Raw genomic sequence first — 115343 nt, forward strand, 5'->3', positions numbered from 1 at the left:
GTGACGATGCCGGCGCAAAACAAAACCGACTGCGGGCGTGAGCCCGCAGTCATCGCCTTCAACGAGCGTCCGGTGCCGCTCAACATCTTTGCGTGGGGTGATCCCTCACAGCCGCCGTTGATCCTGATGCACGGATGGCGCGACCACGGTCGCAGTTGGGACCGGCACGCCATGAAGCTCGCCCGGTCCAGGTACGTCCTGGTCCCGGAACTGCGCGGACACGGCGACAGCGGCTGGTCGGCCGATCGCGCCTATGGAAGCGCCGACCTCGTGCTGGACCTCCATGCGATCTGCTCGACCATGGCGGCGGGGCCCGTCGACATCGTGGCGCATTCCGCCGGCGCGGAGACGGCGCTGCGCTATGCGGCCGTGTTCCCGGAAAGGATCAGGCGCCTGGTTGCAATCGAAGGGTTTGGCATGACGCCCGCCATGCGCGCCGCTCGGCTGTCGAAACCCATTCAGTCAAGGCTGCGAAGCTGGATCGAAGGTCACGCCGCGCTGTCTCTCGGCGAACGCACCCGGCGTTTCGCCAGTCTCGCCGAGGCCTGCCAGCGATTCTGCGAGGTGCATCCGTCGTTCCCTGCCGAGCTTGTACGCCATCTCGTGCGCTACGGGCTCAAGGAGACGGGGGACGGCGGCTATGCCTGGAAGAATGACCCGGCCCTCAAGGTCTTTTCGCTGCTCGACCTGCCGTTGTCCGATCTGCACGCCCTCTGGGGCAGCATCGAAAGCCCCGTCCTGCACATCCGGGGCAGCGACACCTGGGCTTCCGATCCCTTCGTCGACGGTCAGTCGCAGCATTTCAGGAACGCCGTCTACCGGGAGTTCGAGGGAGCCGGACATTGGGTCCATCATGATCGCCCGGAAGAGACACAGGATGCCATTGTCGCCTTTCTCGGCTGAGGATGCGGTCCTCCGCGATATTGCCGGCCGATGGGCGCATGACGTATTGGAGATTTGAACCATGTTCAATCTGCAGGCAAAGCCAAGCCATGAAGCCAGCAACGAAATCCGGTCCGAAAACTCCGGTCCGCCGAGCCGAAGCGCGACAGGCGAAGCTGCGCGAGAACATTCTCGCCGCGGCGAGGGACCTGTTTGTCGCCAAGGGCTACAGCGGAACCAGCATCGCGGACATCACCGAACAGATCGGCGTCAGCGTCGGATCCCTGTACTATCACTATCCCAGCAAGGCCGACGTGTTCACTGCGTTGTGGGAGCAATATGGGGAGAGGCAGGTCGAGGCGACGCGTTCGACCATCGTCGCGTTCCGGTCGGTCGGTATCGACGACGGCGTCAAACTGTTCCTTGCCGGGACGCGCGCCTATCTCGTCTCCGCCTGGGAAAACCGGATAGCCATCCAGCTCTTCTATGGGGACGACGTGCCGGCTGGATTCTCCCGGGTCTTTCGCAAAGGTCCGAACTGGCTGCGCCAGAACCAGAGATTGCTGGAGGGGCTGGGCGCCTCGCACATCCGCGCCATCACGGCGATCCTCACCGGGTCGATGAGCGAGAACGTGCGGCAGGTGGCGGGCTACGAGACGCTTCAGGAAGCTGAAGTCTACATCAACGCCGTCATCGACATATTCGCCCATATCGCGGAGTTCAGGACAGCCAGTCACGCGGTAGGCAAAGAGCCGATCACGGCAGGAGAGAGTTTGGAGGACTTATGAAGGTAGTGGTTCCGGTCAAGCGGGTTGTCGATGCGAACGTGAAGATCCGCGTCAAGGCGGACGGCTCGGGGGTCGAGCTGGCCAACGTCAAGATGTCGATGAATCCGTTCGACGAGATCAGCGTCGAAGAGGCGATCCGGTTGAAGGAGGCCGGCAAGGTCGAGGAGATCGTGGTGGTGGCGATCGGTCCGGCGCAGGCGCAGGAGACGCTGCGCACGGCACTCGCCATGGGCGCCGACCGCGCCATCCTGGTCAAGGTCGATGGCGAGGTCGAGCCGCTCGGCGTCGCCAAGGTGCTGAAGGGCGTGGTCGAGGCGGAGACGCCCGGCCTGGTCATCCTCGGCAAGCAGGCGATCGACGACGACGCCAACCAGACCGGCCAGATGCTGGCCGCGCTGCTCGGCTGGGCGCAGGGCACGTTTGCCTCCAAGGTCGAGATCGAGGGCGACAAGGCCAGGGTCACCCGCGAGGTCGACGGCGGCCTGCAGACGGTCGAGCTGAAGCTGCCGGCGATCGTCACCACCGACCTGCGCCTGAACCAGCCGCGCTACGCCTCGCTGCCCAACATCATGAAGGCCAAGAAGAAGCCGCTCGACGAGAAGAGCCCGGCCGATTTCGGCGCCGACGTCGCACCGCGCCTCAAGGTCCTGAAGACCGAGGAGCCGGGCGGCCGCAAGGCGGGCGTCAAGGTCAAGGACGTGGCCGAGCTGGTCTCGAGCCTCAAGTCCGCAGGCGTGATCTGAGCGATCGGGAAAGGAACACGAACATGGCAATTCTCCTCATCGCCGAACACGACAATTCTTCGCTGTCGGACCAGACCGGCAAGGCGCTGTCGGCCGCGCTGCAGATCGGCGCCGACGTCGACGTGCTGGTCGCCGGCAAGAACGCCAAGGCGGCGGCCGACGCCGCATCGAAGCTGAAGGGCGTGCGCAAGGTGCTGCTGGCCGAGGCCGACGCGCTTGCCGAGCGCCTGGCCGAGCCGCTGGCGGCGACCGTCGTGGCGCTCGCCGGCAGCTACGACACCATCGTCGCGCCGGCCACGACCTCGGGCAAGAACGTCGCGCCGCGCATCGCCGCCCTGCTCGACGTCATGCAGGTCTCGGAGATCACCGAAGTGGTCTCGGTCGACACCTTCAAGCGTCCGATCTATGCCGGCAACGCCATCCAGACGGTGCAGTCGACCGACGCCAAGAAGGTCGTCACCGTGCGCACCGCCTCGTTCCAGGCCGCCGGCGACGGCGGCGCGGCGCAAGTCGAGACGGTCGCTGCGGCGGCCGATCCCGGCCTCTCCGCCTTCGTCGAGAACAAGCTGTCGGAGAGCGACCGTCCGGAGCTGACCTCGGCCAAGATCATCATCTCGGGCGGCCGTGCGCTCGGCTCCTCGGAGAAGTTCCAGGAGGTCATCCTGCCGGTCGCCGACAAGCTGGGCGCCGCCGTCGGCGCCAGCCGCGCCGCCGTCGACGCCGGCTATGCGCCGAACGACTGGCAGGTCGGCCAGACCGGCAAGGTGGTCGCCCCGCAGCTCTACATCGCCGTCGGCATCTCCGGCGCCATCCAGCATCTGGCCGGCATGAAGGACTCCAAGGTCATCGTCGCCATCAACAAGGACGAGGAGGCGCCGATCTTCCAGGTCGCCGACTACGGCCTCGTCGGCGACCTGTTCACCATCCTGCCGGAGCTGCAGGACCAGATCTAGCAGTCCAGGCTCGAAGTCGCTGCGTCGGCGGCCCTGCCGCGAACGCATCGGCAAACGCGACCACGGGCGCAACAGGCTCCTCGACCATCGAGGAGCCTGCCCCGTCAAAGGGCCGCCATTCCAATATCTGACGCCTGGGCGGATCTCATGCCGCAGTCCTGGCCGAAGGTGATTCCTTCGGCGGCCAGGGCGGTTCAGTCCGGCCTCGGCGGACGAATCAGCGAAGAAGGCGTCACCAATCCCGTGGGCCGCCGGGCCTTGTGAACCTTCTGTCGTCGCATCGTGGATCCGGAAGAGGCGTCGCCATTTGCCTCGGCGCGTTGATCTGCTATTTCCTTCCCACTGCAATGCCGGGCCGCCTGTATCCGATCAGCGTGGCGCCCCACCAGGGCGCATGCTCCCTACCGGGTTGGCCCCCGTCCATTTAGTCGATCAGCCAGCGCCTGCCATTCAGCGCAGGGGGAGCCTGACGGCTTTGTGATTTGCCCTTGTTGGGCTTCGAGGTTCAACGAGAGTGCTATGGAACAACGTCAAATATCTAAAGGGTCGCCGGGAACATTTGGCTTAGATCATAGTGTTGCTCTTGGTCTGGCATGCGCCATCCTCTTCTTCATCGTTAGTAGCCTTGTAGCCTATTTCAATATCCAGTCGTTGCGTGTCGGCAACAACAAGATTGTCCAGACGCATAATTCCATTGTTGCGCTCGACGAACTGCTTTCGCTTGTGCAGGGTGCGGAAACGGGGCAGCGCGGCTTCCTGCTCACCAACGACGAAAGCTATCTTGCGCCTCACAATGCCGCGCTTCGGGCGATCCCTGTCAAGCTCGATGAGATCGGCCAGCAAACCAGCGGAAACGCCGGACAGGGCGAAAGGCTCATCGCACTCAGGCAGCATGTCGAGGCAAAACTCTCGGAACTCGGAGCGATCATTGACGTTCGCCGCACCCAGGGGCTCGATGCGGCGATCGCGATGATGAACTCGGACCGCGGCAAGGCCGAGATGGATGCGATTCGATCGCAGATCGCGGCCATGGCGGCGGGAGAGACGGCAGTCCGCGTCCAGCGCATTCTCGAAATGTCCAGCGCGCAGCAGACGGCATTCCTCAGCACCGTCCTGTCCGGTCTTGTCGGGATCGCGTTGACCGTGGCGATCGGCCTGATGATCCGTCGCACCAGCTTGGCTCGTCGACGGGACGAATGGCTGCAGTCCGGTCAGGTCGGACTGGCCTCGGCGATGCTGGGCGAACAATCCGTCGAGCAACTCGGCAACAGCATTCTCGACTTCCTGGCGCGATATGTCGGAGCTGTCGCCGGCGCGGTCTTCACCACCAGCGGCAATCACCTTCAGCGGTCCTCGGTCTACGGGGTTCCCGACGAGACGAGCGTACCGACGCGTTTCATGCCCAGGGAAGGGTTGCTGGGACAGGCGGCGGCGGAAGGCAAGTCCATGGTGGTTGGCGAGGTGCCCGACGGATATCTCGCCTTCGGGTCGGCGCTCGGCAAGGACAAGCCGAAGCACCTGTTCATTGCGCCGGGCAGCGTTGACGGCGCCGTGAATACGGTGATCGAACTCGGCTTCCTGCGTCCGATCGACGAACGGATCATCGCCCTGCTGGAACGCGCATCGGAGGCGGTCGCCATTGCGGTCCGGTCGGCGACCTATCGCGGCGAACTCCAGAATCTCCTCGAGGAGACTCAGCGACAGTCCGAGGAACTGCAGACGCAGAGTGAGGAGCTCCGTGTTTCCAACGAAGAGCTGGAGGAGCAGAGCCGGGCGCTGAAAGAGTCGCAGGCGCGTCTCGAGCAGCAGCAGATCGAGCTGGAACAGACCAACTCGCAACTGGAAGAGCAAGCCCAGCAACTGGAGGTGCAGCGCGACGACCTCGAGCGCGCCAACGCCTCCGTCCAGCTCAAGGCGCGCGAGCTGGAGCAGGCCAGCCAGTACAAGTCGGACTTCCTGGCGAACATGTCCCACGAGCTCCGCACGCCGCTCAACTCCTCGCTGATCCTCGCCAAGCTTCTCGCCGACAACCCCGAGGACAACCTGACCGAGGAGCAGGTCAAATACGCAAGGACGATCCAGTCCTCCGGCAATGACCTTTTGAACCTCATCAACGACATCCTCGACCTCTCCAAGATCGAGGCCGGTCATGTCGAGATCCAGCCCGAGACCGTGTCCGTCGAGCGCCTGGCCAACAATCTGCGCCAGGTCTTCCAGCCGCTGGCGTCGGACAAGAAGCTCGACTTCGCGGTCGAGGTTGCGCCGGAGTGCGCCCCGACGATCGAGACCGATCCGCAGCGGCTCGAGCAAGTGCTCAAGAACCTGCTCTCGAACGCGATCAAGTTCACCGAGGCGGGACGGGTCAGGCTCTCGATCCGTCGCGCCGCCGACGGCCATGTCGCCTTCTCGGTGTCCGACACCGGGATCGGCATTACCAAGGAACAGCAGCGGACCGTCTTCGAGGCATTCCACCAGGCAGACGGCACGATCAGCCGCAGATATGGCGGCACGGGGCTTGGCCTGTCGATCTCGCGTCAGCTCGTGCGCCTTCTGGGTGGCGCAATCGAGCTGCAGAGCGAGCCGGGACAGGGCAGCACGTTCACGGTCACGATTCCCGAAAGCTATGATCCGGCGCAGGTGGCGCCCCGCGACCAGCTGGCGAGCGTCTCGGCCGTCATGGCGACGCCGGAGCCGGTTCCTTCGCCCTCGCGCATCAAGGCGCATCGCAAGCTCGACGACGACCGTGATGCGCTGACGGAGGAGAAGCGCGTCCTGCTGGTCATCGAGGACGACGACACCTTCGCCGCCATCGTGCGCGACCTGTCGCGCGAGCTCGGCTTCCAGGCCATCGTGGCCGGCACGGCAGAGGAGGCGCTGAGCCTCGCCAAGGACTACATGCCCAGTGCGATCGTGCTGGATGTCGGCCTGCCGGATCAGTCGGGCCTTGCCGTCCTCGACCGTCTCAAAAATGACGTCAGGACGCGGCACATCCCCATCCATGTCGTGTCCGCGGGCGATCACACCGAAACTGCCTATTCGCTCGGCGCCGTCGGCTACATGGTCAAGCCCGTCAATCGCGAGCAGCTGGTCGATGTCCTCCAGAAGCTGGAGGCCAAGCTCTCACAGCGTGTCCACCGCGTGCTGATCGTGGAGGATGATCCGGTGCAGCGGGAGGCGGTCGCAAGACTCCTCGGTTCGGCGGATGTCGAGACCGTCACGGCAAGTACGGCCGCCGAATGTCTCAACCTGCTCAAGGACGAGACCTTCGACTGCATGGTGCTGGATCTCTCCCTGCCGGACGCCTCGGGCTACTCGCTGCTGGAAACCCTCAGCCAGGAGAGCTCCTACGCATTTCCGCCGGTCATCGTCTACACGGGGCGGGAACTGTCGGCGGATGACGAGCAGCGGCTGCGCCGCTACTCGAAGTCCATCATCATCAAGGGGGCGAAGTCGCCCGAGCGGCTGCTCGATGAGGTGAGCCTGTTCCTGCATCAGGTCATTTCGGATCTGCCGGCCGAGCAGCAGAAGATGATCCGCAAAGCCCGCAACCGGGACGCCCTGCTCGAAGGACGGCGCGTGCTCGTGGTCGAGGATGACGTGCGCAACGTCTATGCGCTTACCAACATCCTGCAGCCGCGCGGAGCGATCGTGGACATCGCGCGCAATGGCCGCGAGGCCCTGGAGGCCCTTCAAAAGGCTTCGACGGAGCAGGACACGCGGATCGACCTGGTGCTCATGGATGTCATGATGCCGGTCATGGACGGGCTGGCGGCCACCCGGGAGATCCGCCGGAACCCGGCGTGGAAGAAGCTGCCGATCATCACCCTGACCGCCAAGGCCATGCCCGACGACCAGCAGCGTTGCATCGAGGCCGGCGCCAACGACTACATGGCCAAGCCGCTCGACGTCGACAAGCTGCTGTCGCTGGTCCGCGTCTGGATGCCCAAATGACCGAGGTCGCAGCTCCCCAGAAGATCGAGGACATCGAGATCCGGCTTCTGTTGGAGGCTCTGTTCCTCAAGTACCACTACGACTTCCGCAACTATGCGATGGCGTCGATCAAGCGACGCCTCAGGCAGGCCCGCGAGCAGCTGGGCTTTGCCACCTTCTCCGCGATGCAGGAAAGCCTGCTGCATGATGCGTCGCTGTTGCCGCGGCTCCTGCGCTTTCTGACCGTCCAGGTCAGCGAGATGTTCCGCGATCCGAGCTACTTCAGGGCGATCCGCGAGAGGGTGGTGCCGCATCTGCGGACCTATCCCTCGCTCAAGGTCTGGGTCGCCGGCTGCAGCGGCGGGGAGGAGCTGTATTCGCTGGTGATCCTTTTCCGGGAGGAGGGGCTGGAAGACCGGACGATCTTTTACGCGACCGATATCAGCCACGAGGCGCTGCAAGCCGCCAGGGCGGGCATATTCCCGCTCGACCGGGCGCCGCTCTTCACCGAAAACCATCGGGAGTCGGGCGGCAAGTCCTCCCTGTCCGACTATTACCAGGCGGCCTATGGCGGGGTCTCCTTCGACAAGACCCTGCGCCGGAACGTGGTGTTTTCCGACCATAGCCTGGTGACGGATGCCGTTTTCGGCGAGATGCATCTCATCTCCTGCCGCAATGTCATGATCTATTTCGATCGCGCCTTGCAGGACCGGGCGCTGGGACTTTTCAAGGACTCGCTTGCCCGAAAGGGCTTCCTCGGGCTCGGCGCCAAGGAGACCCTGCGGTTCTCCCAGCACGCCAGTGCGTTCGCCGACTTCGTGCGTGAGGAAAAAATCTATCAGAAGCGGGCGGCGTGATGTCCGTCGAGCCCGAAGCCGTGGTCATAGGCGCGTCGGCTGGCGCTCTCGATGCGCTTTCGATCATCCTGCCTGCGCTTCCCGCAGATTTTCGCCTGCCGATCCTGGTCGTGGTGCATGTGCCGCCCGATCGGCGCAGCATCATGGCCGACCTGTTCCGGTCGAAGTGCCAGCTGCTCGTGCGCGAGGCCGAGGACAAGGAACCGATCCGCGGGGGGACGATCTATTTCGCGCCGCCGGACTACCATCTGCTCGTCGAAGTCGACCGGTCCCTTTCGCTCTCCAGCGATGAGCCGGTTCTTTTCTCCCGCCCATCGATCGACGTCCTTTTCGAAAGCGCCGCCGATGCCTATGGCGTGGGCCTGATCGCGATCGTGCTGACCGGCGCCAACCAGGATGGCGCCAACGGCCTCCGGGCCGTGGGTGAAGCGGGTGGAACCGCTATCGTCCAGAACCCGGACGATGCCTTCGCATCCGCGATGCCCGAGGCCGCCCGAAATATGTGCCCCAGCGCCCGTGTCCTGTCGCTCGAGGCGATCGCACAATACTTGAAAGAGGTTTGAAATATATATGGAGCCGGTTCCATTTCTACTGGTCGACGACCTGGAGGAAAACCTCTTGTCGCTGGAGGCGTTGCTGCGGCGGGACGACATTCGCCTCCTGAAGGCGCGGTCGGGCGACGAGGCGCTCGAGCTTCTGCTCCAGCACGACGTGGCGCTGGCGCTCGTCGACGTGCAGATGCCGGGCCTCAACGGGTTCGAGCTGGCGGAGCTGATGCGCGGCAATGAGCGCACCCGCCGCGTGCCGATCATCTTCGTGACGGCCGGCACCGGCGACAGCCAGCGCCGGTTCCGCGGCTATGAGGCCGGCGCGGTCGACTTCATCCAGAAGCCGATCGAGCCGGACATCCTGCGCAGCAAGGTCGACGTCTTCTTCGAGCTCTATCGACAGCGGCAGCAACTGGCGGCGCAGCGGGACGAACTGGCGGCCCAGGCCGAGGCGCTCAAGGAGGCGGCGCGGCACAAGGACATCCTGCTGCAGGAGATCAACCATCGGATCAAGAACCTCTTCAGCCTGGTGGCCGGCCTGATCTCGCTCAGCGCTCGCCCCGCCACCAGCGTGGCCGAACTCGAAGCCGATCTGAGGGCGCGCATGCACGCCCTGGCGCGGGCGCATGAACTCACCTTGCCCGAGCTCGTCAGGGAGACCGAACCAAGCGTGGCCGGAACGACGGTGGTTGCCCTGCTGAAGGCAATCGTGGCGCCTCACGAACACGAACAGGGCGCACGCATCGCCATCACCGGCGCTGACGCGCCGCTTGCCGGAAATTCGCTGACATCGCTGGCGCTCCTCCTGCACGAACTCACGACGAACGCCGTGAAATATGGCGCCCTTTCCTCGCCGACGGGAGAATTGAGCGTCGGGATCTCGGCGGTCGACCAAATGCTTCACCTGTCATGGGATGAGCGCGGTGGGCCCACCACTGCCCCGACGTCCTGCCGCGAAGGTTTTGGGACCACGCTCGAAAAAGCGGCGCTGAAGGGGCTGGATGGGACGATAGCGAAGGATTGGCGGTGCGACGGGCTCTCCCTGACGCTCACGGTTCCGCTGGCAAACCTAGTGCGATGAACCCGCGTGCGCTTGGCGGGACGTACGCCCCGTGACAATTGCCATGCGGGGCAGGGCATGCCTGGTCATGGGTGTTCTGGCTTGAACATCCGCATCAGGACGTCCGATCGCCGGACGAAATGCTGGACCAGGGCGCCGGCGATGTGAACGGCGATCGCGGCCAGCAGGACCGTCTGCAGCAACTCGTGCGCGACACCTGACGCTTCCACGCCAAGAATCCAGGCGACAGCTCCGGTCACCGGCAGCGCCAGCAGAAGCAGGTAGATCAATCCATGCACAGCTTCCGAGAGGAACTGCAGCAATCGCGGCTCATCGGCTGGCGGTGAGGGCGCTCCGCGCGTCACCCGAAGATAGATGCGCGCCAGCATGAGCAGCAGTACGAGCGAGCCTGCCGCAATGTGCATGTAGGTCAACGCCAGGTGATCGGCGGGGGGCGGCTCGGCCCGCAGCCACGCGCGCCAGGACGCTTCGATGGCGTCATGCGCCAGGAACTGGAAGGCGACCAGGACGACCACGATCCAGTGCAGCGCTACCTGGGCGCGGGAGTAGCCGGCGACCCTCCTAGCCATTGCTCGCCGCTCCGGCGCGTCTCTCGGTCATGTGAGCAAACCCTCTTCTCCTCGTCACGATCGCCGCGGATGCGGGGCAATGGTCCTATCCAGCACGTCTCCGGCGGCCCGCCCGTATTGATAATTCAAACGATTGCCATTCGTTCCGGAACCTTGTCGCCGCCGCGCAGTTACCGTCACTCGAAGGCAGCGAGGGGATTTTGACGGTTTCGCGGATTTCAAGACGGCGGATGCTTTTGGCGACGGTGCTGGGCAGCGCGCCACTCTTCGTCCCGAGCGCTCTTTCAAGGACGCTTTCGGGCTCCATTCCATGGATTTCCGGCACATCGCCCGCCCCCCGGGGGTTTGATGCGGCGCGCTTCTTCACGGCGGCAGAACGACGATGCGTCGACGCCCTCGTTTCCAGGCTGATCCCGACAGATGAGCTCGGTCCCGGCGCGCGAGAGGCCGGCGTGGTGGACTTCATCGACAACCAGCTCGCCGGTTCGTTCGGACGCGGCGAGCGCTGGTACATGAAGGGTCCGTTCGCCGATGGGCTCGAGACACAGGGCTATCAAAGCGAGCATGCTCCCGCCGCGCTTTATCGCGCCGGCATCGCCGCGCTCGACAACCATTGCCGGCAGCGCTTTGCAGGCCGCGTGTTCGCGGAGCTTGGCGAGGAAGACCAGGACGCACTGCTGAAACAGATCGAGGACGAGGGACTCGAGTTTGAGGACGTGTCCGCGACGGCCTTTTTCGGAATGCTGCAGGACAACGCGATCGAGGGCTTCTTCTCCGATCCGATCTACGGCGGCAACCGCGACATGGTCGGCTGGAAGCTGGTCGGGTTTCCGGGCGCCCGCTACGACTACCGGGATTACCTCGATCACAACGGCGCTCGGATTTCGATCGAGCCGGTAGGCCTTTCCGGCCGGCCGGCATGGAGCGCCGAGTGAACGCATCCCGGCAATTGAAGGCAGGCAAGGAGAAACAGGATGGTGCGGAAGCTCCCGCCGGTTGACGTGGTGCTTGTCGGATTCGGCTGGACGGGCGCTATCCTAGCGCAGGAACTGACGGAAGACGGGCTGGACGTGCTCGCCATCGAGCGTGGGGGATGGCGCGACACGCCGAGCCATTTCCCCACCACGGTCGCACAGGACGAATTGCGTTGGTACTGGCGCAAGGAGATGTTCCAGTCCGCCGCGCGCGATACGCTGACATTCCGCAACAACGGGAGCCAGACCGCGCTGCCCATGCGGCGCTGGGGATCGTTCCTCCCGGGCGAAGGCGTCGGCGGGGGCGGCGTGCACTGGAATGGACAGACCTGGCGCTTCCTGCCCTCGGATTTTTTGGCCGCCAGCCACAACATCGGACGCTACGGGCCGATGCCTGAGGGTCTCACCGTGCAGGACTACGGCGTCACCTATGGCGAACTCGAGCCGCACTACGATCGTTTCGAGAAGCTGTGCGGCATCGGCGGCAAGGCCGGCAATCTGAACGGCGAGATTCACGAAGGCGGCAACCCCTTCGAAGGGCCGCGCAGCGCCGAATATCCGAGCCCGCCGATGCACATGACCTTCGCGCAGCATCGCTTCGAGGCTGCCGCAAAGGAACTTGGGCTGAAGCCGTTTCCCGGCCCCTCCGCCAATATGAGCCAGCCCTATGTCAATCCGCTCGGCTGCCAGCTCGCGCCCTGCACCTACTGCGGGTTCTGCGAGAAGTACGGCTGCGGCAACTATTCCAAGGCCAGCCCCCAGACGACCATCCTGCCGGTGCTGATGAGCAAACCGAACTTCAGCCTGAAGGTCCACAACGAGGTGTTGCGGATCAAGCTCGACAGCACGGGAAGCCGCGCCACCGGCGTCATCCATGTCGACCAGAACGGCGAGGAATACGAGCAGCCGGCCGACCTCGTCATCCTGTGCGCCTATCAGCTCTCCAACACGCGGCTGATGATGCTCTCCGGCATCGGCGAGATCTACAACCCCGCGACCGGCGAGGGGCTGGTCGGCAAGAACTATTGCTACCAGGTGATGTCGGGCGCCGATGTCTTCTTCGATGACAAGTACACCAACGAGTTCGTCGGCGCCGGGGCGCTCGGCATGTGCGTCGACGACTACAACGGCGACAATTTCGACCATTCCGGACTGGATTTCATCGGCGGCGGCTACATCTCGTGCTGGACCACCCACAACCGTCCCATCGAACGGCAGCGTACGCCCGAGGGCACGCCGACCTGGGGTTCGGCCTGGAAGAAGGCGGTGGCGGAGAATTATCTGAAGTCGACCAATGTTGGCGCTCACGGCGCTTCGATGGCCCATGCCGGCAATCACCTCGACCTCGACCCGACCTACACCGACGTCTATGGCCGCCCGCTGATGCGGATGACATTCGACTTCACCCCCAACGACAGGGCGATGTCGGCCTTCCTGACGGAACGCGTCCGCGAGATCGCCGAGCGCATGGGCGGCCGGGAGATCAAGCTCAGTCCGCGCGAGGGTCCATATGACTCCATGCCCTACCAGACGACGCACAACACCGGCGGCACGATCATGGGCACGAATCCGTCGAACAGCGTCGTCAACCGCTACCTGCAGAGCTGGGACGTATCGAACCTGTTCGTGATGGGCGCCGGCGTGTTTCCGCAGAACGCCGGCTACAATCCGACCGGTACCGTGGCGGCGCTCGCCTACTGGGCGGCCGACGCCATCCGCGCGCAATATTTCAAGAGCCCCGGCGCGTTGGTGCAGGCATGAGGAAAGGGCTTCTCGTCGCAACCGCGCTTGCAACGACTCTCCTGGCTGGGGTCGTCCCTGTCACCGCGCAGGATACCGACTACGCGCAGGTGGAGCGCGGGCGCTACGCGCTGATCACCGGCAACTGCCAGGGCTGCCATACGGCGCCGGGCGAAGAGCCGTTCGCAGGAGGGCGCGGCCTGGAAACGCCATTCGGCACCATCTACACGCCCAACATCACCTTCGACCCGGAGACGGGGCTGGGCCGCTGGTCGCGTGACGATTTCCGGCGCGCCATGCATGAGGGCATCGCCCCCGACGGGTCGCGACTCTACCCGGCATTCCCCTACACGCATTTCTCCAGGATGCCCCGCGAGGAGGTTGACGCGCTCTACGACTATTTGTCGACGCTGCCTCGGGTGAAGAAGGAGAAGCCGGAGAACGGGCTGCCGTGGCCGCTCTCCTGGCGCGTGTCGCTGGCCGGCTGGCGATGGCTGTTCTTCGAGCCCGAGCCGTTTCGGCCCGACCCGGAGAAATCGCAGCAGTGGAACCGCGGCGCCTATCTGGTTGAGGGGCCGGGCCATTGCGCGGGCTGCCACACCGAGAAGAACCTGGCCGGCGCCGACAAGAAGGACCGCCATCTGATGGGCGGGCAGCTCGAGAACTGGTCGGCGCCCGACATCCGCGGCGGGCCGAATGGCGGGCTGGAGGACTGGAGCGAGGACGACATCGTCGACTTCCTCAGGAACGGGCGCAATGTTCACACGGCCGCCTTTTCCATCATGTCGGAGGTGATCGAGTATTCGACGCAGCACATGGTCGAGGAAGATGTGCGGGCGATCGCCGTCTACCTCAAGGATCTGGAGGGGGAGGAACGACCCTCGCCTTCCGAACCGGACAGCGCGACGATGGAGGCGGGCGCGGCGATCTATTTCGACAATTGCAGCGCCTGCCACGTCTCTGGCGGGCAGGGGGTGCCGCGCTTCTTCGCCCCTCTGGCCGGTTCGGGCAAGGTGAACAATCAAGACGCCACGACGGTTGTCCGCGTCATCCTCGAGGGCGCGCGCGCCGTGCCGACCAAGGCGCATCCGACGCCGCTCACCATGCCCGCCTTCGACTGGAAGCTGACCGACGAGCAGGTCGCGGCGGTCGCCACCTATGTTCGGTCGAGCTGGGGCAACCGAGGCGGCGCGGTTTCGCCTGCCGACGTCGCCGCTCTCAGGGAGCGGCTTGCCGACAGCATGGGGCCGGATCGATAGCGCGCGAGGGAGGAAGGATAGCCGACTTGGCCAGACGAACGCGGCGTCCGGGCCGCTCCGGCAGGAAGGCACCTGGAAGGTTCGCAACGATGGAGAGGGCCATCAGCCGCAACGAGTTGCCCGAACGGGTTGAAGGACGACCGGCCGCTTCCTCGCGCGCCGGTCCATGTCGCGCTGGCGCGCTGCTGGCGGGGTCGCCGCTGCTCGCCTCGTGCAGCGGCGTCCAGTCCGCACTCGACCCGGCCGGCGATGAGGCAAGCCAGGTCGCGACCCTGTTCTGGACGATGACGATCGGCGGCGCCGTCATCTGGGCGTGTGTCGTCGCGCTGTCGCTCTATGCCGCGCGCTGGAACCGCAGTCCGATCTCGGAGGAGGCGGCGGGCAGGCTGATCCTGTGGGCCGGCGTGGTGTTCCCGGTCAGCGTGCTCACCGCGCTGCTGGCCTATGCGTTCTGGCTGATGCCGTCGCTGCGGCCCTTTGCAGGCCACGAGCAGACGGGGCTTCGCGTCGAAGTGGCGGGCAGCCAGTTCTGGTGGCATGTCGTCTACCATCGCCCGGACGGTTCACGCATCGTCTCGGCAAACGAGGTTCGGCTGCCCGTCGGCCAGCGCGTCGAGTTCTCGCTGGAGAGCCGCGACATGATCCATTCTTTCTGGATCCCGGCGCTCGGCGGCAAGATGGACCTCATTCCCGGCCGCACCAACCGCCTGTCGCTGCTGGGCACCAAGGCGGGCGTCTATCGCGGCCAGTGCGCCGAATTCTGCGGGACGTCGCACGCGCTGATGGCGTTTGCCGCGATCGTCATGGAGCCGCCCGAGTTCGAGGCCTGGCTCGATGCGCGCAGTACGCCCTCGCCCGGGATCGGCGGGCGCGGCCAGGACATCTTCCTGCGCGAAGGCTGCGGCGACTGCCACCGCGTCGACGGCACGCCGGCGCAGGGCGCTTCCGGACCGGACCTCTCGCATGTCGGCTCGCGCCTCACCATCGGCGCAGCGCTGATGAAAAACGACCCCGAAGCCCTGGCCCGCTTCGTCGCCCATCCGGGCTCCCTCAAGCCGTTGAGCCAGATGCCGTCCTACCTCGACCTGTCTGCCGAGGAGCTGGCCGAGATCGCCGCCTGGCTGAAAGGGTTGCAATGAGCGACGCTCCGATATCCCGTCGCAATGGCGCCGAAGAGGAGGCGCAGCTGCGCGCGGTCTGGGCGGCGCCGAAGGGCTGGCGCTACTGGACTTCGGTCAACAACACCCAGGTCGGCCTCTGGTACGGCTCGGCCGCCTTCGCCTTCATGCTGTTCGCCGGGCTCCTCGGCCTGCTCATCCGCGCGCAGCTGACCGTCCCGGAGAACGACCTGCTGTCGGCCGAGTTCTACAATCAGGTCTACACGCTGCACGGCACCGTGATGATGTTCCTGTTCGCCGTGCCGATCTTCGAGGCGGTGGCGATCTTCCTGTTGCCGCCAATGCTGGGGGCCCGCGAACTCCCGTTTCCGCGGCTCGGCGCCTTCGGCTTCTGGAGTTTCCTGATCGGCGGCGTCTTCGTCTGCGGGTCGATCTTCTTCGGCGCAGCGCCCAATTCCGGCTGGTTCATGTACCCGCCTCTCGCAACCAGCGAACAGGCCGGGATCGGCGCCGACATCTGGTTGCTCGGCCTCTCCTTCATCGAAGTGGCGTCGCTCGCGGCCGCCGTCGAGCTCATCGTCGGCATCATGAAGTGCCGGGCGCCGGGCATGCGGGTCAACCTGATGCCGCTGTTCGCCTGGTACCTCTTGATCGTCGCGGGGATGATCCTGTTCGCGTTTCCGCCCCTGATCGCGGGCGACCTGCTGTTCGAGATGCAGCGCATGTTCGACTGGCCGTTCTTCGACCCGGCCCGCGGAGGCGATCCGCTGCTCTGGCAGCACCTGTTCTGGATCTTCGGGCACCCGGAGGTCTACATCATCTTCCTGCCGGCGATCGCGCTGCTGGCGATGATCATCCCGACCTTCGCCGGGCGTCCCATCGTCGGCTATTCCTGGATCGTGCTCGCCGCCGTCGGCACCGGCTTCCTGTCCTTCGGCCTGTGGGTGCACCACATGTTCGCGACCGGCCTGCCGCAGATTTCGCTGGCCTTCTTCTCGGCGGCGTCGGAGGCCGTGGCCATCCCGACAGCGGTGCAGATCTTCGTCTTCATCGCCACGATGCTCGCCGGCCGGGTGATCTTCTCGACGCCGATGCTGTTCGCGATGGGCGGCATCGCCATCTTCGTCATGGGCGGACTGACCGGCGTGATGGTGGCGCTGGCTCCCTTCGACTGGCAGGCGCACGACACCTACTTCATCGTGGCGCATCTGCACTACGTCCTGATCGGCGGCATGCTGTTTCCGGTCTTCGCCGGGCTCTACTACTATTACCCGCTCATCGACGGGAAGCACATGTCGGACCGGGTCGGCCGGTTTGCGTTCTGGTTGATGTTCTGCGGCTTCAACATCGCCTTCTTCCCGATGCACCTGGCCGGGCTCCGCGGCATGCCGCGGCGCGTCTACACGTATCCGGCCGACATCGGCTGGGACTGGCTGAACCTGATCTCCACCCTGGGCGCCGTGATCCTCGGCATCGGCATGTTCGCGGTGGTCGTCGACGTCACGCTCAACCGCCGGCGCAAGCGGCGCGGCGAGCAGAACCCGTGGAACGCCGGTACGCTGGAATGGATCAACGAGCCGGAGGAGAACTGGGGCGTCCGTTCCATCCCGCGCATCGAGAGCCGCTATCCGCTATGGGACCAGAAGGACCTCGCCCGCCAGGTCAACGACGGCGAATGGTACCTTCCGGACGCCAGGGAAGGCCGCCGGGAAACGCTGGTGACCTCCGTCCTCGACGCCGAGCCCGAACAGGTCCTGCGCGTGGGCGGCACTTCCTACGTCACCGTCGTCAGCGCAGCGACGCTGGGAACGGTCTTCATCGCGCTGACCTTCAAATGGTGGATCGTCTCGCTCCTGTCCGGACTGGCCTTCATCGCGGCGGTGATCTGGTGGCTGTGGACCGGCACGGGTGAAATCCCCGAGAAGGAAGAGAAGGACATCGGTCGCGGCGTCAGCCTGCCGCTCTACGCCTCCGGCGTGAAGTCGACCGGCTGGTGGGCCATGTTCATCACCATGACCGGCGACGGGACGGCCTTCGCCAGCCTCGTGTTCGGCTATTTCTTCTTCTGGACCATCCATGAGGATTTCACCGGCGGCACGGCAGGCCCCGGAATGTTCTGGCCGCTCGTGGCGCTGCTGCTGTTCGCAGCCGCGTGGGCCGCCACGATCGCGGCGCGCGAGATCAACCGACGCGGCGGCATCGCGGCGACGCGCCTCCTCTTGGCGGGCGGGGCCCTGCTTTCGGCATTGGCCTGCGCGGCTGGGCTCGCGGGACCGTGGACGACCGGCATGGACCCCACCGCCCATGTCTATCCGGCCATCGTGTGGATCCTCGTGCTCTGGACCGCCATCCACGGCATCCTGGGCATCCTTATGCAGGCCTATTGCCTTGCCCGCAGCATCGCCGGCCGGCTGACGCCCCGGTACGACATGGAACTTCACAACATCACGCTCTACTGGCACTTCATGCTGATCACGGCGGTCATCACCTTCTCGGTCGTCGGCCTGTTCCCGGAGGCGATCTGATGTGGCGTCTCCTGCCGAAACAGGTCGAGTCGCTCTGGACTCTGTTCACCGCGCCGGTGGTCTGGGCGCTGCATTTCCTCGTCTGCTATGTCGGCGCGGCCATCTTCTGCGAGAAGCCTGCCCTGCTCGGCGGGGATTTCGGCAATCTGCGTATCGCAATCGCGGTAGTGACCGTGCTTTCGCTCGCGATGATCGCGCTCTCCGCCACGCTGGCCTGGCGGCAGTGGGGTTTCGGCACGGGCGACCCGCCGCATGATGACCCCACGCGCAGGGATCGCCTGCTTTTCCAGGGCTACGCGACCCTTTTGCTTTCCGGCCTGAGCTTCGTCGCGGTCATCTTCACCGCGCTGCCGGCGCTCTTCTTGACGGGGTGCCTGCGGTGAAACGTCTTGCGCTCTCGCTGGGGCTCGTGGTGCTGGCGCTGATCTGGTTCGGTCCGTTGCTGGGGAGCTGGCGAGAATCCTTCGCGGCGCACATGCTCGCCCATATGGGCGTCATCGCCATTGCCGCGCCGCTGATCGCGATCGGATTGCCCAGCAGGTGGCAGTTCGGTCCGACCATGCCTGCCGCGCTGCCGGTGCTGGCGTCCGTCATGGAGCTGTTTGCGGTCTGGACCTGGCACGCCCCCGTCATGCGCGCGGCGGCCGAGGCGTCCCTGCTCGCGACCGTGGCCGAGCAGGCGACGTTTCTCGGCGTTGGCGTCCTGCTCTGGTCGTCCAGCCTCGCGGCGTCCGGCGAACGAAGACACGCCGCTGCGGGCGCCGGGGCGCTTCTGCTCACCTCCATCCACATGACCCTGCTCGGCGCGCTCCTGGCCCTCAGTCCGCGTTCGCTCTATGGAATCGGCGAAGTGACCTGTTTCGGGACGGTGCTGGACAGCGGCCAGGACCAGCAGCTCGGCGGCACCATCATGCTGTTCGTCGGCGCGGTGGTCTACCTGGTGGGCGGCCTGTCCCTGGTTTCCCGGCTCCTGGCCGCGCCACCGACCGCGGCGACACACTCGCATGATGAGGGAAATTCGGCCGCGCTATAGGCCGACGCGCGGCCGGCGCTATCCCTACTTCATGTTCACGTGCGCGACGCTGTCCTTGTAGTCCTCTTTGGGATCTCCCATGCCGAGGAACAGTTTCACGCCGGCGACGAAGCTCGAGGCGTCCTTCCAGATCTCGGCGTCCCTCGGATCGAACCTCAGCAAACACAGTTTTGGATCGTCCTTGCCCTGCTCGAACCAGGCAGCGACGTAGCGGTTCCACAGCCGATCGATAACGGCTCGGTCGTTGTCGATCTGAAGCGTCCCGTTCACGCTGGCGAACAGGTCGTGCCCCTTGGCGGCATAGGTGACGTTCGCCTCCTTGCCGGTTGAAACGGCTTCCGCAAGGTCGGTGTCCTTTGCCGTGAAGAAGTAGATCACGGGGCGATCTCCGTCGAACTGGGCGGTCATGGGCCGCGGCGAGACCCCGGCGACGCCGACCATGGCGGTCATGTCGGACCGGATCGAGTCCCAGAACTTGGTCTTGAATTCCCTATCGTTGGACACGGCTCTTCTCCTGTTGAGCTCGGCAAACGCTGGGTCGAAATCTTGGTTCCTTGCCCGAGGCCGGCGGGGGCGGCGATGCCGCTCCACCCAGCCTGTCTGCGCCAGGCGACGCGCTGTTATCCCGGCACAATGAAGGGGTGTCGCCGCTGGGGGAAAATTCGAATCCGACACGCTTGACCCTGTCCTAATTCATATATATGACATGTATCACATAGGGGTTAGTGCTCCGATTCAGGGAGGTCGATATGACGCTGCACAGAGTCCTCGTGGCAAACCGGGGCGAGATCGCCGTTCGCATTATCCGTGCTTGTCGTGACCTCGGGATGGAGACGGTTCAGGTTCACTCGTCGGCCGACGAGAATTCGCTGCCCGTCAAGCTTGCCGACGAAAGCGTGCTGATCGGCCCGCCTCCGGCATCGCAGAGCTATCTCCTGCCCAAGGTGCTCGTGGAAGCGGCCTTGAAGACGGGCTGCGATGCAGTGCACCCGGGCTACGGCTTCCTCTCCGAGAACGCCGAATTCGCCGAACTCTGCGCGCAGGCCGGGCTTCGCTTCATCGGTCCCTCGGCCGAAGTGATCAGGCTGATGGGGGACAAATCGGCTGCGCGCCGTGCCGCCATCGAGGCTGGCGTTCCCGTCACGCCAGGGTCGACAGATCCGATCGTCGATCGCGCCGAAGGTCTGAAGCTGGCGAGGGAGATCGGGTTTCCGGTGCTGATCAAGGCGTCTGCCGGCGGTGGCGGGCGCGGCATGAGGGTGGTGGAATCGGAGGCCGGCTTCGACGCCGCGCTCGATTCAGCGACCCGCGAGGCCGAAAGCGCCTTCGGCAACGGCGAAGTCTATATCGAGAAGTATCTCCCGCGCGTGCGCCACATCGAGGTGCAGATCATGGGCGATGGCGTCGATATCGTCCATTTCGGGGAGCGCGATTGTTCGATCCAGCGCCGCCACCAGAAGCTGGTTGAAGAAAGCCCATCCCCCGCGCTCAGCGAGAAGCAGCGCGCCGACATTGCCGACGCCGCCTGCCGGCTGGCCAGGAAGGTCGCGTATTGCGGGGCAGGGACCATGGAGTTTATCCTCGATCCTGCCAGCGGCGACTTCTACTTCATCGAGATGAACACGCGCATCCAGGTCGAGCACCCGGTGACCGAAATGGTCACGAATTCCGACCTGGTGAAGATGCAGCTGGTCATCGCCGATACCGGAAAGCTGCCGGTCACCCAGGACGACGTCGTGTTTTGCGGGCACGCGATCGAGTGCCGGATCAACGCCGAGGACCCCGAGCGCGGATTCATGCCGAAGCCGGGCAAGCTGACCGACCTGATCTTGCCCTCGGGGCCGGGCGTGCGCGTCGACAGCCATGTCTACCAGGGCTACGACCTGCCTCCCTACTACGACTCGCTGATGGCCAAAGTCATCACATGGGGGCGTGACCGCGAGGAAGCGCTGGCCCGCATGAAGCGTGCGCTTGGCGAGATGGAGATCACGGGCGTGCCCTCCACCGTTGCGTTCCATCAACGGCTTCTTTCGGAACCTGCATTCCTCGAGGGCGACGTCCATACCCGCTTCGTGCGCGAGAGCATGTGGGCCGGCCATCCGATGCAGGGCATGCTTTAGGGGATCTTGGAAATGGCATTTGAAAAGGTTTTGGGCGAGCTCGATCGGCGTCGGAAGAAGGCCCTTGCGATGGGCGGCGAGGCCAAGCTGGCCAAGCGGCGCGAAGAGGGGCATCTGAACGCGCGCGAGCGGCTGGACGCCCTGCTCGATGCGGACAGCTTCATCGAGAGCGGCATGCTGGCGACGTCGCATCTCCCGAACATGCGCGAAAAGACCCCGGCCGACGGCAAGATTGCCGGCTATGGCAAGGTTGCCGGCCGCGGGGTCGCCATCGTCTCGAACGACTTTACGGTGGTGGGAGCGTCAAGCTCCGTCATCAACGGCAAGAAGATCCGGCATATGCGCGAGGTAGCAACCAAGCGCGGCCTGCCGATGGTCTTCCTGGGTGAATCGACGGGCGCGCGGATGCCGGACCGGATGGGCGCGCAGGGCCGCGCCATCCTCGGCCAGGATCCGGCGGAATATTTGCGCAACCGCAAGACGCCGTGGGTCTCGGCTCAGCTGGGGGCCTGCTACGGCTCTTCGACCTGGTACGGCCACATGTCCGACTTCGTCGTCATGCGCAAGGGCGCCACGATGGCGGTCGCCAGCGGCAAGGTCACGTCGCTGGCGATCAACCAGCCGGTCGACTCCGAGGAGCTTGGCGGGTGGCGTCTTCATGCCGACAAGACGGGCCGTGTCGACATGGTCGTCGACACCGACGAACAAGCCCTCGAAGCCGTCAAGCGCTTCCTCAGCTATGTGCCGTCCCACAATGGCGAAGCGCCGCCGGTGGCGCCCTCACAGGAAGCGGGCGGGGAGGCGGACGACATACTGAAGATCCTTCCCGAGAGTTCCACGCAGGTCTACGATGTTCGCAAGATCATCGCCGCCATCGCCGATCGCGACAGCCTGTTCGAACTCAAGGGCCGCTTCGGCAAGTCCATCACCACCATGCTCGCGCGCCTTGACGGGCACAGCGTCGGTTTCCTCGCCAACAATACCTTCTTCAAGGGTGGGGCAATCGATGTGGACGCCTGCAACAAGGCGATCAGCTTCCTCGTGCTCTGCGACAGCTACAACATTCCGGTCGTCTTCCTCGTCGATCAGCCCGGTTTCATGATCGGGCTGGAGGGCGAACTGCGCGGTGCGGCGGGCAGGATCATCAACTGGATGAACGCGCTGTCGTTGATGACCGTGCCGAAGATCTCGGTGATCATGCGCAAGAGCTATGGCCAAGCCTACCTGAACATGGGCGGCGGCAAGAATTCAGACGAAGTGCTGACCTGGCCTACCGCGGATCTCGGGTTCATGGCGCCTGAAGTCGGCGTCAACGTTCTCTACGGCGTGACCAAGCAGGGCGACCCCGAACGCTTTGCCGAGCTGGTCGAGCAGATCAGCCGCGACAGCTCGGCCTGGCAGCTTGCCGAACTCTACGAAGGGCATGAAGTGATCGACCCGCGCGAGACCCGCCACCGGCTGATCGGGCTGCTCGAAGTGCATCGCGGCGACGGCGTCGGGCAGCATGTGCTCGCAACCTGGCCAACCAGCTACTGAGCCCAGCGCAAGAATTCGTCGAGGAAAGATCATGAGCGACATTCAAGTAGAAGCTTCGTTGACGGGCACCATCTGGAAGATCCTGGTCACGGAAGGCGAGACGGTTTCCGAGAACCAGACGGTTGCCATCATCGAGGCGATGAAGATGGAGATTCCCGTCGTCGCCAGCGACAGCGGCGTGGTGCGCACGGTCCATGTGAAGGAGGGCGACGCAATCGCGGAAGGCGACAGCGTCGTCACCATCGACGGCTGAGCCACGCTCATGCCCGACTGCCGGCGCGATCGCCCTTGCGGCCCGCGCGTCGGTCCCGCCCTGCGCGCTGAACGTTGCCGCGCCGATACGGAGCAATCCGCATGAAGAAGCATTGCATCGTCGCCGGCGCCCTGGGCATCTCCGGGCGCGCCCTTCTCGAACATCTCGAGAAAGACGAGACATGGGACGTCACCGCGATATCGCGCCGGCGCCCCGATTTCGCAACACGGGCGAACTTTCTAGCGCTCGACCTGATGTCGGCTGAGGACTGCGCCCGGGCGTTGCGGGATCTGTCCAGCGTCACCCATGTCTTCTACGGCGCACATGTTCGGCACGCCGACCCTACACGGGAGGCGGCGCTGAACCTTCAGATGCTGCGCAACCTCGTCGAGGGCATCGAGGCGGCCAGTCCTCGTCTCAGCCGGGTCGTGCTCCTGCATGGCACCAAGTGGTATGGCAACCACCTGGGGCCCTTCAAGACCCCGGCCCGGGAGGACGACCCGCGCCACATGCCGCCGAATTTCTACTACGACCAGCAGGACTGGATCGCGGAACATCAGAAGGGCAAATCCTGGGCATGGAGCGCGCTGCGCCCGCACTGCATCTGCGGGCCTGCGATCGGCAGCCCGATGAGCCACCTGCTCGGGCTCTGCCTCTATGCCGCGATCTCGCGCGAGCTCGGTTTGCCGTTGTGTTTTCCGGGCGCCAAGGGCGCTTTCGAGGCGATGTACCAGTTCACGGACGCTGCCTTGCTCGCGCAGGCGATGGTCTGGGCGGGAACGGAGCCCGGCTGCGCCAACGAGGCCTTCAACATGACCAATGGAGAGGTCGAGCGCTGGTGCAACCTGTGGCCGCACCTGGCGCGGCAGTTCGGGATGGAAGCCGGGCCTGTCCGGACGATCAGCCTGGCAAAATACATGGCCGACAAGGAGCCGCTGTGGCAGCAGATCTGTGCGCGGCGCGGTCTCGAATACCATCGTATGGATGAGCTCGTGGACTGGTCGTTCCTCGATTGGGCCTATGGGGCCGACTACGACCAGGTCTCGTGCCTGGGTAAGGCGCGGCGGGCCGGATGGACGGCATCGGTCGACGCCCGGGAGATGTTCGAACGGCAGATCGGACGGCTCGTCGAGATGCGGATCATTCCCGGGCCCTGAGCCGCGCAAATTTTGGCTCCGGCAGTGTCGGCAAGAGGTGGAGGAGACGGCATGAGACAAGCTGTCGTGGTCATGTACGACGCGGAGGCTGAACTCGACGAGTGGATGCATGGACCCCACTATGACGAGGTGCTGGCCACGCCGGGCGTTGTCGCCGTCCAGCGCTTGCGTGTGACCGAGGGGCCTGAAGGAAGCCGCAGGTACATCGCCATCATAGAGACGAGCGATCTCGAGGCCACGCTTGCCTGGCGCAACAGCCCGGCCGGAAAGCGGTCGCAGGATGAGGCGAACGAGCGTGGTGTCAGCCGCCGATGTTCCATGCTTGCCGATGTGATCTTCGACGCAAGCGCTGCGCATGATCGTTGATCAAGGAGAGTTTGAGATGTCCATGGACAGGCAGAAGGTGGCCGAATATGTCGTGCAGGCAGCGCGCGCCGGCCGGCCCTTGCTCAGGGAGGCCGAAGCAAAATCGGTGCTCGAGAGCTTCGGGCTGCGCGTGCCGCGCGGTGTGACCCTGGCCTTCGACGAGGATCCGGCGGCTGCGGTAGGAACCCTCAGGCCTCCCTTCGTCGTCAAGGTGATGTCGGAGCGGATCGTTCACAAGACCGAGCACGGCGGCGTGGCGCTCAACTTGCAGGATCTGGAGGCCGTTCGGGCAGCGATCGCGGACATGAAGTCGCGGCTCGGATCACTGATGGCCCCCTCGGATGGCTGGCTGGTCGAGGAAAGCATCCCCCGCGGAACCGAAATCGTCGTCGGCGGCGCCATCGATCCGCGTTTCGGACCGACCGTCATGTTCGGCCTGGGCGGCATCCTGGTCGAACTGATGGCGGACGTGGCTTTCCGGATCTGTCCGATTACGCGCGCCGACGCCAGGGACATGATTGCCGAGCTGAAGGGGCGCAAGCTGCTCGACGGATGGCGCGGTTCGCAGGCGGTCGACCTCGAGACGATCGAGGAGACGCTGCTGGCGATCGGCGGCGAGGGTGGGCTTCTGCTCGCGTTGGAAGAGGCGGTCTCGGAACTCGACATCAATCCCATGATCGCCACCGCAGACGGGGTCGTGGCGGTCGATGCGCGGATCATTCTCAAGGGAGACGTTCACTGATGGATACGATCGCATCGCAGCGCGATCTCGGTGCCCTGTTCGCTCCGCGCGCAGTCGCTGTCGTCGGCGCCTCGGCGACGGGGGATTCGGTCGCCAACCGTTTCTTGCGCAACCTTCGCCGGCTGTCCTTCGAGGGCGAGGTCTACGTCATCCATCCCAAGGCCGCCGAGGTCGAAGGGTTTCGCACCTATCCGTCCTTGGCGGAAATGCCCGGGGAAGTGGACTACGCCTACATCGCCGTCGCGGCCGAACGCACGCCGGGATTGTTCGCCGGGGCGGCGAACAAGGTGAGGTTCGCGCAGGTGGTCTCGAGCGGCTTCGCGGAAGTCGGCCGGCACGACCTGCAAGACGAATTGTTGGAGGCTTGCGGCGCCGCGGGCGTACGTCTCCTCGGGCCGAACTGCATCGGAACCCATTCAAGTGGGGGCCGGATTTCATTTCACGCGCAGCCGACCACGCTGAAGTCCGGTCCTGTCGGGATCATTTCACAAAGCGGCGGGCTTTCGACGGATATCCTCACGCGCGGCCGGATGAGGGGAGTGGGTTTCCACTCGGTCATCTCGGTCGGCAACAGTGCGGACCTTGGACCCGTCGAACTGCTGGAACACATGCTGGCCGATCCCGCCATTCGGGTCGTTGGCCTCTATCTGGAGGATATCGTCAGGGGCCGCGCCTTCTTTGACGTGCTGCGCCGCGCCGGCGCCGCCAAGCCGGTGGTCATCCTGAAGGGCGGCCGCACGGCGGCCGGGCAGCGAGCCTCGATGTCCCATACGGGCGCGCTGATGGCCGACGACCGGATCTGGCAGGCGCTGGCCCGCCAGACCGGCGCGGTGCTGGTCGAGAGCCTCGACCGTTTCGTCAACGCGTTGCTTGTCTTCCAGACCGTCGCGCCGCGCACGGACCGTGCGACGCGAAGGGTCTCGCTGTTCGGCAATGGCGGGGGAACGAGCGTTCTGGCCGCCGATGCGTTCAGCCGTGTTGGCTTGGACGTTCCGGCGCTCTCGCAAGCGGCGAACGATGCGCTGGAGGCGCTGAAGCTGCCCCCCGGAACCAGCATCGCCAATCCCATCGACGCTCCCGGCACCACCCTCAAGCTGGACAGCGGAAGGATCGGGGTCGAGATCTTGAAGGGCATCATGCTCGACCGGGACATCGATCTGATCGTCACCCACATCAACATGTCGGTGATGCTCGGATATCAGGATCGCGAGATCGTGCCCAATTTCGTCAACGGCGCGGCAGCCCTGCGCCATCAGGAGTCGAACGCGCCCCACCTGGCGCTGGTGCTGCGTTCAGGCGGCGAGCCGGAGGTCGAAGAGGGGCGGAATGCGCTGCGCGAGCATCTTCTGGGCCTCGGCATTCCGGTGTTCGACGAGCTGGAGGACGCGGCTCTCGCTTTCTCGGCACTGGCCGTCCATGAGAGTTTTCTGCGCCGCTCGCAAGCCGGGCACGAACATCTTGATGCCGCATAAGTCCTGTAAAAACAAGCAGATGGAGCAACGCTAGAGCTCTGCAATCGGCGATGTGGATAGGGCTCTGCGTGCTCCGCGTTCGGCATCGATATATGATTGACCTAAGATAAATCATATATATGATGTCTATGTTTTCAGCCGTCGCGCTTCTCAATTCCGGCGGGGTTGAGCTGCTCGGGGAGAGGTCCGAGACAGGCTGAAGTAATCGGCAATCCTGGGAGGTAATGCCATCATGAGGTCGAAAGACAAGACGTCGGAGCTGGCTCGCGGCCGGGCGCGGGTTTCTACCGCCATGTCAGCGTTGGTCGTCGCGTTCGGAAGCGTTTTCGCAACGCTTCAGGGCGCCAGCGCCGAAACCAAGACCTGCGAAAAGCAGGACGAGATCAAGCTCCAGGAATATGCCGGGCTGATCCAGAACATCGTCGCTTGGGCGGGGATCGAATCCGGCACGTTTGAGCGGCATTGTCTCAAGGCTGTCATGGTTCCGATCCCGTCGGCGCCGGCCGCCTATGCAGCGTCGGTGCAGGGCGGCGTGCATTTCGTGTCGACGGCGCCGGAAACCGCGCTCGTGCCCTACAGCCAGGGCATGGACATCAAGATCGTGGCCGGGATGAACTCCACCATCCACTACGCGCTCGTCGTCCGCAAGGATCTTGAAATGCCCCATGAGGCCGAAGGCTACCCGGCCGTCATGAAGGATCTCGTCGGCAAGAGGATCGGGGTCAATGCCCTGGGCTCGACGACCAACGCGCTCGCTCGTGCGAACTTCATCGCGGCCGGGCTCAACCCCGACGATGCCAATTGGGTCGCATACGGTGCGCCGCCGGCCGGCATCGCCGCGCTGCAGAATGGTACGGTCGACGCCATTCAGCTGTGGAGCGATGGCATGGACATCGCTGCGACCCTCACGGGCGGAAAGGTCATCGGCGACCTCCGGGATCCGGAGACGAAGACCTTGCCGGTGATCGCCACCATGCGCGGAGCCTCTTTGGAGTGGGCGGCCCAGTCGAGCTACATCGAGGAGAACCCGGAGGTGGTCGAGCGCTTCGTCGCGGCCAACAGCGAAGCCATCGCCTGGATCAAGGATCCCGCCAATTTCGATGCAGTGGTCGGCATCGTTCGCGAGCGGGCGCCCTCGCCCGAGGGGGTGGCCGATCGCGAAGCCCTGCTTCTCCAGCGTGTCAGGCAATTCATACCCCAGGTCAGCGCCGAACTCAGTGTAAGCGCGCTCCAGGGGTGGGCCCAGTTCGCCTATGACAACGGGCGGGTCCCCGAACTGATCGATGTCAAGTCCCTGATCTGGGAAGGCTCGAAAGACATCATAGTGCCCTAAGCCTGGCCTAGGAGCGCCGCCTGGCGGCGGCGCTCCATCCGTCTCCAAATAATGGGAATTGAGATGAGTGGTAAAACCGTAACCCTCACCGACGTGGCGCATTGGTTTGCGCCCAAATCGCCGGGCGACAAGCCGGTGCAAGTGCTGCGCAAGACCGATCTTGTCATCAAGAAACAGGAGTTCGTTGCACTGGTCGGCCCGAGCGGGTGCGGCAAGACGACGGTGCTGAACATGGTGGCGGGGTTGATCGACCCATTCGCCGGCAGCGTGCGCCTCGACGGACAGAAGCCCAAGGTCGGGGACCGCGACGTCGGTTATCTTCTCGCGCGTGACGCCTTGATGCCGTGGCGAACGGCGGTCCAGAACGTCTCGCTCCCGTTGGAGCTGCGGGGGATTTCTCGCCGGAAGGCCGAAGACGCGGCCGCGGCCTCCCTGAAGGCGGTGGGACTCGGGGCGTTCATCAACTCCTATCCTGCCCAGCTCTCGCACGGCATGCGCCAGCGGGTCGCAGTGGCAAGGACGCTTGTCACCGAGCCGACCACGGTCCTGATGGACGAGCCGTTCTCGGCCCTCGACGCCCAGACCCGTCTCAGCCTCCAGCAGCAGTTCCTCAGCCTTTGGGAAAGGCTGAATTCAACCGTCCTTTTCGTCACTCACGACCTGACCGAGGCGATCCTTATGGCCGACCGGGTGCTGGTCTTCTCAGCGCGGCCGGGCGCCATCAAGGCCGATTTCAAGATCGAGCTCGAACGCCCGCGTTCCCTGAGTGAGTTGCAGGGAAGCGACAAGTTCCATGCGCTGTTCCAGGAAATCTGGAACGTGTTCCGCGATGAGGTTCAGATATGACGAGTTCGCAGGCGACTACGATGTCGCGCGCGCCCACGGCCCGCGATGATGACTCCGGCGTGGCCGCGGCAATGCCCGTGGCGCGACCGCGCAAGAACCTGGCAAACTCGCCTGTCGCCGTGGCTCTCGGATGGGCCACGATCAGCGTGCTGTTCCTCGGCCTCTGGGAGTGGGCAGGGCAGACGAAGCAGATCAACGTGCTGTTCTTCAGCTATCCCTCCGCGATCTGGGATCAGCTGCTGAAAGGTCTGGCGACCGACCTGCTCACCGTGGATACCAGAACCACGCTCCTGTCGGCCTTTTCGGGCTTTGTCGTCGCCGCCGTGGCGGGGGTTCTGCTCGCCTTCGCGCTGTCGCAACTGCCCTATGTGAACAAGGTCCTGCGCCCCTTCTTCACGGCGTTCAACAGCCTGCCGCGCATCGCCCTGGCTCCGCTCTTCATCATGTGGTTCGGCATCGGCGTCTTCTCCAATGCGGTCATGGCCGGCAGCCTCACCTTCTTCGTCGTCTTCGCCAACACGATGGCTGGTTTCGAAGGGGTGGACCAGGACCACCTGCTGCTTTCGCGCCTTCAGGGCGCGACGCGGTGGCAGGTGTTCCGGTATTTCGTCATCCCTTCGGCGCTGCCAAGCATCTTCGTGGGGCTGGAACTCGGCTTCATCTTCGGAATGCTGGGCGCAGTGGGCGGCGAAATGATCGCCGGCGAGCGCGGCCTCGGCGTCCGCCTGCAGCGGGACGCCGGCGTCTTCAATACGGCTGGCTACTTCGCCACGCTGTTCATGCTGATCATCATCAGCTCGATCCTGATGGCGCTGTTCCAGCTCATCAAGCGGCGCATGGTGCGGTGGCAGGATGCGCACCTGATCAAGAGGGCGTGACGGTGGAACACATCGTCCGCATCGGACTGTCCCGGCGATCCGAGGGGCTTACCCGGGCCGCCGCCCAGGCCTACTGGCGGACAGTCCATGCGGACGTGTTCCGCAAGCTGCCCAAGCTCGTCTCCTATGTGCAGAACCACGCCGTTCTGGTCGACGAAGACCATGCTCTCCTAGATGATTGTCCTTTCGACATCTTCGCCGAGGTGACCTTCGCGACCAGGCAGGATCTCACTGAAGCGAGCAGCAGCGAGTACTATCGCAGCGCCATCCTGCCCGACGAGGCGAACCTCCTGGTTCCCGAAGGGCGCAGCTTCCTTCTCCTCCAACGTGATGCGCTGCGGCCGCCGGCTCCTGCGCAAGTCACGCTGGCTGCCTTCCTGTCCGAAAAATGGAATCCGGCGGCCGGCGGACAGGCGCCGGCGATGATCGAGCGGGTCGAGGAGGGCTCCGGACCCATCGGATCGCGGACGCGCTTTTATGCGCAATGGCGCTGCGATACGGCGGCTGGCGCCTTGTCGCTGTACCAGACCCTTCGTGGCGAAAGCTGCTTTGCGGGCAGCCTTGTGGCGGCGACGGTGGTGCGGCCCAACGTGGTGGTCGGCTCTGCCGCGGGGGGACGCTGCTGCGCAGCGCAAGACTGAAGCATTCGCATATGGAATTCTCCCTTGACGCCCAGGCGCACGTCATTCTAGGCGTCGCGGCCCTTCTCGCGGGGCTCGCAAAGGGGCTCGCCGGCTTCGGGTCGGCGCTGGTGTTCATGCCTCTGGCCAGCGCAGCCGTCGGACCCGTCGTGGCCGGGCCGATCTTCATCGTGATCGATTGCATCACCTCGTTCCCGCTGGCCCGAATAAGCTGGGCCTTTGCCGACCGGGCCGCTGTCGCCCGTATTGGCCTGGTCGCCGGAATTGGCCTTCCTGTCGGCATCGGCATCCTGGTCTCGGTGGATCAGACAATGATCCGCTGGATGATCTCGCTGTTCTGCCTTGCCAGCGTCTTCGTCCTGATGCTCGGCCTGCGTGTCGACGGCAGGCTGCAACGCGCGTCGACCTTTGTCACGGGTCTGCTTTCCGGCATCTTCCACGGTATTGCGCAAATCGGCGGCCCGCCCGTCCTTCTGCTCTGGATCGCGCAGGGACACGCCAAGGCAACGATCCGGGCCAACGCCTTGCTCTATTTCGCGCTGCTGACCATCGCAACGTTCATCATCTTCGTGGCGATCGGCATCTTCAGCTGGACCTCCTTCACTTATGCGCTGATCCTCCTGCCGATCTATGCTGGCGGGCTGGTCGCGGGCGGCTGGCTCTTCGGCAGGACAAGCGATCGATGGTTTCGCGCCGCGTCCTACGCGCTGATCGTCGGCGCGGCCATCGCCGGGCTGCCTGTGCTGGATGGTCTCCTGGGCGACTGAGACCGGGCGCTCGTTCTGTAGATGGCCGGCCACGTTCCGGCGGTCTTCGCCGTCCACAGCCTGCATCCCCGTCCACCGATTTCGGCAGAATCTGAGGTGCCGCCTTTAGATTGCGCTGGACAAAATAGATATATATGACATGGTTGTTTTAGATGAATGCTATCATGCGAACAGCGGAGGAAGCGTATGATCACTCCACCCATCATTGACATGCGACTGAGGCCGCCGATCCCGGCCTGGACCCGCGGGACCGTCTTCAAGACCGCGATGCACTACCCGCGCCATTTCTTCACCTTCAAGGGGGCGCGTTCGGCCTGGACAGAATCCGTCGACATGCTGTTCGAGGAGATGGATTCGGCCGGCATCAAATACGGCGTCCTCGTCGGCAGGGCCTCGGCCGGAGCCGGCAATCTCGGTGGCGTCGAGAATCGCGAGATCGTCGAGGCCGTCACCACCTATTCCGACCGCTTCCTCGGCTTTCTGGGGATCGATCTCGACAATATCGAGCAAGGTCTGGCCGAGGTGCGGGAATTCGCTTCCTGTTCCAACATCAAGGGCATCTCGATCGAGCCGGGTTCGGCCCGCGAACCCCGCTGGTCCGACGATGCCAGCCTGACCCCGATCTACGAACTGGCGCTCGAGCTGGACCTGCCGGTCTCCATCTCGCTTTCCGGCCTGCTCTCGGCGCTGGCGGGACACGACATTACCTGGTCAAGTCCGGTTTCGATCCAGAGGGTGGCGCGGCGGTATCCGGATCTGAAGATCATCGTGTCCCATGCGGCATGGCCTTACGCGGACGAGATGGTCGTCGTCGCCCTGGCGTGTCCCAACATCTATGTCTCGCCCGATCTCTACGCCGCGACCGCAGGCATGATCTGCGCCGACAGCTACGTGAAGGGCGCGAACCTCTTTCTGGAAGACAGGATGCTGTTTGGAACGGCCTATCCCGTCAAGGACATCCAGGAATCGCTGCGCGACTTCCTCGGGATGGGCTGGCGGCCGGACATCATCCACAAGCTGCTCTGGGGCAATGCCGCCAAGCTTCTGAAGGTAACCGCCTGAGATAGCGGCAAGCTCGATCGCCGAGCGGCGTCGCATTCGTAGACAGCAAGAAGATTCAAAGGAAACAAGTCCATGAACATGCCGGTAACGCGCATGATCGCGGAGCGAGTCAGTGAAATATCCCTGGCCGATATTCCGCATGAGAGCGTGGATTACGCGAAAACACTCATGCTGAGCGCGATCGGCGCCATCGTGCAGGGTCCCGATTGCACGGGCGGCGACATCATCGAGCGCTATGTCGAGCGCACCGGCGGGGCCGAAGAGGCAATGCTCTTCGCCACCGGACGCCGACTGCCGATGGAGGCCGCCGCGCTGGCCAACGCGACCTTCGCGCATGCGACGGAATATGAAGACGACAGCTTTCCGGAGGCCGTGTCGAGCTACACGATCGTGCCGGCCGTTCTCGCGGTGGCGGAACAATGCGGCGCCTCAGGTGCGGACATGATCGCCGCCTTCGTGGCGGGCTATGAGACGCAGGCGCGCATAGGGCTTGCCTGCCGCGAGGCGCGTCGGCGCGGATACATGGTGCTCAGTCTTGCAGGTTCGATCGGCTGCGCTGCGGCTGCAGCAAGGCTCATGGGGCTCGATGCGGAGCGCACCGCCCATGCCCTCAGCATCGCCGCCTCGCAGGCGAACGGGCTCGGATACCAGACCGGCACCATGGCGCATATTGTCGAGATGGGGTTTTCGGCGCGCAACGGCATCTGTGCCGCGCTTCTGGCGAAGGATGGATACACCGGGCAGCTGGACATCCTCGAGGCGCCGCGCGGCCTGTTCAATCTGATCTGCGCCGACAATGTCGACGCGCCAGAAAAGATCATCGAAGACTGGGGCCGGCCCTACCGCATCCACGAGGTCGGCATCAAGGAGTTCCCCTGCTGCTATCACCTGCAGCGCATGATCGAAACCGCGCTCGAGCTGCGTGAAAGCGAGGGACTTCGCCCGGACCAGATCGAGGAGATCGAGGTCCACGTGAACGCCTTCTTCCCGACGGTCGTCCAGCATGACGATCCGTCGAACGAGATCGAGGCGCAATTCAGTCTGCCGCACGCCTTTGCGGTTGGTCTGCTCGAAGACGTCATAGATCAATCGAGCTTCGCTGTAGAGCGCATTGGCGACCCCCGCTTCAGCCATGTCAGAAGCCTCGTCAGAACCGTCGTCCGCGACGACTGGGGTTGGAGCCCGACGGGATGGACGCCCCGCATTGCCTTCACGCTCAAGGACGGTCGCCAGATCCTGCGCGAACCCGAGCATTCGCGAGGGCAGCCGCCGAACCTTTTCAGCTTCGACGAATGCGAGCCGAAATTCCGCAAATGCGTGACCGCGCGCCTTGGCGAGGATGCGATCCAGACGGTGCTCAAGGACCTCTCGGTGCTCGAGCAACTGGATGACGTTTCGAGGCTCGTCGCCGCCCTGGCAAGCGGCGCCCGACGCTAGCCGCCATTTCCGCAGGCCCCGGCATGGCGCGCAGTTTCCCTGCAACGCCAGCCGGCTCGCCTGGCAGCAGAGCCCTACATCGAGGACAAAATGACTGCATCCAGCTTGACGCACGAAGACGTCACCCAGACGCTGCGCCTGGTCGAGGAGTTGCCTGACGGCGAACTCGTTCTGACGAAAGGCGATTTTTCGCTGACCATCCGGAAGGGGATGACGGGCGCCGGCGCGCCCGCTCCCGTAGCCGCAGCGCGGTCCGAACCGCCCGCTCCGGCCCCTGTACCGCAGACGGCGCCGGTTGCCGAAACCCGGGAAGCGACTGCTCCCGCTTCATCTCCGGCAGACGTTTCGGCCGACGAAGGGCATTTCGTCATGAGGGCGCCGATGCTGGGATGCTTCTATCGCGCGGCCTCTCCCGACGAGCCGCCGCTCGTGGATGTCGGTTCCCACGTGGCAGCCGGCGATACGGTCTGCCTGATCGAGGTGATGAAGCTCTTCAACACGATCGGCGCGGAAATTTCCGGGCGCGTGGTCGCCGTCCATGCCGAGAACGGCGCGATGGTCGATGCCGGCGCGCCGCTGTTCACCATCATGCCGGATTGATCTGCCATGGCCCTTGACCCTCTCGCAACGCCGGGCAGCTCCGATCGCGGACGCAGGATCGGCATCATCGACACGACCCTGCGCGACGCCCAGCAGTGTCTTTGGACGACGCGCATGACGGCGGGCATGATGGCCCCCATCGCGCCAACCATGGATCGGGCCGGCTACGACCAGATCGATTTTATGGCCCCGGTGCAGTTCGACGTCTGCGTGCGCTATCTGCGCGAAGATCCGTGGGAAAAGGCGCGCTTTTTCCGCCAGCAGTTCCAGCGCACGCCGCTCAGGGGCTATTGCCGCAGCAAAAGCCTTCTCGGCTTTGCCATGGTGCCGGATGACATCGTCGAGCTTTGGATCGAACGTTTGTGCGCCAACGGCTTCTCCGTGGTCGGCACGCTCGACGCGCTGTTCGACGTCGACAACATGGTGGTCAGCCTGCGTCGCGCGAAGGCGCTGGGCATGCGGGCGATCGGGGCGCTCGTCTTCTGCGAAAGCGAGGTCCACACCGATGAGCTCTATGCACAGACCGCCAAGGCCCTGGTCGAACGCGCCGATATCGACGGCATCATGATCAAGGACTCCGGCGCGCTGCTCACGCAGGATCGCATCCGGACGCTGGTGCCCGCGCTCAAGGCGGTGCTGGGGCATCGCAGCCTCGAGCTCCACAGCCATTGCAACACCGGGCTGGCGCCGGTCGTCTACCTCGAGGCCGCCCGCCTGGGGATCGACCAGCTGCACACGGCCGTCGCGCCGCTCGCGGGTGGGCCGGCGCAACCTTCCGCCCAGCAAACCCGCCACAATCTGGAGCAGATCGGGTTCGCCACCGACCTCGACATGCAGGCGATCGAGGAGATCAGCGAGTATATCCGCAACGTCGCCGCACAGGAGGGCTTTCCGCTCGGCGCGGCGATGGACTACGACGTCTTCCACTACAAGCACCAGATGCCGGGCGGCATGCTCGCCAACTGGCGCTTCCAGCTTCGGCAGGCGGGGCTGGAGGATCGTTTCGACGAGATCCTGGAGGAAATCGTACGGATCCGGCGCGAGCTGGCATGGCCGATCATGGTCACTCCGTTCTCGCAGATCATTGCCGTGCAGGCGATGCTGAACGTGGTTGGAGGCGAGCGCTATGCTTCCGTTCCGGACGAGGTCAAGATGTATGCCCTCGGTCATTTCGGCAAGCTGCTGGCGCCTGTCGATCCGGATGCACTCGACCGCATCGTCGCGAACGGGGCGAGCAGCATTCCGCTGGCGCCGGTTCCCCTGGAGCCGGCTCTTCCCCAGCTTCGGCGCAAGTATCCGAACGCCAGCGACGACGAGCACCTGTTGCGCTTCATGTTCCCGGGCAACGACGTCGAGGAGATGATCGCGGCTGGGCCGCTGCGGACGGAATACTCGCTCAACCAGCCGATCGAGAGGCTTCTCAAGGGGCTGGGGTCCCAGAAACGCCTGACGCATCTGTCAGTCTCGAAGGGCAGGGATCGCATCTCCTACACGCGAGGCTGACTGTTCACAGAGGTGGTGCTGGAAAGGCTCCCACGCGAGCCTTTCCAGACGGCATATTCCTATAGATAATGTAGAAGTTTCGCTACAAGTACGGTACCTACGGCAAAACAGCGGTACTGGATGCGCCATGGATGAAACGCAGGACACCGAAACCCAATCGATGGCACAGAAAGGACGCGTCCACAGGCGCGCCCTGAGTGCCGTCTTCGGTGACGGATCGCGGCCTCTCTACAAGGAGGTGAAGCTGGCGCTGACGCGCCTGCTTTCAAGCGGCGATGTCGGTCCCGGGGAAGCAATCCCGACCGAGAAGCAGCTTTGCGAACAGTTCGGCGTGAGCATCGGGACGATCCGCAAGGCCATCGACGAGCTGGTGGCCGAACGGGTTCTGGTTCGCCAGCAGGGGCGCGGCACCTTTCTCGTGAGCCATACGCCCGAACGCATGCTGAACCGGTTCTGGCGGATTGTCGGGCGCAACGGCGCGCGCGAGATCCCGATCGTTCAGACGCTGACCTTCAAGCGGTCCGTGGCCGACGACGCCATTGCCGCGGCCCTGGGTATCGCCAAGGGGGATGCGGTCTTTTCCATCGTGAACCTGCAGCTTCTGGGCGGAGCTCCGGTCGTGCTCGATGAAATCATCCTGCCGCACGCCGCATTCCCGAACCTCACCGAACAAGGCCTGCGTACGCGCGACACCACGATGTATGGCTATTACCAGGAAGCCTTCGGCGTCAACATCATCAACGTCTTTGACAAGCTGAGTGCGATCAAGGCGGACAAGTTCGTCGCCGAGCATCTTTCGGTCAAGGTCGGAGAGCCCATTCTCAAGGTGCAACGCATTGCGTGCACGTTCGACAACCAGCCTGTCGAGCTGCGTTATTCGCAGATCCAGACGGAGAACTACGAATACCACAACACCATGGGCATGCAGTCGACCTAAAGCGGTTTGCAGCCAGGCGAAATCGTCTGGCGTCGCACAAATGCGATTCAACGATAACAGAGCGGCAGAATTGCATTCCTCAGAATGCCCGCCGCTCTAGCCGCTGACGGGCCCAGCCGACCGGGAAGTCACGACTGCGCGCCGCCTCTTGCCGGGCCTGGCATCAGGCCACGCGCCGCGAGCCGTCTGCACCGGCCTCGCTCGCCCATGTCCGGAACGCGTCGCTGACGCGGCCGGCATGGATATCCGCTTCGTCCGGCGTGTAGCCGGCGGCGATCATCTTGCGGCCGAGCATGTGGTCTGCGGGCCGGTTGATGGTGTCGATGGCGACCAGCCGGTCGCGCCGGAAATGATAGACGGCAAATGCGCCGCCCGCCGGATCGCCGGCGACAAGGTGGCGATCCGCGTTTGCCGACAGCCCGACCATCTGCAGCTTCATGTCGGCGGTGTCCGACCAGAACCAGGGGACGGCTCTGTAGGGATCGGACTTGCCCATGATGACGCCGGCGACGTGCCGCGCCTGGTCGGTCGCGTTCTGCACGGATTCCAGACGAACCGGTTGGCCGAGCTGCCAATGCGGAAAGCGGACGCAGTCGCCGATGGCGTAGACGCCGCTCGCCGAGCAACGCAGCAAGTCGTCGGCGACGATGCCTGCATCGACCGCCAACCCGGCCTCCACGGCCAGCGCAACGTCCGGATCGGCGCCGATGCCCACGATCACCATGTCGGCCGCGATGGTCTCGCCGGTGACGGTGAGCACGGCCCGGACGGCTTCATCGCCGGCAAAGGCGCGGGCCTGCGTGCCGAAGCGCACCTCCACGCCGCCTTGCGTCAGCCGCGACAGTACATGGGCGGAGACGACGGGAGACACGGCACGCGCCAGAAGCCGCTCGCCGATCTCCAGCACGGTGACGCGTTTTCCGGACGCGGCCATGGTCGCGGCGGTCTCCAGCCCGATGAAGCCGCCGCCCACGATGACGACGCTCTCGGCCTGGGCCATGTGCTGCTTGATGCCGCGCGCATCGACGGCGGTGCGCAGCGCGAACACCCCGGCCAGGCCGATGCCTTCGATATCGGGCGTCCGGGAGACGGCCCCGGTTGCAAGGATGAGTTCGTCGAAGGCGATCTCGCCATCGTCCAGCACGCAGTTGCGCATCTCGAGGTCGATGCGGCGCACCCGCGCGCCGGGGCGATAGTCGATGCTGCTGGATTCGTAGACGCCATCGCCGCGCAATGGTTGCAGCCTGCCGTCGCCGTCCTTCAGGAAGGCCTTGGAGAGGGGCGGGCGATGGTAGGGGTAGCCGTGCTCGGCCCCGATCAGGGTGATGGCGCCGGCGTAGCCTTCCTGGCGCAGTGAAACCGCCGCCTGCGAACCGCCGTGGCCGGCTCCGATGATGACGACGCCCGGCTTCATGACGCCTTCTGCACGGCTTGATGGCTGGGCAACCGCTCGATCTCGTCGGCGGGAAGGTGCTTCACCTGGTCCCACAGCCGCGATTTCGCGGAGTTCAGCAGCCCGTGCGGATCGAGCCGCTTCTTCCAGGCGAGATGCCGGAAATCCGGCTTCATGGAACCGCCCTCCACATAGGGCACATGCGGATTGGACGTGGGGCAGCCGTGATCGTCATAGATCTTCGCGAGTTCGAAGAGGCGCTGGTCGGTGGTGTAGCGCACCACCGGCAGGTCGAAGGCCACGAGCTGCTCGTTGAGCAGCGCGAACTCGTGGTGCATCAGCACCTCGTCGCCCAGCACCGCCTGCAACTCGTCGATCTTGGCGCCATCGAGGGGCGGCCGGAAGGTCACCTGCAGGTTGGTGACGGTGCGGTCGTGCTTGAGCACCTGCAGGGTCGTGTGGTTGTAAGAAAACTCGGTGAGGGTGGGCAGGCCGGAAGCCTTCATCGCCACGTTGTCGAGTTCGAGTTCCTTGACACCGCCATGCGCGGCGATGATGCGAAGCGTCTCGTCCGCATGCTCCTCGGCGACCATGACCAGCAACAGGTCGCGGCGGCGTTTGGCGATGTCTCCAAGCTGCGTGATCGACGCGGCGACCCGGGCGTCGATCGTCGTCAGCAGCTTCAGGTTGAGATGACGGGCCGTGCCCAGCTCGATGCCCGCCTCGAAGGCGCGCCTGTAGGTGTCGAAGGAGGCGACGATGTTGATCCACCGGGCGGAGGGCACGGTGCCGAGCACGAGATCGGTGATGACGCCGTTGAGGCCCCAGGCATGGTGGATGGCCGAGATGTCCTTGCCGGAGAATTCCTGGCGCCTCGGTTCGCGCTCGACCGACAGAACGGCGATCCGCTCGATGTTCTTGCCGTCGCGCAGCATGCCGTGGCGGATCGAGCCGATGCCGCCCGAGCCGCCCGCGATGAAGCCGCCGATGGTGGCAATCGCCTCGGTCGAAGGGAACAGCGGCAGCTCGCGGCCCTTTTCGGCCAGCGCTTCGTTGATCGCACCGATCCTGGCGCCCGCCTCGACGTGAACCGTGTCGTCGCCGATCTCGATGATGCGATTGAGCCCCGTCATGTCGACGATGAGGCCGCCCTGCATCGGCACGGCCTGGCCGTAGTTCCCGGTGCCGCCACCGCGCACCACGACGGGCGCGTTCCGGTCGACGGCGGTAGCGAGGCACGCAGACAGTTCTTCGACCGATTTCGGGACGGCGACCAGATCGCCGAAGCACGAAGATAGCTCCCGGCTCAGGATCGGGCTGTACCAGAAGAAGTCGCGGGAACGCTTCTTCACCATCGAGGGCGTGTCTATCGTCTCGACCTCGCCGAGCGCGTCGGCGAACGCCTTCCAGTCGATGTCGGTCTTTCCGGAAATGGACATGTTTCCTCCGTCGTTCTCTCAGCCGGCGCGGTGCTGTTGATCGTGCAGGTCGCAGAAGCGCTCGAACTCGCCAAGGAAGCAGGCGAAGTTCCGGGCGGCCGTCTCGAGCAGCTCCTCGCCGATCTGCGGCGTGGCGGCTGCCGCATTGCCACAGGCGCCCGATGCGCTGATGTCCTCGATTGTCCAGGCTGGCCGCGCGCGGCCGGGGGACAGGCCGATATGGGCGAAATCCCGCTGCCAGGCTTCGGCCTCGCTGGCGAAGTCACCGGTCCGGTTCATCGCGACGAGACCGGGATTCAACGCCAGCATGGCGCTCGTTTCGATCAGTCCGGCATGGATGCCGAAGGCGTTCTCGCGCCGATCGCCATGGCGCTCGGCCTCGTTGAAGTTGTACCAGTTGCAGGTCGCGATGCTCAGGCCGTGCGCGATCTTGAGGTCGCGGGCGGCGATCTCGAGAACGGGCGCGTTGCCACCGTGGGCGTTGAGGAGGACGAGCCTGCGGAACCCGGTTCTGACCAGGCTGGCGGCGAGATCGCCCAGGATGGCGAGCAGCGTCTGGGCCGAGAGCGACAGCGTTCCCGGTATCGCGCCGTGCTCGTTGCTCTTGCCGTAGGCAAAGCCCGGCAGGGCCAGCACCGGCAGCCCGTCCCTGACATGGTCGAGCGCCCGCTCCAGCACAGCCTCCGCGAGATCGCGGTCGACGGACACCGGCAGGTGTGGGCCGTGCTGCTCGATGGCGCCGACGGGCAGGACAACGATCGTGCGCGCCCGGTCCATGTCTGCGAAATCGGGCCGCGACAGGTCGGCCCAGCGGAAAGCGAGGCGTGTCATGCAAATGGCTCCGGGGATGGCGTCGCGCGGACGGGATCGACGGCTATGCCGCCGATGATCCGATGATGAATGGAGGCCGGTCTGGTACAGGCTTGGTCGAGCATATCGCTTCTCCGCTGGTCGCTGCGCGACCGGTCGAATTGCGGCTCGTTCCTTGGAAGCCCTGTGCCATGGGGTGCGGGGAATCTTGTCGATGACGCCCTTGCTGTCAAGGCGGGCGGCGCCGGTGACCCCTCGCGAACATATGCTGCGGCGTCCCGCCGGTCGTGACCAGCGGGCCGCCGGACGTTTCTACTGATAGGATGCACCCGGGATGAATGGGTACTTTCGGATCAGGCTTTCATCGATGTCGACGCCCAGTCCGGGACCTTCCGGTGCGCTGATCGCGCCGTCGACGATCTCCAGCGGCGTGCCAAGCTCGTCCCTGAAGGCGTTGATGGCCGACACGTCGGCCTCGTAGATGAACGCATTGGGCGCGACCGACAGCACATGCGTCGAAGCCGCCGTGCTCAGCACGGAGGCGCTGGTGTGCGGCGCGAACTGCAGGTGCCAGGCGCCGGCGAGGGCGGCGATCTTGAGGATCTCGGTGATGCCGCCGGTCTTGCAGCAATCCGCCTGCACGAACTGTATCACCTGCTCGCTGATCAGCGCCCGCAGCTCGTGGCGCGTGAAATGGTTCTCGCCTGCCGCCAGCGGCGTCGAGGTGACGTCGCGCAGGCGGCGGTAGCCTGGCAGGTTGTCGGGCGTGAACGGCTCTTCAAGCCACGCCAGCTTGCCGGCTTCGCAGATCTCCGCGATGCGGTGCACGTCGGCCGTGCGGTAGCGGGTGCCGGCGTCGGCGGCCAGCACGATGTCGTCGCCGAATGCGGCGCGCACGCCTGCCACGCGCTCCAGATCCTTCTCCAGCCTGTCGCCGACGCGCAGCTTCATGAAGCCGTAGCCCTTGGCGACATAGCGCTCGATTTCGGCGTTGAGTTCATCGACGGGCTGGAAGCCGAGGCTGATCCCGCCGGCATAGGCCGGAATCGGACGCCGCTTGCCGCCGAGCAGCTTGTAGACCGGCTGTCCGAGATCCTTGCCCTTGATGTCCCACAGAGCCAGGTCGACGCCCGACAGCCCGATCACCGCGGCAGCGCCGGGGCCGTGCGTGGCGATGTAGCGGCGATAGCTGGCGTCCCAGATTGCCTCCGTCTCGTGCGCGTCCATGCCCAGGATGGACGGGCCGAGCGCGTCGTTGATGAAGGCTGCGATGGTGCTCGGCGTCTGCGCGTGGTGCGCCTCGCCGTACCCGACGATGCCGTCCTGGGTCTCGATGCGCACCAGCACCATGTCACGCTTTGCCGAGCGGCCGACCGCGAAGGTCGCGCCGCCGGGCGTCGGACAGGACAGGGCGTAGGCGTTTACGCTTTTGATCTTGGTCATCGTCTGAAAAAGTCTCCGGTCAGCCCTTCACCGCACCGCCGCCGACGCCGGAAACCAGGTGCTTCTGAAGGAAGAAGAATACGAGCAATATCGGAGCGGCCGTGATCACGCCGCCAGCCATCAGCATGCCCCAGTCGGTCGTGTACTGGCCGATCAGGCCCGAGAGGCCGAGCGGCAGCGTCCGGTTCTTGTCCGACAGGATGAAGGTCGAGGCGTAGAGGAACTCGTTCCAGGTGTGGATCATCACCCATGTCGCGACGGCCACGATGCCCGGTCGCGCCATCGGCAGGATGACGCGCCAGAAAGCCTGCCAGCGCGTGCAGCCGTCCAGCCGCGCGGCGTCCTCCAGCGAGTGGGGAACCTGGGCGAAGAAGCCGCGCATGAGCCAGACGCACAGCGGCAGCATGTAACTCAGATAGACCGGGATCAGGCCGTACAGGCTGTCCAGCCAGCCGAGGAAGCGAAGCTGGATGTAGAACGGGATCAGGAGCAGCACCGGCGGGAACATCTGCCCGTAGAGCATGAACAGCGGCAGCATCACCGAGCCCTTGAACTTGTGGCGCGCCATGGCGTAGCCGGCGGTGACCGCAAGCAGCACGCTGATGGCGGTCACGCTGATCGTCAGGATCAGGCTGTTCATGGCGAAACGCCAGAACTCCGCTCCGATCAGCAGGTCCACATAGTTCTGGAAGGTGATGGAGTGCGGCAGGATCGAGGGCGGCCGCGCAAAGATCTCGTCCTTTGCGCGCAGCGAGGTGGCGATCATCCAGTAGAACGGGAAGACGCACCAGATGAATGCGGCCCACAGGCCGACGTAGAGCAGGCCGAGCCGGACCGCCTTCGGCGTACGTGTGCGCTTGAGCGGCGCGCTTGAGCGCGTGCTGGCCATTCCGGCCTCCATGGTGGCTGACGACATCTCAGTCGGCTTCCTTGGCCTGGATCAATTTGAGGTAGAGCGTGGTTGCGATGACCAGGCCGACGAAGAGCATGGTCGCCACGGCCGACGCCATGCCGAGATCGAAGCGCTGGAAGCCGTATTTGTAGGCCAGCGTGAACAGGATCTCGGACGAATTCAGCGGTCCGCCTTCGGTCATCAGCCAGATGGCGTTGAAGTTGTTGACCGTGAGGATGAAGGTCAGCACCGCGGCGATGGCGAACGAGACGCGGATCTGCGGCAGGATCACATGCCACAGTTTTCGCCAGCCCGACGCGCCATCCATCGAGGCGGCCTCCAGGATGGATTTCGGCACCAGCTGCAGGGCCGCGAGCAGAAGCAGCATAACGAACGGCGTGCCCTTCCAGATGCTTTCGACGGTCACCGCGTAGAGGGCCGTCGCGGTGTCGCCCAGCCAGGGATGATAGGCGTCGATGACGCCGAGCCGCACGAGGATTTCGTTCACGATGCCGACGCTGGGGTCGTACATCCACCGCCAGGTGAGCACCGCAACGACGCTCGGCACCACCCACGGCACCAGGATGCCCGAACGGAAGAAGCCGATGCCCGGCACGATGCGATGCAGCAGAAGCGCCAGCGCCAGACCGAAGCCCAGCTGCGCCACGACGTTGAGCACCACCCAGACAAGCGTGTTGAGCGAGGCGAGGACGAAGTTGGGGTCGGCGAAGACCCGCTCGAAGTTGCGCAGGCCGATGAACGGCATGTCGCCGCTGTTGAGCGTGCGCAGCGTCACGTCATGGAAGGCGGAGGTGATGCCCGACAGCACCGGGTACACCACCACGCCGATGGCGATCAGGATGGCCGGCATGACCATCAGGTAGGGATAGAGACGCGCACCCGTGCCGTTCTCGAAGATCGAGGACCAGTGCGGCTTCAGTCGCGTCGTTTCACGGGTGCGCGTTGTCATCTTACTTGGCCAGCAGGCTTTCGACTTCTGTATTGGCCTTGGCCATCGCCTCGGCCGCCGGGGTTCCGCGGATCACGGAATCCCACATGTTGCCGAAGACGTCGCCATGCATCTGGCTCCACGACGCCACGACCGGACGGGGATGGCCCGCGCCGGCCTGCGCCATGAAGGGCTGCAGGTCTTCGGGCAGCTTGGCGATCGCTTCCGGCGTGGTGGCCGCTGCCGTCGCCGACAGGCGGTTGTACTTGCCCATCAGCTCGATGCTGCGCTCGCCGGTGAGCCATTCGATCAGCTGGAAGGAGGCTTCCGGAGACGCCGTGCCCTCGCGGATGGCGAGGTTGTAGCCGCCGATGACGGTTGCCGCTTCCTTGCCCTTGGGAAGGGGGTGGATCGAGAAGTCGAGGTTCGGCGCGTTCTTCTTGATGGCGGCGATCGCCCAGTCGCCGCTGACCACCATGCCGGCGCGCTCCTGCACGAAGGGCGCGTGGACCTCGTCCCAGTTGCCGGCGGTCAGGACCGAGTCCGGCATCGCCTTGTTCTCGGTGTAGAGCTTGGCCAGGAAATCGATCGCCTCGACTGCTTCAGGCGCTCCGACGTGGGACTTGCCGTCCTGGTCGATGAGCTCGCCGCCCGCCTGCCAGATGAAGGAATAGATCTGGAAAGCGCCCATGCGGTTGGAGCCGAAGCTGATGCCGTAGGTGCCCTTGGCGGCATCGGTCATTGCGACGGCTGCCTTGCGCAGCTCTTCCCAGTTGGTCGGAGCCTTGTCGATGCCGGCGTCGGCCAGCATCTTGTCATTGACGATGAGCGCCACGTTGTTGGTGTAGAGCGGCAGTGCGTACTGCTTGCCCTGGTAGCGGCCGGACGCCAGCGGACCCGGCTGGTACTGCGCGGCCAGCGGCTCGGACTGCGCGGTCACGTCCTTCAGCAGACCTGCGTCGGCGAGGCCCGCCACCCAGGCGATGTCCAGCGCCATGACGTCCGGACCCGCTCCGCCGGACATGGCGACGAACAGGTTGCGCTCCATTTCCATGTGCGGAACGGCCTGGACCTCGACCGTATGGCCGGTTTTCTCCTCGAACGCCTTGAGTTCGGCGTAGAGCGGCGCATCGGCGCCGGAGGCGAGCGGGGCGTTTACCCACAGCACCAGATTATCGGCCCAGGCGGGCGCTGCTCCCAGTCCGGCAATGATTGCAGCGGCCATGGCGCTGCTCTTCAGCAAGTTCTTCATGCTACTTCCTCCACATTTCCGCCAGCAGGCGGTGCTCGTCACATTCCTGAGGATGCGGCAGCGTGCTGCCGCGCCGTCATCATCCGATGGCGTTCGTCCATTCGATGCCGGCGCCGAACCAGCGCGCGAAGGCAGCCAGTTCCACCGGTTGTTCCGCGCTCGCGGACGTGCCGCCCTTCACGACGCCGACCGCCTCGATCTTCCAGCCATCCTGGCCGCGCGGCACGGCATCGCCGTCGCCGAACACGATCTCGACCGCGCGGCGCGTCTTGCCATCGAGCGCCAGCACGAGGCGCGCGCCCTTGCGCACGAAAATTGGCATCTTCTCGAGCGGCACATCGTGGATGCGCCACGCCGGTCCTTGGACATAGCCGCCCGAAAGCACGTCCAGCCATTCGCCGTCAGGCAAGTAGACGGCGCGCGTGTTTCCGTAGAAGGCCACCGGGGCGACGAGCACGTCGTCGCCCAGCATGTACTGCTGGTCCCAGTCGTTGATGGCGGACCAGTCCACGCCGGGGAAGGCCAGCGGCATCATGCGCATGAGGGGCAGGCCGCCGTCTGCGGCTTCCCGGCCGTAGCGCTGGAAGACCGGCAACAGGGCGAGGTGCAGGCGCGCATAGTCCTCGTAGACGGCGATCGATGTCGCGTCCATGTCCCATGGCTCGCGGCAGCCCAGCCCGTGCAGCATCATCAGCGGCGTGAAGCAGGAGAACTGCGTCCAGCGTGCGAAGACCTGCGTGGTCGGCGTGCCGAAATAGCCGCCCAGATCGCTGCCGACGAATGACCAGCCGCTGAAGGCTGCGCTCTGGACGGCGCGCACCGCCGAGGGCAGGCCGGTCTTCGGGCAGAAGTCGGACGTCTGGTCGCCGCTCCAGATGGGAGCGCGCACGCGCGGCGAACCCGAACGGCTGATGATCGCCGGGACCTTGCCGTCGAAGGCCGCGATCGTCGCGTCGAGATAGTAGCGCACGAAGGCGTTGTGCGCGCGTCCGCCCGTCTCGCCGGAATGCAGCAGCGCATGCTCGGGAAGCTGTTCGCCGAAGTCCGCCTTGAAGCCCTTGATGCCGCGCTGCAGGAGGCTGCGCAGGTTCTGCGACCACCATGCGCTGGCGTCCGGGTTGGAGAAGTCGATCAGCGCGGCGACGATGTTGGGATTGGCGCCCGGCCGCCGCGTGATGAGCTCTCCATTCGCATCCCTGATCGTGTAGCCCTTGGCGCTCGCATAGTCGAATGACTTGGTGCCGACGACCACCCACGGGCAAAGCCACAGATAGATCTCGGTCCCGTCCGCGGCCATGCGCGCAACCATCTCCCATGCGTCGGGATACTTCTGGGTGTCGAACTCGAAGGAGTGGACCTCGTTTGCCCAGTAGGCGTCGATCAGCTTGACCGCCATGGGCAGGGCGAGGTTGCGGTGACCGTCGATGTCGGCCTGCACCGTCTTCGCGTTCTCGATGCGCCAGTCGCCGGCCTTCCACAGTCCGAAGAAGGAATCCTCCGGCATGATCGGCGGACCGATGCGCTCGATCAGCGCCGCATGGAGCTCATCGAGCGTTCCGACTTGGATCTCGACCTCGAGCCGGTTGCCCTCGACCTGGATGCGCAGCACGTTCGGGTCGAACGGCGCGGCGATGTGGAAGACGGCGGCCGCCTCGTCCGGAAGATAGACGCCATAGCCCAGCGAGGTGGCGATCCAGGGCGAGGGCAGGTAAGTGCCGTTGCCCAGGCCGAAATTCTCCAGATAGAACCGCACCGACTGGCCGCGCAGGTCGAGGGTCTCGAAGCGCTCGCCGCCGCCGAAGGCCTGGAACCGCTTCGGCACCGCGAAGGCGATCTCGATCGCATCGGCGTGCGGATGCGTTACCGTCACTCGCCAGTTCCGGCCGTTGCGGGTCGTCTCGACGGACAGCTCGCCCGGTTCGGCCGGTGCCGCGCTGGTCCAGGATCCCTCTTTCGCGCGCCAGCCGATGCTGGCGGGGCGATAAGCCGCGTCGGCCGGGATGGTCGACATGTCCAGGGCCTCAGACATGGTCGACCTGCACGCCGAGCTGGCGTCCCAGATGCAACACGGCATCGGCCCAGCGCCCGTAGACGGCGGTCACGTGATGCTCGTAGCCCTCGTCGATGAAGTGTCGCACGAGGGTTTCGGAGTCCGCCACGTCAGGACGGAAAAAGCCTGCAGCGCGATTGGCCTTCGACTTCTCGGCAAGCATATCGCCTTCGCTGACGAAGATGCGAAGCTGTCCGTCGGCGCGCAGCGAAAGGCGCAGCAGCGTCACGGGACCGGCCTTCAGCGGAAATGTCTCCTGCTTCAGCACCGGGTCGAGCGAGCGCGGACCGTCGGCCAGGCGGGGGCTTACGCCATAGTGCCAGAGCACCAGCCGGTTGTTGGCGCGGTCGATGCCGGAAATATCCGTCAGGAAGGGGAGGGAGGCCTCGTCGAAGGCGCGCGCGACCAGCGCCGTCACCGCGCCCATGACGTCGCCTTCCGGCGCCAGCGGCACGCTACGGTCCGACAGTTCGCCGAGCGCGCCCCAGGTGCCCTTGAAATCCTCCGCATAGAGGATTTCCGGCCAGTCCCGGATGGCGACCGCGTCAGCCTTCACCTCGTCGAGGCCGGCCGCGAGCCGTGCATAGGTCCGGCCCAGGGCCTTGCGGCCGGCGTCTTCCTCGCCGCCGTCGAAGCTGGCTTCCGCCCAGCGCCGCGCGGCCTCGGCCTCATCGTCGGCGGTGGCCTTGCAGCCGTCAAGGAACTTCACGAGCGTCATCTGCTCGATCGTCACGTCGAGGTGCTGGCGGATTGACCAGGGATCGACGGCGAGATTGGTGAACCAGTCGGCATGCGCGCCGATGAGCGCGATGCGCGCGCCGCGGATGCGCCGGTGGGCGCGGGATGCGGCGGCGAAAGCGGCCAGCTCCGCGGCCAGCCCCTCGTCGTCGGGATTGCCGAGCAGCAGGGTGAAGCCATGGCCGAACCGCGTCAGGGTCGAGGCCCAGAGCTGCGCGCCGCACAGCGAGTTGGTGACGATCTGGTCAGTCTCTTCCAGCGCCCACAGCGCAATCGGCAGACGCCGGTCGCCCAGATGCGACAGTACCTCGTGCAGCAACTCCGCCGTGGCAAAGGTGGAAAGCTGGATCACCAGCGCATCCAGGCTGTCGAGGTCGAGCTGTGCGAATGCCTCGGCGCAGCTCGTACGGTCGCGAGCCAGCTTCGATCCGACGACAAAGCTGCCGGCCAGGCTTCCCGTGTCGACGAGCGCGGAGGTGCGCGCGACAAGCTCGGTCGCGGCGGCTTCCGAAAAGAGCGGCGAGGCAATGAAGACGACGCCTACGCGGCCGGCGGATGCGGCCTTCGGCGAAATTCTGGACGGCATTCAGGCAATCTCCTCCATCGCAACGGGTTGGTCGGGTCTCTCGTCGAGACCGCCGCTGCGTACAAAACAATAGGCTGCGTAGTGCAACGCGGCCTTGGGATCGTTTCCGATCGACGACTCGATGAAGGACAGTCCCAGGCGCTCGCGCGAATATCCGCCGAGCAGGCTCTGGTTCAGCCCTTCCGCTATGGCCGCGCGATCGCCCTCCGGCATCAGCGATGGCCAGCCGCTGACGACCACCTTGGGCACGGGATGCAGGTTGAGCGCGTTGCCCAGCGCCAGGCCGAGCAGGAACTGGCGCTCCCGCAGCGTCGCACGCGCCACGGGATCGACGCTCACGGCTTCCATGAAATGGTCGCCTCTGGTCAGGATGTCGGCGTCGCTGATGCCGATGATCTGCGACACCGCGCGCAGCGAGGTGTAGGCCTCCACGCAGCCCTTGTGTCCGCACCGGCAGGGCAAGCCGTCGCGTTCGATCACCATGTGGCCGATCTCGAAGGCCTGGAAGGCGTCGATCGGCGCGGTGTCGTTGACGATGACGCCGGCGACGCCATGCCCGACGAACAGGAAGAGGTGGTCGCCCGAGATGCTGTAGCCGCCGGGCTGCGAGTAGCGATGGAACGCGGCCTGGGCGATCACCGAGTTGGTGAGGGTCAGCGGCACGTCGGGCAACACCCTGTCCAGGAACACATGCATGCGCTCCATGTCCCAGGGATAGATCGGATTGCCGGCCTCGCGGCCGTAACCCGGGATCGACATTGCGGCGTGGCGCAGCGCTATGCCGCGCGCTGTCGTCCATTCGCGGACGGCCGCCGCGCTGTCGGAGAAAAGCTGTTCGAATTCCTGCTGGGAAAGCTGCGGCGAGGCCGGCATGCGCTCCACGTAGTCCAGCGTTCCGTTGAGGTCGCCGACGCCGAACGAAAGGCGGCTGTTGGACAGCTCTATGCCGAGAACGGCGATATCCTTGCTCAGTGTAACGAGGGCCGTTGGTGCACCGGCGTGGCTCGTCTGTCGGCGCGTCTCAGCGACAATATTTTCTTTGCGCAATTCGTTGAGGATGCGCGAGACGCTGGCTTCCGTGAGATTGGAATCCCGCGCAATGCCCGTACGAAATGCACCTTTCGAACGCAGAAGGCTCTCGAGAACGCTGGCTCGCGTCTCTCTCCTGCTTCGTGGCACAAATCTCCCGGACATTTCTCGACCACATATTTACACTGTGTAATTATTCTGCTTATGAAATGGCTGTTGTCAACAGGGAGCGAGAAGAAAGTGGCTGAGTTGACACTGCGCGGAGTGCGCAAGCGCTTCGGCACCGTGGATGCGGTGAAGGCGGTGGACCTTGATGTGCGCGATGGCGAGTTCGTCGTGCTCGTGGGGCCATCCGGATGTGGAAAGAGCACCCTCCTGCGCATGATCGCGGGGCTGGAGGAAATCAGCGGCGGCGAGATCAAGCTCGACGGTCGCGGCCTCAATTCCGTTGCGCCCCGCGACAGGGACATGGCGATGGTCTTCCAGGACTACGCGCTCTATCCGCACATGACGGTTTCGGAGAATCTAGGCTTCGCGCTCAAGATGCGCGACCTTCCCGCTCAAGCGATCGACGCCAAGGTGCGCGAAGTCGCGCGGATGCTGGAGCTCGAGCCCTATCTCGAGCGCAAACCCCGCGCGCTTTCGGGCGGCCAGCGCCAGCGCGTGGCGCTGGGGCGCGCGCTCATCCGCGATCCCAAGGTTTTCCTCTTCGACGAGCCGCTCTCGAACCTCGACGCCAAGCTGCGCGTCGGCATGCGGATGGAAATCCGCAAGCTGCAGGCGACGCTCGGCACCACCAGCATCTACGTGACGCACGACCAGATCGAAGCCATGACCATGGCCGACCGGATCGTGGTGCTGAAGCTGGGCGAGGTGCAGCAGATCGGGACGCCGAATGAAATCTACCAGCGCCCCGTGAACAGTTTTGTCGGCACCTTCATCGGGTCTCCCCCGATGAGCCTCGTACCGGCGGCGATCGGCGCCGGCAACGGCGGCGCCGTGCTCGACTTCGGCGAAGGCCAGCAATTGCTGCTGCCGGCCGATCGGGCCGAAGCAGCGAAGAGGGCGGGCGTGACCCGCGTCGATGTCGGCCTGCGCGCCGAGCATATCGGCCTGGCCGGCGAAGACGCCGCCGGCGTCTTCGTGTCCGATATCGTCCTGCTCGAGGACCACGGCGCCGACTCGATCGCCGTGGTCAGGCTGGGCGGGCGCGAGGTCATGGCGCGCGTGCGCCCCGGCAGCGTGCAGGTTGGCGAGAAGGCGCGACGCTTTGCGGTCGACCTTGACGCGATCCACCTGTTCCACCCCGAGACGGGGATGCGTCTTGTCTAGCGAGCGCCACCGCTCCGTCTTCTGCGTGGGGCTCGCACTCCAGGACACGATCCTGACGCTCGACCGGATCCCGGATCGTCCGGTGAAGGTTTATGCCAAAGACCGCGGCGAGGTCGGCGGCGGTCCTGCTGCAACCGCCTCCGTGACGGTGGCGAGGCTCGGGGGACGCGCCTCGATTGCCGCTCGCATCGGCGACGACAATGTCGGGACGGCCATCCGCCGCGAGTTCGAGGCGGCCGGCGTCGGTACGGATTGGCTGCGCGCATTTCCGGATGTGCGCTCCTCCGGGGCCGTCGTGCTGGTGGACGAAAAAGGCGAACGGCTCATCGTGGCCTACACAGATCCCCGGCTGCCCGCGGACGCGGACTGGCTGCAGCCGCAAGACTGGGGCGACGCCGTCCTCTGCGACCTGACCTGGCCCGAGGGCGCGCTGCGCTGCCTGCGCGCCGCCCGCGCCGCCGGCATACCCTCGGTGCTCGATGCCGACATCTCGCGCCACGCGCCGGAGACGGTGGCCACGATCGTCGAAGCGGCCGGTCATGTCATCTTTTCGCGCCCGGGTCTTGCGCAGTTCACCGGTACGGAAGCGATCGAGGAAGGCCTCAAGGCCGCGAGCCGGCCGGAACACAGATTGGTCGGGGTGACGGACGGCGCGGAGGGACTCTACTGGCTGGAGGACGGCGTGCTTCGCAACGCTGCGCCGGCCCGCGTCGACGTGGTCGACACGACCGGAGCCGGCGATGCGTTCCACGGCGCATTCGCGCTGGCGCTCGCGCACAGACGTCCGATCCCGGACGCCATCGCCCTTTCCAACGCGGTCGCTGCGCTGAAGTGCACCCGCCCCGGCGGCCGCGCGGGCCTTCCCGGCCCCGCCGATCTTGCCTGCTTCGCTCCCGAACTCAATCTCGACTGGATGACGATCCATGACTGACAAGGCCAACGTTCCCGGCGCGGCGATGACGCGCGACACCCGCCTCGACGACAAGCTTGCGGCGATCCGTCGCGATCCGTCCGGCAGCAAGGAGTTCCTGATCTGCGACGCCAAGGACCCGGACATGGCGCGCGGCGTCAACGCGCTCGGCCTGGTGCGCGGCGCGGACGGCCGGGATCGGCCACAGGATCGGCGCGGCTTCCTCGAAACCGTGCGCGCCATCGTGCGCCAGGACATCGTCGACCTGATGCTGCTGTCGCCCTACAACCTGCACCAGCTGGCCATCGAGGAAGAGTTCTTCACCGGCAGCAGGATGGCGCGCGCCGCGCGCGTCAACGACACCAGCGAGATCTGGCTGCCGCGCCATGGGACCTACCGCGCCACCGCGTCAAAGCCGTTCCGCACCGCCGACCTGTCGCGGGTGATGCACGGCGGTCGCCCGCCTCTCGCAAATGGCGTGGCCGGCGCAGATCTGGGCCTCTACAGCCTGACATTCACCAATGATGTGGAAGCCGACTATCAGACGCTCGGCGCCTACAATGCGTTCCGCGCGGAGTGCAACGCCCTCGGTTTCCGCCACTTCCTCGAGGTCTTCAACCCGAATGTCGGGACGCTGGCCGGGGCCGAGGTCGGCGAATACGTCAACGACTGCATCGTGCGTTGCCTTGCCGGCGTCGACAGGCAAGCCGCGCCGGTGTTCCTGAAGGTCGCCTATAACGGGCCGAGGGCGATGGAGGAACTGGTCCGCTATGACGACCAGATGATCGTCGGCGTGCTTGGCGGCAACGCCGGCACCACCCGCGACACGCTCGAACTCCTGTATCAGTCGAAGCGCTATGGCGCGCGGCTGGCGCTGTTCGGCCGCAAGATCAACCAGGCCGAGTCGCCGCTCGACCTGATCGAGATCCTCCGGCGCGTCGCCGACGACGAGTTGAAGCCGGCGGAGGGCGTCGCCATCTATCATGATCGCCTGGCAAAAGCCGGCTTGATTGCACGCCGCGGACTTGACGAGGACGGCAGCGTGAGCCAACCCGTGCTCCAGGCTGCCTGACGCGGCGAAGGAGAATGTGCGTGACTGACCGGATCGAATACCCCTCCACCCAGCTTTTCATCAACGGACAGTGGCGGGATGCCGCCGACGGCCGGACGATCGACGTGATCGATCCTGCGACCGGCGAGGTCGTCGGCAAGGTTGCCCACGCGACCCGCGCCGATCTGGACGCAGCCCTTGCCGCGGCGGAACGGGGTTTCGCCATCTGGAGCGCCACGTCTGCCTATGACCGCGCGAAGACGATGCGGCGCGCCGCCGAACTCCTGCGCCAGCGTGCGGACCGCATCGCCGTCATCATGACGCGCGAGCAGGGAAAGCCGGTCGTCGAGGCGCGCATGGAGACGCTCGCGGCTGCCGACATCATCGAATGGTTCGCCGAGGAAGCGCGGCGCACCTACGGCCAGGTCGTGCCGGCGCGCGCGCCCGGCGTCACCCAGATGGTGCTGAAGCTGCCGGTCGGCCCGGTAGCGGCCTTCACGCCGTGGAATTTCCCCATCAACCAGGTTGTGCGCAAGCTGTCTGCGGCGGTGGCGGCCGGCTGCTCGATCATCGTCAAGGCGCCTGAGGAAACCCCCGCATCGCCGGCCGAACTGATCCGTGTCTTCGTCGACGCCGGCATTCCGGAAGGGGTCGTCAACCTGGTCTACGGCGTGCCGGCCGAGATATCGGAATACCTCATTCCGCATCCGGTCATCCGCAAGATCTCCTTCACCGGCTCGACGCCGGTCGGCAAGCAGCTCGCCGCGCTGGCCGGCGCGCACATGAAGCTCGCCACCATGGAACTGGGCGGCCATGCGCCGGCACTCGTCTTCGACGATGGCGATGTCGGCAAGGCAGTCAAGGTGCTTGCCGGGTCGAAATTCCGCAACGCCGGTCAGGTCTGCGTGTCGCCGACGCGCTTCCTGGTGCAGGACGGGGTCTATGACGGCTTCCTCGAGGCGTTCACCGATGCGGCCAGGGCCATCAAGGTCGGCAACGGCCTGGAGGAAGGCGTCCAGATGGGGCCGCTCGCCAACGAGCGCCGCATCCCCGCACTCGAAACCCTTGTCAACGATGCTGTCTCCCGGGGCGCGGATCTGAAACTCGGCGGCCGTCGCATCGGCAACGAGGGCAATTTCTTCGAGCCTACGGTTCTAGCCAACGTGCCGACCGATGCGCGCATCATGAACGAGGAGCCGTTCGGCCCCGTCGCGATCGTCAACCGCTTCTCCACAGTGGAAGAGGCGATCGCGGAGGCGAACCGGCTGCCCTACGGCCTCGCCAGCTACGCCTTCACGCGCTCGACTGAAACGGCCGACGCGCTCGGCAAGCGCATCGTCGCCGGCATGACGACCATCAACCACAACGGGCTGGCGCTGCCGGAGGTGCATTTCGGCGGCGTGCGCGATTCCGGCTATGGCAGCGAAGGCGGTACGGAGGCGATCAACGCCTACCTGACGCCCAAGCTGGTTTCGCTCTCCGCAGGCTGACGTCGGGCTGCTTGCCTCTGAGATGACCGCTCCTGCGCCGGATGGATCGACGATCCGTCCGGCGCAGTGCGTTTTTGGTCCGGCTCAGAGGGGCAGCGGCCGAAGGGCTGATTTCGGCACTGCTCCCGGATGATCCCGCCCCGGCTCGGCATCGACATTGACCTCTACATCACCCGCTGGCAGGATCCGATCAGGCCGGTCGAGGAGGCGATGACCATGCCGTTTCCTCTCAAGAAGTCCGGCAAGATCCGCGCCATCGGCATCAGTAGCGCCGCCTTCCAGGCACAGGCCGGAACGGCTCGGCGCGGCGCGGACAATCTCGTTGCGATCGCCGCCGCGATGGGACAGCATCCAGGTCAGGTTTCAGGTTGAGCGTCCGCATGCAGGATCGTTTGGATTTAGGCGCCTACGACTATGTGATCGTCGGCGCGGGGTCGTCCGGGTGCGTCCTGGCCAACCGGCTGAGCGCGGATGCGGGCAAGCGTGTGCTGCTGCTGGAAGCCGGCGGTTCCGACAACTACCACTGGATCCACATCCCCGTCGGCTATCTCTACTGCATGGGCAATCCGCGCACCGACTGGGGCTTTCGCACGGTGGCGGAGCCCGGGCTCAACGACCGCTCCCTGGCCTATCCGCGCGGCAAGGTCATGGGCGGCTGCTCGTCCATCAACGGCATGATCTACATGCGCGGACAGGCCGCCGACTACGACGGCTGGCGTCAGCTCGGCAATGCCGGCTGGGGCTGGGACGACGTGCTGCCGCTGTTCAGGAAGTCCGAGGACCATCAGCGCCTTGCCGGTCCGTTCCACGGCCAGGGCGGCGAATTGCGGGTCGAGCGCCAGCGCCTGTCGTGGCCGATCCTCGACGCCGTTCGCGAGGCGGCGGAAGAGCTCGGCGTGCCCAAGGTCGACGACTTCAACGCCGGCGACAATTTCGGCTCGTCCTATTTCGAGGTGAACCAGAAGGCGGGTTTCCGTTTCAACGCGGTGCGCGCCTTCATCCGGCCGGTGCGGCAGCGCCGGAACCTGACCATCCTCACCCAAGCCCAGGTCGAACGCATCGTCTTTTCCGGCAGGCGTGCAACGGGCCTGGAACTGCGCCTGAAGGGCAAGCCGGCGCGGGTGAGCGTCAGCGGCGAGGTGGTGCTGTCGGCGGGCGCGATCGGCACGCCGCAGCTTCTGCAGCTGTCGGGCGTCGGCGGCGGGGCATTGCTGCAAAGGCACGGCATCCCGGTGCTGCACGAGCTGCCCGGTGTGGGCGAGAACCTGCAGGATCACCTGCAGATCCGCACCGCGTTCAAGATCACCGGCGCCCAGACGCTCAACGAACGCCAGGCGACGCTGGCCGGCAAGGCCCGCATCGCACTCGAATACGCGTTCCGACGCTCAGGCCCGATGTCGATGGCGCCGAGCCAGCTCGGGATCTTCATGAAGTCGGATGAGCGGTTCGAGACCCCCAACATCGAATTCCACGTGCAGCCGCTGTCGCTGGAGGCGTTCGGACAACCCTTGCATCATTTCCCGGCAATCACGGTGTCGGTCTGCAACCTGCGCCCGGAATCGCGCGGCCATGTGCGCATCGCCTCGCCGCGGCCGGAGGATCATCCCGAGATCGCGCCGAACTACCTGTCGACCGAGGGCGACCGCGACGTCGCCGCCGCATCGATCACCGCGGCGCGCCGCCTGATGGCGACACGACGGATGGCCGCGTATCGTCCGGAGGAGTTCAAGCCCGGCCCCCACATAGCCGGGCCGGAAGCGCTTGCCCGCGCCGCCGGCGATATCGCCACCACGATCTTCCATCCGGTGGGGACGGCAAAGATGGGCTCGGACGACATGGCCGTGGTCGATGACGGACTGAGGGTGCGCGGGCTCGAGGCCCTCCGCGTGGTCGACTGCTCGATCATGCCGACCATCGTCTCCGGCAACACCCATGCGCCCGCCGTCATGATCGCCGAAAAGGCGGCCGGGATGCTGGTCGGGCGCGCCTGAGCAAGGTCACGGCAGGCTTGCTGCGCCTGCCGTTGAGCCAGCGGGTCGGCTCAGGCCGCCGCAGCGGCAAGCAGGCCGCCGGCGCGCCGCAGCGCGGCTACCATGCCCTCTTCAAGCTCGCGCACGATCTCGGCAAGCGGAGCCGTTTCGGTGATCGCGCCGAGGCTTTGGCCAGCCGATAGGACGCCGCGGCTGATGTCGCCCGTCTCATAGGCGCGCCGCGCGATCTTGCCGCTGACCAGCGGCAGCAGGTCCTGGATGCCCACGTCGGGCCTTTCGGCCTCGATCTGGCGCAGTTCCCGCATCGTATCGTTGGCGAGCGCCCGCACGGTGTTGCGGACGGTGTGCATGCCGACCGCCGTATCGCGTTCCGTGGCGTCGATCAGCGCCTGCTTGTAGGCCGAATGCGCACGGATTTCGTCGGCGACGAGGAAGCGCGTGCCGATCACCACGCCCGCCCCGCCCATCGCCAGCACGGCCGCCACCTGCGCGCCGGCGCCGATACCGCCGCCGATCAGCCAGGGAATGGTGAGGCGCGAGGCGGCGAGCCCTGCATTCACCATGCTGCCGATCATCTCGACGCCGGGATGGCCGCCGCATTCCGCGCCGACGATGGACACGGCGTCGACGCCGATGCTCTGGGCCTTCACCGCGTGGCGCAGGCTCGACACCTTGTGCAGCACCTTGATGCCCGCCGCGCGGGTGATCGCGAGATAGTCTTCGGGGCTGCGCCCCGAGGTCTCGACGAAGGAAACGCCTTCCTCGGCCGCCAGTTCGAACACCTGCCGGATGCGATCGCCCTCGACCAGCTTGGGCAGCATGGAGATGTTCACGCCGAAGGGCAGATCGCCCACCATGTCGCGGCAGCGCCGGATCTCGGCGCGCAGGGCTTCGGGCTCGGCAAAGCTCGCCGCGGTGATAAAGCCCATGATGCCGGCTTTGGCGGCCGCGGCGACGTAGTCCGCATCGGCCAGCCACATTAATCCGCCGGCCACGATCGGCAGACGGACGCCGAACATGCGCGTCGCGTCGGTCTCGACCGCGGCCCGTCTCTGCGGATCCGAAGAGGTCGGGACTGGAAAGGCCGGCACGCGCTTCTCCTTGAAGGCGCCGATCCCGGCGGCGGCCTCGGCGGAGCCGAGCGCGCGCGCCATGGCGGGTTTTTCGCGGTCGAGCTGCGCGTCGAAACCCGCCCGATCCGGCGCGTCGAGAAGCGCCAGGATTTCCGTTTGCGCCTGCCTTGCCCCGCGCGCCATCCCGGCCGCCATGTCGAGGGCCATGTCCAGCGCGCCCCCTGCCGGCGCCAGGCGATTGACCACGCCCAGGGCCGCCAGCCGGCCGGCCGGCATGCGCTCGCCCAGAAGCGCCATCTCGGCGGCGAGCTGCGGCGGCAGGGCGCGGCTGAGAAAGCCCGTCGCGCCGCCGTCCGGCACCAGGCCGGCCTTGACGTAGGAGAGTGCGAAGTAGCTGTCTTCCGCGGCCACGATCATGTCGGCGGCGAAGGCGAGCGATGCGCCGGCGCCGGCTGCGCCGCCCTCGATCGCCGCGATCACCGGTTTCGGAAACGCCCGCAGCAGGCGCACCACCCGGTGCAGTTCCTCGATGCGTTCTTCGCGCTGCGACACCGGCAGGGCCGCCCGCTCGGACAGGGCGCGCAGATCGCCCCCGGCGCAGAAGAAACCGTCTGCTCCCTGAACCACGATGACGGCGACGTCGGGATTGGTTCGCGCCTGCCCAAGCAACTCGGTCAGCCGCCGATACATCTCCGGGCTGAGCACATTGCGCTTTCCCGGCGTGTTGAGCGTCAGGACGAGGGTCTGGCCGAGGATGCCGGCCAGTACAGGGTCATGCGCAGGCTCCGCCATGGTCGCTGTGCCGCCTTTCGTCATTTGTGAATGATCTTGAACGTTGCCGTGGCGGTGGCGAGCAGGCGGCCATCCTGATGGCTGAGCTTGGCTTCCGCGAATTTCAGGCTGCGTCCGCCGCCGGTGACGCGGCCGGTCGCCGTGACGCGGCCGCCGCCAGCGCCGGCGATGAAGTTCACGGTGAGCCCGATGGTCACCACAGCCGCATCGGGGTCTCCGATCGCATTCCGCACGGCGACGCCGCAGCTGTTGTCGAGCAGCATGGAGACGAAGCCGCCATGCAGGAGGCCCAGCCTGTTCAGATGGCGCGCCTCGACGAGCAGGGTGCATTCGCCTCCCGTTTCCTCCAGCATCGACGAGCGGTAGCCGACGAGGTCGCGGGCTCCCGACTGGTCGACGGGCAGCATGTCGTGCGCCTCGGCTGCGCTGTCGCGATCCGGTGCGGGCATCACGCCGCCTCGGCTCCGCGCGGCATGGCGGCCAGGCGCAGCGCGTGGTCGTGGCGGTCGCCGAGTTGGTGGTCGATCATGACCAGCCGCTTGGCGTAGTGCGAGACCGGGTATTCCCAGGTCATGCCGATGCCGCCATGCAGCTGGATCGCCTCCTCCGCGATCCTTGGGCCCATCCGGCCGATGAGGTTCTTGGCCATGGCTGCGTGGCGCGCCTGGTCGGGCGTACCGAAGCTGGCGGCCGCGCGGATGATGATCGACCGGCACTGCTCCAGTTCCATCACCATGTCGACCACGCGGTGCCGCAATTCCTGGAACGACGACAGGGCGCGGCCGAACTGCCGGCGCTGCCGGACATAGTCGATGGTCATTTCGATCAGCCTGTCCATTGCGCCCACCGCTTCGGCGCCGAGCGCAATCCGGCCGAGGTCCAGCACGTCGTCGATCGCCGGCAGGGCGTCTGCGGCGAGGCATTCCGCCGGCAGTCCCTCCATGACGATGTCGGCCACGCCGCCGCCATCGATCATCGAGGTGGCCGCCAGTTCGGCGTCGCGCACCAGGAACAGGCCGATCCCGGCCTCGCTGCGCGCCGCGACGAGCAGCAGATCTGCGCCCGGCGCGCCGTAGACGGCGGACTTGCGGCCCGAAAGCAGCCAGCCGTCCCCTGCCTGGCGCGCTTGCGCCTCGATCGCGTCGAGATTGCAGGCGACCTGCGGCTCGACGACGGCAAGAGCTGCCCGGCTCTCGCCGGAGACGATCGCCTCGACCAGGTCATGCCTGCCGAAACCGGCGAGCAGGCGGACGCCCATCAATGTGCCCAGCAGCGGTTCGGCGCAGAGCGCGCGCCCGATCTCCTCGAAGATCACCGCAACGACTGCGGCGCCGCCGCCGAAGCCGCCATCCGCTTCGCTGACGAAACCGCCCATGACACCGAGCCCCGCCAGGTCGGACCACACGCTTGCCGCGTGATAGGGTGCGCCATTGGCATGCGCGTTGCGTCGCGCGAGGTCGTAATTGTCGGAGAAGTAGCGGCGCAGGCTCTCGGACAGAAGCCGGCGCTCTTCGGAAAGCGTGAAGTCCATGCGGTCAATCCCCGAACAGTTGCTTGGCTACGATGTTGCGCTGGATTTCGTTGGAGCCGCCGAAGATCGACAGCTTGCGGTGGTTGAAATAAGCCGCCGCAGCGCGCGCCGCGTCCGCCGGCACCGCAAGTTCCGCATCGGCGAGGCCGTTTGCGTCGGGCGCCGCCAGCGGCCCGAGCACCGAGCGGAAAAGGGATTGCAGGTCCTGGCGGATCTGCGTGCCCTTGATCTTCAAGAGCGAGCTGCCGATGCCGGCCGCCGCGCCATCCCGCGCCGTCGCGAGCAGGCGCAGATTGGTGATGCGCAGGGCCTCGAGATCGGCCTCGAGCTCCGCTGCGCGCGCGGCATAGAGCGGGTTTTCCGAAAGCCTGCGCCCGTCGCGCCGCATGGTGGCGGCGAGAGCATGATAGCGGGCCAGATCCTTGGTCGAAAAACCGATGCCGGCAATATTTGTCCGCTCATGGGTCAGCAGGTACTTGGCGATCGTCCAGCCCTGGTTCTCCTCGCCGACGAGGTTTGACGCCGGCACCCCCACATCGGTGAAGAACACCTCGTTGACCTCGCAGCCTCCGTCGATCAGCCGGATCGGCCGCACCTCGACGCCGGGCGTGTCGAGATCGATCAGGAGGAAGCTGATGCCCGCCTGCGGGTTGCCTTCGGTGGAGGTGCGGACGAGACAGAAGATGCGATTGGCGTGCTGGCCGAGCGTCGTCCATGTCTTCTGGCCGTTGACGACATAGACGTCGCCGTCTCGCACCGCGCGGGTGCGCAGGCTTGCCAGGTCCGAGCCGGCGTCCGGTTCGGAAAAGCCCTGGCACCACCAGTCGCGGCCGTCGAGGATGCGCGGCAGGATCTCCTGCTTCTGCGCCTGCGTGCCGAAGCGGATCACCACCGGTCCGAGCATGGTGAGCCCGAAGGGCACGAGCCGCGGGGCGTCGTGCAGGGCGCATTCCTCGGAAAAGATGTGACGCTGAACCGCGCTCCAGCCGGGGCCGCCATGTTCCTGCGGCCAGGTCGCCGCCAGCCACCCGCGCGCGTTGAGCATCGCATGCCAGCGCTCCATGTCCGCCTTGGCAAGCTCCTTGCCGGCAGCCACTTTCGCGGCGATGTCGTCAGGCAGCTCCTTCCTCAGGAAATTGCGGACCTCGTCGCGGAAGGCGCGTTCCTCGGCTGTGTATTCCAGGTCCATGGCGCTACCTACCGTCGGAGTTGGCCGTGTTCAGGTCGTTGAAGCTGCCGCCGCTTTCGGCCAGCTGGCGCAAGAGGCCGGGCGTCTGCCAGTAGTGGCTGTCCTCGCGCGCATAGGCCTCGATCCGTTCGACCAGCTGGCGTGCGCCGATGCGGTCGGCATGGTTGAGCGGTCCTCCGAGATGGCGCGGGAAGCCGTAGCCGAACAGGAACACCGCATCGACGTCGATCGGATGCAGCGCAATGCCGTCCTCGACCACGCGGGCGGACTCCGAGATCATCGCGGTCATGTAGCGGGCGACGATTTCCTCCGGCGTGAAGGTGCGCGCCTGGATACCGTTGGCGGCGCGTTCGGCCTCCACGATGGCCAGGACGTCGGGGTTCGGGACCCGCCCGCCGGCATCGTCGTAGAGATAGTAGCCGCGCCCGGATTTGCGTCCGAACCAGCCCGCCTCGCAGATCCGGTCGGCGATCGCCACATAGCGTTCCTCGGCCGGCCGCGTGGGCGCCTTGCGCTTGCGGGTAGCCCAGCCGATGTCGAGGCCCGCGAGGTCGGCGACGGCGAACGGTCCCATGGCAAAGCCGAAATCCTCCAGCGCGCGATCGATCTCCTCGTAGGAGGCGCCGTCGAGCAACATGTAGTCCGCGGCCTTGCGGTAGTGGGCGAGGATGCGGTTGCCGATGAAGCCGTCGCACACGCCCGAGCGGACCGCCACCTTCTTCATGCGCGCGGCGAGCTCGAAGGCCGTCGCAACGATTTCAGGCGCGGTCTTCTCGGCGACGACCACTTCCAGCAGCCGCATGACATGGGCAGGGGAGAAGAAGTGCAGTCCGATCACATTCTGCTGCCGCGACGTTGCGGCGGCGATCTGGTTCACGTCGAGATAGGACGTGTTGGTCGCGAGGATGGCGCCCGCCTTGCAGATGCGGTCGAGTTGTCCGAACAGGCCGGTCTTGACCGCCATGTCCTCGAACACCGCCTCGACCACCAAGTCGACCGCAGCAAGCTTCTCCAGCTCCGTGGTCGTGTCGAACGCCGCGACAAGCCGGTCGCGCTGTTCGGCGGCGAGCTTGCCCCGCTTCACCGCGCCGTCAAGATTGCCGATCACCTTGGCCCGGGCCCGCTCGGCGCCCTCGGCGCTCGTTTCCACGAGGGTTGTCTTGATCCCGGCCTGCAGCAGCGCCGTGGCGATCCCCACGCCCATCGTGCCGCCGCCAATGACGCCGGCGCTGGCGACGGGCCGGGGCGCTGCGCCGGCTTCGGGAATCCGCTTGACGGCCCGCTCGGCGTTGAAGGCGTGGATGAGGCCCTGGCGGTCGGGACCGTCCATCAGCTCCAGGAAAAGGGCGCGTTCCGCCTTCAGTCCCTCGCCGATCGGATGGCCTGCATATGAAATCGCCTCGACGGCTTTGATCGGCGCTGCAAGGGCCGGTCGCTTCTTCTGGAGCCTGGCGGCGGCCGATGCGATGGTCGCCGGATCGATGGCGACGGCGATGTCTCCGGTGCGCCGGGTCGGTAGCGATCCGTCGAGGACGGCGCGCGCGGCGTCGAGTGCGGCCTGGCGCGGTTCGGCCTGCGAAAGCCGGTCCAGGATGCCGAGCGACTGCGCTTCCTCCGCCGGAACCTGCCGGCCCGAGGAAATGATCTCGATGGCGGCCTCGAGCGGGATCAGGCGGGGCAGGCGCTGCGTGCCGCCTGCGCCCGGAAGCAGGCCGAGCGTGACTTCGGGCAGGCCCACCCGCGCGCCGGCCAGGCCGACGCGTGCATGGGCGGCAAGCGCCACCTCCAGCCCGCCGCCGAAAGTGGGGCCATGCACCACGGCCACGACCGGCTTGGCGCAGGCCTCGATGCGATTGCAGACATCGGGCAGCTTGGGATCGACCGGAGGCTTGCCGAACTCCCTGATGTCAGCGCCTGCCGAGAATGCGCGGCCTGTCCCGTAAAGGGCTACGACCTGCACCTGCGGGTCGCGCTCGAGTGTTTCCAGCGCCTGCGCCAATCCTTGCCGGACGGCCGCGCCCAGTGCGTTGACCGGCGGATTGTCGATGCGCACGAGGCCGATCGCGCCTTCCAGTTCGATCGAAACCACGGCTTGTGTCTGTTCAGTCATGATGTCCTCCTGTTTCGATCCGCCCGTCAGGCTACGCGCTCGATGACCATGGCGATGCCCTGGCCGACGCCGACGCACATCGACAGGCAGGCGTAGCGGCCGCCGCTCTGCTCGAGCTGGCGCATTGCGGTCAGCACCAGGCGCGCCCCGGACGCGCCGAGCGGATGGCCGATGGCGATCGCGCCGCCGTTGGGGTTCAGGCGGCTGTCGGCGGCGTCGAGGCCGAGCTGCTTGCAGCAGGCGAGCACCTGCGAGGCGAAGGCCTCGTTGATCTCGATCACGTCCATGTCCGCCAGCGTCAGGCCGGCGCGCTCCAGCGCCTTGGGCACGGCGAAGCCCGGCCCGATGCCCATGATGCGCGGCGGCACGCCGGCGACGGCGCCCGAGACGATGCGGGCGCGGGGCTTTGGTCCCAGCGTGCGCGATCCGATGAGGAGGGCCGCCGCGCCGTCATTGACGCCGGAGGCATTGGCCGCCGTCACCACGCCGCCCTCGAAGATCGGCTTCAGCGTGGACATCTTCTCCAGCGTCGTGTCGGGCCGGGGATGTTCGTCCGCCGCGACCATATCCGTCGCGCCCTTGCGGCCGGCAAGCTCGATGGGCAGGATTTCGTCCTTGAAGAAGCCGGCGGCGCGGGCGCGCTCGTATTTCTGCTGGCTGGCGTGGGCGAAGGCGTCGGATTCGGCGCGGCCGATCTCATAGTCCCGGGCCAGGTTGTCGGCGGTCTGCGGCATGGTGTAGTCGCCGAAGGCCTTGGCGAACGCCTTGTTCGGAAAACGCGTGCCGATGGTCGAATCGTAGATTTCCGGCTGGCGATGCCATGCCGCCGGCGACTTGGCCAGCACGAAGGGCGCGCGGCTCATGCTCTCCACGCCGCCGGCAAGATAGAGGTCCGCCTCGCCCACCGTTACCGAACGGGCAGCATCCAGCGCCGCCGCCATGCCGGAGCCGCACAGCCGGTTGACCGTCAGTCCGCCGGCTTCCTCGCGGACGCCGCCCAGCAGGCCGGCAAAGCGCGCGATGTTGCGGCTGTCCTCTCCCGACTGGCAGACATTGCCGAGCACCACATCCTCTATGCGCTCCACCGGCAGGGGAGAACGCGCCACCAGGGCGCGGATGACCTGCGCGGCCAGATCGTCCGGCCGAATGCCGGAGAGCGCACCGGCGTGGCGGCCGAACGGGCTGCGCAAACCGTCATAGATGTATGCCTGGAGCATGAGACCTCTTCCCTTCGTCAATGGCGCCCTTGGCGGACGAACTGCTGCTCGGCCCGACCGGCTTTCGCGCCGCGCGACGACAGGTCCGCGCAGCCTCCCGCAATGGATCGGGTCGATCCGATGTCGGGCTTCATTCCGAAATCAGGTAAAGCCGCGTCGTTTCGACAAAATGCGAAACTGGATTTTGCACAGCGAACGGTATTGTATGGAAGCCGCCCCTTGTCAAGCAACCGCCTTCCGGGCGAGATGCGACGCGGCTCGGGGAATGCCGGCGGTTGCATCGCAATGTCCGGCCCGCTGCGAGTTGCAAGAAACGATGCTCGGCGCGAGGCGAGCGCAAGCGCTGGATGCCGATGACGGACGATTTCTCCCAATTCGACGATATCGATGGCGGTGACCGCCAGTTCGTGACGGCGCTGGCCAGGGGCCTCGATATTCTCGCCTGTTTCGGCACGCAGGACCGCTTCCTCTCGAACCAGGAGATTGCCCGGCGTACCGGTCTCGCGCGCCCTACCGTCTCGCGCCTCACCTATACACTGACCAAGTCGGGGTACCTGTTGCGCGACGAGGGCAACGGCGAATACAGGCTCGCCGCGCAGGTGTTGCGGCTGGGCTTCGGCGTGCTTGCCGCCATGAGCGTCAGCGAGCGCTGCGCCGCCGAGATGGACCTGCTCAGCCGCGCCGCCAATCCCTACGTCACCGTGGCCCTTGCCGAGCGCAGCGGAGCCCGCGCGGTCTATCTGGCGGTGCGCCGGCAGCCGCAGGCGGTTTCGCTGTCGATCGAGGTGGGCGCGCGCCTGCCGCTGTTCTATTCGGCGATCGGCCGGGCCATTCTGGCCGGCATGGGCGAGCGCGAGCGCGAGGAGGCGGTGCGCGCGGGGGCGATCGAGTTTCCCGACGAGGAGGGCCGCATCAGGCAGTGCGTCGACGATGCGCTGCAGGACTTCGGACGCTTCGGCTATTGCACCAGCTTCGGCGGCTGGAAGCCGGAGATCAATTCCATCGCGGCCCCGCTGAAGTCCCTGGATGGAACGACCGTCTACGGGCTCAACGTGGGCGGCCCCGCATTCCTCGTCTCGGCGAAGGAACTGCATGAGGACTACGGCCCGCGCCTGCGCCAGACCGTCGAGCGGCTCGGCGGCAACTGAGCCGCCTCGCGACCCGCAGGCGGCCGACGCGCCGGGCGTTGCGGCGGCATGGCGCAGAACCCTGCGCGCAACCTTGCCCGTTGACCCGGCCGGCCGCCGGTCCGCGTAGTGCGGAGCGCTGCAATCACCCATCATCGAACCCCCGCGTCATTTGCTGGGAACCGGTCCGAACGGCGTGGCATGCCGTGAGGCCGCGATTGACTGCGAATTGCACGTCGCTATAGTGGTGTCAATAATCAGAACGCTATTCTAAATAATAGAACACAACATGCGAGCGTGCCACCTGATCGGCGACGACAGCGTCGCCGGACGCGACGAAGGGTCTGCGCCTCGACCTGATTGATGTGAGTGTCGCGGCATGACCCAGACCACGATCTACAGCGCCCGGCGCATCCGCACGATGAACCCGTCCAATCCGGTTGCGAGCCACGTGGCTGTGCGATCGGGCCGGATCGTCGGCGTGGGCAGCCTGGATGAACTCAAGACCATCGGGCCCTTCGTCCTCGACGATCGTTTCGCCGACAAGGTCTTGATGCCGGGTTTCGTGGAAGCCCACTGCCATGTCAGCGAGGGCGCGTTCTGGCGCTATGTCTATTGCGGCTATTTTGACCGCCAGGACCCCGACGGAAAGGTCTGGGCGGGCCTGAAATCGCTCGATGCGGTCGTGGCCAGGCTGCGCGCACGTGCGGACGAGCCTGGCGACGCGTCCGGCCCGATCTTCGGCTGGTGCTTCGATCCGCTCTATTTCGGCAGCGAGTGTTGCGTGCGCGCCGACCTGGACCGCGCTTCGGCGTCCCGCCCGGTGGGCATGCTGCACGCCAGCGGGCACATCATGAACGTGAACACCCCGGCGCTTCGGGCCGCCGGCCTCCTGCGCGAGGGAATTCGCCATGACGGCATACCGCTTGGCGCGGACGGCCTGCCGACGGGAGAGATGAAGGGGCCGGAAGCGGTCGGACTGGTCAGTCCGCATGTCGGGTTCGACCGCAACGTGCTGTCGGCCGACGAGCAGGCCGTCCGCGCCTTTTCGCGCCAGTGCGTGCGCAACGGCGTGACCACCGCAACGGATCTCGCCGCGCCGCTCCCGCCCGAGGCGGTCGAGATGCTGCTGCGGGTGACCGGGCAGGCGGATTTTCCGACGCGCATCGTCGCCTTGCGGCGCTTTGGCGCCAGTACGCCTGCCGAACTGATCGAAACCGCCGTCGCGTTGCGCGGCCGCGCCACCGACCAGCTGCGCCTCGGCGCGGTCAAGATCCACGTGGACGGCTCCATCCAGGGCTTCTCGGCGCGGCTGCGTGAGCCGGGCTACCACAACGGCGCTCCCAACGGCCTGTGGTACACGACGCCGGAGCATCTTGAAGAGGCGCTGAGCCGCGCTCTCCAGCACGGCGTCCTGGTCCACCTTCACACCAATGGCGACGAGGCGACCGAGCTGGTGCTCGACAAGCTGGAACTGGCCCTTCGCAGGCATCCGAGCCCCGACCATCGGTTCACGCTCCAGCACTGCCAACTCGCCGACGCCGCCCAGTTTCGCCGCATGAAGCGGTTGGGCCTGTGCGTGAACCTGTTCGCCAATCATCTGTATTACTGGGGAGAGCAGCATTATTCGCAGACGGTCGGTCCCGAACGCGCGAGGAGGATGAATGCCTGTGCGACAGCGTTGCGGGAAGGCGTTCCCATGTCGATCCATTCGGATGCGCCGGTGACGCCGCTCGGGCCGCTCTTCACCGCCCAATGCGCCATGCTTCGCGAAACGCCGACCGGTCGCGTGCTGGGCGAGCATGAGCGCATCGGCATGCAGGAGGCGCTGCATGCGATAACGCTGGGCGCCGCCTTCACCCTGAAGCTCGATGGGGAGATCGGCTCCATAGAGGCCGGCAAGAGAGCCGATTTCGCAGTGCTCGAACAGGACCCGATGGAACTGGCGGGCGAGCGGCCGGGCGATATAGCCGTGTGGGGAGTGGTGCAGGGAGGGCGCGTGTTCGCTGCCGATTGAGGGTCTGCGCGCCGCGCCCCCGTCAGCCGCAACATCGCTCCGGATGAAAGGCTTCGCCATGTCGACCCTGCCAGTCATTGTCATCGGCGGCTATCTTGGCGCCGGCAAGACGACGCTCGTCAACCGGCTGCTGCGCAATGCGGGCGGGCGGCGGATCGCGGTGCTGGTCAACGAATTCGGCGAACTGCCGATCGATGCCGATCTGATCGAGGGCGAGAAGGACGGCGTCATCGGCATAGCCGGCGGCTGTGTCTGCTGTTCCTACGGCTCCGACCTGGTCGAGGGGCTGCAGGCATTGAGGCGGGGGTTCGAGCCGGACATTCTCCTGATCGAGGCAAGCGGCGTCGGCCTGCCGTCATCCATAGCACAAACCGTCGAGCTGGTCCCGGGGTACGCCGTGCGCGGCGTCGTCGTGCTGCTGGATGCCGAACGCATTCTGGGCCAGGCCGCCGACCCCTACCTGGCCGATACGGTCCGACCAGGCGCGGGCGGCAGACCTTTTGCTGCTCAACAAGTCTGATCTGGCTGCCGACGATACGCTGGACTGGGTCCGCCTCTGGGCGTCGGACCATTGCCCCGGCGTTCCGGTCGTCGCGACCACGGAAACGGACGTTCCGGCGGCGCTCCTCCTGGATCGCAGCGCATCGGCGGACAAATGGCGGGAGGCAGGCGCTCATGGCAGGCATGTCCACCATTTCAGCCAGGTTTTCCGGCTGGCCTTTCCCGTCGAGCCGGAGACGCTCGCGCGCGAACTGGCAAGGCCGGAGCTGCAACTGGTGCGGGCCAAGGGCATCGTCACGGCCGCGTCGGGGCAGCGCTGCGTCATTCAGGTGACCGGGCGACGCTGGCAGATATCTTCAGCCACGAATGCGCCGCGTGTGCCCGACGGGCTGGTCTGCATTCGCCTCAACAATGCGCCGGATGCCGACGAGATCGAGCGCCGCATCCATTTCTCGCGAACCCCGGTCGGCAAAGCCGGGCCTCAGGGGCCCCGGTAGCCGATATTGCCGGATATTTCGCGGCCGGCGCGAATCACCATTTCCGCCAGCGCCTCGCAGCGGCCTTCCTGGTCGAAATGATACTCCGGGCCGGAAACGCCGATCGCCGCGATGACGTCTGAAGAAGAGCCGCGAATCGCCGTGGCGATGCCCCAGACATTGTCGCGCCACTCGCCGCGATTGAGGGTGTAGCCGCGCTCGCGCGAGATCGCCAGTTCGCGCCGCAGCTCGTCCGGGTCGACGATGGTGTTCTTCGAATATCGCTGGAGGTTGGCGAGGATCGGCTTGAGCTCGTCTTCCGGGAGATGGCAGAGCATCGCCTTGCCCGTCGCCACGCAATAGGCCGGCGCCCGGCCGCCTATGCGCGTGTAGGCGCCGATCGCGGCCGGACTGTCGATCTTGTCGACATAGATGACCTCGTCGTTCTCAAGGACGGACAGGTGAACCGACTCACGCGCCTCGTTCGCCAGCCGGCGCAGCACGTCGGACGCGTGCGACCGGATATCCATGCGCCCGACGATGGCGGAACCGAGTTCCCAGAGCTTCAGGCTCGGACCATATTCCCGCGACTTCGGATCCTGGCGCAGGTAGCCGGCATGCTCGAGGGTCTTGAGCACGCGGTGCGCGTTGCTCTTGGTGAGGTTCAGCTCCGCGGCGATGTCGGTGATGCGAACGCCGCCCTCGCATCCTGCGACGTGCTCCAGCACGTGCAGCCCCTTCAGCAAAGTCTTGTCCATCCCAAGTTCTCCCCGGTGTTGCTAGCGCGGATCGTCAGATTCGCAAAGTGAGACTTGACATCAGGCCCGCCCAATGGTCATCGTATCAATATTCAGTATCAAGTTCTGAATATTAGAACTACCCCTTATCGAGCCCGAAAGAAAGAGAAATCTTCCCCTTCGGACATTCCCCCAAAGGGCTTCGAGGAACCATGATGACCGCGCGCAGCAATTCCAATTCCGTCAATGACATCGCAAGCCTCATCCATCCGTATACGAACCTCGCGCGCCATGCCGAGGCCGGCCCGGTGATCATGACGCGCGGCGACGGGGTGTTCGTCGAGGACGATCAGGGCCGTCGGTATCTGGAGGGTATGTCGGGCCTTTGGTCGACCTCTCTCGGCTTCAGCGAGCGTCGCCTGATCGATGCCGCGATGCGCCAGTTCGAGAAGCTTCCCTTCTACCATCTGTTCAATCATCGCTCGGTGGAGCCGACGATCGAGCTGGCCGAACGGCTGCTCGCCATCGCGCCCAAGGGCCTGGGCAAGGTGCTGTTCGCCAATTCCGGCTCCGAGGCGAACGATCAGGCGGTCAAGCTGGTCTGGTACTACAACAATGCGCTCGGCCGGCCGCAGAAGAAGAAGATCATCTCGCGCTGGCGCGGCTATCATGGCGTGACCATCGCATCAGGCAGCCTCACCGGGCTGCCCGGCAACCATGCCGATTTCGATCTGCCGATCGCCAACATCCTGCACACCGATGCCCCGAGCCATTTCCATAACGCGCTGCCCGGCGAGAGCGTCACGGAATTCGCCGCTCGGCTGGTGGACAATCTCGAACAGCTCATCCTGAAGGAAGGTCCGGAGACGGTCGCCGCCTTCATCGCCGAGCCGGTCTGCGGATCGGGCGGGGTGATCGTGCCGCCGGAGGGCTATTTCGAGGGCGTCCAGAAGGTTCTCAAGAAATACGACATCCTGTTCATCGCCGACGAGGTGATCTGCGGATTCGGCCGCACCGGCAACATGTTCGGCTGCGAGACCTACGACCTCAAGCCCGACATCATGACTGTCGCCAAGGCGCTGTCGTCGTCCTACCTGCCGATCTCGGCGACGCTCGTCAGCGACGACATCCATGCCGCCATGATCGAGCAGAGCCGCAAGCTTGGCGGGTTCGTGCACGGCGTCACCTACTCGGGCCATCCGGTCTGCGCGGCCGTCGCGGTCGAGACCCTCAAGATCTATGAGGAACGCGACATCGTCGGCCACGTCCGTGAGGTGTCGAAGCACTTCCAGCAGCGCCTCAGGGCGATGGCGGAGCGGCCCCATGTCGGTGAGGCGCGGGGCGTCGGGCTGATCGGCGCGCTCGAGCTGGTCAGCGACAAGAAGACCAGGACCCCGTTCGATCCGAACCTGGCGATCGGCGCCGGCCTCCAGGCCAGGGCCATGGACAACGGCGTGATCGTGCGGGCGCTGCGCGAATGCGTGGCCATCTGCCCGCCCCTCATCATCGACGAGGCCCAGATCGACCTGCTGTTCGACGGCGTCGAAAAGGCGTTCGACGAGTTCGAGCGGACCATGCAGGCGGCGTGACGCCGTCCGCGACACCCCCACCGCGGAAAGCGCCGATAACCCCGAAGCCGAAGGAACGACCGATTGGTTGAGCATGGACAGTTTATTGACGGAAGCTGGCGGACGGGCGGGGCGCGCGCTTCGGTCGAGGTGATCGACCCCGCCACGGAAACCGTGGTGGCGACCGTGCCGGCGGCGACGGCGGCAGACCTCGACGAGGCCCTGCAGGCGGCGGATCGCAGTTTCCCGGCATGGGCGGCGCGCCCGGCGACGGAGCGGGCGAAGATCCTGCATGACGCGGCGTCCGCGCTTCGCGCCCGCCGGAACGACATCGCCGCCATTCTGAGCCGAGAGCAGGGCAAGCCGTTGGCCGAGGCGGCCGGCGAGGTGGCCAATGCCGCCGACATCATGGACTGGTTCGCCGAGGAGGCGCGCCGCGCATATGGCCGCATCATTCCGGCGCGCGCAGCCGGGGTCAGCCAGCAGGCGCTGCGCGAGCCGGTCGGGCCGGTCGCCGCCTTCAGTCCCTGGAATTTCCCCGTCTCGCAGGCGGTGCGCAAGATGGGAGCGGCGCTCGCCGCGGGCTGCACCATCATCATCAAGGGTCCGGAGGAAGCGCCCGGAGCCGTCTGCGAGGTGGTGCGCACGCTCGCCGAAGCCGGCGTTCCCGCGGGCGCGCTCAACCTGGTCTTCGGGGATCCGCCGGCCATTTCGGCCCATCTCATCCCTGCGCCCCAGATCCGGAAGGTTTCCTTCACCGGCTCCGTCGCTGTCGGCAAGCAGCTTGCCGCGCTGGCCGGCCAGCACATGAAGCGCACCACCATGGAGCTTGGCGGCCATGCGCCGGTGATCGTGTTCGACGATGTCGAGCCGGGGAAGGTCGCCACGCAGCTTGCCGCCTACAAGTATCGCAACGGCGGCCAGATCTGTATCTCGCCAACCCGCTTCTACGTGCATGAGAAGGCCTATGACGCCTTCCTCGAGGCCTTCGTCGCCAAGGCGAAATCCATCCGCGTCGGCGCGGGCTCCGAGGACATCGACATGGGTCCGCTGGCGACGCGCCGGCGCGTGGACGCCATCGACGGCCTGGTCAGCGCCGCGGTGCAGGACGGCGCAACGCTTCACGCCGGCGGCCGGCGTCTCAACAATGTCGGTTATTTCTACGCCCCGACGGTGCTCGGCGACGTTCCGGCGCAGAGCCCCATCATGAACGAGGAGCCGTTCGGCCCGGTCGCGCTGATCAACCGCTTCGAGGACGAGGAAGACGTGATCGCGCGCGCCAATTCCACGCCCTACGGGCTGGCCGGTTATGCCTTCACGGACTCCTCGCGCCGCGCCGCGCTTGTCAGTGCACGCGTCAGGGTCGGCATGATGTCGATCAATCACCTCGGCCTCGGCCCGATCGAGACGCCCTTTGGCGGCGTCGGCGACAGCGGTCATGGGCGCGAAGGCGGGTCGGAAGGGCTCGACGCCTATCTCGAGACCAAATTCGTCAGCCATCTGGCCGCCTGAGCGCTTCGGCCGGGCGGTTCCAACCAGCGACCAGAACTCGACGCGACGGGCAGGGCGGCCAGTACGGGCTGTCGGATGCGCGCCGTGAACCAAGGCCACTCTGCAGAAAATACCAGGAGAGGAAATTGACCGATAGCAAACCCAGCGCGACCGCACCGCTTGCCGGCATACGGGTCGTCGAGTTTTGCCATGTGGCCGCCGGCCCCTTTTGCTCCATGCTCCTGGCGGACATGGGCGCCGACGTCGTCAAGGTCGAGTCGCCGGGCGGCGACACGATGCGGCAATGGCCGCCGATCAGCGACGGGTTCAGCGAGAATTTCGCCTCGCTGAACCGCAACAAGCGGTCGATCGCGCTGAACCTCAAGGACCCGGCGGACAACGCGATCGCCGTGAAGCTGATCGAGGGCGCCGACGTGGTCATCGAGAACAACCGGCCGGGTGCGATGAAGCGGCTCAACCTCGGGTATGAGCGCTTCGCGGCGACGTCGCCGAAACTGATCTACTGCTCGCTTTCCGCATTCGGCCAGCAGGGGCCGCGCTCCTCGGAAGGCGGCTTCGATCTGACCGTACAGGCCATGTCGGGCATCATGAGCGTGACCGGCGAGGCGGGCGGCGAGCCGGTCAAATGCGGCATCCCGATCTCGGATTTCGCGACCGGCCTCTACGGCGCCTTCGCCATCAGCTCGGTTCTGGCGCGCGTGCGCGCCGGCGGCAAGGGCGGTCATGTCGACGTGTCGATGCTCGGCGCCAGCCTGGCGGTCGGTGCGCTGCAGACCAGCGAGTATTTCGGCAGCGGCAAGGACCCGCGCGCCCTGGGCGCGGCGCATCCGCGCAACGCGCCCTATCAGGCCTACACCGCCTCCGACGGCAACTTCGTCCTCGCCGCCGGCAATGACGGGCTGTGGAAATCCGTCTGCCAAGTCGTGGGCAGGATGGACCTGTTCGAGGATCCGCGCTTCCGCTCCACCATCGACCGCGCGCAGCACCAGACCGATCTGGCTGTCATCCTCAATGGCGAGTTCGCACGCGAAACGGTGGCCGGCATCCTCGAGAAGCTCAGGGCGGCGGGCGTTCCCTGCAGCAGCATCAACACCTATTCACAGGCGCTGGCCGATCCACAGGTCGCTTTCATGGGATTTGTCGAGGCGCTTGAGCTGCCCAACGGAATCATGACGCAAACATTTGGCAGTCCCATCCGCATCGACGGCGAGGCGCCGGCCATCTACCGGCGTCCGCCACTGCTGGGCGAACACGGGGACAGCGTGCTGGGCTCGCTCCCGGCGGCCGCCGAATAGACCTGACGACGAAAGGAATTGACGCAATGACCGCTAACCCTGCGAGGCTGAAAACCTTCCTGGCGCAGATGAGCAAGCTGGTGGAAGAAGCCGGCGACGACGAGACCGTGCTGCTCAACCGCGGCAAGGAGCATCTTGAGGCGCTGGTGGCGCATGACGACTGGCTGCCCGAGCCCTATGCCGCGGCAAACCCGGATCGCTACCAGCAGCATCTTCTCTACTGCGATCCGCAGGAGCGTTTCTGCGTGGTCAGCTTCGTGTGGGGGCCGGGCCAGGAAACGCCGATCCACAACCACACGACCTGGGGCCTGGTCGGCATGCTGCGCGGCTCCGAGATTTCGGAGGCCTATTCGATGCAGGACGGCAAGCCGGTTGCCGGCGAAACCGAGCGGCTCGATCCGGGCGAGGTGGTGATGGTTTCGCCGGATATCGGCGACATCCACAAGGTCTGGAACGCCCGCGAGAACGAGGCGTCGATCAGCATCCATGTCTATGGCGGCGACATCGGCGCGATCTCGCGCAACGTCTTTCCGGTGGAAGGCGGCATGAAGTCCTTCATCTCGGGCTACTCGAACAACGCCTTGCCCAACGTCTGGGGCATCCAGGCGTGAGCGAGCCGCTTTCCGTCAGCGAACGCGACGGTCATTGCAGTCTGGTTCTCACGCGCCCCGCGCGTGGGAACAGCCTGTCTGCCGATCTCGTGGAGGCGATGCATGAGGCGCTCGACAGCGCCGAGCGCAGTGGCGTCAGGCTGCTTTCCATCGAGGGCGACGGCCGCAATTTCTGCACCGGCTTCGACCTGGCCGGTCTGGAAGCCACGGCCGATGGCGAGCTTCTCGCCCGCTTCGTGCGCATCGAGGAGCTTCTGGCGCGCATCTGGGCCGCGCCCTTCACGACGCTGGCGGTGGCGCAGGGGCGCACCTTCGGCGCGGGGGCAGACCTGTTTGCGGCATGCTCGGTGCGCCTGGCGTTGCCCGATGCGAGCTTCAGCTTCCCCGGCGCAGCCTTCGGGCTGGTTCTGGGCACGCGGCGTCTGGCGCGGCGCATCGGCGAGGATGCGGCCTTGTCGGTCGTCACCTCCGGCGCCGTCATCGATGCCGAGCGCGCGGCACGGCTCGGCCTGGCCACCGGGATCGTCCAGCCGGACGAGCTCGACGCGGTGAAGCAGCGCGCCAGGCGCGACGCCCTGCGGCTCGACACCCATACCATCGCCGCCCTCCGGCAGGCAGCCGGCGACAATCCGATCGAACTCGATCGCGACCTCGCCGCGCTGGTGCGCTCGGCCGCCCGGCCGGGGCTGGTGCAGCGGATCATCGCCTATCGCGCAAAGGCGCAGGACAAGAATAGGACAGACCGGGCTGCGGCCCCGTCCACATTCCAGGAAGGGGCAGTTCGATGAATGCAATCTTGCCAATCGCCAATGCCGGAGAAATCCTGGCGCCGAAATCCGTGGCCGTCATCGGCGCGTCGGAAGACCTGACCAAATTCGGCGGGCGAATCTACAAGAACCTTGTCCACCATGGCTTCAAGGGGCAGATCTATCCCATCAATCCGAAGCGCGAGTCCCTGCTCGGTATCAAGTGCTATCCGGCCATAGGCGCAACGCCGACGCCGCCCGACATGGCGGTGATGGCGGTGCCGCGCGACTCGGTCAAGGAAGCGGTCGAGGCTTGCGCCGCCGCCGGCACCAAGGCTGCGATCGTCATCACCGCAAAATTCTCCGATGCCGGGCCCGAGGGCGCCGCGCTCGAGCGCGAGGTGGTTTCGGTCGCCAACTCCGCGGGAATGCGCATCATCGGCCCGAACTGCCTCGGCATCATCAGCCCGGCAAACGATCTCGTGCTGTGTGCCTCCCCGGCGCTTTTCGTCGACAGCATGCCGAAGGGCGACATCGGCTTTGTCAGCCAGAGCGGCGCGCTCATGGCGACCATCTTCGACCGCGCAATGGCGCGCGGCATCGGCTTCTCGCATTGCTTCTCGATCGGCAACCAAGCCGACATGGATATGTGCGACTTCGTCGACTACCTGATCGCCGACGAGCGCACGCGCGTCATCTGCACCTATATCGAAGGCATCAAGGACGCGCCGCGGTTCATGGAAACTGCCCGCCGGGCGCATGCCGCCGGCAAGCCCTGGCTTGCCGTGAAGGCGGGCCGCACCGAATTCGGCGCGGCGGCGGCCTTCTCCCATACCGCCAGCCTTGCCGGCAGCTACGAGGCCTTTGCGGCGGCCTGCCGCGACTGCGGCGTGCTGACCATGGATGACGCCGACGCCATGATGCTGCTTGCGGCCTCGCTCGGGCGCTTCCCGAAGGCGCGGCCGAACTCCGTCGCCATCGTCACCACGTCCGGCGGCGGCGGAGCGATCGCAGCCGACCGGCTGACCGACCGCGGCATTCCCCTCGCGACGTTTTCCGACGCGGCGAAGGCGGATCTCGCCGAGCACTATTCCGAGAATGTCGGAGGCGCCAATCCGATCGACATGGGGACCGCGAAGCAGGGCGGATCGATGGTCGTCGGCGCGGTGACGGTCAAGGCCGTCATCAAGGATGCCGCCACCGACCTCATCCTGTCGGCGATCACCACGGCGCCGGACGTTGAGCTGCTGTGCCGCAAGCTCGACGAGGGAACCAGGGAGGCCGCCGCCGAGGGCTTTGCGAAGCCGCATATCATCGTGCTCCAGCAAGGCCATTCCGCGGATGCCGCGCGCAGTTTCCTGCGCGAACAGAACATCGTCTATACCGACAGCCTCGACGATGCGATCCGCGCGATCGAGGCGTGGCGCAGGATGGCGGGCGTCGCGCCGACGACGCCTGCGTCCAGGCCAGCCGACGCGCCGCGCGTTCCACTGGCAGCCGGTCTTGGCGGCAGCGTCGGCGAAGCCGAGAGCAAGGAGATCCTCGCGGCACACGGCATCCCCACCAATCGCGGCCAGGTCGTATCCGGTCCCGAGGAGGCCGAGGCGGCGGCCGGCAGGCTGGAAAAGCCATTCGTGGTCAAGGTCGTGTCGCCCGACATCGTCCACAAGTCGGATGTCGGCGGCGTGGTTCTCGGGCTAGAGACCCCGCAGGCGGTAGCCAAGGCGGTCAGCGACATGGCGGCTTCCATCGCCAGGCTGAAGCCGGATGCCAGCATCGAGGGCTATCTCGTGCAGGAGATGCGCTCGGGCAAGGCCGAGCTGCTGATCGGCGCGCGCAACGATCCGCAGTTCGGGCCGATGGTGATCGTCGGCGCCGGCGGCGTGCTGGTGGAACTGCTGAAGGATGTCTCGGTGGCGCGCGCGCCGGTTTCGCCCGCCAAGGCGCGTGAGATGATCGAGGGCCTGCAGATCGCCAAGCTGATGCGCGGCTTCCGCGGCGGCGGCGCGCTGGATATCGAGGCTGCGGCAGACATCATCTCGCGGGTGAGCTGGATGGTTCACGATCTCGGCCCGCGCTTCAAGGAGCTCGACATCAACCCGCTGCTGGTGGCCGAAGCCGGCAAGGGATGTGTCGCGGTCGACGGCCGCATGCTGCTCGAGGATGCCTGAGACGCCGCTCGTCGCCCTAAGGGGCGAGAAAATTCAAGGGAGAAATGAATGTCCGCACTAGAGGTCAGGAACGACGGCAAGACGACGATCTTCACGATCAATCGTCCCGAGAAGATGAACGCGATCAATGCCGAGGTCGCCAACGAGCTGCAGCGCCGCTTCGAGGAGTTCGACCGTTCCGAGCAGGCCGTCGCAATCATCACCGGCAGCGGCGATCGCGCCTTCTCGTCCGGGGCGGATGTGACGGACCTGCCGGAGCTCTGGCGCTGCATCCCGACGATTGGCATCGTGACCGAAAAGCCGATCATCTGCGCCATAAACGGCTGGTGCGTCGGCGGGGCGCTTGTGATGGCCGCGATGGCGGATCTTTGCGTCGTCACCGAGGGCACGCGCTTCTCCTACCCGGAAGGCAAGGTCGGTCTCACCGGCGGCATGATCGCCACGCTTGCCGCGCGCATTCCGCACAAGCTCGCCATGGAGATCATGCTGCTCGGGCGGCCTGTGTCGGGCCGGCGCGCCTATGAAATCGGCCTCGCCAACGAAGTCGTCGAAGACGGCAAGCACCTGGAGGCGGCGCTCGCGATGGCGCGCGAACTCGAGAGCATGGCGCCCCTGGTGCTGAAGACGCTCAAGCGCTTCGTCGTCGAGCATACGCTGGTCCAGACGCCGTCCGAGAAACTCGCGCGCCATGCCCGCGACCTCGGCGTCGTGCGCGCCAGCAGCGATCTCAAGGAAGGCCTCGCCGCCTTCAAGGAGAAGCGCAAGCCGGTCTTCACCGGTCGTTGAGGTCAGCCGTCCGCGGCGTCAAAAAACGACGCGAAGCTACCCTGGCGTGCTTGACCGTTCGCCGCGGACGTGGTCTCTAGTTCCAAGATTTAATCTTTCGTTCCAAATATTGGGATCACGAGGAGGAGAAAGCAAGTGCGAGCCGTACATTCCGAAGCGCACAAGAGCCATGCGCCGTCGTCGATCATCGTTCGCGGCAAGATTTCACCGAACCTCGAGGTGCCCGGCCGCGTAACGCATCTCCTCGATGCGCTCAAGGCAGGCGGCCACGAGATCGTCGCGCCGCGCGATTTCGGTATGGAGCCGATCCTCGCCATCCACGACCCGGCCTATGTGGAGTTCCTGCGCACGGCCTATGATCGCTGGCACGAGGCGTTCCCTGACGGCAAGGCCGGCCCCTATGCCTCCGCCCACGCTTCGGCGAACCGCCATCGCGCGGCGCTGCCGTCGAGCATCCAGGGACAGGTGGGCTACTATCTGTCGGGTGGCTCCGCGCCGGTCGACGCCGGGACCTTCGAAGCCTCTCTCGCCTCCGCTAACTGCGCGCTCGAGGCTGCGGCGCTGCTGGATGAAGGCCACTACGAGGCCTATGCGCTCTGCCGTCCGCCGGGCCATCATGCCTATGCCGACATGGCGGGCGGCTTCTGCTATCTCAACAACGCCGCCATCGCCGCGCAGGCGCTGCTCGCCAAGCACGAGCGGGTCGCAATCCTCGACTTCGACGTCCATCACGGCAACGGAACGCAGGACATCTTCTACGAGCGCGACGACGTTCACTTCGTCTCGATCCATGCGGATCCGCATCAGGTCTTCCCGTTCTATGCCGGCTATGCCGACGAGAAGGGCGAGGGCGCCGGCGAGGGCTTCAACCTCAACCTGCCGGTGGCGGTCGGATCCACCGACGACGTCTATCTCGAGGCCATCGAGGCCGGCGTGAAGTCGGTCAAGGAGTCGGGCGCGACGGCCTTCGTGGTGTCGGTCGGGTTCGATGCCTTCAAGGGCGATCCCTCGGCCGAGATGAACGTATCGACGCAGGGTTTCGCCGAGATCGGACGCCGGCTCGGCCGCGCCGGCCTGCCCACCGCGCTCATCCAGGAAGGCGGCTACCTGGTCGCCGACCTCGGCCTCAATCTCGAGGCGTTTCTGGATGGTTTCGTTTCGCAACGCAGTTAAGTCCACCAACGCAAAAAGCCAGAAAGACACGAAATGAGAAAAGCTTCCCTGCTACTCGCATTGATGCTGGCCGGCGTTTCCGGCGCCGCCTTGGCGCAGGAGCCCGAACGCGGCGGCACCCTCAACATGGTGGTGCAGCCCGAACCGCCCACCGTGATGCTCGGCCTCAACAAGCTCGGTCCGGTGTCCTTCGTCGGCAGCAAGATCTACGAGGGCCTGATCAACCTCGCGCCCGACATGAAGCCGCTGCCCGGCCTTGCCGAGTCCTGGGAGATTTCCGAAGACGGCCTGACCTATACCTTCCACCTGCGCCAGGGCGTGAAATGGCATGACGGCGAGCCGTTCACGAGCCGCGACGTGGTCTATTCCTTCTCCACCTTCCTGCCGGAAGCCTTTGCGCGCACGCGCTCGGTCATGGCCCGGACGGAATCGATCACCGCGCCGGACGACCAAACGGTCGTCTTCAAGCTGAAGGCGCCCTATGCCGCCTTCATGATGATCTTCGAGGTGAGCGGCGGCACCATCGTTCCGGCCCATATCTACGAAGGCACGAACATTCGCGAAAACCCGGCCAACGAAAAGCCGATCGGCACCGGGCCGTTCCAGTTCAAGGAATGGGCCAAGGGCCGCTACATCCAGCTCGTGCGCAACGACGACTACTGGAACAAGGGCCTGCCCCATCTCGACGAGATCTATTTCCACGTCATCCCCGACGCCAACAGCCGCGCCATCGCTTTCGAGCAGGGGCAGGTCGACGTGCTGCGCGGCGGCGACGTCGAGAACTTCGAGGTTCGCCGTCTCGCCGAGGCGCCGGGCGTCGAGGTCAGCGAGGCGGGCTGGGAGTTCTTTGATCCGCTGGCGATCATCAACATCAATCTCAAGGCGCCGCCGCTCGACAATCTCAAGGTGCGCCAGGCGATCTCCTACGCCATTGACCGCCAGTTCATGATCGACGCCGTGTTCGGCGGCTTCGGCAAGCCCGCCTATGGCCCGATGACGGAGCGCACGCCGTTCTACGACGCCGCGGCGCTCACCGACTATTCCTTCGACATGGAGAAGGCCAAGACGCTCATGGCCGAATCCGGCCTGAAGCCGGACGCCAACGGCGTCTACGCGACACTGGACCTGATGCCTCTGCCCTATGGCGAGACCTGGCAGCGCCAGTCGGAATACCTCCGCCAGCAGCTCACCGAGATCGGCATCGCCACCAACGTCGTCTCCGTCGACGTGCCCGGCTGGCAGGAGCGCACCACGACCGGAAAGTTCCACATCACGACCAACTTCATCTACCTGCTGGGCGATCCCGCCATGGGCGTGTCGCAGACCTATGTCTCCGACAACCAGAACCGCGGCACCGCGACGAACGTCGACGGCTATGTGAATCCGGAGATCGACAAGCTGTTCGCGGAAGGTGCTGCGACCAACGATCCGGCCGTCCGGCAGAAGGTCTATTCGGAGATCCAGAAGGTCATCTCGGCCGATCTGCCGGTGATCTGGTCGCATCAGATGTCGATGCCGACCGTCTACCGGTCCAAGCTCAACAACCTCATCACGACGGGCCTTGGCCTGAACTCGAACTTCGCGGACGTCTGGATCGCGAAGGACTAAAGCCGGCGGGCTTGCGGCCTGGCCGCAAGCCCCGTCCGACTTAACGATCCTCCAGGGGAACCCATGGCCCAGATACGTTTCCTGCTGCTGCGCCTCATGAAGGCCGTCTTCGTGCTGCTGGCGGTGACGATATTCAGCTTCGCGCTCATCCGCGCCGCCCCCGGCGACCCGGCGATGATCATCGCCGGCGACCAGGGCGCCGTGGATGCGGCGTTCCTCGAGGAGGTGCGCGCCCGCTACGGCCTTGACCGGCCTGTCTATGAGCAGCTCGCGCTTTATGTGGGGCAGGTGGCGCGGCTCGACTTCGGCACCTCCTATCGCTTCGACCGCCCGGTCATCGACCTGATCGCCGAGCGCCTGCCGGCGACCCTGCTGCTGACCATGTCGGCCTTCGGGATCGCCGTGGCGGCGGGCGTCGGCCTCGGCGCCTTTGCCGCCCGGCATGTCGGGAAATGGCAGGATGCGGTGATCACCGTCTTTGCCCTGCTGTTCTTCGCCCTGCCGCTGTTCTGGGTCGGCCTGATGGGCATTCTGGTCTTTTCGGTGTGGCTGGGCTGGCTGCCGGCCTTCGGCATGTCCACGGTCGGCGGCGCCATGTCGCCATTGGGCCAGGCGCTGGACATCGCCCGCCATCTCGTGCTGCCGACGACGACGCTGGCGCTGGTCTATCTGGCGACCTACACGCGCATGACCAGGGCATCGGTCCTCGAGGTCATGGATCTCGACTTCGTCCGCACGGCCCGCGCCAAGGGTCTGCCGGCGGGCCGCATCTGGCGGCGGCACATCCTCAAGAACGCGATGCTGCCGATCATCACGCTGGCGAGCCTGCAGGCCGGGCACCTTGTGGGAGGCGCGGTGCTGACGGAGACGGTGTTCGCCTGGCCGGGCATCGGCCGGCTGGCCTTCGACGCGCTGCTGCAGCGCGACTACAACCTGCTCCTGGCGATCTTCATCATCGCGTCCGCACTCGTCGTGTTCTTCAATTTCATCGCCGACATCCTTTATGGCCTTGCGGATCCCCGCATCGAGGTGACGACATGACGGATTTCCTTAAATCCTTCGGCAGGAGCCGCGCAGGCATGATCGGCGCGATCATGCTGCTGGCGCTCGTCCTGATGGCGCTGTTCGCCGACGTACTCTACCCCGGCGACCCGTGGCGCATGGCCGGCGCGCCGAACCTGCCGCCGCTGGCGCCGGGCCACATATTCGGCACCGACCAGCTCGGCCGCGACCTCGCCGCGGGCATCGTGCACGGCGCGCGCATGTCGCTGATCATCGGCTTCGTCTCGACCGTCGTCTCGCTGCTGGTCGGGGTCATCGTCGGCGCGGTGGCCGGTTATTTTTCGAGCTGGGTCGACGACATGCTGATGCGTCTCACCGAGTTCTTCCAGACCATCCCCTCCTTCATGCTGGCCATCGTGCTGGTGGCGATCTTCTCGCCGTCGCTCTGGTCGATCGTGTCGGCGATCGCGATCGTCAGCTGGCCGCCGGTCGCCCGCCTGGTGCGGGCGGAGTTCCTGACGCTGCGCAGCCGGGATTTCGTTAAGGCGGCGCGCATCGGCGGCAGCTCGCACTTCAACATCATCTTCCACCAGATCCTGCCCAACGCCATCTCGCCGGTCATCGTCATGTCCTCGCTGATGGTCGCGGCGGCGATCCTGATCGAATCCGGCCTGTCCTTCCTCGGGCTCGGAGACCGCAACTTCATCACTTGGGGCTTCATGATCGGGGCCGGCCGCACGATGATCCGCCATGCCTGGTGGCTGAGCGCCATCCCCGGCTTCGCGATCTTCGCGACCGTGCTCGCCCTCAATCTTTTCGGGCAGGGTCTGAGCGACGTCCTCAACCCCAGACTATCGCGGAGAGTGCGGGCATGAGCGGGAATGCGAACGTCGTCGTCGAGATCCGCGATCTCAACATAGCGCTGCCGGCGGGCGCCGACCGGCCGCTGGCGGTCCAGAACCTCTCCGTCGAGCTGCGCGAGAACGAAATCCTCTGCGTGGTCGGGGAATCGGGTTCGGGCAAGTCGCTGCTCGCCGGCGCGATCATGGGCCTGCTGCCGCCCGGCGTGCATGTCTCGGGCGGTTCGATCCGCTATGACGGCCGCGAGCTGTCGACGCTGGACGAAGCCGGCTTCCGCCCGATCCGGGGCCGTCGCATCGCCATGATCTTCCAGGAGCCGATGACGGCGCTCAATCCGGTGCTGACCGTGCACGAGCAGATCGACGAGGTGCTGCAGGCGCATGGCATGACCGACGCCGCAAAGCGCCAGCATCGCATCCTCGAACTGCTGGAAGCCACCGGCCTGCCGGAGCCCGCAACCCTGCAGCACGCCTATCCGTTCCGGCTCTCGGGCGGCCAGCGACAGCGCGTCATGATCGCCATGGCGCTGGCCCTGGAGCCGGACGTGCTGATCGCCGACGAGCCGACCACCGCGCTCGACGTTACGACCCAGAAGCAGATCCTGTCGCTGCTGCGCGAGGTGCAGCAGCGCAGCAAGCTGGCGGTCCTCTTCATCACCCACGATTTCGGTGTCGTCGCCGATATCGCCAGCCGGGTCGCGGTGATGCAGCATGGCGTGCTGGTGGAATATGGCGGCGCGCGCGACGTGCTGGACCAGCCGCAGCATCCCTATACGCAGCGCCTGATCGACGCCGTGCGCGGCCTCTCGCGCGAGCCGTTGCTGCTGCAGGGGGAGTCGTCCTCGACCGTGCTCGAGATCGCCAACGCCACCAAGACCTATGTCACGCGTTCGGGGTTCTTCACCTCGCAATTGCGCGAGGTGCACGCCCTCAGGAACGTCAACCTCAAGGTCGAGCACGGCGAAACCGTCGGTCTGGTGGGCGAGTCCGGTTCCGGCAAGTCCACTCTGGGCCAGGTCGTGGTGCAGTTGCTCGACGCCGATGCCGGCACGATCCGGTTCAACGGCGAGGACCTTTCGGCCATGAGCCGCAAGCGCTTCTCCGAGGTGCGGCCGAAGATCCAGATGATATTCCAGGATCCCTACGCCTCGCTCAATCCGCGGCACAAGATCGGGCGGGTGCTGACGGAGAGCCAGATCCTGCACGGCGCGACGAAGGAAGAGGCGCTGGCGCGGGCCGAGGCGATGCTCGAAATGGTCAGCCTCGACCGCAGCGCGCTGAGGCGTTTCCCGCATGAATTCTCCGGCGGGCAGCGGCAGCGCATCGGCATTGCCCGCGCGCTCGTGATGGAGCCGGAGCTGATCGTCGCCGACGAGCCGGTTTCGGCGCTGGACGTGTCGATCCAGGCGCAGGTGCTGGACCTGCTTCTCGACCTGCGGCGCAAGCTGAAGCTGTCGATGCTGTTCATCACCCACGACCTGCGCGTGGCGGCGCAGCTCTGCGACCGCATCGCGGTCATGCGCAAGGGCGAGATCGTCGAGCTGGACGCCAGCGAAAAGGTGCTGCGCGACCCGCAGCACGAGTATACCAGGCTGCTATTGAACTCCATGCCGGGCCATGACTGGCTGGCTGGAACGGGCGCCAAGGCAAGCGCGGCCTAGGCCGATTGCCAGGCGCTTCGACGGGAGGGAGAAGGATCGCATGAAGGCCTATACGTCCGCCCACTGGGGCATCCGCGAAGTGTTCGACGCCGGCGGAGGCGAACTGCGGCTGGAAAATTTCGCCGGCGATCCGGACCCGACGCCGATCGGCCTCGACCAGCATGGCGACCGCGTCGAGGGCGTGCGCGTACGCCGCCCGTCGGTGCGGCGCAGCTGGCTGGAGAAGGGGCCCGGGGCGTCGCCCGAACTGCGCGGCCGCGATCCTTTCGTCGAGGTGGAATGGGACGAGGCGCTCGATCTCGTCGCCGCCGAATTGCAGCGGGTGCGCGATGTGCACGGCAATGAGGCGATATTCGGCGGATCCTACGGCTGGTCCAGCGCCGGCCGCTTCCATCATGCGCAAAGCCAGGTGCACCGCTTCCTGAACAGCATCGGCGGCTATGTGCGCCATCTCAATTCCTACAGCCTCGGCGCTGCGCGCGTGATGATGAGCAGGATCATCGCGCCGATGGAAAGCCTGATGGCCAACCACACCTCGTGGGACGTGATGGCGCAGAATACCCGACTCTTCGTCGCCTTCGGCGGCGTGCCGTGGAAGAACGCGCAGATATCGGCGGGCGGCATTGCCCGCCATCGCGTTCGGCCCGGCCTGAAAGCGCTCCGCGAGGCCGGCATACGCATCGTCAACATCGGCCCGGTCGGCGACAATCTCGAGGCCGACGGCGTCGAGTGGATCAGGCTGCGTCCCAACACCGACACCGCGCTGATGCTGGCGATTGCCTGGACGCTGGTGGACGAAGGGCTGGCCGATCGCGCCTTCCTCGAGCGCTATTGCGTCGGTTTCGACCGCTTCGAGGCCTATGTGATGGGGCGCAGCGACGGTCAGCCGCGCGATCCGCAGTGGGCCGAATCCATAACCGGCGTTCCCGCCGCGACGATCGCGGCGCTGGCCCGCGACATGGCCGCGACCCGCACCATGGTCAACATGGCGTGGTCGCTGCAGCGCGCTTCGCATGGCGAGCAGCCGTGCTGGATGCTGGTGACGCTGGCGGCCATGCTCGGCCAGATCGGCCTGCCCGGCGGCGGCTTCGGCTTCGGCTACGGCGCCACCAACTCGCTGGGCAGCGACGAGCGACTGCTGTCCGGCCCGACGCTGCCGCAGGGCGCGAACCCCGTTTCGGCCTTCATCCCGGTCGCGCGCATCGCCGACATGCTGCTGCAGCCCGGCGGCAGCTTCGCCTATGACGGCGGCGTGCACACCTATCCCGACATCCGCATGGTCTATTGGGCGGGCGGCAATCCCTATCACCACCATCAGGACCTGAACCGGCTGGTCAAGGCATGGGAGAAGCCGGAGACGATCGTCGTTCACGAGCAATACTGGACCGCGACTGCCAAGCGGGCCGACATCGTCCTGCCCGCCACGATCTCGATGGAGCGCGACGACATCGGCTATTCCACGCGCGAGGGCCATCTCGTGGCGATGAAGCGGGTCAAGGCGCCGCTGGCCGAGGCCCGCGACGACTACGACATCTTCGCCGACCTTGCCGGGCGGCTCGGCGCGCCCGGATACACCGAAGGCCTCACCTCCAGGGAGTGGCTGCAGCGACTTTACGAGGAAAGCCGCGGCAAGATGGCCGGGCACGGCGTGTCGCTGCCGGATTTCGAAACCTTCTGGAAAACCGACCTCATCGACCTGGGCGAGCACAGCCGGCCTGTCGTGATGCTCGAGGAGTTCCGCAACGACCCGGCCGCCAATCCGCTGGCGACGCCTTCCGGGCGCATCGAGATCTTCTCGGAAACCATTGAAGGTTTCGGCCTGGACGATTGCCCCGGCCATGCGGCGTGGCTGGAGCCGCATGAATGGCTGGGCCAGGTCCAGCCCGGCGACACGCGACTGCACCTGATCTCCGACCAGCCGCAGCGGCGGCTGCACAGCCAGCTCGACGCCGCCAGCCACAGCCTCGAAGGCAAGGTCGCCGGCCGCGAGCCCGTCTATCTCAATCCGCAGGACGCGGCGGCGCGCGGCATCGCCGATGGCGACATCGTCGAGCTCAGCAATGAGCGCGGGCGCTGCCTTGCCGGTGTAATCCTGAGCGAGGACATCATGCCGGGCGTCGCGCGTCTCGCGACAGGCGCGTGGTACGACCCGGATCCCGACACGGGGCTGGAGAAGCACGGCAATCCCAACGTGCTGACGCTGGACGTGGGCACGTCGAGCTTCGCGCAGGGCAGCGTAGCGCAGACCTGCCTGGTGGAGGTCAGCGGCCCGGTCCGCGATGCGCCGCAGGTCACCGCCTTCGATCCGCCGCCCTTCGTCGTCCGCGGATCCTGAGAGGCTTCGACGCGGTCCGGCCGGTTTGCCAGGCTGGCTGCTTGCACGCGGCCGAGCGCGTGCCGGCTGCCGTCAGGCAACGCCCTCGATGCGTGAGCCATCGTTCCGGCGCGCTTCGCGCCCGTCGACGTCTATCGCATCCGGCGCAGATCCACTGCGCGCCCGTCGATGATCGTCTCCATGGAGAAGAAGCCCGTCACCGTTGCGAGGTCGAAGTCGGTGGTGAGCTTCTGGTAGAAGGCGTCGTAGCCGGCGATGCCCTTGGCGACCACTTTGATCAGATAGTCCCATTCGCCGCCGATGCGATAGAAATCCGTCACGCCCGGCAATTGCTCGACATGGGCGCGAAAGCGCTCGGCCCACTCGCGCGAATGATGCCTGGTACGGATCATCACGAACACTGTCAGGTCGTAGCCCAGCGCGGCAAGGTTGATCCGCGTGTGCGTTCCCAGGACCAGGCCGCTCGCCTTCAGGTTCTGCAGCCGTCGCCAGCATGCGTTCTGGGAAAGCCCGACCTTCTCGGCAAGATCGCGCTGCGAGATGTCGCCTTCCTTTTGCAGCACCGTCAGGATGCGTCGATCAATATCGTCGATTTTTTCCATCGAAGTAATCGTTTGACCCAAGATCAGGCGCATTCTCCATAAAATCGGTAATGTTTCAACCGCGGAGCCCCACTAGAATGCGCACAGCGTTGAGTGGAGGATCCGATGGCGCTCGCAGCTTCGAACTTGCCGGCTTCGCCCGGTCTGCTGGATGAATTCAGGCAGGGGCTGCGCGTCGCCGATCCGGTGGCCGCGTTGCGCGACGGGCTGATCGGCGACGACGCGGTGATCGAGGGTCCCTTCGGCCGGCGACGGCTGGTCTACGCGGATTACGTCGCGTCCGGACGCGCGCTGCGCCAGATCGAGACCTTCATCCTTGAGCGCGTGCTGCCCTACTACGCCAACAGCCACACCGAGGCATCCTATTGCGGGGGCATGATGACCAGGCTGCGCCGCGAGGCGCGCGCCGCCATCGCCTCGTGCTGCGGCGCAGGTCCCGAGCATGCGGTCATCTTCACGGGATCCGGCGCCACCGCCGGTCTCAACCGGCTGGTCAACCTGCTCGGCGTCTCAGGCGCTGTCGCGGCCGGAAAGCGGGTGCGCGTGCTGATCGGCCCCTATGAGCATCATTCGAACATCCTGCCGTGGCGCGAGAGCGGTGCGGAGGTCGTCGAAATCGGGGAAGCGGAGGACGGCGGTCCCGATCTTCAGTTGCTCGGGGAGGCGCTGCGGCAGACGGCCGACCTCACGGTGTGTTCGTTCTCGGCGGCGTCCAACGTCACCGGCATCGTCACCGATGTGGCGGCCATCACGCGCATGGCGAAGGCCGCCGGCGCACGCATGGTCTGGGATTATGCGGGCGGCGGGCCCTATCTGCCCATCGCCATGACGCCGGCCGGGGATGCCGAGATCGACGCGCTGGTGGTTTCACCGCACAAGTTCATCGGCGGGCCGGGCTCGTCCGGCGTGCTGGTGGTGCGCCGCGATGCGGTCGCCGTGTGCAAGCCGTCCTGGCCCGGAGGCGGCACGGTGCGCTTCGTCTCGCCCGACGGGCATGACTACAGCGAGAGCCTGGAAGTGCGCGAGGAGGCCGGCACGCCGAATGTCGTGGCCGACATCCGCGCCGCGCTGGCCTTCCTCGTCAAGGAGGCGATCGGCGGGGAAGAGATGGCGGTGCGCAATGCGGCGGCCGTGGAGCGCGCCTTCGCAGCCTGGGGCGGCGTCGAGCAGATGAAGATCCTGGGCCCGAGGTCCGCGCCGCGGCTTCCCATTTTCTCCTTCCAGGTTCGCGACGGCGCGGGCGGATACGTCCACCAGCAACTCGTCACCCGCATGCTCAGCGACCGCTTCGGTATCCAGGCCCGCGGCGGGTGCGCCTGTGCGGGCCCGTATGTTCATCGCCTGCTGTCGATCGATCGCGACGAATCCCTGCGCCTGCGCGCGGCCATCCTGGCAGGCGAGGAGATGCTCAAGCCGGGCTTTACGCGCTTGAACTTCAGCGTGCTGCTGACCGACGCCAAGGCGGATTTCATTCTCGACTCTGTTGCCGAGCTGGCTGCAGACGCTTCCCGATACGCGTCGCTCTACGGCTTCGATGCGGCGCGCGCGATCTTCTTTCCGCGCGCGCAGGCCGCAGCCTGAGCGCAACCGCCGCGCCGACGGCGCGACGGGTCGGTGCGGTGGCCCCTCCCCCGCCTACGCCACGGCAAGCGCGTCTTGAACGATGCCGTTATCGCCAGGCCCTAGTCAAACTGCTCGATTTCTGTATCGCGCGATCTGCTCCAGCTCTTTGTCTACGCATGGTTTCTGCCGAAAGCCGGCGCCACTTTCTGGCGATGCATTCGGCGGACGGCGCGCTCCATGCACGACGTTTCCCCATGAAAAATTCACATACCAGCCATGCGCGCTCTTGACTCCGGACCGGCTTCCGAATTCTAGATCATTTATCTAACCGTTTGTTTAGTTAAGGGATGAGAAATGAGTCTAAAAAGCCTTGCATGTCTGGCTGCAGCAGCTGCCATGACGCTTTCCTTTTCAGCGTCCGCTCAGGAGTGGAAGCCGTCCGAGCCGGTCACCGTCATCGTGCCGTGGGCGGCAGGCGGCGCGACCGATACCGTCACCCGCGTCGTTGCAGGCGAGCTCAGCAAGGCCTTCGGCCAGAATTTCGTCATCCTCAACCAGCCGGGCGCATCCGGCTCGGTCGGCACCCGTTCCGCCTGGGAAGCGCCGCATGACGGCCTGACGCTCGCCGCTGGCGCGGCGGCCGATCTCGGGGCCTACCCCGTTCTGGGCATGCTGGACGCAAAGCTGAGTGACTGGAGGCTTTATCTCCATGTCGCCAATCCCGGCCTGATTTCGGTGCCGGTCAACAGCGAATGGAAGGATTTCGGCCAGCTGCTGGAAGCCCTGAAGACGTCCGGCGATCCGATCACCGTTTCGTCGGGCGGCCTCTCCTCCACGACAGCCATCACCATGCAGGCGCTGGAGAAAGTCGAGAAGATCAACTATCGCGCGATCGTCTACGAGGGCAACAATCCGGCGGTGATCTCGACGGTGTCGGGTGAAACCCAGTTCACCGCCACGACGGCGACCGATCAGGTCGACATGATCCGCGCCGGCCGCTTGCGTCCGCTGGCGGTCATCGCCGATCAGCCGCTGGAGCTGGAAGGCTTTGGCACCGTTCCGGCGATCACCGACTGGCTCCCGAGCATCAAGACCGCGCACAACTATTTCGGCGTCTACGTTCCCGCCGACGCGCCCAAGGAAGTTCTCGACGCCATGGACAAGGTCTGGGCGGAGAAGATCAAGGACAACGAAGTCCTGAAGAAGCATGCCGCCGAGCGCGGCGCGCTGTTCAACGCCACCTATGGGGATGAGGCCGTCGCCATCTCCGCCCCTTACCTGTCGATCAACGCCTGGCAGCAGTTCGAGAGCGGTGCGGCTCCGAACGATCCGAGCCAGTTCGGCATTCCGAAGCCGGAATGATCTGAGGGGTTTCAACAGCCTCCGGGACGCAGGTTCCGGAGGCCCTTTCTGTCGGCTGCGCGGCGCCCGGTGAGTTGCACATGGACGGTCTATTCCATTTCCTGAATGCGGTGGCGGCGATCGGCTTCTCTGCCGATCTGTTCGCCGTGATATGGGCGACGCTGCTCGGCATCGTCATCGGCATGATCCCGGGTCTGACGGCGACGCTCGGCGTCGCCCTGGTGACGACGCTCACCTTCACGATGGCGCCGGGCACGGCGATCCTGGTGCTTGTCAGCGTCTATATCGGCGCCATCTATGGCGGAGGCCGAACCGCCATCCTGCTCAACATCCCCGGCACTCCGGCCAATGCTGCGTCCGCACTCGACGGCTTCCCGCTGGCCAAGCAGGGTCGCGCCGGCGAGGCGATGGCGGTCGCCACGACGGGCTCGTTCCTGGGCTCCCTCGTCGGCATGGTCGGCCTGGCGCTGGTCGCGCCATGGCTTGCCGAATTCGCGCTCGACTTCACCTCGTTCGAGTTCTTCTGGCTTGCCGTCTTCGGCGTCGTGCTGTGCGGTCAGATGACCGCGATGGATGATCCGCTGAAAGGCTGGATCGCCGGCTTCTTCGGGCTTCTGGTCGCCATGGTCGGGCAGGAAAGCCTGCACGCCTATGCGCGCTTCTCCTACGGCATCCCCGATCTCGAGGGCGGCTTCGGGCTGCTGCCGGTTCTCGTCGGAGCGTTCGGTTGCGCCGAGGTTTTCGTCGTCATGCGCCAGGAGGCCACCAAGCTGGTGGTGTCCGAGGTCGGCAGCGTGCTCGGATCGGCGCTGTCGTCGGTTCGCTATTTCAAGACCTGGCTGCGTTCGGGCGTCATCGGCACCTTCATGGGCGTCGTTCCCGGCGTTGGGGAGGACATGGGCGCATGGATGTCGTACGCCGCCGCCAAGCGCGCCTCCAAGACGCCGGAGGAGTTCGGCAAGGGCTCGGCCGACGGCCTGCTGGCCGCCGAGACCGGCAACAACGCGGCCGTCCCCGGCGCGCTCATTCCCGTCCTCACGCTGGCCATTCCCGGCTCTGCGCCGGCCGCCGTCCTGCTCGCCGCGATGATCATCCACGGCCTGCGGCCGGGTCCGCTCATCATGGTCACGCAGGCCGACTTCTTCTATTCGGTTGTCGCCATGGTCTTCTGGGCAAGCTGCGCCATGCTCGTGCTCGGGCTGATCCTGACGCGTCCGCTGCTGTTCGTGCTCAAGATCCGGCGCGAATGGCTGATGGCCACGATCTTCGTGCTGTGCGTCGTCGGCTCCTTCGCCATTGCCGGCCGTGTCTTCGACGTCTGGGTGATGATCGGCTTCGGCCTCATCGGCTTCCTGATGCGCGAAACCGGCTTCCCGGTCGCGCCGATGATCCTCGGCGTCGTGCTTGGCCCGATCCTCGACAACAACCTGCGGCGCAGCCTGTCGATCAGCCAGGGCGATCCGCTTGCCTTCGTCTCGCGGCCCATCAGCGCCGTCATCGCCGGCCTGGTTCTGGCGATCGTCCTGCTTTCATTGCCGCCGGTGCAGCGTGCGCTGCGGTCCGGCATGTCACGGCTCACCACCCGGTAACGAACGATGACCAGCACTGACACTGTTCTCATCTGCGGCTTTGGCATTTTCGGCGAGCTGCATGCCCGTGCGTGGCGCAGGCTCGATCCGGCCATTCGCCTCATGGTCGCCGATCCATCGCAGGCGGCACTGAACCGCGCAGCCCAGCTCGGCATTCCGGCCGAAGGCCTGTCCACCGACGCCACCAGCCTGGTCGGCCGCGCCGACATGGTGGCGGTGGTGGCGCCCCCTGCCCTGCATCTGCCGCTGGCCCTGATGGCGCTCGAAGCCGGCAAGCCCGTGCTGATCGAGAAACCCGCGGTGACCACCGTCGCCGAAGCGCAGACCCTGATGGGAGCCATCAAGGACGTGCCGACCCAGATCGGCATGGTGCTGCGCGCCCATCCTCTCGTCACGCAGGCGAAAGCCCTGCTGGCAAGCGGCGAGATCGGCGAGCTCGTCGCCATCGAGGGCAATTTTTCGGGCTGGAAGCGGATGCGCGCCGACTCCTCCCTGGTCGAGAACGACGGCGTCCACTTCCTCGACCTCATGCGCCATTTCGCGGGGCACGCGATCGAGGCCGTCTCGGCCAGCTCCTGGTCGCGGCTCGCGGATGACGTCGTCGACGACATCGTCATCGAGCTCGACTTCGCCAACCGCCTGAAGGGCCGCCTGCGGCTCGGCGTGCTGGTTGCCGGCGAAGTCGAGGACCCGTTCATGCCCGGCGCGGTGACCAACAAGCGCATGTCGCTCGTTGGCCGCGCGGGCAATGTGACCATCGACTTCAACCAGAACCGGTTGATCCTGTCCAAGGTGGCCTACACGCGGTCGGCCGGCGGCTTCGACGTCAAGCCGGAATCGCTGGAAAGCCATATGGCGGTGGGCGCGAGCCCGGAGGCGATCCTGGCCGCCAGCTTCGGCGTCTTCAGGGACGCGGTTCGCAACGGCGGCCCTGTGCTTTGCGAAGCTGCGGAAGGCGCACTGGAAATGACGGCGACGGTTGCAGCAATCGCGACAGCCCTGCAGAGGCAGGCCCGCGAGACCGTCAAGATCGAGGGGCTACGCTCATGAGCCGCGCACGTCCTGTCTTCACTGATGTCATCGGCGGTCTCGTCGTCACCATCGGCGGCATTGCCGGACTGGTGGAATCGTGGCGGATGCCGCGGTTCGAGGTCCGCAAGGCCGATCCCTTCACGGTGCCGGGGCTGACCCCGGGACTTCTTTGCCTGGTGCTGACGGTGCTCGGCATCGCCCTGCTCATCCGCGCCATGGCCGGTCGCGGCGGAGCCGTCGCCCTCCCGATCCTGACCTGGCAGCCGGGCAGCGCGGCGCGCATGATCTTCACGCTCGTCACGGTCGTCATCTACGGGTTCGTCCTGTTCGGAAACGTGCCGTTCGTCATCGCTACGACAATCTTCGTCTTTGCCTTCACGGTGGGGGCCGAACTGCTCAATCCGGAGCGCAAGCTGTCCCTCCCGGCGCTGTCCGCGGGAGCGCTCGTCCTGGCGATCTGCTCGTCCCTGGTCGTGCGGGCGGTCTTCGTCGAGATCTTCCTGGTCAAGCTGCCGGGATGAGTTCGGCGCTTGTCGCGCTCCGCGGCGAACCGGCAGGCGGGGCGAAAGCTGCGCTTGCAAGCCATCCCGGAGTTCACCGACCGCATCGCACCGGCAGACTGGTCGTTGAGGATGGTCGAACCAAAAAATCCGTCTGACGCCTAGCCAAGGAAACCGCCAGAATGAATGCACTCCCGTCCGAGATCCGCAACGAGCAGGAACTTGAGGACCTGCTGTCGCGCCCCAGCCAGCAACTGATCGAGACGTTTGCCGGGCTCGAAGGCGACATCACCATCCTCGGCGTCGGCGGCAAGATGGGGCCGACGCTGGCGCGCATGGCCAAGCGCGCCGCGCCCCACAAGCGGGTCATCGGCGTCGCCCGCTTCTCCGAGGCCGGCCTGAAGGAAAAGCTCCAGGGCTGGGACATCGAGACGGTCGAGTGCGACCTGCTTGACCGCGCCGCCGTGGAAGCGCTGGAAAAGACCGCCAACGTGGTCTTCATGGCCGGCCGGAAGTTCGGCTCCAGCGGCAACCAGTCGCTGACCTGGGCGATGAACGTGCATGTGCCGGCTATCGTCGCCGAGGCCTTCAGCCAGTCGCGCATCGCCGTCTTCTCGACGGCCTGCGTCTATCCCTTCGTCGACATCGCCGGCCAGGGCGCGCGCGAGGATCTCGATCTCAACCCGCCCGGCGAATACGCCAATTCCTGCGTGGGGCGCGAACGCATGTTCGAGCACTACTCGCGCACTCAAGGTACCAAGGTGTCGATCATCCGCCTCTCCTACGCGATCGACATGCGCTACGGCGTGTTGCACGATGTGGCCAGCGCCGTTCAGGCGGGGGAGCCGGTGCAGATCGACAGCGGTCATTGCAACGTGATCTGGCAGGGCGACGCCAATGACGTGGCGTTGCAGTCGCTCGCCCATGCGGGCACGCCTCCCTTCGTCCTCAACCTTTCGGGGCCGGAACTGGTGAGCGTGCGCCGGCTTGCCGAAAAGTTCGGCGAGCATTTCGGCAAGACGCCGGTGTTTTCTGGCCAGGAGCAGGGTCGCGCCTGGATCATCGACACCAGTCTCCAGCAGAAGCTTTTCGGCTACCCCACCGTGCCGCTGCCGCGCCTGATAGAGTGGACGGCGCAGTGGCTCGGCGACGGCGGCCGCTCACTTGGCAAGCCGACGCATTTCGAGGTCAGAGATGGCGCCTACTGAGGACACGGGCGCGAGGGCCGGCGACGCGGACGCGGCTGGGCAGGAAAAGCCCCGCCAGACACGCGACGCCGCGGCCACGCGCGCCCGCATCCTGAAATCGGCAGAGAAGGAATTCGCCAGGAAAGGGCTGAAGGGCACGCGCATCGATGCGATCGCCAAGCTTGCCCGCTGCAACAAGGCGCTCATCTACCACTATTTCGGGAGCAAGGAGGACCTGTTCAGCGCCGTGCTGGATCTGACCTACGAGAAGATCCGCGCCGCTGAGCGCAAGCTCGATCTCGCCTGCCGCTCGCCGGTGGAGGCGATGGAGGAGCTTATTGGCTTCTCCTTCGACTATGTGAGCGAGCATCCTGAATTCATCTCGCTGATCAATGACGAGAACATGCATGGCGGCGTGCATGTCTCGCATTCGGCCCGCGCGCGCGACCTCAACAGTCCGCTGGTGGCGCTGATCGACGAGATCCTGCAGCGCGGACAGGCATCCGGCGTCTTCCGCACCGGCGTCGATCCCGTCCAGCTCTACATATCGATCGCCAGCATCTGCTACTTCTTCATCGCCAACAGGCACACCCTGTCGGCGATCTTCGCCCTGCCGAAGACGCGCGACGTACTCGACCTGCGACGCCGGCACGTCATCGACGTCATCCTCGGCTACCTGCGTCCCGACGCACCACCCACCACAGGCCTCCCGGAAATCACTTTATGAAGATCAACGACATTCCCGCCGTTCCCCTCGCCGCGTTGCGTCGGGGCGGCGTCATTCCCGCGCATCCGCTGGCGCTGGACGCCGGCCGCAAGCTCGACGAGCGCCGCCAGCGCGCGCTGTCGCGCTACTATCTGGACGCCGGTGCGCACGGCATGGCGGTGGCGGTGCACACCACCCAGTTCGAGATCCGCGACCACGGCCTCTTCGAGCCCGTCCTGCAGCTCGCAGCCGAGGAAGCCGCGCGGCATGCGTCCGAACCGTTCCTCGTCGCCGGCGCCATCGGCCGCACCGAGCAGGCGGTGCGCGAGGCCGAGCTTGCCCGCTCGAATGGCTATCATGCCGTGCTGCTCGGCGTGGCGGCCATGAAGGGGGCGAGCGAGGACGAGCTGATCGCCCATTGCCGCGCGGTGGCCGAAGTCATGCCGGTCATCGGTTTCTACCTGCAGACCGCAGTGCACGGGCAGCCCCTGCCCTACTCCTTCTGGCGTCGCTTCGCCGAGATCGAGAACGTCGTCGCCATCAAGATGGCGCCGTTCAACCGCTATCGCACGCTCGACGTCGTGCGCGCCGTGATCGACGCCCGCGCAGAGGAACGCATCACGCTCTATACCGGCAATGACGACCACATCGTCGCCGACCTGATGACGCGTTTCACCTTCCCGCGCGACGGCGAGCCGGTCAGCGTGCGCATCAAGGGCGGCCTGCTCGGCCACTGGGCGGTGTGGACCAAGAAGGCCGTCGAACTGCTGGCCGACGTCCACGAGCGGGCGGATGCGCGCTCCGCATCGGATTGGCTGGAGCTGGATGCGCGCACCACCGACGCCAACGGCGTCCTGTTCGACGTCGCCAACGATTTCGTCGGCTGCATCGCCGCGATCCACGAGGTGCTACGCCGGCAGGGCCTGCTCGAAGGCATCTGGTGCCTCAACCCCGACGAGACGATGGGCCCGGGCCAGGTCGAGGAACTCGACCGCATCGCCCGCGACTATCCCGAACTCAATGACGACGCGTTCGTGCGGGCCAATCTGGAACGCTGGCTGGCCTGAGCGCCGCCGCATTGATCCGCCGCGGGGCCGGCGAACACCGGAGACCGGCGGCGCGATCGCCGTTCCTGACGGGCGGGGCCTCCCGGCGGAATCGCGCCTCGGCGACGTTCCGACGACGGGCGTGTCCGGGGCGCGATCGCCGATCTGCCGGCGCCGACCTCCCCTCTCCTGCCCTCCCCGGAGGAGGGGCGTTGTCTTTCGCTGTCGCGGACAAGCGCGCTCAGACGAGCTTCAGCAGTTCCGCGCCGGCAGTGGCCAGCGACATCGCTTCGACGCGGTGTCCGAGCGGATAGGTCTCCGAACCCGGATAGACAAGGATGCGGCGCGCCGCTCCGATGTCGTCGCTGGCGAGGTGAAATCCCTTCTCCGCCTTCGGCGCCAGGCTGCGTTTGATCTCGATCGCCCAGATGTCCGAGCCCGGCAGCGTGAGCAGCAGGTCGATCTCGGCGCCGGCCGCGGTCCGATAGAAATTGAGCCTGGTGCCCGCAGGCGCGGCGGCCGACAGGGTCTCGATGACGAAGCCTTCCCAGCTGCCGCCGGCGACGGGATGCCCGAGCACCTGTTCCTCGGTGGCCAGGCCCAGCAGCGCGTGGGTGATGCCACTGTCGCGGACATAAATCTTGGGCGATTTGACGAGCCGCTTGGAGACGTTGGCGTGCCACGGCTCCAGGCGGCGCACCAGCAGCAGGTCGACCAGGAGGTCGAGATAGGAAGCGACCGTCTTGCCGTCGACGCCGAGCGCGCGGGCGAAGTCGGCGGCGTTGAGCAGGCCGGACTGATGGTGCGCCAGCATGGTCCAGAAGCGGCGCAGCGTCTCGGCGGGGATGCGTGGTCCCAGCATCGGCACATCGCGCTCGAGATAGGTGCGGATGAAATCCTGCCGCCAGCGCAGGCTGGTCCGGTCGCTTGAGGCGAGCAAGCTGTCCGGGAAGCCGCCGCGCACCCAAAGCCGCGGCAGCTCGGCGGCCGGTACCTCCAGCCCGTCGACGGGGTGCATCTCCAGATAGGCGATGCGGCCGGCCAGCGTCTCGCTCGACTGCTTCATGAGGTCGATCGAGGCAGATCCGAGCAGAAGGAAACGGCCGGTGCGGCGGCCGCTGCGGCGGCCCTGGTCGATCAGCCCGCGCAGGTTCTGGAACAGCCCGGGAAGCCGGTGCACCTCGTCGAGGATGACCAGCTTGTCCTCATGCCCGGCCAGATACAGCTCGGGTTCTGCAAGCTTGGCCCGGTCAGCGTCCGATTCGAGATCGAGATAGATCGCCGGCCGGGCATCGGCGATCTGCAGGGCCAGCGTGGTCTTGCCCACCTGCCGCGGCCCGATCAGCGCCACGGCTGGATTGCTGTCGAGAAGTTCGATGAGTTCGGCGAGGATTCGACGGTCGATCATCCTTGCAAATATGGAGAAGAACTCCACGATTGCAAGGAAGAGAATGTTATGGTTGCCGTCCGCGTCCGATCTGGGATGCACTGCCCCGGCCGCCGAAAGCGCGACATCTGAAGACTCGTTTCGGCTATTCCTGATCTCCCTCGAGATCGTTGCGTGCACCAAAGTTTTGGGACACGTAAGCGCCAGGGACGATCGGGGCGCCATTGCCCGGCGGATCGTTTCGGGTCGGCGCCGCAAGCCTGCGCGTTGCACGTCCACGGCATGCGAGGGCGAGGCCTGATTCGCACCTGCGCAAATGGTTAATTTCCGTTAACCCTCTTTTCGTTGACAAGAATCGCTTCTTGTCCCACCTTTCTTACGGTTTTGGCGCGTAGCAACGTTATTTTGGCGTAAGCGAGTGCCCTCCCCTATCCGTAGAGCGTACCGTGCGTCACAATCGGCCGTCCTCGGGTGAGTCGCGTCAATCGCGGCTGGCCGGGTTTGGTCATGACGCCAATAGAAAGGGAATTCATGTTGGCGCCAGTCGTCCATCAGGCGGAAACTCCAACAGCCGATCGGCTGATCGCGGTCGATGCCGAAACGCTGTCGGCGCAGCTGTCGCAACTGCGCGACCGGTTGTTTCCGCCGCTGGCCAAGAAGACGCTGCGTCCGTTCACCAGCGGCGAGGCCGCCCGGCTGATCGGCGTCAGCGACGGCTACCTGCGGCAGCTGTCGATCTCCGGCGACGGCCCCTCCCCCGAAGTCGGCGCGTCCGGGCGGCGCTCCTACAAGCTGGCCGACGTCAATGCGCTTCGCCACTATCTCGCGGCGCAACCCGGGGCCAAGTCGAAGCACTACGTCAAGCATCGCGAGGGCGACGAGCATCTGCAGGTGGTGGCCGTCACCAATTTCAAGGGCGGCTCCGGCAAGACCACGACGACGGCGCACCTGGCGCAGTATCTCGCGCTGCAGGGTTACCGGGTGCTGGCCATCGATCTCGATCCGCAGGCGTCGATGTCGGCGCTGTTCGGCTTCCAGCCGGAACTCGACCTCTCGGGCAACGACACGCTCTACGGCGCGATCCGCTACGACGGCGAGCGGGTGCCGATGGAAGCGGTCATCCGCACCACCTATTTCGACGGGCTCGACATCGTTCCGGGCAACCTTGAGCTGCAGGAGTTCGAGCACGCGACGCCGCGCCATCTGGCCGACCGTCGCGTCGGCGCGGACGATCCGCGCGACATGTTCTTCGCGCGCGTCCAGTCGACCATCGCCACGGTCGCCGACCGCTATGACGTTGTCGTCATCGACTGTCCGCCGCAGCTCGGTTTCCTGACGCTCGGCGCGCTGTGCGCAGCGACCTCGGTTATCGTCACCGTGCATCCGCAGATGCTCGACGTCGCCTCGATGAGCCAGTTCCTGTTCATGACGTCGGACCTGCTCAGCGTGGTGCGCGAGGCCGGCGGCACGCTGAACTTCGATTTCCTGCGCTACCTCATCACCCGCTTCGAGCCGAACGACGGACCGCAGACCCAGATCGCGGGCTTCCTGCGTACCCAGTTCGGCTCGCGCGTGCTGACCACGCCGATGCTGAAGTCGACGGCGATCTCGGACGCGGGCCTTACCAAGCAGACGCTCTATGAGGTCGGCCGTGAGAACTTCAACCGCGCCACCTACGACCGCGCCATCGAATCGATGAACGCCGTCAACTCCGAGGTCGAGGACCTGCTGAAGCAGGCCTGGGGGCGGGCGGCATGAGCGCTGTCTGCTGTCGACCGGGGATGAAGTTGACAGCTGTCAACCGGGACGAGGCACTGCACGATAGGCTTCGCCATGACGCCGCCGATCGGTGGTTGGGCAGCGAGTTGACAGCTGTCAATTCGCGACGGCCCACCAGAAGGGCGTGGTCGGCGGCCTGCACGCGAGCCGCGTCGCCGCCCCGAAGTGGGGAGGAAAAAAGCGCCTTTTCCGCCGCCGGGCGGCCTCAAGGCCGCATAATTCCGGGCTTTCCTCGGAACGCCCAAAAAAATTTGATCCCCATACGCCGCCGTGCGCCCATACTGTCCGGCGGAGGTGTTCCATGAGCAAGCGCAAGGACCAGTTGAGATCGTTGTTCGGCGTCGAGCCCGCGCCGGAAACCAAACAGGCCGAGCCTCATGCCCCCGAAGTTCCGAAGCGCAGTACATCGGGCGCGGTCAAGGCCATGGGGCTTTCGCTCGACACGCTCAGCCAGGAGATCGCCGATGCGCGGCGTCTGCGCGAGAGCCTCGACGGAGCCGACCGCGTGGTCGAGCTCGAGCCGGAGCGCATCGAACGCTCGCCCTATGCTGACCGCCTGAGCAGCGGCGCAGCGGGCGACGAGCATTTCGAGGCGCTGGTGCACAGCATCGCCGAACAGGGCCAGCAGGTGCCGGTCCTTGTTCGCCCGCATCCTGATTCCGCGCGAGGGGCCGCAGGTGAGTTCCAGGCCGCCTACGGCCACCGCCGCATCGAGGCGGCGCGCCGCATCGGCAAGCCCGTCCGCGCCATCGTCAAGGCGATGACCGATGCGGAGCTGGCCACCGCGCAGGGCAAGGAGAATGCCGAGCGGCGCGACCTTTCCTATATCGAGCGCGCCTTCTTTGCCGACGGCCTCATGCGGCACGGTTTTGATCGCGCGACTGCGATGGCCGCACTCGCGGTCGACAAGACCGAGCTGTCGCGCCTGCTCCAGGTGGCGACTGTGATCCCCGGTCGAATCGCGGTTGCCGTGGGGCCCGCGCCCAAGGTCGGACGCCCGCGCTGGATGGCGTTCGCCGCGCTGCTCGACCGCGAAGCGCAATACGTGAAGGCGGACGACGAGATCGCCACGGACCGGTTTCGGCGCGCCTCGAGCGACGAGCGCTTTCAGATGCTGTTCGACAGGCTGTCGCAGCGCGCGCCGAAAAAGGCGGCCGCGACTCAGGTGCAGTCCGCCGGCGGCGGCAGGATCGCGGAGGTGCAGCGCAAGGCGGACCGCGCCGTGTTCGTCATTCCGGCGTCGGCCGGAGCGGGCTTCGCTGACTATGTCGAGGCGGAGCTGCCCAAGCTGCACGCGGCGTTCAGCGCGCGGTCAGGCGAGGGCGGCTGAGGAATGTGTGGCGGCCGCGTATCCGGCCGCTTGAGCAGTGAACTGAAACAGTAAGGGAAACGGCAGGCAAAGAAAAAGGCCCCCAGAACGTCACCATTCCGGAAGCCCTCTTTCGATGTAGCAATCTGAAAGAATCACTTCCGATTCGTCCTGTCAAGGTCGGAACGTTCCGGCGGCGTGTTTTGATTGCCTCGAAGCGAGGTAGGACATGACGGAAAGGTTTGCGACGACGCCTTTTGGCGGCGGTCGGATAAGTGCGTCCTTTTTTCGGATGCGCGAGGAGGTCGAGCGCAAGAGGACCGCGCTGCGCGAGGGCAGGGCAGGGACCAACGACACCGGCAAGGCGGACAAGTGGCGGCTGCTGAGGGCGCTCACCGAGGCGCGCGACGCCTACGGGCTGTCCGACCGCTCGATCGTGGTGCTCGAGGCGCTGGCCAGTTGCTGGCCAGAGAAGGAGATCGACGGGGCGGCCGAGGTGATCGTGTTTCCGTCCAACGCCGAGCTTTCCTTGCGCAGCCGCGGCATGGCGCCGGCGACCATCCGCCGGCACCTGGCGGCGCTGGTTGCGGCCGGCATGATCCTGAGGCGCGACAGTGCCAACGGCAAGCGCTACTGCCGGCGTGACGATCGCGGCCAGGTGGAGACCGCCTTTGGCTTCGATCTCGCGCCCTTCGCGCAGGCCGCCGCCGAGATATTCGCTGCGGCCGACGCTGCACGCGCCGAGGCGCAGGCCATGATCAGGCTGCGCGGTGAGATCACCATCCATCAGCGCGACATCGCCAAGGTGATCGAGGCGGCAATCGACGAGGAGAGGGCGGGCGACTGGTTCGGCTTCGCGGAACGCCTCGCAATGTGTGGCGGCCGGCTGCCGCGCGTCGCGCCGAGATTGTTCCTGGAGCGTCGTCGCGAGGACATGGTTCGCCTGCGAGCGGAGGTGGAGACGGCCTACCTCGATGCCTTGGCAGAACAAGAAATGAGCGCCAATGACTCCGATTCTGAGCGCCATATTCAGAATTCAAACACAGACCTCCATTTTGAAAGAGGCTCCGAAAATGAGCTGAAGCGAACGGCCGCGACAACCGGGAGGCCACGGGATGGGGTGGAAGGCGCAGCCGGAGCCGAGCCATCGGACGGGGGCGAGGAACCCGCTGGCGAAACGGACGAGGGCCGCCGATTGGAAACCAAGGCCGCCCCGATAACGCTGGAGCGGCTGAAATCGGCCTGCCCGGGGTTCGAACCCTATGCGAGGGACGGCCTTGGCGGCTGGCGCGAGGTGATCGCCACGGCCGGACTGGTGCGGTCGATACTGGGCGTGTCGCCGGACGCGTGGAGCAGGGCGCGCAAGGCGATGGGCGACGTCGCTGCGGCGGTCACCATTGCGGCGATCCTCGAACGGGTTGACGAGATCCGTTCGCCGGGCGGCTATCTGCGGGCGCTGACCCTTCGGGCGGAGGACGGGAAATTCTCCGTGCTGCCGATGATCCAGGCCCTGGAAAACCGGTAGCGGCGGCGATGCCATCCGCATACTGGCTGGAACGCGAGACGGTGCGACGGCGGCCCTGGCCGACGCCAGAACCCTCGTTCGCGTCAGCGCCAGCCCATGGCCGGCGCCACGTGGGTGAGGATCGCCTCGATCACATGGGCGTTGTAGTCGACGCCGAGCTGGTTGGGGACGGTGAGCAACAGCGTATCGGCTTCGGCGATGGCCTCGTCTTCCTTCAGCTGCCCGACCAGGACGTCCGGCTCGGCGGCATAGGTGCGGCCGAACACGGCCCGCGTGTCCGCCTCGATGTAGCCGAAGTGATCCTGCTGGTCGCCGCGGCCGAAATAGTCGCGGTCGCGGTCGTCGACCAGCGCGAAGATGCTGCGGCTGACCGAAACCCGCGCCTCGCGCTCATGGCCCGCAGCCTTCCAGGCTTGACGATATGCCCGGATCTGCTCCGCCTGCTGGATGTGGAAAGGCTGACCGCTCTCGTCGAACTTGAGGGTCGAGCTCTGCAGGTTCATGCCCAGTTTCGCCGCCCACTCAGCCGTCGCGTTGGTGGCCGCACCCCACCAGATCCGCTCGCGCAGGCCCTCCGAGTGCGGCTCGAGGCGGAGAAGACCCGGGGGATTCGGGAACATGGGTCGAGGATTGGGCTGGGCGAAGCCTTTGCCGCGCAGGACCTCGAGCAGGACTTCGGCGCGCTCGCGCGCCATGGCGGCGTCGGTCTGGCCGTCCTGGAGGGCGTAGCCGAAATAGCGCCAGCCGTCGATCACCTGCTCCGGCGAGCCGCGACTGATGCCGAGCTGCAGGCGGCCGCCGGAAATCAGGTCGGCAGCGCCGGCATCCTCGGCCATGTAGAGCGGGTTCTCGTAGCGCATGTCGATGACGGCCGTGCCGATCTCGATGCGGCTGGTCTTGGCGCCGACGGCCGCCAGCAGCGGGAACGGCGAGGCGAGCTGGCGGGCAAAGTGATGGACGCGGAAATAGGCGCCGTCGGCCCCCAGTTGCTCTGCGGCGACCGCCAAATCGATGGACTGCAGCAGCGCATCGGCGGCCGTCTGCGTTTGCGACTGGCGCGAGGGCGACCAATGCCCGAACGACAGGAATCCGATCTTCTTCATGGGAGCGTCCTGGCTCTTTTGCCTGTTGGGTTATCGCGTCCGGTTCCAAGACGCCGGCGTCCGGTCAAAGCCCTGCCGCCTTGGTGAGGTTGACGCGGAAGCGATCGCGCCGACGCTGATATTTGCGGGTCATCTCGGCGGAAGCGTGGCCGAGCTGCTTCTGGACATGCCGCTCATCGACCTCGGCGGAGGAGGCGAGGCCAGCGCGCAGCGAGTGTCCGGCGAAGAGGCCGCTCCGCTGCCCCTCGGGCAAGTCGCCGCGAACGCCGGCGGCAAGCGCCGTGCGCTTGACGAGTCGGGCGACCTCCTGGTCGTTGAGCCGCTCGGCGCCGACCTTCTTTCCCTGTCCCGTCACCCGCCGGAACAACGGTCCATGCCCGATGCGAGCGAACTGCAGCCAGGTCTGCAGCGTCACGACTGGGCAGGTGGCGTCGGTCGAGCCGCGGCCGATCTCGACCTCGCGCCAGCCGGTCTTTCCGCGCAGCGTCACCAGAAGGCCCTTGTCGAGGATCTCTATCCAGCCGCGTCCGTCCTCGGTCTGGTCGCGGCCGACGTCGAGCCCGACGATTTCGGAACGGCGCAGGCCGCCGGCGAAGCCCAGAAGCAGCATGGCGCGGTCGCGCAGGCCGCGCAGGCTTCCGCGATCGAGCGTTTCCAGCATGGCGATCAGGTCCTCCGGCAGTACCGCTTCCTTCTGGCGCGGCGGGGCGGCATGGGTGTTGCGGATGCCGGCCATCACCGTGGCGATATGACGGTCCTTGCGGTCGAGCGGCTGGCCGCGCTGTGAAAAATTCCAGGTGAGCGAGGAAAGCCGCCGTTCGATGGTGGACACCGACTTCTTGCCGCCGACGGCCGCGCCGGAGGCCAGCGCCGTGATGTAGAGGCCGACTACCTGCGGATCGGGCGGCTGCAGGCCAAATCCCTGTCGCCGGCACCAGCTCGCAAAATGCCGCCAGTCGGAGGCGTAGGCGCGACGGGTGTTGGCCGAGCTTGCGGCCTCGACGTAGTCGCGGGCGCGGTCGGCGAGGTGTGCGACATGCGGCGGTAGTGGAGCCTGCCGTTCGACGATCTCGCGAGCACCGGTTTCAGCCGCGGAAAGGGCAGGGGAGGGGCTTTGGGGGCCGCTGTCGCCGTCGAGGCTGTCTACCGCCTCCGATTCGGGCTGGCTCATTGCGCGCACCACATCGACGATGTCCGGGAGATCGTCGTTGCCGGACGGGGTCGCTCGTTTCTGGACGTCGTCAGCCATGCGATGCCGCCTCGCTACCCGTCTGGACAAAGTCATTGCCGGCGAACAGCAGCGGTTCGTCCGCACGTTTCGCCAAAGCACCGGCAAGCGCACCCGTGGGCGGGTTATCGTTGTTCAGCGACACGAGAGGCTCCAGAGATCCACCTTTTCGACAGTTTCTGCCTGAATTCGCGGCCCTTGTCAAAAAGACCGATAAGCCAAGATTATCGATCATTATCAGGGTGCGACAGGTGCGGCGGCAATGGCGCAACGGAATTGCCAAAAGCGCCGCTGTCGGTCATCCTGCAACGGATGATTCGTCGACCGAAATCCCTCGCCAACGCTCTGTATCCCCTGGCCGGCGCGCCCGCCCCGGGCGTCTCCGTTCCGGCCTGGCTGCGGCTGGCGCCGCCCGATCCGCAAAGGCTTGCTGCACAAGCCATCGAGGATGTTGCGGCCGGCTTCGGCGCGGCCGTCGGGGCGCTCGATGCGGTGGTGCGGCGCTACGAGCCATGGGCCGGCGCGTGGCGGCAGCGGCTGGCGCTCACCGCCGCCGGGGTGACGGCGCGGCAGGCGGGACGCGCGGAGGACGAGGCGGCGCTGCGCGACGCCGTGCTTTTGACCCGCCCCGGCGACGAGGTCGGCCCCGCCGGTCGGATGCTTTTGGCCTGGCGGCGGCTGGCGATCTCGCCCCCGGACAAGCTGCTGGGCGAGGCGTCGCTGGCGGCGCTGCTCCACGATCTCGGCCTCGCGCATGACGATGAGGCGGTGAGCGACCTGGCCGACGACCTTCGGCGGTTCGCCGCCGCCCCGGGCATGGTCGGGATGCTGGCCGGTGCTTTTGCCAGCGTGGAGCGTCGCGGCTTGCCGCGTGTCGTCGGCGCCTGGGTCGCCGACGCGCTGCTGGCGCAGCGGTTGAGCTGGGCGCAGGCGACGCCGCTGGCCGGGCTGGAGAGCGCCCTGGGCGCAGGCGCTGTTCGCCCGCGCCGCGCGGCGGCCGGGGCTGCAGTGTCGGCCATGGAGACCGAGGCCGAGCGGGCGAAGGGACTGCTCGCCGCGCAGGCGCGCGCCGCGCTGCGCGCCCTCGACCTGTCGGCCGAGCTCGGGCGGCGCGCCGAAAAGCTGCTTGCGGTCGCGCCGAAACTCAGGGCCAAGGCGGCGGACGCCGTCGTCGACAAGATCCTGTGCGGCGACGCGATCGTGGCGTCGGAAATGATCGCCGGCATCAGCGACCGCGGGCTGCGCCGCCTGTTCGACCGGCTGGTGAGCCTGAGCGCCGTGCGCGAGCTTTCCGGCCGCACGACCTTCCGGATCTACGGGCTGTGAGCGCGATGGAGAAGGCGGGACGCGCGGCGAGGGCCAAGGGGCGAGCCGATGACCATCGGTCAGGCGACCGGCTGCTCGACCGCGAGCTGGATCACCTGCCGCCGCAGGCGCGCTGGCGCGAATGGATGAACCGCGTCGAGGCGACGATTTTTGCGGCCGGCGAGCCGGTTTCCCGCGAGGCGCTCGCCCGCATCGTCGGCAGGAGCTGCAGCATCGACCTCCTGATCGACGACATCCGCGAGGAGCTGCGCGACCGGCCCTATGACCTCGTTGCCGTCGCCGGCGGCTTTCGGCACCTGACCCGTCCGGCCTATGCCGACGCCATCCGCACCGCCATGGGCGCCAACGAACGGGCGGTCGAGCTGACCCAGTCCGAAGTGCTGGTGCTGATGTGCATCGCCTATTTCCAGCCGATCACGCGTGCAGAACTGTCGTCGTTCTTCGGCAAGGAGATCTCCCGCGACCTGATCGGCAATCTGCGCAGCGCCGGCATGATCGCGTCAGGCCCGCGCAGCCCGCAGCCGGGCGCGCCCTACACCTACGTCACCACCAAAGCGTTCCTGCTGGAGTTCGGCCTCGACACGCTGCGCGACCTGCCCGACTTCGAGGCGCTCGAGGATGCCGGCCTCTTGTCCAAGGAGAAGCTGCTGGCGGGGGATATCGGGGTCGCGTTGCTGGAACCGGAGGAGCCATGACCGCTGACGCACCGGATTGCGCGACGGGCCGCTCCATCTGTTGTTTGCAGGTGCGGGTCAGGCATAGTGTTCTCACCGGTTGCGTCGTCGGGCAGAGGGGCTTCGTCGCAATCACCAACCAAAGGAACCCGATATGCGCTCTATGGCCGCTTCCGTTCTCCTCATGTTGATCCCTCTTGGCGCGCATGCCGCCCCGCCGGAAGGAACCAAGCTATCCGAGATCATTGCCAAGGTGGAGCAGACGCCTGATCTCGAATACGTGGATGAGATCGACTGGAACGATCGTGGCTACTACGAGATCGAGTATTTCATGAAGAGCGGGGCCAAGGTCGAGATCAAGATCGATCCCAAGACGGGTGCACAGGTGAAATAGGCAGATACGTCTCGTGCCGGCTTCTGCGGTCTTGGAGCCTGCCGCTGGCGCGCCACAGAGGCGTAGCTGGCCGGCGCCACAGCAGGAACCGGCCGGAGAATATCAGCTCGCGGATGTGTGGTCGATGCGCGAACAGGCGTCCGCGGCGAAGCGCCGGGCGTCGGTCGCGCTAACCCCCGAAGGATCCGATCACCAGAGCGCCCAGGACCACCGCAGTGGCCGCGATCGCGATGATGGTGATGGTTGGCATGACCCCGATGGCGGTGCTCGACGTCACCACAGCAGCCAATGCTCCTGCAGCTATCGCGGCCATCAGAGGTCTTTTTCGGACGACTTCGATCATAGGGCTCGATCCAGTTCTTCGTTCCCCCCTTTCTAACCAGTGGCTTTTGAAATGCCACCTTGCTCGCCTGCGACATGAGGACAGGGTTCCGGGCCGGTGCCTTTTGCCAAGGACGGGCCCATTCACCGCAGCGATGCGCGGAAGCGCCCGAGGGCGAAGGCGAACAGGATGGCGCCGATGGCCGCCAGCGCCAGGAACTGCGGCCACACCACCTCGATGCCGGCGCCGCGGAACAGGACCGCCTGGCCGAGGATGACGAAATGCGTGTTCGGCGCGGCCAGCATGATCGTCTGGATCGCTTCGGGCATGCTTTCGCGGGGCGTGGCGGCTCCCGACAGCAGCTGAAGCGGCATCAGCACCAGCATCAGGAGCAGACCGAACTGCGCCATGGAGCCGGCGACGGTGGCGAGGAACACCCCCATCGACGTGGTGGCGAACAGATGCAGCGCCGTGCCGACCAGGAACAGCGCGATCGACCCCTGGATGGGGACTTCGAGGGCGCCGCGCACGACAAAGACGATCGAGAGTGCGGCCGCGACCAGCACGACCAGCGCCATGGAGAGGATCTTGCTCAGCATGATCTCGGACGGCGTCACCGGCATTACCAGAAGATGCTCGATCGTTCCGTGCTCGCGCTCGCGGATCAGCGCGGCGCCCGTCAGGATGATCGACAGCATGGTGATCGACGAGATCACGTTGGAGAGCGCGCCGAACCAGCCCTTGTTCAGCTCCGGATTGAAGCGGGCGCGCAGCGCCAGGTCGATCGGCAGGTCGGCCTCTCCCCGGTAGCGGTTCATGAACGCGTCGACCTCGCCGGAGACGATCGCCTGCACGTAGCCGCCGCCGGTGAACGCCTGGCTGACGCGGGTGGCGTCGACATTGAGCTGGATGGTCGGGACGCGGCCGGCCAGCAGGTCGCGCTGGAAGTTCGGCGGAATGTCGAGCGCGAAGGTGTCGAGCCCGGCATCCATGCGGGCGTCCATCTCGGACTGGTCGATGATGCGGGGAACCACGAAGTAGGGCGGATAGAAGGCGGTGATGATGCGCGACGAGACCGGCGACTGGTCCTCGTCGACGATGGCGATCGCGGCGCGGTTCAGCGTCTCCGGCTGCGCGGTGGCCGCCGTATAGATCGCCGCGGTGAAGGCGTAGACGATCAGGATGAGCAGCATGCGGTCGCGCGCGAGGCCCCGCAGTTCCTTGACGCCGAGGTTGTAGACATTGGCGACGCGCATGATCAGGACGCCTGTTTTTTCAGGAGTGCCGTTCCCAGGATGAACAGCACCGGCACTGCGATGATCAGCGGGATGAACGAGCCGACGAGATCGCGAAACTCCAGCGCCTTGGAGAAGGTGCCTCGCGAGATGGTCATGAAATAGGTGGTGGGATAGATCCTGCCGATGAAGGCGCCGACACCTTCCAGCGAGGAGACCGGGTCGATCATCCCGGAATACTGCACGGCGGGGATGAGCGTGATCAGGGCCGTGGCGAAGATGGCGGCGATCTGGCTGCCGATGAAGCTGGAGATCACCAGTCCCATGCCGGTGGTGAAGATCACGTAGAGCAGGGCGGCCGCCGTGAGGGCGGGGAAGCTGCCGGTGAACGGCACGCCGAACACGAAGACCGCGCAGGCCGTCAGCATGAAGAAATTCAGCATCGCCAGCACGACATAGGGCGATTGCTTGCCGACCAGGAATTCCAGACGGGTGACCGGCGTCACGTAGAAGTTTACGATGGATCCGAGTTCCTTCTCGCGCACGACGCTGAGCACCGCCAGCATGGCCGGGATCATCAGGAGCAGCAGCGGGATGACCGCCGGCACCATCGCGACCAGGCTCTGCACGTCGGGATTGTAGCGGTAGCGTATCTCCAGCTGGAAACTGCCGATGTTCGCGGCGTCGCCGTAGCGTTCGCGCACCTTCTGCGCCAGCCACGTCTGGTGCATGCCCTGCACATAGCCCCTGACCGTCTCGGCGCGCGAAGGCATGGCGCCGTCGATCCAGGCGCCGATCTCCACATCCGTTCCGCGCGCCACATCGCGGCCGAAGTTCGGCGGAATCTCGATGGCGAGGCTGATCTCGCCATCCGCCATGCGCTTGTCGAGATCGGCATAGTCGACGATCGGATCGCGTTCGATGAAATAACGGGAGCCGGCGATCTGTTGCACATAGTCCCGGCTGACGGTGGTGTCGTCGCGGTCGAGCACGGCGAAGGTCAGGTCCTCGACATCCATGCTGATGCCGAAGCCGATGACGAACAGGAGCAGCACCGAGCCGATGATCGCCAGGCTGGCGCGGATCGGATCGCGCTGCAACTCCAGCGTCTCGCGGTGCGCATAGGCGAACATACGCCGGAAACTGAACGGGCTGTCGGCCGCCGCATGCGCCAGGACGCCGGTTTCGGACGGCGCCGCGGGGAGGGCTTTCGCCGCCGGTTGCGGGCCTTCCTCGATGGCTTCTTCGAGATAGGCCACGAATGCGTCCTCGAGCGTCGCGGCCTTCCTGTGCGCCACGATCGCGGCCGGGGTATCGCTGACCAGCACCTTGCCGGCATGCATGAGCGAGATGCGGTCGCAGAACGCCGCTTCATTCATGAAATGCGTGGAGACGAAGATGGTGACGCCGTCCTGCCGCGAAAGGTCCGACAGGATCTGCCAGAAACCGTCGCGGGCTACAGGATCGACGCCGGAGGTCGGCTCGTCCAGGATCAGGATCTCCGGCGAGTGGATCATCGCCACGGCGAGCGAGAGACGCTGGCGGATGCCGAGCGGCAGCGCGTCGGGCAGGGAATCCATGATGCCGTCCAGGTCGAACTTGCGCGCCATCTCCGCGATCCGGTCGGGAATGGCCTCCGCCGGCATGAAGAACAGGCGGGCATGCAGGTCGAGGTTCTGGCGGACCGTCAGCTCCGTGTAGAGCGAGAAGGCCTGGCTCATGTAGCCGACACGCCGGCGCACGGCGAGGTCGCGCGGATCGACTTCGCGGCCAAACAGCAGGGCCGTGCCTTCGCTGGCCGGCAGCAGACCTGTCAGCACCTTCATCGTCGTCGTCTTGCCGCAGCCGTTGGAGCCGAGGAACCCGAAGATCTCGCCGCGCGGGATCTCGAAGCTGACATTGTCGACCGCGGTGAAGTCGCCGAAGCGCACGGTCACGTTCCGTGCGGCGATGGCGATCTCGTCGTCCGCAAGCGCGGTTCTCGGCGGGATCGAGACCTCGCTGTGCCCCCGCCGCTTTGCTTCGGGAAGGAGCGCGACGAAGGCGGCGTCGAGATTGTCCGCGCCGGTCCTCGCGAGCAGGTCCGCCGGCGTCCCCGTCGCCAGGATCCGTCCTTCATCCATCGCGGCCAGCCAGTCGAATCGCGCCGCCTCCTCCATGTAGGCGGTCGCGACGATGACGCTCATGCCGGGGCTGTCGCGCCTGATGTCGTCGATCAGCTCCCAGAACTGGCGGCGCGAGAGCGGGTCCACGCCGGTGGTCGGTTCGTCCAGGATCAGCAGGTCGGGATCGTGGATGAGCGAGCAGCAGAGGCTCGTCTTCTGCTTCATGCCGCCCGACAGCTTGCCCGCCGGCCGCTCGGCGAACGGCGACATGCCGGTGCGCTCGAGCAGCATGTCGATGCGCCGCACGCGTTCCGCCCTGTCGTGCCCGAACAGCCGTCCGAAGAAATCGATGTTCTCGAAAACCGACAGCGTCGGGTAGAGATTGCGGCCGAGGCCCTGCGGCATGTAGGCGATGCGCTGATAGGCCCCGCGGCGGTGGCCTGCGTCCGCGATGTCCCCCTCGAGCACCTCGACACGGCCTTCCTGGACGACATGCGCGCCCGAGATCAGCGACAGCAGGCTCGATTTGCCGACGCCGTCCGGGCCGATCAGGCCGACCATGCATCCGCCCGGAATGTCCAGCGTGATGCCGTCGAGGGCGCGCCGCTTTCCGTAGGAGAGGCCGACGCCCTTGAGCCGCGCGACAGGCGCCACGCTGGTGCGCGCCGCGTCGGCTTCGGCTTCGGCGTCGATGGTCACGGCGCCAGCACCTGTTGGAGATGGGCCGGCCATTCCGCTTGCGGATCGAGCTTGACGTAGGCCACTCCCGGCAGGCCGGTCTTGACGTACTGGATGTACTTCTTGAGCAGTTCCGGAGAAATCTGCGCCTTGATCCGGAACATCAGCTTCTGGCGTTCCTCCTCGGTCTCTACCGTCTTCGGCGTGAACTGCGCGACGTCCGCGACGAAGCTCGCCTTCGCCGGGATGACGTACTGCGGGGCTGCGTCGAGGACGAGCCTGACCTCCGAGCCGACGGCGATGCGTCCGGCCTGTGCCGTCGGCAGGAAGAACGTCATGTAGACGTCGCCCAGATCGACGAGGTTGAGAACGCGGCCGCCGGCAGCCAGAACCTCGCCGGGCTGGGCCACGCGATATTGCACCCGGCCGGCGCGGGGCGAGCGCAGGACCGCATCGTCGATGTCGGCGTCGATGGCCTCGATCGCCGCCTGCGCGGCGTCGACGGCGGCCTCGGCGTCGATCACCAGCGCATTGGCGGCACCGACAGCGGCGTCCGTCGCCGCAAGCTGGGCGCGCGCGGCATTGACCGCAGCCTTGGCCTGCAGGGCCGCGGCGCGGTCGTTGTCCAGGATCTGGCGGGACACGTTGTCGGTGCGCACCAGTTGCTCCGATCGCGCCAGCTGCCTGTCGGCGTTGTCCTGCTGCGCCTCGCGCTGTGCGACGACCGCCTCGGCCGCCTCCCGCTCGGCCTGGCGCTGCGTCACCACGCTGCGCGCCGTGTCGACGCTGATCTTCGCCCGCTTCAACTGAGCTTCCGCCTGCCGTCGCTGCGCTTCGAGCTGGTCGGTGTCCATGCGCGCCAGGACCTGGCCGGCTTCGACGAAATCGCCGTCGTTGGCCAGGATCTCCTTGATGCGCCCGGGGATGCGGGCGGAAACGTCGATCTCGACCGCCTCGATGCGGCCATTGCCGGAGGCGATGCCCTCGGGCAGGCCGGGATTGGCGTATTGCTGCCACGCATAGTAGCCGCCCGCGAGCAGCGCGAAACCGAGGATGGTCAGAACCCAGTTCTTCCTGATGTTCATCGAGAGCGCCTCATCCTGATTTCACGCGAGGATCGATCCCCGGAGTGCACGTTCCGGTGAAGAACCGTCGTGAGGAGGCGGTTCCGGCCCGCCGAGAACACATCTGACTCGCGCCATCGGGAGCGCCGCTTCCGTAGTCGGATCCACCGTGCCCCTTGGAAGGCAGGGTTGCCCAAAAGCGCCGGTTGATCAAGGCTGACGGCGTTGACCCGGCCAGACCGGAAAAATAGCCTGCTGGACGGGGCCTCGAAGGCAGCTTCTTCGATGATGCAGCGAGGATGGAAGCGCATGGCGAGAGTAGCCGATGTCAGCATGCATCCACCGCGGAACGGCGCAGATCTCCAGGACTGGCATGCAGCCGCCGCTGCCGATGCCCTTGCCAGGCTGGCGACGAGCGCAAACGGGTTGGACCGCGACGAAGCCGCGCGACGGCTCAGCGCCAGCGGTCCGAACCAGCTTCCCGCCGCGCCGCGGCAGAACCCGGTTCTGCGTTTCCTGGGCCAGTTCAACAATGCGCTGATCTATGTCCTGCTGGCCGCGGCTGTCGCGGCGACGGCGCTCGGGCATCTCGTCGACGGCGCCGTCATCCTGGCGGTCGTGCTGGTCAATGCGATCATCGGCTTCATCCAGGAAGGCAAGGCAGAGCAGGCGCTCGACGCCATCCGCGACATGATCGCGCCGCATGCGATCGTGGTGCGGGACGGAGAACGCCACAAGATCGATGCGCGCCGCATCGTTCCGGGCGATGTCGTGGTCGTGGAGGCGGGCGACAAGGTGCCGGCCGACATCCGTGTCCTGAGGGCGCGCGGCCTGACGGCGGATGAGGCGATCCTGACCGGCGAGTCCGTTCCTGCCGACAAGATGGAGGAGCCGGTCGCCGAGGATGCTCCCCTGGCCGACCGGCGCTCGATGCTCTTTTCGGGAACCCTTGTGCCGACCGGACAGGGGATGGGCGTGGTGGTCGCCACTGGCTCATCGACCGAGATCGGCCGCATCTCGGGGCTCATCAGCGAGGTCGGCGCCGTGACGACGCCGCTGCTGGCGCAGATCAACCAGTTCGGCCGATGGTTCACATGGTTCGCCATCGTGATGGCGGCGACCCTGTTTGCCTTCTCCACGCTCGTGCGCGGCTACAACCCTGTCGATGCGCTGATGGTGGTCGTGGCCCTGGCGGTCGGCGTCGTGCCGGAGGGCTTGCCGGCGGTCATAACCATAACGCTGGCTATCGGCGTCCGCCGCATGGCGGCGCGCAATGCGGTGGTGCGACGCCTGCCGGCGGTGGAAACGCTCGGCGCTACGTCTGTCATCTGTTCGGACAAGACCGGCACGCTGACGAAGAACGAAATGACGGCGCGTCATGCCGCCACCGCGTCGGGCGTGATCCTGGCGACCGGTTCGGGATATGCCCCGGAGGGCAAGCTGACCGACCTGGCGGGCGGGGACCTGGCGTCCGATCCGGTGCGCGACGACCTGATGCGCGCGGGGCTGCTGTGCAACGACGCCGACCTGATCGAGAACGACGGTTCCTGGCGCGTGCGCGGCGATCCCATGGAAGGGGCGCTTGTCGCACTGGCAGCCAAGGCCGGACTGCATCCCGAAGCCGAGCGCGAGGCGTGGCCACGCGTCGATGAAATCCCGTTCGACGCCCAACACCGCTTCATGGCGACGCTCAATCGCGATCCGGCGGGCGGCTTGCGGATATTCGTGAAGGGGGCGCCGGAGCGCGTGCTGTCGATGTGCTCGCAAGAGGCCGGCGCCGCGCCCGACGCTCCGATAAACATGGAATACTGGCGGCAGCGTCTCGACGAGGCCGCGGCAAAGGGCGAGCGCCTGCTGGGCTTCGCGGTGAAGACGGCCCCACCCGACGTCGAGCGCCTGGACTTCGGCATGGTCGAGACGGGGCTCACCCTTCTCGGCGTCGTCGGTTTCGTCGACCCGCCGCGGGAGGAGGCGTTCAAGGCCGTGGCGCTGTGCCGTTCCGCCGGGATCGCGGTCAAGATGATCACGGGGGATCACGGCGGCACCGCCGTCGCGATCGCCCGCCAACTCGCCCTGGCCGACGAGCCGAAGGCGATCGAGGGCGTTGCCCTCGACGGCGCCTCGGACGAGGGACTGCGCAAGGTGGCGGAAGAGGCGAGCGTCTTTGCCCGCGCTGCGCCCGGCCACAAGCTGCGGATCGTGCGGGCCCTCCAGGCGAACGGACACATCGTCGCCATGACCGGCGACGGGGTCAACGACGCTCCTGCGGTCAAGCAGGCGGACGTCGGCGTCGCCATGGGCCTGAAGGGGACCGAGGCCGCCAAGGAGGCGGCGCAAATGGTGCTCCTCGACGACAACTTCACCTCGATCGTCGCCGCCGTCCATGAAGGCAGGACCGTCTACGACAACATCCGCAAGGTGATCGGCTGGACGCTCCCGACCAATGGCGGCGAGACGCTCGTCGTCATCCTCGCCATCGCCTTCGGGCTGGTGCTGCCGATGACGCCGGTCCAGATCCTATGGATCAACATGATCTCGTCGGTGACGCTCGGCCTCGTGCTGGCGTTCGAGCCTGCCGAGCCGAATGTCATGCAGCGTCCGCCCCGGCGGCGCGATGCGCCTATCCTCTCGCCGTTCCTGATATGGCGGGTGGTCTTCGTGTCGCTGCTTTTCACCCTCGCCGTGCTGGGCGTATTCGAATACGCGATCGGGCGGGGCTACAGCGAGGCAGGCGCGCGCACCATGGTGGTCAACACCGTGATGGTGCTGGAAATCTTCTACCTCTTCAACGTTCGCTACCTCCATATGACGTCGTTCAGCCTGATCGGCGCCGCAGGCACGCCGTCCGTGCTGGTGGCGGTCGCGATCGTCGTGGTGGCGCAGGTCGCGTTCACCTACGCCCCGTTCATGCACGCGCTCTTCGACAGCGCGCCGGTCGGGTTCACCGACGGCCTGCTGATCGTGGCGATAGGCGTGGCGTCGATGGTCATACTCGAGCTCGAAAAGATGGCGATGCGGCGGTTCTGGCCTGCCGCGTGGCGGGCCGACTGACCAGCTGCCGAATCCAGAAAGTCCCACCGTGAGGGCGGGAACCGGAAGAAGAGATGCTCAGGAGCCGACTTGGGACGAGAGCTCGTCGAGCCAGTCGAACCGGCCGGTACGGGGCTTGTATTCGGCGCCGAAATGCCCCTCGTAGCCTTCCCGGGACAGCGCTGCGAGCAGCTGCGCGATGTCGACGTCGCCATGGTCGGGCTCGGCGCGATCGGGAACCGAAGCGAACTGGACGTGCCCCACGATGGCGCGGTGCGTCCGATAGGCTTCGATTAAGTCATAGCCCATGCGCGCCAGGTGGTAGATGTCGAACATCACCCGGAGCGCCGGGTTGGCGACACGGTCGAGCAGGTCCGCAGCGTCTTCCAGGCGAGACAACAGATAGTCGGGCGCATCGAAGGGATTGAGCGGCTCGACGAGGACGCCCATGCCGGCGTCTGCGGCCAGAGCGCAGGCATAGTCGAGATTGGCCG

General features: G+C 66.1%; 98 protein-coding genes and 1 pseudogene (1 of these 99 running past the window's edge). 70 read left to right on the plus strand and 29 right to left on the minus strand.

Annotated elements, in window-relative coordinates; translation table 11 throughout:
• The 8 genes from PD284_RS24605 to PD284_RS24640 form a co-directional block, all read left to right on the plus strand.
• Positions 1–903: alpha/beta fold hydrolase (locus PD284_RS24605; RefSeq protein ID WP_274630977.1), on the plus strand; the 903-nt coding region annotated here is incomplete at its 5' end.
• Positions 904–992: 89 nt separating this feature from the next.
• Entirely contained in the window at positions 993–1670 is a 678-nt protein-coding gene (locus PD284_RS24610; RefSeq protein WP_274630978.1) for a TetR/AcrR family transcriptional regulator, read from the plus strand.
• Positions 1667–2413 (plus strand): electron transfer flavoprotein subunit beta/FixA family protein, encoded by a 747-nt coding sequence (locus PD284_RS24615; RefSeq protein WP_274630979.1) that lies wholly within the window; start codon positions 1667–1669, stop codon positions 2411–2413. The genes PD284_RS24610 and PD284_RS24615 overlap by 4 nt, the downstream gene beginning before the upstream one ends.
• Before the next feature lie 23 nt (positions 2414–2436).
• The gene (locus tag PD284_RS24620) at positions 2437–3366 is read left to right on the plus strand and encodes an electron transfer flavoprotein subunit alpha/FixB family protein (RefSeq protein WP_274630980.1); all 930 of its coding nucleotides are present in this window, start codon (positions 2437–2439) and stop codon (positions 3364–3366) included.
• Positions 3367–3885: 519 nt separating this feature from the next.
• Positions 3886–7317, plus strand: a complete 3432-nt coding sequence (locus PD284_RS24625; protein ID WP_274630981.1) for a response regulator — start codon at positions 3886–3888, stop codon at positions 7315–7317.
• Positions 7314–8153, plus strand: a complete 840-nt coding sequence (locus PD284_RS24630; RefSeq protein WP_274630982.1) for a CheR family methyltransferase — start codon at positions 7314–7316, stop codon at positions 8151–8153. The genes PD284_RS24625 and PD284_RS24630 overlap by 4 nt, the downstream gene beginning before the upstream one ends.
• Positions 8153–8716, plus strand: coding sequence for a chemotaxis protein CheB (locus tag PD284_RS24635; protein WP_274630983.1), 564 nt, complete (start codon positions 8153–8155; stop codon positions 8714–8716). The genes PD284_RS24630 and PD284_RS24635 overlap by 1 nt, the downstream gene beginning before the upstream one ends.
• A gap of 7 nt (positions 8717–8723) precedes the next feature.
• The gene (locus PD284_RS24640; RefSeq protein ID WP_274630984.1) at positions 8724–9782 is read left to right on the plus strand and encodes a response regulator; all 1059 of its coding nucleotides are present in this window, start codon (positions 8724–8726) and stop codon (positions 9780–9782) included.
• 65 nt (positions 9783–9847) lie between these two features.
• On the opposite strand, the gene PD284_RS24645 is transcribed toward PD284_RS24640, so the two are convergent.
• Entirely contained in the window at positions 9848–10351 is a 504-nt protein-coding gene (locus PD284_RS24645; protein WP_274630985.1) for a cytochrome b, read from the minus strand.
• Between the two features lie 230 nt (positions 10352–10581).
• Here PD284_RS24645 and PD284_RS24650 point away from each other — a divergent pair, with 230 nt between their 5' ends.
• From PD284_RS24650 to PD284_RS24680, 7 genes are all read left to right on the plus strand, one after another.
• Positions 10582–11286 carry a gluconate 2-dehydrogenase subunit 3 family protein gene (locus PD284_RS24650; RefSeq protein WP_274630986.1) on the plus strand — a complete coding sequence of 235 codons (705 nt, stop codon included), beginning with the start codon at positions 10582–10584 and terminating at the stop codon, positions 11284–11286.
• A 39-nt stretch (positions 11287–11325) separates the two neighbouring features.
• Entirely contained in the window at positions 11326–13086 is a 1761-nt protein-coding gene (locus PD284_RS24655) for a GMC family oxidoreductase (RefSeq protein ID WP_274630987.1), read from the plus strand.
• Positions 13083–14324, plus strand: coding sequence for a c-type cytochrome (locus PD284_RS24660; RefSeq protein WP_274630988.1), 1242 nt, complete (start codon positions 13083–13085; stop codon positions 14322–14324). Before PD284_RS24655 ends, PD284_RS24660 begins: the two co-directional genes overlap by 4 nt.
• A gap of 89 nt (positions 14325–14413) precedes the next feature.
• On the plus strand, positions 14414–15463 hold the full coding sequence (gene coxB / locus PD284_RS24665; RefSeq protein ID WP_274630989.1) for a cytochrome c oxidase subunit II: 1050 nt from the start codon (positions 14414–14416) through the stop codon (positions 15461–15463).
• Positions 15460–17967, plus strand: coding sequence for a cytochrome c oxidase subunit I (gene ctaD / locus PD284_RS24670; RefSeq protein ID WP_274630990.1), 2508 nt, complete (start codon positions 15460–15462; stop codon positions 17965–17967). Before coxB ends, ctaD begins: the two co-directional genes overlap by 4 nt.
• Positions 17967–18350 carry a hypothetical protein gene (locus PD284_RS24675; protein WP_274630991.1) on the plus strand — a complete coding sequence of 128 codons (384 nt, stop codon included), beginning with the start codon at positions 17967–17969 and terminating at the stop codon, positions 18348–18350. Before ctaD ends, PD284_RS24675 begins: the two co-directional genes overlap by 1 nt.
• Positions 18347–19000 (plus strand): cytochrome c oxidase assembly protein, encoded by a 654-nt coding sequence (locus PD284_RS24680; protein ID WP_274630992.1) that lies wholly within the window; start codon positions 18347–18349, stop codon positions 18998–19000. The genes PD284_RS24675 and PD284_RS24680 overlap by 4 nt, the downstream gene beginning before the upstream one ends.
• A 24-nt stretch (positions 19001–19024) precedes the next feature.
• Here PD284_RS24680 and PD284_RS24685 read toward each other — a convergent pair whose 3' ends face one another.
• Positions 19025–19504, minus strand: coding sequence for a pyridoxamine 5'-phosphate oxidase family protein (locus PD284_RS24685; protein ID WP_274630993.1), 480 nt, complete (start codon positions 19502–19504; stop codon positions 19025–19027).
• A gap of 245 nt (positions 19505–19749) precedes the next feature.
• On the opposite strand from PD284_RS24685, the gene accC reads away from it, so the two are divergent.
• The 17 genes from accC to PD284_RS24770 all read left to right on the plus strand — a co-directional run bounded on the left by accC (position 19750) and on the right by PD284_RS24770 (position 36650).
• Positions 19750–21120: an acetyl-CoA carboxylase biotin carboxylase subunit gene (gene accC, locus PD284_RS24690; protein ID WP_274630994.1), complete on the plus strand. Its 1371-nt coding sequence runs from the start codon at positions 19750–19752 to the stop codon at positions 21118–21120.
• A 12-nt stretch (positions 21121–21132) separates the two neighbouring features.
• On the plus strand, positions 21133–22656 hold the full coding sequence (locus PD284_RS24695; protein WP_274630995.1) for an acyl-CoA carboxylase subunit beta: 1524 nt from the start codon (positions 21133–21135) through the stop codon (positions 22654–22656).
• Positions 22657–22687: 31 nt separating this feature from the next.
• Positions 22688–22909, plus strand: a complete 222-nt coding sequence (locus PD284_RS24700) for an acyl-CoA carboxylase biotin carboxyl carrier protein subunit (RefSeq protein WP_274630996.1) — start codon at positions 22688–22690, stop codon at positions 22907–22909.
• A 101-nt stretch (positions 22910–23010) separates the two neighbouring features.
• Positions 23011–24066, plus strand: coding sequence for an SDR family oxidoreductase (locus PD284_RS24705; RefSeq protein WP_274630997.1), 1056 nt, complete (start codon positions 23011–23013; stop codon positions 24064–24066).
• Between the two features lie 51 nt (positions 24067–24117).
• On the plus strand, positions 24118–24432 hold the full coding sequence (locus PD284_RS24710; protein ID WP_274630998.1) for a DUF4286 family protein: 315 nt from the start codon (positions 24118–24120) through the stop codon (positions 24430–24432).
• Between the two features lie 16 nt (positions 24433–24448).
• A complete protein-coding gene (locus PD284_RS24715) occupies positions 24449–25174 on the plus strand; it encodes an acetate--CoA ligase family protein (RefSeq protein WP_274630999.1) in 726 nt (241 codons plus the stop codon).
• The gene (locus PD284_RS24720; protein ID WP_274631000.1) at positions 25174–26646 is read left to right on the plus strand and encodes a CoA-binding protein; all 1473 of its coding nucleotides are present in this window, start codon (positions 25174–25176) and stop codon (positions 26644–26646) included. The genes PD284_RS24715 and PD284_RS24720 overlap by 1 nt, the downstream gene beginning before the upstream one ends.
• Before the next feature lie 232 nt (positions 26647–26878).
• A complete protein-coding gene (locus PD284_RS24725; protein WP_274631001.1) occupies positions 26879–27979 on the plus strand; it encodes an ABC transporter substrate-binding protein in 1101 nt (366 codons plus the stop codon).
• Between the two features lie 63 nt (positions 27980–28042).
• On the plus strand, positions 28043–28825 hold the full coding sequence (locus tag PD284_RS24730) for an ABC transporter ATP-binding protein (protein ID WP_274631002.1): 783 nt from the start codon (positions 28043–28045) through the stop codon (positions 28823–28825).
• 20 nt (positions 28826–28845) lie between these two features.
• Positions 28846–29703: an ABC transporter permease gene (locus PD284_RS24735; protein ID WP_274631003.1), complete on the plus strand. Its 858-nt coding sequence runs from the start codon at positions 28846–28848 to the stop codon at positions 29701–29703.
• Positions 29704–29705: 2 nt separating this feature from the next.
• The gene (locus tag PD284_RS24740) at positions 29706–30344 is read left to right on the plus strand and encodes an EthD domain-containing protein (protein WP_274631004.1); all 639 of its coding nucleotides are present in this window, start codon (positions 29706–29708) and stop codon (positions 30342–30344) included.
• 11 nt (positions 30345–30355) lie between these two features.
• Positions 30356–31111, plus strand: a complete 756-nt coding sequence (locus PD284_RS24745) for a sulfite exporter TauE/SafE family protein (RefSeq protein WP_274631005.1) — start codon at positions 30356–30358, stop codon at positions 31109–31111.
• Positions 31112–31297: 186 nt separating this feature from the next.
• Entirely contained in the window at positions 31298–32173 is an 876-nt protein-coding gene (locus tag PD284_RS24750) for an amidohydrolase family protein (RefSeq protein ID WP_274631006.1), read from the plus strand.
• Between the two features lie 72 nt (positions 32174–32245).
• Positions 32246–33610 carry an MmgE/PrpD family protein gene (locus PD284_RS24755; RefSeq protein ID WP_274631007.1) on the plus strand — a complete coding sequence of 455 codons (1365 nt, stop codon included), beginning with the start codon at positions 32246–32248 and terminating at the stop codon, positions 33608–33610.
• Between the two features lie 90 nt (positions 33611–33700).
• Positions 33701–34210: an acetyl-CoA carboxylase biotin carboxyl carrier protein gene (locus PD284_RS24760; RefSeq protein WP_274631008.1), complete on the plus strand. Its 510-nt coding sequence runs from the start codon at positions 33701–33703 to the stop codon at positions 34208–34210.
• Between the two features lie 6 nt (positions 34211–34216).
• Entirely contained in the window at positions 34217–35713 is a 1497-nt protein-coding gene (locus PD284_RS24765; RefSeq protein ID WP_274631009.1) for a hypothetical protein, read from the plus strand.
• A 127-nt stretch (positions 35714–35840) separates the two neighbouring features.
• On the plus strand, positions 35841–36650 hold the full coding sequence (locus tag PD284_RS24770) for a GntR family transcriptional regulator (protein WP_274631010.1): 810 nt from the start codon (positions 35841–35843) through the stop codon (positions 36648–36650).
• 163 nt (positions 36651–36813) lie between these two features.
• Here PD284_RS24770 and PD284_RS24775 read toward each other — a convergent pair whose 3' ends face one another.
• The 10 genes from PD284_RS24775 to PD284_RS24820 form a co-directional block, all read right to left on the minus strand.
• On the minus strand, positions 36814–38064 hold the full coding sequence (locus PD284_RS24775) for an NAD(P)/FAD-dependent oxidoreductase (RefSeq protein WP_274631011.1): 1251 nt from the start codon (positions 38062–38064) through the stop codon (positions 36814–36816).
• Complete coding sequence (locus PD284_RS24780; protein WP_274631012.1) at positions 38061–39482, minus strand: FAD-binding oxidoreductase; 1422 nt, start codon at positions 39480–39482, stop codon at positions 38061–38063. Before PD284_RS24780 ends, PD284_RS24775 begins: the two co-directional genes overlap by 4 nt.
• Positions 39483–39500: 18 nt before the next feature.
• Positions 39501–40313, minus strand: a complete 813-nt coding sequence (locus PD284_RS24785) for a creatininase family protein (protein ID WP_274631013.1) — start codon at positions 40311–40313, stop codon at positions 39501–39503.
• 291 nt (positions 40314–40604) lie between these two features.
• The gene (locus PD284_RS24790; RefSeq protein WP_274631014.1) at positions 40605–41735 is read right to left on the minus strand and encodes a mandelate racemase/muconate lactonizing enzyme family protein; all 1131 of its coding nucleotides are present in this window, start codon (positions 41733–41735) and stop codon (positions 40605–40607) included.
• Positions 41736–41754: 19 nt separating this feature from the next.
• Entirely contained in the window at positions 41755–42624 is an 870-nt protein-coding gene (locus PD284_RS24795) for a carbohydrate ABC transporter permease (RefSeq protein WP_274631015.1), read from the minus strand.
• Positions 42625–42652: 28 nt separating this feature from the next.
• Positions 42653–43597 carry a carbohydrate ABC transporter permease gene (locus tag PD284_RS24800; protein WP_274631016.1) on the minus strand — a complete coding sequence of 315 codons (945 nt, stop codon included), beginning with the start codon at positions 43595–43597 and terminating at the stop codon, positions 42653–42655.
• A gap of 1 nt (position 43598) precedes the next feature.
• Positions 43599–44828: an ABC transporter substrate-binding protein gene (locus PD284_RS24805; RefSeq protein ID WP_274631017.1), complete on the minus strand. Its 1230-nt coding sequence runs from the start codon at positions 44826–44828 to the stop codon at positions 43599–43601.
• 79 nt (positions 44829–44907) lie between these two features.
• Positions 44908–46857: a TIM-barrel domain-containing protein gene (locus tag PD284_RS24810; RefSeq protein ID WP_274631018.1), complete on the minus strand. Its 1950-nt coding sequence runs from the start codon at positions 46855–46857 to the stop codon at positions 44908–44910.
• Positions 46850–48202 carry a hypothetical protein gene (locus PD284_RS24815; protein ID WP_274631019.1) on the minus strand — a complete coding sequence of 451 codons (1353 nt, stop codon included), beginning with the start codon at positions 48200–48202 and terminating at the stop codon, positions 46850–46852. The genes PD284_RS24810 and PD284_RS24815 overlap by 8 nt, the downstream gene beginning before the upstream one ends.
• Complete coding sequence (locus tag PD284_RS24820) at positions 48203–49249, minus strand: ROK family protein (RefSeq protein WP_274631020.1); 1047 nt, start codon at positions 49247–49249, stop codon at positions 48203–48205.
• Between the two features lie 222 nt (positions 49250–49471).
• On the opposite strand from PD284_RS24820, the gene PD284_RS24825 reads away from it, so the two are divergent.
• The 6 genes and pseudogenes from PD284_RS24825 (at position 49472) to PD284_RS24850 (ending at position 56005) form a co-directional block, all read left to right on the plus strand.
• Positions 49472–50563, plus strand: coding sequence for an ABC transporter ATP-binding protein (locus PD284_RS24825; RefSeq protein ID WP_274631021.1), 1092 nt, complete (start codon positions 49472–49474; stop codon positions 50561–50563).
• Complete coding sequence (locus PD284_RS24830; RefSeq protein ID WP_274631022.1) at positions 50556–51494, plus strand: PfkB family carbohydrate kinase; 939 nt, start codon at positions 50556–50558, stop codon at positions 51492–51494. Before PD284_RS24825 ends, PD284_RS24830 begins: the two co-directional genes overlap by 8 nt.
• The gene (locus tag PD284_RS24835) at positions 51487–52545 is read left to right on the plus strand and encodes a beta/alpha barrel domain-containing protein (RefSeq protein ID WP_274631023.1); all 1059 of its coding nucleotides are present in this window, start codon (positions 51487–51489) and stop codon (positions 52543–52545) included. Before PD284_RS24830 ends, PD284_RS24835 begins: the two co-directional genes overlap by 8 nt.
• Before the next feature lie 14 nt (positions 52546–52559).
• Complete coding sequence (locus tag PD284_RS24840) at positions 52560–54014, plus strand: NAD-dependent succinate-semialdehyde dehydrogenase (protein WP_411956292.1); 1455 nt, start codon at positions 52560–52562, stop codon at positions 54012–54014.
• Positions 54015–54155: 141 nt separating this feature from the next.
• Positions 54156–54284, plus strand: a pseudogene (locus PD284_RS24845) (aldo/keto reductase); the annotation flags it as partial.
• 110 nt (positions 54285–54394) lie between these two features.
• Entirely contained in the window at positions 54395–56005 is a 1611-nt protein-coding gene (locus PD284_RS24850; protein WP_274631025.1) for a GMC family oxidoreductase, read from the plus strand.
• Between the two features lie 50 nt (positions 56006–56055).
• Here PD284_RS24850 and PD284_RS24855 read toward each other — a convergent pair whose 3' ends face one another.
• From PD284_RS24855 to PD284_RS24880, 6 genes are read right to left on the minus strand one after another with little or no spacing between them, the layout of a single operon-like run.
• Positions 56056–57894 (minus strand): enoyl-CoA hydratase family protein, encoded by a 1839-nt coding sequence (locus PD284_RS24855; RefSeq protein ID WP_274631026.1) that lies wholly within the window; start codon positions 57892–57894, stop codon positions 56056–56058.
• Entirely contained in the window at positions 57891–58319 is a 429-nt protein-coding gene (locus tag PD284_RS24860) for a PaaI family thioesterase (RefSeq protein WP_274631027.1), read from the minus strand. The genes PD284_RS24855 and PD284_RS24860 overlap by 4 nt, the downstream gene beginning before the upstream one ends.
• A complete protein-coding gene (locus PD284_RS24865; protein ID WP_274631028.1) occupies positions 58319–59401 on the minus strand; it encodes an acyl-CoA dehydrogenase family protein in 1083 nt (360 codons plus the stop codon). Before PD284_RS24865 ends, PD284_RS24860 begins: the two co-directional genes overlap by 1 nt.
• Before the next feature lie 4 nt (positions 59402–59405).
• Positions 59406–60590, minus strand: a complete 1185-nt coding sequence (locus tag PD284_RS24870) for an acyl-CoA dehydrogenase family protein (RefSeq protein ID WP_274631029.1) — start codon at positions 60588–60590, stop codon at positions 59406–59408.
• A 4-nt stretch (positions 60591–60594) separates the two neighbouring features.
• Positions 60595–62700, minus strand: a complete 2106-nt coding sequence (locus tag PD284_RS24875) for a 3-hydroxyacyl-CoA dehydrogenase NAD-binding domain-containing protein (RefSeq protein ID WP_274631030.1) — start codon at positions 62698–62700, stop codon at positions 60595–60597.
• Between the two features lie 26 nt (positions 62701–62726).
• Positions 62727–63917, minus strand: a complete 1191-nt coding sequence (locus PD284_RS24880; protein ID WP_274631031.1) for a 3-oxoadipyl-CoA thiolase — start codon at positions 63915–63917, stop codon at positions 62727–62729.
• 353 nt (positions 63918–64270) lie between these two features.
• Between PD284_RS24880 and PD284_RS24885 the strand changes: the two genes are divergently transcribed.
• The 4 genes from PD284_RS24885 to PD284_RS24900 all read left to right on the plus strand — a co-directional run bounded on the left by PD284_RS24885 (position 64271) and on the right by PD284_RS24900 (position 68059).
• Positions 64271–65065, plus strand: coding sequence for an IclR family transcriptional regulator (locus PD284_RS24885; RefSeq protein WP_274631032.1), 795 nt, complete (start codon positions 64271–64273; stop codon positions 65063–65065).
• Between the two features lie 358 nt (positions 65066–65423).
• On the plus strand, positions 65424–67061 hold the full coding sequence (locus PD284_RS24890) for an amidohydrolase (RefSeq protein ID WP_274631033.1): 1638 nt from the start codon (positions 65424–65426) through the stop codon (positions 67059–67061).
• Positions 67062–67104: 43 nt separating this feature from the next.
• Complete coding sequence (locus PD284_RS24895) at positions 67105–67581, plus strand: CobW family GTP-binding protein (RefSeq protein WP_274631034.1); 477 nt, start codon at positions 67105–67107, stop codon at positions 67579–67581.
• The gene (locus PD284_RS24900; protein WP_274631035.1) at positions 67562–68059 is read left to right on the plus strand and encodes a GTP-binding protein; all 498 of its coding nucleotides are present in this window, start codon (positions 67562–67564) and stop codon (positions 68057–68059) included. The genes PD284_RS24895 and PD284_RS24900 overlap by 20 nt, the downstream gene beginning before the upstream one ends.
• Here PD284_RS24900 and PD284_RS24905 read toward each other — a convergent pair.
• Complete coding sequence (locus tag PD284_RS24905; protein WP_274631036.1) at positions 68044–68796, minus strand: IclR family transcriptional regulator; 753 nt, start codon at positions 68794–68796, stop codon at positions 68044–68046. The two genes, PD284_RS24900 and PD284_RS24905, sit on opposite strands and share 16 nt — an antisense overlap.
• A gap of 194 nt (positions 68797–68990) precedes the next feature.
• Between PD284_RS24905 and PD284_RS24910 the strand changes: the two genes are divergently transcribed.
• From PD284_RS24910 to PD284_RS24970, 13 genes are all read left to right on the plus strand, one after another.
• Positions 68991–70364 (plus strand): aspartate aminotransferase family protein, encoded by a 1374-nt coding sequence (locus tag PD284_RS24910; RefSeq protein WP_274631037.1) that lies wholly within the window; start codon positions 68991–68993, stop codon positions 70362–70364.
• Between the two features lie 63 nt (positions 70365–70427).
• Entirely contained in the window at positions 70428–71855 is a 1428-nt protein-coding gene (locus tag PD284_RS24915; protein WP_274631038.1) for an NAD-dependent succinate-semialdehyde dehydrogenase, read from the plus strand.
• A gap of 125 nt (positions 71856–71980) precedes the next feature.
• A complete protein-coding gene (locus PD284_RS24920; RefSeq protein ID WP_274631039.1) occupies positions 71981–73150 on the plus strand; it encodes a CaiB/BaiF CoA transferase family protein in 1170 nt (389 codons plus the stop codon).
• A 26-nt stretch (positions 73151–73176) separates the two neighbouring features.
• On the plus strand, positions 73177–73761 hold the full coding sequence (locus tag PD284_RS24925; RefSeq protein WP_274631040.1) for a cysteine dioxygenase family protein: 585 nt from the start codon (positions 73177–73179) through the stop codon (positions 73759–73761).
• Complete coding sequence (locus PD284_RS24930) at positions 73758–74549, plus strand: enoyl-CoA hydratase/isomerase family protein (protein ID WP_274631041.1); 792 nt, start codon at positions 73758–73760, stop codon at positions 74547–74549. The genes PD284_RS24925 and PD284_RS24930 overlap by 4 nt, the downstream gene beginning before the upstream one ends.
• A complete protein-coding gene (locus PD284_RS24935; RefSeq protein ID WP_274631042.1) occupies positions 74546–76678 on the plus strand; it encodes an acetate--CoA ligase family protein in 2133 nt (710 codons plus the stop codon). The genes PD284_RS24930 and PD284_RS24935 overlap by 4 nt, the downstream gene beginning before the upstream one ends.
• Before the next feature lie 48 nt (positions 76679–76726).
• The gene (locus PD284_RS24940; RefSeq protein WP_274631043.1) at positions 76727–77464 is read left to right on the plus strand and encodes an enoyl-CoA hydratase/isomerase family protein; all 738 of its coding nucleotides are present in this window, start codon (positions 76727–76729) and stop codon (positions 77462–77464) included.
• Positions 77465–77599: 135 nt separating this feature from the next.
• Positions 77600–78637, plus strand: a complete 1038-nt coding sequence (locus tag PD284_RS24945) for a histone deacetylase family protein (RefSeq protein ID WP_274631044.1) — start codon at positions 77600–77602, stop codon at positions 78635–78637.
• Positions 78638–78670: 33 nt separating this feature from the next.
• Positions 78671–80245, plus strand: coding sequence for an ABC transporter substrate-binding protein (locus tag PD284_RS24950; RefSeq protein WP_274631045.1), 1575 nt, complete (start codon positions 78671–78673; stop codon positions 80243–80245).
• Positions 80246–80308: 63 nt separating this feature from the next.
• Positions 80309–81286, plus strand: a complete 978-nt coding sequence (locus tag PD284_RS24955; RefSeq protein ID WP_274631046.1) for an ABC transporter permease — start codon at positions 80309–80311, stop codon at positions 81284–81286.
• Positions 81283–82122 (plus strand): ABC transporter permease, encoded by an 840-nt coding sequence (locus tag PD284_RS24960; RefSeq protein ID WP_274631047.1) that lies wholly within the window; start codon positions 81283–81285, stop codon positions 82120–82122. The genes PD284_RS24955 and PD284_RS24960 overlap by 4 nt, the downstream gene beginning before the upstream one ends.
• Positions 82119–83768, plus strand: a complete 1650-nt coding sequence (locus PD284_RS24965; RefSeq protein ID WP_274631048.1) for a dipeptide ABC transporter ATP-binding protein — start codon at positions 82119–82121, stop codon at positions 83766–83768. Before PD284_RS24960 ends, PD284_RS24965 begins: the two co-directional genes overlap by 4 nt.
• Before the next feature lie 40 nt (positions 83769–83808).
• Positions 83809–86103, plus strand: coding sequence for a molybdopterin guanine dinucleotide-containing S/N-oxide reductase (locus PD284_RS24970; RefSeq protein ID WP_274631049.1), 2295 nt, complete (start codon positions 83809–83811; stop codon positions 86101–86103).
• 131 nt (positions 86104–86234) lie between these two features.
• Here PD284_RS24970 and PD284_RS24975 read toward each other — a convergent pair whose 3' ends face one another.
• Positions 86235–86705 carry an Lrp/AsnC family transcriptional regulator gene (locus tag PD284_RS24975; protein ID WP_274631050.1) on the minus strand — a complete coding sequence of 157 codons (471 nt, stop codon included), beginning with the start codon at positions 86703–86705 and terminating at the stop codon, positions 86235–86237.
• 105 nt (positions 86706–86810) lie between these two features.
• Between PD284_RS24975 and PD284_RS24980 the strand changes: the two genes are divergently transcribed.
• From PD284_RS24980 to PD284_RS25015, 8 genes are all read left to right on the plus strand, one after another.
• Positions 86811–88286: an aminotransferase class V-fold PLP-dependent enzyme gene (locus tag PD284_RS24980; protein WP_274631051.1), complete on the plus strand. Its 1476-nt coding sequence runs from the start codon at positions 86811–86813 to the stop codon at positions 88284–88286.
• Positions 88287–88664: 378 nt separating this feature from the next.
• Positions 88665–89630, plus strand: coding sequence for a Bug family tripartite tricarboxylate transporter substrate binding protein (locus PD284_RS24985; RefSeq protein ID WP_274631052.1), 966 nt, complete (start codon positions 88665–88667; stop codon positions 89628–89630).
• A gap of 80 nt (positions 89631–89710) precedes the next feature.
• Entirely contained in the window at positions 89711–91219 is a 1509-nt protein-coding gene (locus PD284_RS24990; protein ID WP_274631053.1) for a tripartite tricarboxylate transporter permease, read from the plus strand.
• A gap of 6 nt (positions 91220–91225) precedes the next feature.
• Positions 91226–92269, plus strand: coding sequence for a Gfo/Idh/MocA family protein (locus PD284_RS24995; protein WP_274631054.1), 1044 nt, complete (start codon positions 91226–91228; stop codon positions 92267–92269).
• Positions 92266–92772 carry a tripartite tricarboxylate transporter TctB family protein gene (locus PD284_RS25000; protein WP_274631055.1) on the plus strand — a complete coding sequence of 169 codons (507 nt, stop codon included), beginning with the start codon at positions 92266–92268 and terminating at the stop codon, positions 92770–92772. The genes PD284_RS24995 and PD284_RS25000 overlap by 4 nt, the downstream gene beginning before the upstream one ends.
• A 161-nt stretch (positions 92773–92933) precedes the next feature.
• Positions 92934–93959, plus strand: coding sequence for an NAD-dependent epimerase/dehydratase family protein (locus PD284_RS25005; RefSeq protein ID WP_274631056.1), 1026 nt, complete (start codon positions 92934–92936; stop codon positions 93957–93959).
• Positions 93946–94665, plus strand: coding sequence for a TetR/AcrR family transcriptional regulator (locus PD284_RS25010; protein ID WP_274631057.1), 720 nt, complete (start codon positions 93946–93948; stop codon positions 94663–94665). The genes PD284_RS25005 and PD284_RS25010 overlap by 14 nt, the downstream gene beginning before the upstream one ends.
• Positions 94662–95711 carry a dihydrodipicolinate synthase family protein gene (locus PD284_RS25015; protein WP_274631058.1) on the plus strand — a complete coding sequence of 350 codons (1050 nt, stop codon included), beginning with the start codon at positions 94662–94664 and terminating at the stop codon, positions 95709–95711. The genes PD284_RS25010 and PD284_RS25015 overlap by 4 nt, the downstream gene beginning before the upstream one ends.
• A gap of 220 nt (positions 95712–95931) precedes the next feature.
• Here the strand turns inward: PD284_RS25015 and PD284_RS25020 are convergent, their stop codons facing one another.
• The gene (locus tag PD284_RS25020; protein WP_274631146.1) at positions 95932–97098 is read right to left on the minus strand and encodes an ATP-binding protein; all 1167 of its coding nucleotides are present in this window, start codon (positions 97096–97098) and stop codon (positions 95932–95934) included.
• Between the two features lie 510 nt (positions 97099–97608).
• Between PD284_RS25020 and repA the strand changes: the two genes are divergently transcribed.
• The 3 genes from repA to repC all read left to right on the plus strand — a co-directional run bounded on the left by repA (position 97609) and on the right by repC (position 101690).
• Positions 97609–98835, plus strand: a complete 1227-nt coding sequence (gene repA / locus PD284_RS25025; RefSeq protein ID WP_274631059.1) for a plasmid partitioning protein RepA — start codon at positions 97609–97611, stop codon at positions 98833–98835.
• A gap of 322 nt (positions 98836–99157) precedes the next feature.
• Positions 99158–100186 (plus strand): plasmid partitioning protein RepB, encoded by a 1029-nt coding sequence (repB, locus tag PD284_RS25030; protein ID WP_274631060.1) that lies wholly within the window; start codon positions 99158–99160, stop codon positions 100184–100186.
• A gap of 208 nt (positions 100187–100394) precedes the next feature.
• Positions 100395–101690: a plasmid replication protein RepC gene (repC, locus tag PD284_RS25035; RefSeq protein ID WP_274631061.1), complete on the plus strand. Its 1296-nt coding sequence runs from the start codon at positions 100395–100397 to the stop codon at positions 101688–101690.
• 83 nt (positions 101691–101773) lie between these two features.
• Here repC and PD284_RS25040 read toward each other — a convergent pair whose 3' ends face one another.
• From PD284_RS25040 to PD284_RS25050, 3 genes are all read right to left on the minus strand, one after another.
• Positions 101774–102793 (minus strand): LLM class flavin-dependent oxidoreductase, encoded by a 1020-nt coding sequence (locus tag PD284_RS25040; protein WP_274631062.1) that lies wholly within the window; start codon positions 102791–102793, stop codon positions 101774–101776.
• Between the two features lie 64 nt (positions 102794–102857).
• Positions 102858–104042, minus strand: a complete 1185-nt coding sequence (locus tag PD284_RS25045) for a site-specific integrase (RefSeq protein ID WP_274631063.1) — start codon at positions 104040–104042, stop codon at positions 102858–102860.
• Positions 104035–104166 carry a type II toxin-antitoxin system VapC family toxin gene (locus tag PD284_RS25050; RefSeq protein WP_274631064.1) on the minus strand — a complete coding sequence of 44 codons (132 nt, stop codon included), beginning with the start codon at positions 104164–104166 and terminating at the stop codon, positions 104035–104037. Before PD284_RS25050 ends, PD284_RS25045 begins: the two co-directional genes overlap by 8 nt.
• Positions 104167–104333: 167 nt before the next feature.
• On the opposite strand from PD284_RS25050, the gene PD284_RS25055 reads away from it, so the two are divergent.
• The 3 genes from PD284_RS25055 to PD284_RS25065 all read left to right on the plus strand — a co-directional run bounded on the left by PD284_RS25055 (position 104334) and on the right by PD284_RS25065 (position 106415).
• The gene (locus PD284_RS25055; protein ID WP_411956294.1) at positions 104334–105347 is read left to right on the plus strand and encodes a DUF1403 family protein; all 1014 of its coding nucleotides are present in this window, start codon (positions 104334–104336) and stop codon (positions 105345–105347) included.
• A gap of 5 nt (positions 105348–105352) precedes the next feature.
• Positions 105353–106042, plus strand: a complete 690-nt coding sequence (scpB, locus tag PD284_RS25060; protein ID WP_274631147.1) for an SMC-Scp complex subunit ScpB — start codon at positions 105353–105355, stop codon at positions 106040–106042.
• Positions 106043–106175: 133 nt separating this feature from the next.
• Entirely contained in the window at positions 106176–106415 is a 240-nt protein-coding gene (locus PD284_RS25065) for a PepSY domain-containing protein (protein WP_274631066.1), read from the plus strand.
• Positions 106416–106584: 169 nt separating this feature from the next.
• On the opposite strand, the gene PD284_RS25070 is transcribed toward PD284_RS25065, so the two are convergent.
• From PD284_RS25070 to PD284_RS25085, 4 genes are all read right to left on the minus strand, one after another.
• On the minus strand, positions 106585–106728 hold the full coding sequence (locus PD284_RS25070; RefSeq protein ID WP_274631067.1) for a hypothetical protein: 144 nt from the start codon (positions 106726–106728) through the stop codon (positions 106585–106587).
• Between the two features lie 152 nt (positions 106729–106880).
• A complete protein-coding gene (locus tag PD284_RS25075) occupies positions 106881–107993 on the minus strand; it encodes an ABC transporter permease (protein WP_274631068.1) in 1113 nt (370 codons plus the stop codon).
• A gap of 2 nt (positions 107994–107995) precedes the next feature.
• Positions 107996–110809, minus strand: coding sequence for a ribosome-associated ATPase/putative transporter RbbA (gene rbbA, locus PD284_RS25080; protein ID WP_411956293.1), 2814 nt, complete (start codon positions 110807–110809; stop codon positions 107996–107998).
• Positions 110773–111840: an HlyD family secretion protein gene (locus tag PD284_RS25085; RefSeq protein ID WP_274631069.1), complete on the minus strand. Its 1068-nt coding sequence runs from the start codon at positions 111838–111840 to the stop codon at positions 110773–110775. The genes rbbA and PD284_RS25085 overlap by 37 nt, the downstream gene beginning before the upstream one ends.
• Before the next feature lie 288 nt (positions 111841–112128).
• Here PD284_RS25085 and PD284_RS25090 point away from each other — a divergent pair, with 288 nt between their 5' ends.
• Entirely contained in the window at positions 112129–114870 is a 2742-nt protein-coding gene (locus PD284_RS25090) for a cation-transporting P-type ATPase (RefSeq protein ID WP_274631070.1), read from the plus strand.
• A gap of 57 nt (positions 114871–114927) precedes the next feature.
• Here PD284_RS25090 and PD284_RS25095 read toward each other — a convergent pair whose 3' ends face one another.
• Positions 114928–115343, minus strand: partial view of a hydroxypyruvate isomerase family protein gene (locus tag PD284_RS25095; protein ID WP_274631071.1) — the 3' portion only. The gene runs 352 nt beyond the window's last position; the window shows 416 of its 768 coding nt (coding positions 353–768); its start codon lies off the right edge, out of view — the gene reads right to left on this strand; it ends in the stop codon at positions 114928–114930.

The sequence above is a fragment of the Mesorhizobium shangrilense genome, assembly GCF_028826155.1.
GTDB classification, from domain to species: domain Bacteria; phylum Pseudomonadota; class Alphaproteobacteria; order Rhizobiales; family Rhizobiaceae; genus Arvimicrobium; species Arvimicrobium flavum.

Bases quoted from the DNA above. Each gene is read 5' to 3' on its own strand.
- PD284_RS24610 (WP_274630978.1), top strand. From the start codon at position 993: ATGAAGCCAGCAACGAAATCCGGTCCGAAAACTCCGGTCCGCCGAGCC.
- PD284_RS24615 (WP_274630979.1), top strand. From the start codon at position 1,667: ATGAAGGTAGTGGTTCCGGTCAAGCGGGTTGTCGATGCGAACGTGAAG.
- PD284_RS24620 (WP_274630980.1), top strand. From the start codon at position 2,437: ATGGCAATTCTCCTCATCGCCGAACACGACAATTCTTCGCTGTCGGAC.
- PD284_RS24625 (WP_274630981.1), top strand. From the start codon at position 3,886: ATGGAACAACGTCAAATATCTAAAGGGTCGCCGGGAACATTTGGCTTA.
- PD284_RS24630 (WP_274630982.1), top strand. From the start codon at position 7,314: ATGACCGAGGTCGCAGCTCCCCAGAAGATCGAGGACATCGAGATCCGG.
- PD284_RS24635 (WP_274630983.1), top strand. From the start codon at position 8,153: ATGTCCGTCGAGCCCGAAGCCGTGGTCATAGGCGCGTCGGCTGGCGCT.
- PD284_RS24640 (WP_274630984.1), top strand. From the start codon at position 8,724: ATGGAGCCGGTTCCATTTCTACTGGTCGACGACCTGGAGGAAAACCTC.
- PD284_RS24645 (WP_274630985.1), bottom strand. From the start codon at position 10,351: ATGGCTAGGAGGGTCGCCGGCTACTCCCGCGCCCAGGTAGCGCTGCAC.
- PD284_RS24650 (WP_274630986.1), top strand. From the start codon at position 10,582: ATGCTTTTGGCGACGGTGCTGGGCAGCGCGCCACTCTTCGTCCCGAGC.
- PD284_RS24655 (WP_274630987.1), top strand. From the start codon at position 11,326: ATGGTGCGGAAGCTCCCGCCGGTTGACGTGGTGCTTGTCGGATTCGGC.
- PD284_RS24660 (WP_274630988.1), top strand. From the start codon at position 13,083: ATGAGGAAAGGGCTTCTCGTCGCAACCGCGCTTGCAACGACTCTCCTG.
- coxB (WP_274630989.1), top strand. From the start codon at position 14,414: ATGGAGAGGGCCATCAGCCGCAACGAGTTGCCCGAACGGGTTGAAGGA.
- ctaD (WP_274630990.1), top strand. From the start codon at position 15,460: ATGAGCGACGCTCCGATATCCCGTCGCAATGGCGCCGAAGAGGAGGCG.
- PD284_RS24675 (WP_274630991.1), top strand. From the start codon at position 17,967: ATGTGGCGTCTCCTGCCGAAACAGGTCGAGTCGCTCTGGACTCTGTTC.
- accC (WP_274630994.1), top strand. From the start codon at position 19,750: ATGACGCTGCACAGAGTCCTCGTGGCAAACCGGGGCGAGATCGCCGTT.
- PD284_RS24695 (WP_274630995.1), top strand. From the start codon at position 21,133: ATGGCATTTGAAAAGGTTTTGGGCGAGCTCGATCGGCGTCGGAAGAAG.
- PD284_RS24700 (WP_274630996.1), top strand. From the start codon at position 22,688: ATGAGCGACATTCAAGTAGAAGCTTCGTTGACGGGCACCATCTGGAAG.
- PD284_RS24705 (WP_274630997.1), top strand. From the start codon at position 23,011: ATGAAGAAGCATTGCATCGTCGCCGGCGCCCTGGGCATCTCCGGGCGC.
- PD284_RS24710 (WP_274630998.1), top strand. From the start codon at position 24,118: ATGAGACAAGCTGTCGTGGTCATGTACGACGCGGAGGCTGAACTCGAC.
- PD284_RS24715 (WP_274630999.1), top strand. From the start codon at position 24,449: ATGTCCATGGACAGGCAGAAGGTGGCCGAATATGTCGTGCAGGCAGCG.
- PD284_RS24720 (WP_274631000.1), top strand. From the start codon at position 25,174: ATGGATACGATCGCATCGCAGCGCGATCTCGGTGCCCTGTTCGCTCCG.
- PD284_RS24725 (WP_274631001.1), top strand. From the start codon at position 26,879: ATGAGGTCGAAAGACAAGACGTCGGAGCTGGCTCGCGGCCGGGCGCGG.
- PD284_RS24730 (WP_274631002.1), top strand. From the start codon at position 28,043: ATGAGTGGTAAAACCGTAACCCTCACCGACGTGGCGCATTGGTTTGCG.
- PD284_RS24735 (WP_274631003.1), top strand. From the start codon at position 28,846: ATGTCGCGCGCGCCCACGGCCCGCGATGATGACTCCGGCGTGGCCGCG.
- PD284_RS24745 (WP_274631005.1), top strand. From the start codon at position 30,356: ATGGAATTCTCCCTTGACGCCCAGGCGCACGTCATTCTAGGCGTCGCG.
- PD284_RS24750 (WP_274631006.1), top strand. From the start codon at position 31,298: ATGATCACTCCACCCATCATTGACATGCGACTGAGGCCGCCGATCCCG.
- PD284_RS24755 (WP_274631007.1), top strand. From the start codon at position 32,246: ATGAACATGCCGGTAACGCGCATGATCGCGGAGCGAGTCAGTGAAATA.
- PD284_RS24760 (WP_274631008.1), top strand. From the start codon at position 33,701: ATGACTGCATCCAGCTTGACGCACGAAGACGTCACCCAGACGCTGCGC.
- PD284_RS24765 (WP_274631009.1), top strand. From the start codon at position 34,217: ATGGCCCTTGACCCTCTCGCAACGCCGGGCAGCTCCGATCGCGGACGC.
- PD284_RS24770 (WP_274631010.1), top strand. From the start codon at position 35,841: ATGGATGAAACGCAGGACACCGAAACCCAATCGATGGCACAGAAAGGA.
- PD284_RS24775 (WP_274631011.1), bottom strand. From the start codon at position 38,064: ATGAAGCCGGGCGTCGTCATCATCGGAGCCGGCCACGGCGGTTCGCAG.
- PD284_RS24780 (WP_274631012.1), bottom strand. From the start codon at position 39,482: ATGTCCATTTCCGGAAAGACCGACATCGACTGGAAGGCGTTCGCCGAC.
- PD284_RS24785 (WP_274631013.1), bottom strand. From the start codon at position 40,313: ATGACACGCCTCGCTTTCCGCTGGGCCGACCTGTCGCGGCCCGATTTC.
- PD284_RS24790 (WP_274631014.1), bottom strand. From the start codon at position 41,735: ATGACCAAGATCAAAAGCGTAAACGCCTACGCCCTGTCCTGTCCGACG.
- PD284_RS24795 (WP_274631015.1), bottom strand. From the start codon at position 42,624: ATGGCCAGCACGCGCTCAAGCGCGCCGCTCAAGCGCACACGTACGCCG.
- PD284_RS24800 (WP_274631016.1), bottom strand. From the start codon at position 43,597: ATGACAACGCGCACCCGTGAAACGACGCGACTGAAGCCGCACTGGTCC.
- PD284_RS24805 (WP_274631017.1), bottom strand. From the start codon at position 44,828: ATGAAGAACTTGCTGAAGAGCAGCGCCATGGCCGCTGCAATCATTGCC.
- PD284_RS24810 (WP_274631018.1), bottom strand. From the start codon at position 46,857: ATGTCTGAGGCCCTGGACATGTCGACCATCCCGGCCGACGCGGCTTAT.
- PD284_RS24815 (WP_274631019.1), bottom strand. From the start codon at position 48,202: ATGCCGTCCAGAATTTCGCCGAAGGCCGCATCCGCCGGCCGCGTAGGC.
- PD284_RS24835 (WP_274631023.1), top strand. From the start codon at position 51,487: ATGACTGACAAGGCCAACGTTCCCGGCGCGGCGATGACGCGCGACACC.
- PD284_RS24840 (WP_411956292.1), top strand. From the start codon at position 52,560: ATGTGCGTGACTGACCGGATCGAATACCCCTCCACCCAGCTTTTCATC.
- PD284_RS24850 (WP_274631025.1), top strand. From the start codon at position 54,395: ATGCAGGATCGTTTGGATTTAGGCGCCTACGACTATGTGATCGTCGGC.
- PD284_RS24855 (WP_274631026.1), bottom strand. From the start codon at position 57,894: ATGACGAAAGGCGGCACAGCGACCATGGCGGAGCCTGCGCATGACCCT.
- PD284_RS24860 (WP_274631027.1), bottom strand. From the start codon at position 58,319: ATGCCCGCACCGGATCGCGACAGCGCAGCCGAGGCGCACGACATGCTG.
- PD284_RS24865 (WP_274631028.1), bottom strand. From the start codon at position 59,401: ATGGACTTCACGCTTTCCGAAGAGCGCCGGCTTCTGTCCGAGAGCCTG.
- PD284_RS24870 (WP_274631029.1), bottom strand. From the start codon at position 60,590: ATGGACCTGGAATACACAGCCGAGGAACGCGCCTTCCGCGACGAGGTC.
- PD284_RS24875 (WP_274631030.1), bottom strand. From the start codon at position 62,700: ATGACTGAACAGACACAAGCCGTGGTTTCGATCGAACTGGAAGGCGCG.
- PD284_RS24880 (WP_274631031.1), bottom strand. From the start codon at position 63,917: ATGCTCCAGGCATACATCTATGACGGTTTGCGCAGCCCGTTCGGCCGC.
- PD284_RS24885 (WP_274631032.1), top strand. From the start codon at position 64,271: ATGACGGACGATTTCTCCCAATTCGACGATATCGATGGCGGTGACCGC.
- PD284_RS24890 (WP_274631033.1), top strand. From the start codon at position 65,424: ATGACCCAGACCACGATCTACAGCGCCCGGCGCATCCGCACGATGAAC.
- PD284_RS24895 (WP_274631034.1), top strand. From the start codon at position 67,105: ATGAAAGGCTTCGCCATGTCGACCCTGCCAGTCATTGTCATCGGCGGC.
- PD284_RS24905 (WP_274631036.1), bottom strand. From the start codon at position 68,796: ATGGACAAGACTTTGCTGAAGGGGCTGCACGTGCTGGAGCACGTCGCA.
- PD284_RS24910 (WP_274631037.1), top strand. From the start codon at position 68,991: ATGACCGCGCGCAGCAATTCCAATTCCGTCAATGACATCGCAAGCCTC.
- PD284_RS24925 (WP_274631040.1), top strand. From the start codon at position 73,177: ATGACCGCTAACCCTGCGAGGCTGAAAACCTTCCTGGCGCAGATGAGC.
- PD284_RS24935 (WP_274631042.1), top strand. From the start codon at position 74,546: ATGAATGCAATCTTGCCAATCGCCAATGCCGGAGAAATCCTGGCGCCG.
- PD284_RS24940 (WP_274631043.1), top strand. From the start codon at position 76,727: ATGTCCGCACTAGAGGTCAGGAACGACGGCAAGACGACGATCTTCACG.
- PD284_RS24950 (WP_274631045.1), top strand. From the start codon at position 78,671: ATGAGAAAAGCTTCCCTGCTACTCGCATTGATGCTGGCCGGCGTTTCC.
- PD284_RS24955 (WP_274631046.1), top strand. From the start codon at position 80,309: ATGGCCCAGATACGTTTCCTGCTGCTGCGCCTCATGAAGGCCGTCTTC.
- PD284_RS24960 (WP_274631047.1), top strand. From the start codon at position 81,283: ATGACGGATTTCCTTAAATCCTTCGGCAGGAGCCGCGCAGGCATGATC.
- PD284_RS24965 (WP_274631048.1), top strand. From the start codon at position 82,119: ATGAGCGGGAATGCGAACGTCGTCGTCGAGATCCGCGATCTCAACATA.
- PD284_RS24970 (WP_274631049.1), top strand. From the start codon at position 83,809: ATGAAGGCCTATACGTCCGCCCACTGGGGCATCCGCGAAGTGTTCGAC.
- PD284_RS24975 (WP_274631050.1), bottom strand. From the start codon at position 86,705: ATGGAAAAAATCGACGATATTGATCGACGCATCCTGACGGTGCTGCAA.
- PD284_RS24980 (WP_274631051.1), top strand. From the start codon at position 86,811: ATGGCGCTCGCAGCTTCGAACTTGCCGGCTTCGCCCGGTCTGCTGGAT.
- PD284_RS24985 (WP_274631052.1), top strand. From the start codon at position 88,665: ATGACGCTTTCCTTTTCAGCGTCCGCTCAGGAGTGGAAGCCGTCCGAG.
- PD284_RS24990 (WP_274631053.1), top strand. From the start codon at position 89,711: ATGGACGGTCTATTCCATTTCCTGAATGCGGTGGCGGCGATCGGCTTC.
- PD284_RS24995 (WP_274631054.1), top strand. From the start codon at position 91,226: ATGACCAGCACTGACACTGTTCTCATCTGCGGCTTTGGCATTTTCGGC.
- PD284_RS25000 (WP_274631055.1), top strand. From the start codon at position 92,266: ATGAGCCGCGCACGTCCTGTCTTCACTGATGTCATCGGCGGTCTCGTC.
- PD284_RS25005 (WP_274631056.1), top strand. From the start codon at position 92,934: ATGAATGCACTCCCGTCCGAGATCCGCAACGAGCAGGAACTTGAGGAC.
- PD284_RS25010 (WP_274631057.1), top strand. From the start codon at position 93,946: ATGGCGCCTACTGAGGACACGGGCGCGAGGGCCGGCGACGCGGACGCG.
- PD284_RS25015 (WP_274631058.1), top strand. From the start codon at position 94,662: ATGAAGATCAACGACATTCCCGCCGTTCCCCTCGCCGCGTTGCGTCGG.
- PD284_RS25020 (WP_274631146.1), bottom strand. From the start codon at position 97,098: ATGATCGACCGTCGAATCCTCGCCGAACTCATCGAACTTCTCGACAGC.
- repA (WP_274631059.1), top strand. From the start codon at position 97,609: ATGTTGGCGCCAGTCGTCCATCAGGCGGAAACTCCAACAGCCGATCGG.
- repB (WP_274631060.1), top strand. From the start codon at position 99,158: ATGAGCAAGCGCAAGGACCAGTTGAGATCGTTGTTCGGCGTCGAGCCC.
- repC (WP_274631061.1), top strand. From the start codon at position 100,395: ATGACGGAAAGGTTTGCGACGACGCCTTTTGGCGGCGGTCGGATAAGT.
- PD284_RS25040 (WP_274631062.1), bottom strand. From the start codon at position 102,793: ATGAAGAAGATCGGATTCCTGTCGTTCGGGCATTGGTCGCCCTCGCGC.
- PD284_RS25045 (WP_274631063.1), bottom strand. From the start codon at position 104,042: ATGGCTGACGACGTCCAGAAACGAGCGACCCCGTCCGGCAACGACGAT.
- PD284_RS25055 (WP_411956294.1), top strand. From the start codon at position 104,334: ATGATTCGTCGACCGAAATCCCTCGCCAACGCTCTGTATCCCCTGGCC.
- scpB (WP_274631147.1), top strand. From the start codon at position 105,353: ATGGAGAAGGCGGGACGCGCGGCGAGGGCCAAGGGGCGAGCCGATGAC.
- PD284_RS25065 (WP_274631066.1), top strand. From the start codon at position 106,176: ATGCGCTCTATGGCCGCTTCCGTTCTCCTCATGTTGATCCCTCTTGGC.
- PD284_RS25070 (WP_274631067.1), bottom strand. From the start codon at position 106,728: ATGGCCGCGATAGCTGCAGGAGCATTGGCTGCTGTGGTGACGTCGAGC.
- PD284_RS25075 (WP_274631068.1), bottom strand. From the start codon at position 107,993: ATGCGCGTCGCCAATGTCTACAACCTCGGCGTCAAGGAACTGCGGGGC.
- rbbA (WP_411956293.1), bottom strand. From the start codon at position 110,809: ATGGCCGGCCCATCTCCAACAGGTGCTGGCGCCGTGACCATCGACGCC.
- PD284_RS25085 (WP_274631069.1), bottom strand. From the start codon at position 111,840: ATGAACATCAGGAAGAACTGGGTTCTGACCATCCTCGGTTTCGCGCTG.
- PD284_RS25090 (WP_274631070.1), top strand. From the start codon at position 112,129: ATGGCGAGAGTAGCCGATGTCAGCATGCATCCACCGCGGAACGGCGCA.